The sequence below is a fragment of the Demequina pelophila genome, from assembly GCF_000971175.1.
GTDB lineage: Bacteria > Actinomycetota > Actinomycetes > Actinomycetales > Demequinaceae > Demequina > Demequina pelophila.
The window spans coordinates 1-112,394 of the sequence record NZ_BBLY01000004.1 but is presented as its reverse complement, the minus strand read 5'-3'; the positions used below and the strand labels follow the sequence as shown (position 1 = coordinate 112,394).

General features: G+C 72.3%; 106 protein-coding genes, 4 tRNA genes and 1 pseudogene (1 of these 111 running past the window's edge). 47 read left to right on the top strand and 64 right to left on the bottom strand.

Annotated features, from left to right (window positions below; translation table 11 throughout):
- The 8 genes from AOM03_RS12915 to topA form a co-directional block, all read right to left on the bottom strand.
- On the bottom strand, positions 1-919 hold the 5' portion of the coding sequence (locus AOM03_RS12915) for a Gfo/Idh/MocA family protein (protein ID WP_156157655.1). The gene continues 662 nt to the left of window position 1, outside the view; 919 of the gene's 1,581 nt are visible here — the first part of the coding sequence; the start codon lies at positions 917-919; its stop codon lies beyond the left edge, outside the window.
- Entirely contained in the window at positions 919-1,452 is a 534-nt protein-coding gene (locus AOM03_RS06215; RefSeq protein ID WP_062379440.1) for a hypothetical protein, read from the bottom strand. Before AOM03_RS06215 ends, AOM03_RS12915 begins: the two co-directional genes overlap by 1 nt.
- A gap of 65 nt (positions 1,453-1,517) precedes the next feature.
- Positions 1,518-2,267, bottom strand: a complete 750-nt coding sequence (locus tag AOM03_RS12690) for an ankyrin repeat domain-containing protein (protein WP_062379438.1) — start codon at positions 2,265-2,267, stop codon at positions 1,518-1,520.
- Positions 2,264-3,064 carry an ankyrin repeat domain-containing protein gene (locus tag AOM03_RS12795; RefSeq protein ID WP_062379436.1) on the bottom strand — a complete coding sequence of 267 codons (801 nt, stop codon included), beginning with the start codon at positions 3,062-3,064 and terminating at the stop codon, positions 2,264-2,266. The genes AOM03_RS12690 and AOM03_RS12795 overlap by 4 nt, the downstream gene beginning before the upstream one ends.
- Positions 3,061-3,690: an RNA polymerase sigma factor gene (locus AOM03_RS06200; RefSeq protein WP_062379434.1), complete on the bottom strand. Its 630-nt coding sequence runs from the start codon at positions 3,688-3,690 to the stop codon at positions 3,061-3,063. Before AOM03_RS06200 ends, AOM03_RS12795 begins: the two co-directional genes overlap by 4 nt.
- 100 nt (positions 3,691-3,790) lie before the next feature.
- Positions 3,791-4,333, bottom strand: a complete 543-nt coding sequence (locus tag AOM03_RS06195) for an ankyrin repeat domain-containing protein (protein WP_062379432.1) — start codon at positions 4,331-4,333, stop codon at positions 3,791-3,793.
- 176 nt (positions 4,334-4,509) lie between these two features.
- Positions 4,510-4,719 (bottom strand): hypothetical protein, encoded by a 210-nt coding sequence (locus AOM03_RS06190; RefSeq protein WP_062379430.1) that lies wholly within the window; start codon positions 4,717-4,719, stop codon positions 4,510-4,512.
- Positions 4,716-7,382: a type I DNA topoisomerase gene (topA, locus tag AOM03_RS06185; protein WP_062379428.1), complete on the bottom strand. Its 2,667-nt coding sequence runs from the start codon at positions 7,380-7,382 to the stop codon at positions 4,716-4,718. The genes AOM03_RS06190 and topA overlap by 4 nt, the downstream gene beginning before the upstream one ends.
- A gap of 167 nt (positions 7,383-7,549) precedes the next feature.
- On the opposite strand from topA, the gene AOM03_RS06180 reads away from it, so the two are divergent.
- Positions 7,550-8,380, top strand: coding sequence for an inositol monophosphatase family protein (locus tag AOM03_RS06180; protein ID WP_062379426.1), 831 nt, complete (start codon positions 7,550-7,552; stop codon positions 8,378-8,380).
- A 361-nt stretch (positions 8,381-8,741) separates the two neighbouring features.
- Here AOM03_RS06180 and AOM03_RS06175 read toward each other — a convergent pair whose 3' ends face one another.
- From AOM03_RS06175 to AOM03_RS06165, 3 genes are all read right to left on the bottom strand, one after another.
- On the bottom strand, positions 8,742-9,428 hold the full coding sequence (locus AOM03_RS06175; RefSeq protein ID WP_062379421.1) for a hypothetical protein: 687 nt from the start codon (positions 9,426-9,428) through the stop codon (positions 8,742-8,744).
- 503 nt (positions 9,429-9,931) lie between these two features.
- Entirely contained in the window at positions 9,932-10,672 is a 741-nt protein-coding gene (locus AOM03_RS06170; RefSeq protein WP_062379420.1) for an anaerobic ribonucleoside-triphosphate reductase activating protein, read from the bottom strand.
- Between the two features lie 338 nt (positions 10,673-11,010).
- Positions 11,011-12,549, bottom strand: coding sequence for a DUF7059 domain-containing protein (locus AOM03_RS06165; protein WP_062379419.1), 1,539 nt, complete (start codon positions 12,547-12,549; stop codon positions 11,011-11,013).
- 110 nt (positions 12,550-12,659) lie between these two features.
- Here AOM03_RS06165 and AOM03_RS06160 point away from each other — a divergent pair, with 110 nt between their 5' ends.
- The gene (locus AOM03_RS06160) at positions 12,660-13,214 is read left to right on the top strand and encodes a sigma-70 family RNA polymerase sigma factor (RefSeq protein WP_082092196.1); all 555 of its coding nucleotides are present in this window, start codon (positions 12,660-12,662) and stop codon (positions 13,212-13,214) included.
- Positions 13,211-15,043: a trehalase domain-containing protein gene (locus tag AOM03_RS06155; RefSeq protein ID WP_062379418.1), complete on the top strand. Its 1,833-nt coding sequence runs from the start codon at positions 13,211-13,213 to the stop codon at positions 15,041-15,043. The genes AOM03_RS06160 and AOM03_RS06155 overlap by 4 nt, the downstream gene beginning before the upstream one ends.
- A 286-nt stretch (positions 15,044-15,329) precedes the next feature.
- Here the strand turns inward: AOM03_RS06155 and AOM03_RS06150 are convergent, their stop codons facing one another.
- From AOM03_RS06150 to AOM03_RS06130, 5 genes are all read right to left on the bottom strand, one after another.
- The gene (locus tag AOM03_RS06150) at positions 15,330-15,653 is read right to left on the bottom strand and encodes a TadE-like protein (RefSeq protein ID WP_156157653.1); all 324 of its coding nucleotides are present in this window, start codon (positions 15,651-15,653) and stop codon (positions 15,330-15,332) included.
- A 125-nt stretch (positions 15,654-15,778) separates the two neighbouring features.
- Positions 15,779-16,102 carry a TadE family type IV pilus minor pilin gene (locus AOM03_RS06145; RefSeq protein WP_062379413.1) on the bottom strand — a complete coding sequence of 108 codons (324 nt, stop codon included), beginning with the start codon at positions 16,100-16,102 and terminating at the stop codon, positions 15,779-15,781.
- Positions 16,103-16,359: 257 nt separating this feature from the next.
- On the bottom strand, positions 16,360-18,144 hold the full coding sequence (locus AOM03_RS06140) for a tannase/feruloyl esterase family alpha/beta hydrolase (protein ID WP_227589911.1): 1,785 nt from the start codon (positions 18,142-18,144) through the stop codon (positions 16,360-16,362).
- An 84-nt stretch (positions 18,145-18,228) separates the two neighbouring features.
- Positions 18,229-18,717: a MarR family winged helix-turn-helix transcriptional regulator gene (locus tag AOM03_RS06135; protein ID WP_082092195.1), complete on the bottom strand. Its 489-nt coding sequence runs from the start codon at positions 18,715-18,717 to the stop codon at positions 18,229-18,231.
- Between the two features lie 100 nt (positions 18,718-18,817).
- Entirely contained in the window at positions 18,818-19,018 is a 201-nt protein-coding gene (locus AOM03_RS06130) for a DUF4244 domain-containing protein (RefSeq protein WP_062379409.1), read from the bottom strand.
- Positions 19,019-19,292: 274 nt separating this feature from the next.
- Between AOM03_RS06130 and AOM03_RS06125 the strand changes: the two genes are divergently transcribed.
- Complete coding sequence (locus AOM03_RS06125) at positions 19,293-20,549, top strand: ion channel protein (protein ID WP_062379407.1); 1,257 nt, start codon at positions 19,293-19,295, stop codon at positions 20,547-20,549.
- A gap of 13 nt (positions 20,550-20,562) precedes the next feature.
- Here AOM03_RS06125 and AOM03_RS06120 read toward each other — a convergent pair whose 3' ends face one another.
- Both AOM03_RS06120 and AOM03_RS06115 read right to left on the bottom strand, forming a co-directional pair.
- Positions 20,563-21,408, bottom strand: a complete 846-nt coding sequence (locus AOM03_RS06120; protein ID WP_062379403.1) for a type II secretion system F family protein — start codon at positions 21,406-21,408, stop codon at positions 20,563-20,565.
- Positions 21,409-21,500: 92 nt separating this feature from the next.
- Positions 21,501-22,499 (bottom strand): TadA family conjugal transfer-associated ATPase, encoded by a 999-nt coding sequence (locus AOM03_RS06115; protein WP_062379401.1) that lies wholly within the window; start codon positions 22,497-22,499, stop codon positions 21,501-21,503.
- Positions 22,500-22,664: 165 nt separating this feature from the next.
- On the opposite strand from AOM03_RS06115, the gene AOM03_RS06110 reads away from it, so the two are divergent.
- Positions 22,665-23,462 (top strand): HAD family hydrolase, encoded by a 798-nt coding sequence (locus tag AOM03_RS06110; protein WP_062379399.1) that lies wholly within the window; start codon positions 22,665-22,667, stop codon positions 23,460-23,462.
- 104 nt (positions 23,463-23,566) lie between these two features.
- The gene (locus AOM03_RS06105) at positions 23,567-24,526 is read left to right on the top strand and encodes a hypothetical protein (RefSeq protein ID WP_062379397.1); all 960 of its coding nucleotides are present in this window, start codon (positions 23,567-23,569) and stop codon (positions 24,524-24,526) included.
- 132 nt (positions 24,527-24,658) lie between these two features.
- Here AOM03_RS06105 and AOM03_RS06100 read toward each other — a convergent pair whose 3' ends face one another.
- Positions 24,659-24,934, bottom strand: a complete 276-nt coding sequence (locus AOM03_RS06100) for a hypothetical protein (RefSeq protein WP_062379396.1) — start codon at positions 24,932-24,934, stop codon at positions 24,659-24,661.
- A 584-nt stretch (positions 24,935-25,518) separates the two neighbouring features.
- Here AOM03_RS06100 and acs point away from each other — a divergent pair.
- Positions 25,519-27,516 carry an acetate--CoA ligase gene (gene acs / locus AOM03_RS06095; protein WP_062379395.1) on the top strand — a complete coding sequence of 666 codons (1,998 nt, stop codon included), beginning with the start codon at positions 25,519-25,521 and terminating at the stop codon, positions 27,514-27,516.
- 10 nt (positions 27,517-27,526) lie between these two features.
- Here the strand turns inward: acs and AOM03_RS06090 are convergent, their stop codons facing one another.
- The 5 genes from AOM03_RS06090 to AOM03_RS06070 all read right to left on the bottom strand — a co-directional run bounded on the left by AOM03_RS06090 (position 27,527) and on the right by AOM03_RS06070 (position 33,976).
- Positions 27,527-29,608 (bottom strand): S9 family peptidase, encoded by a 2,082-nt coding sequence (locus AOM03_RS06090; protein ID WP_062379393.1) that lies wholly within the window; start codon positions 29,606-29,608, stop codon positions 27,527-27,529.
- A 283-nt stretch (positions 29,609-29,891) separates the two neighbouring features.
- Positions 29,892-30,749: a phosphatase PAP2 family protein gene (locus AOM03_RS06085; protein ID WP_062379391.1), complete on the bottom strand. Its 858-nt coding sequence runs from the start codon at positions 30,747-30,749 to the stop codon at positions 29,892-29,894.
- Between the two features lie 130 nt (positions 30,750-30,879).
- Positions 30,880-32,538 carry a DUF2705 family protein gene (locus AOM03_RS06080; RefSeq protein WP_062379389.1) on the bottom strand — a complete coding sequence of 553 codons (1,659 nt, stop codon included), beginning with the start codon at positions 32,536-32,538 and terminating at the stop codon, positions 30,880-30,882.
- Entirely contained in the window at positions 32,538-33,521 is a 984-nt protein-coding gene (locus AOM03_RS06075) for an ABC transporter ATP-binding protein (RefSeq protein WP_082092194.1), read from the bottom strand. Before AOM03_RS06075 ends, AOM03_RS06080 begins: the two co-directional genes overlap by 1 nt.
- Positions 33,518-33,976 carry a GbsR/MarR family transcriptional regulator gene (locus AOM03_RS06070; protein ID WP_062379387.1) on the bottom strand — a complete coding sequence of 153 codons (459 nt, stop codon included), beginning with the start codon at positions 33,974-33,976 and terminating at the stop codon, positions 33,518-33,520. Before AOM03_RS06070 ends, AOM03_RS06075 begins: the two co-directional genes overlap by 4 nt.
- 120 nt (positions 33,977-34,096) lie before the next feature.
- Between AOM03_RS06070 and AOM03_RS06065 the strand changes: the two genes are divergently transcribed.
- Entirely contained in the window at positions 34,097-36,346 is a 2,250-nt protein-coding gene (locus AOM03_RS06065) for an RNA degradosome polyphosphate kinase (RefSeq protein ID WP_082092193.1), read from the top strand.
- On the top strand, positions 36,343-37,314 hold the full coding sequence (locus AOM03_RS06060; RefSeq protein WP_156157650.1) for an NUDIX hydrolase: 972 nt from the start codon (positions 36,343-36,345) through the stop codon (positions 37,312-37,314). The genes AOM03_RS06065 and AOM03_RS06060 overlap by 4 nt, the downstream gene beginning before the upstream one ends.
- Positions 37,315-38,138: 824 nt before the next feature.
- Here AOM03_RS06060 and AOM03_RS06055 read toward each other — a convergent pair.
- On the bottom strand, positions 38,139-38,768 hold the full coding sequence (locus AOM03_RS06055) for a hypothetical protein (RefSeq protein ID WP_369345444.1): 630 nt from the start codon (positions 38,766-38,768) through the stop codon (positions 38,139-38,141).
- Positions 38,769-38,863: 95 nt separating this feature from the next.
- A pseudogene (gene msrB / locus AOM03_RS06050) lies at positions 38,864-39,262 on the bottom strand (peptide-methionine (R)-S-oxide reductase MsrB); the annotation flags it as partial.
- Positions 39,263-39,715: 453 nt separating this feature from the next.
- On the opposite strand from msrB, the gene AOM03_RS06045 reads away from it, so the two are divergent.
- From AOM03_RS06045 to AOM03_RS06015, 7 genes are all read left to right on the top strand, one after another.
- A complete protein-coding gene (locus tag AOM03_RS06045; RefSeq protein ID WP_062379382.1) occupies positions 39,716-40,753 on the top strand; it encodes a siderophore ABC transporter substrate-binding protein in 1,038 nt (345 codons plus the stop codon).
- A 1-nt stretch (position 40,754) separates the two neighbouring features.
- The gene (locus AOM03_RS06040) at positions 40,755-41,744 is read left to right on the top strand and encodes an ABC transporter permease (RefSeq protein ID WP_062379379.1); all 990 of its coding nucleotides are present in this window, start codon (positions 40,755-40,757) and stop codon (positions 41,742-41,744) included.
- A 31-nt stretch (positions 41,745-41,775) separates the two neighbouring features.
- Positions 41,776-42,849 (top strand): iron chelate uptake ABC transporter family permease subunit, encoded by a 1,074-nt coding sequence (locus tag AOM03_RS06035; protein WP_062379377.1) that lies wholly within the window; start codon positions 41,776-41,778, stop codon positions 42,847-42,849.
- Positions 42,846-43,604, top strand: a complete 759-nt coding sequence (locus tag AOM03_RS06030) for an iron ABC transporter ATP-binding protein (protein WP_062379375.1) — start codon at positions 42,846-42,848, stop codon at positions 43,602-43,604. The genes AOM03_RS06035 and AOM03_RS06030 overlap by 4 nt, the downstream gene beginning before the upstream one ends.
- 8 nt (positions 43,605-43,612) lie before the next feature.
- The gene (locus tag AOM03_RS06025; protein WP_062379373.1) at positions 43,613-44,023 is read left to right on the top strand and encodes a DUF2218 domain-containing protein; all 411 of its coding nucleotides are present in this window, start codon (positions 43,613-43,615) and stop codon (positions 44,021-44,023) included.
- 46 nt (positions 44,024-44,069) lie between these two features.
- Complete coding sequence (locus tag AOM03_RS06020; protein WP_062379371.1) at positions 44,070-44,621, top strand: hypothetical protein; 552 nt, start codon at positions 44,070-44,072, stop codon at positions 44,619-44,621.
- 297 nt (positions 44,622-44,918) lie between these two features.
- Positions 44,919-45,209, top strand: a complete 291-nt coding sequence (locus AOM03_RS06015) for a DUF1540 domain-containing protein (protein WP_062379369.1) — start codon at positions 44,919-44,921, stop codon at positions 45,207-45,209.
- Positions 45,210-45,384: 175 nt separating this feature from the next.
- Here AOM03_RS06015 and AOM03_RS06010 read toward each other — a convergent pair whose 3' ends face one another.
- On the bottom strand, positions 45,385-45,654 hold the full coding sequence (locus AOM03_RS06010; RefSeq protein WP_062379367.1) for a helix-turn-helix domain-containing protein: 270 nt from the start codon (positions 45,652-45,654) through the stop codon (positions 45,385-45,387).
- A complete protein-coding gene (locus AOM03_RS06005) occupies positions 45,651-46,028 on the bottom strand; it encodes a hypothetical protein (protein WP_082092190.1) in 378 nt (125 codons plus the stop codon). Before AOM03_RS06005 ends, AOM03_RS06010 begins: the two co-directional genes overlap by 4 nt.
- Positions 46,029-46,262: 234 nt before the next feature.
- Between AOM03_RS06005 and AOM03_RS12685 the strand changes: the two genes are divergently transcribed.
- The 5 genes from AOM03_RS12685 (at position 46,263) to AOM03_RS05980 (ending at position 49,140) form a co-directional block, all read left to right on the top strand.
- Positions 46,263-46,892 (top strand): Pr6Pr family membrane protein, encoded by a 630-nt coding sequence (locus AOM03_RS12685; RefSeq protein WP_062379364.1) that lies wholly within the window; start codon positions 46,263-46,265, stop codon positions 46,890-46,892.
- 12 nt (positions 46,893-46,904) lie between these two features.
- Positions 46,905-47,534, top strand: a complete 630-nt coding sequence (locus AOM03_RS12680; RefSeq protein WP_062379362.1) for a Pr6Pr family membrane protein — start codon at positions 46,905-46,907, stop codon at positions 47,532-47,534.
- Positions 47,531-48,439 carry a phosphotransferase gene (locus AOM03_RS13085; RefSeq protein WP_062379360.1) on the top strand — a complete coding sequence of 303 codons (909 nt, stop codon included), beginning with the start codon at positions 47,531-47,533 and terminating at the stop codon, positions 48,437-48,439. The genes AOM03_RS12680 and AOM03_RS13085 overlap by 4 nt, the downstream gene beginning before the upstream one ends.
- Before the next feature lie 63 nt (positions 48,440-48,502).
- Positions 48,503-49,105 (top strand): VanZ family protein, encoded by a 603-nt coding sequence (locus tag AOM03_RS13135; RefSeq protein ID WP_082092252.1) that lies wholly within the window; start codon positions 48,503-48,505, stop codon positions 49,103-49,105.
- Positions 49,068-49,140 (top strand) — tRNA-Lys (locus tag AOM03_RS05980). Before AOM03_RS13135 ends, AOM03_RS05980 begins: the two co-directional genes overlap by 38 nt.
- Before the next feature lie 84 nt (positions 49,141-49,224).
- Here AOM03_RS05980 and AOM03_RS05975 read toward each other — a convergent pair.
- Both AOM03_RS05975 and AOM03_RS05970 read right to left on the bottom strand, forming a co-directional pair.
- On the bottom strand, positions 49,225-50,301 hold the full coding sequence (locus tag AOM03_RS05975; protein WP_062379355.1) for a tyrosine-type recombinase/integrase: 1,077 nt from the start codon (positions 50,299-50,301) through the stop codon (positions 49,225-49,227).
- Between the two features lie 67 nt (positions 50,302-50,368).
- Entirely contained in the window at positions 50,369-50,902 is a 534-nt protein-coding gene (locus AOM03_RS05970; protein WP_062379353.1) for a helix-turn-helix domain-containing protein, read from the bottom strand.
- A gap of 206 nt (positions 50,903-51,108) precedes the next feature.
- Between AOM03_RS05970 and AOM03_RS12445 the strand changes: the two genes are divergently transcribed.
- The 7 genes from AOM03_RS12445 to AOM03_RS05935 all read left to right on the top strand — a co-directional run bounded on the left by AOM03_RS12445 (position 51,109) and on the right by AOM03_RS05935 (position 56,771).
- Positions 51,109-51,357, top strand: coding sequence for a helix-turn-helix transcriptional regulator (locus AOM03_RS12445; RefSeq protein WP_156157649.1), 249 nt, complete (start codon positions 51,109-51,111; stop codon positions 51,355-51,357).
- 160 nt (positions 51,358-51,517) lie between these two features.
- Positions 51,518-52,333, top strand: coding sequence for a bifunctional DNA primase/polymerase (locus AOM03_RS05960; RefSeq protein ID WP_062379351.1), 816 nt, complete (start codon positions 51,518-51,520; stop codon positions 52,331-52,333).
- Positions 52,330-53,718, top strand: coding sequence for an AAA family ATPase (locus AOM03_RS05955; protein ID WP_062379348.1), 1,389 nt, complete (start codon positions 52,330-52,332; stop codon positions 53,716-53,718). The genes AOM03_RS05960 and AOM03_RS05955 overlap by 4 nt, the downstream gene beginning before the upstream one ends.
- Positions 53,719-53,741: 23 nt before the next feature.
- Positions 53,742-54,254, top strand: coding sequence for a hypothetical protein (locus AOM03_RS05950; protein WP_156157647.1), 513 nt, complete (start codon positions 53,742-53,744; stop codon positions 54,252-54,254).
- A 632-nt stretch (positions 54,255-54,886) separates the two neighbouring features.
- On the top strand, positions 54,887-55,192 hold the full coding sequence (locus AOM03_RS05945; protein WP_062379345.1) for a hypothetical protein: 306 nt from the start codon (positions 54,887-54,889) through the stop codon (positions 55,190-55,192).
- Positions 55,189-56,106: an HK97 family phage prohead protease gene (locus AOM03_RS05940; RefSeq protein ID WP_062379343.1), complete on the top strand. Its 918-nt coding sequence runs from the start codon at positions 55,189-55,191 to the stop codon at positions 56,104-56,106. Before AOM03_RS05945 ends, AOM03_RS05940 begins: the two co-directional genes overlap by 4 nt.
- A gap of 263 nt (positions 56,107-56,369) precedes the next feature.
- Positions 56,370-56,771 carry a hypothetical protein gene (locus AOM03_RS05935; RefSeq protein WP_062379341.1) on the top strand — a complete coding sequence of 134 codons (402 nt, stop codon included), beginning with the start codon at positions 56,370-56,372 and terminating at the stop codon, positions 56,769-56,771.
- 1,126 nt (positions 56,772-57,897) lie between these two features.
- On the opposite strand, the gene AOM03_RS05930 is transcribed toward AOM03_RS05935, so the two are convergent.
- Both AOM03_RS05930 and AOM03_RS05925 read right to left on the bottom strand, forming a co-directional pair.
- Entirely contained in the window at positions 57,898-58,245 is a 348-nt protein-coding gene (locus AOM03_RS05930) for a type II toxin-antitoxin system PemK/MazF family toxin (RefSeq protein WP_062379339.1), read from the bottom strand.
- Positions 58,242-58,475, bottom strand: coding sequence for a hypothetical protein (locus AOM03_RS05925; RefSeq protein WP_062379337.1), 234 nt, complete (start codon positions 58,473-58,475; stop codon positions 58,242-58,244). Before AOM03_RS05925 ends, AOM03_RS05930 begins: the two co-directional genes overlap by 4 nt.
- A 246-nt stretch (positions 58,476-58,721) precedes the next feature.
- Between AOM03_RS05925 and AOM03_RS12435 the strand changes: the two genes are divergently transcribed.
- Positions 58,722-58,892, top strand: coding sequence for a transposase (locus tag AOM03_RS12435; protein WP_162197269.1), 171 nt, complete (start codon positions 58,722-58,724; stop codon positions 58,890-58,892).
- Between the two features lie 196 nt (positions 58,893-59,088).
- On the opposite strand, the gene AOM03_RS05920 is transcribed toward AOM03_RS12435, so the two are convergent.
- From AOM03_RS05920 to AOM03_RS05910, 3 genes are read right to left on the bottom strand one after another with little or no spacing between them, the layout of a single operon-like run.
- Entirely contained in the window at positions 59,089-59,337 is a 249-nt protein-coding gene (locus AOM03_RS05920; RefSeq protein ID WP_156157646.1) for a hypothetical protein, read from the bottom strand.
- Between the two features lie 44 nt (positions 59,338-59,381).
- Positions 59,382-61,496 (bottom strand): alpha-L-arabinofuranosidase family protein, encoded by a 2,115-nt coding sequence (locus AOM03_RS05915; protein ID WP_062379331.1) that lies wholly within the window; start codon positions 61,494-61,496, stop codon positions 59,382-59,384.
- Between the two features lie 32 nt (positions 61,497-61,528).
- Positions 61,529-62,101 carry a dihydrofolate reductase family protein gene (locus tag AOM03_RS05910; RefSeq protein ID WP_062379328.1) on the bottom strand — a complete coding sequence of 191 codons (573 nt, stop codon included), beginning with the start codon at positions 62,099-62,101 and terminating at the stop codon, positions 61,529-61,531.
- A 48-nt stretch (positions 62,102-62,149) separates the two neighbouring features.
- Here AOM03_RS05910 and AOM03_RS05905 point away from each other — a divergent pair, with 48 nt between their 5' ends.
- The 3 genes from AOM03_RS05905 to AOM03_RS05895 all read left to right on the top strand — a co-directional run bounded on the left by AOM03_RS05905 (position 62,150) and on the right by AOM03_RS05895 (position 66,930).
- Positions 62,150-63,001: an aldo/keto reductase gene (locus tag AOM03_RS05905; protein ID WP_062379326.1), complete on the top strand. Its 852-nt coding sequence runs from the start codon at positions 62,150-62,152 to the stop codon at positions 62,999-63,001.
- Positions 63,002-63,189: 188 nt separating this feature from the next.
- Positions 63,190-64,764: an HNH endonuclease signature motif containing protein gene (locus AOM03_RS05900; RefSeq protein WP_062379323.1), complete on the top strand. Its 1,575-nt coding sequence runs from the start codon at positions 63,190-63,192 to the stop codon at positions 64,762-64,764.
- A gap of 240 nt (positions 64,765-65,004) precedes the next feature.
- A complete protein-coding gene (locus AOM03_RS05895; protein ID WP_082092184.1) occupies positions 65,005-66,930 on the top strand; it encodes a BCCT family transporter in 1,926 nt (641 codons plus the stop codon).
- On the opposite strand, the gene AOM03_RS05890 is transcribed toward AOM03_RS05895, so the two are convergent.
- From AOM03_RS05890 to AOM03_RS05860, 7 genes are all read right to left on the bottom strand, one after another.
- Positions 66,905-67,843: a 5-oxoprolinase subunit C family protein gene (locus tag AOM03_RS05890; protein ID WP_062379320.1), complete on the bottom strand. Its 939-nt coding sequence runs from the start codon at positions 67,841-67,843 to the stop codon at positions 66,905-66,907. The genes AOM03_RS05895 and AOM03_RS05890 overlap by 26 nt on opposite strands.
- A complete protein-coding gene (locus AOM03_RS05885; protein WP_062379318.1) occupies positions 67,840-68,574 on the bottom strand; it encodes a 5-oxoprolinase subunit B family protein in 735 nt (244 codons plus the stop codon). Before AOM03_RS05885 ends, AOM03_RS05890 begins: the two co-directional genes overlap by 4 nt.
- Positions 68,571-69,353 (bottom strand): LamB/YcsF family protein, encoded by a 783-nt coding sequence (locus AOM03_RS05880; protein ID WP_062379316.1) that lies wholly within the window; start codon positions 69,351-69,353, stop codon positions 68,571-68,573. The genes AOM03_RS05885 and AOM03_RS05880 overlap by 4 nt, the downstream gene beginning before the upstream one ends.
- Positions 69,354-69,395: 42 nt before the next feature.
- Positions 69,396-69,893, bottom strand: a complete 498-nt coding sequence (locus tag AOM03_RS05875; RefSeq protein ID WP_062379313.1) for a GyrI-like domain-containing protein — start codon at positions 69,891-69,893, stop codon at positions 69,396-69,398.
- Complete coding sequence (locus AOM03_RS05870) at positions 69,890-70,612, bottom strand: flavodoxin family protein (protein WP_062379311.1); 723 nt, start codon at positions 70,610-70,612, stop codon at positions 69,890-69,892. The genes AOM03_RS05875 and AOM03_RS05870 overlap by 4 nt, the downstream gene beginning before the upstream one ends.
- A 16-nt stretch (positions 70,613-70,628) precedes the next feature.
- Positions 70,629-70,871 carry a YkvA family protein gene (locus AOM03_RS05865; protein ID WP_062379308.1) on the bottom strand — a complete coding sequence of 81 codons (243 nt, stop codon included), beginning with the start codon at positions 70,869-70,871 and terminating at the stop codon, positions 70,629-70,631.
- A 69-nt stretch (positions 70,872-70,940) separates the two neighbouring features.
- The gene (locus tag AOM03_RS05860; RefSeq protein WP_062379306.1) at positions 70,941-71,429 is read right to left on the bottom strand and encodes a beta-class carbonic anhydrase; all 489 of its coding nucleotides are present in this window, start codon (positions 71,427-71,429) and stop codon (positions 70,941-70,943) included.
- Positions 71,430-71,561: 132 nt separating this feature from the next.
- Here AOM03_RS05860 and AOM03_RS05855 point away from each other — a divergent pair, with 132 nt between their 5' ends.
- Entirely contained in the window at positions 71,562-72,329 is a 768-nt protein-coding gene (locus tag AOM03_RS05855; RefSeq protein ID WP_062379303.1) for an SDR family NAD(P)-dependent oxidoreductase, read from the top strand.
- Positions 72,330-72,338: 9 nt separating this feature from the next.
- The gene (locus AOM03_RS05850; RefSeq protein WP_062379301.1) at positions 72,339-73,502 is read left to right on the top strand and encodes a LacI family DNA-binding transcriptional regulator; all 1,164 of its coding nucleotides are present in this window, start codon (positions 72,339-72,341) and stop codon (positions 73,500-73,502) included.
- Between the two features lie 211 nt (positions 73,503-73,713).
- On the opposite strand, the gene mmsB is transcribed toward AOM03_RS05850, so the two are convergent.
- The 6 genes from mmsB to AOM03_RS05820 all read right to left on the bottom strand — a co-directional run bounded on the left by mmsB (position 73,714) and on the right by AOM03_RS05820 (position 81,824).
- Positions 73,714-74,895, bottom strand: a complete 1,182-nt coding sequence (gene mmsB, locus AOM03_RS05845; RefSeq protein WP_062379299.1) for a multiple monosaccharide ABC transporter permease — start codon at positions 74,893-74,895, stop codon at positions 73,714-73,716.
- A complete protein-coding gene (mmsA, locus tag AOM03_RS05840) occupies positions 74,892-76,436 on the bottom strand; it encodes a multiple monosaccharide ABC transporter ATP-binding protein (RefSeq protein WP_062379296.1) in 1,545 nt (514 codons plus the stop codon). Before mmsA ends, mmsB begins: the two co-directional genes overlap by 4 nt.
- 95 nt (positions 76,437-76,531) lie before the next feature.
- Positions 76,532-77,704 carry a multiple monosaccharide ABC transporter substrate-binding protein gene (gene chvE / locus AOM03_RS05835; RefSeq protein ID WP_062379293.1) on the bottom strand — a complete coding sequence of 391 codons (1,173 nt, stop codon included), beginning with the start codon at positions 77,702-77,704 and terminating at the stop codon, positions 76,532-76,534.
- 484 nt (positions 77,705-78,188) lie between these two features.
- On the bottom strand, positions 78,189-79,703 hold the full coding sequence (araA, locus tag AOM03_RS05830; protein ID WP_062379291.1) for an L-arabinose isomerase: 1,515 nt from the start codon (positions 79,701-79,703) through the stop codon (positions 78,189-78,191).
- The gene (locus tag AOM03_RS05825; RefSeq protein ID WP_062379288.1) at positions 79,700-80,410 is read right to left on the bottom strand and encodes an L-ribulose-5-phosphate 4-epimerase; all 711 of its coding nucleotides are present in this window, start codon (positions 80,408-80,410) and stop codon (positions 79,700-79,702) included. Before AOM03_RS05825 ends, araA begins: the two co-directional genes overlap by 4 nt.
- A gap of 370 nt (positions 80,411-80,780) precedes the next feature.
- Complete coding sequence (locus tag AOM03_RS05820; protein ID WP_062379287.1) at positions 80,781-81,824, bottom strand: LacI family DNA-binding transcriptional regulator; 1,044 nt, start codon at positions 81,822-81,824, stop codon at positions 80,781-80,783.
- A gap of 233 nt (positions 81,825-82,057) precedes the next feature.
- On the opposite strand from AOM03_RS05820, the gene galK reads away from it, so the two are divergent.
- From galK to AOM03_RS05805, 3 genes are all read left to right on the top strand, one after another.
- Entirely contained in the window at positions 82,058-83,224 is a 1,167-nt protein-coding gene (gene galK, locus AOM03_RS05815) for a galactokinase (RefSeq protein ID WP_439645028.1), read from the top strand.
- Between the two features lie 92 nt (positions 83,225-83,316).
- Complete coding sequence (gene galE, locus AOM03_RS05810; protein WP_062379285.1) at positions 83,317-84,291, top strand: UDP-glucose 4-epimerase GalE; 975 nt, start codon at positions 83,317-83,319, stop codon at positions 84,289-84,291.
- A 213-nt stretch (positions 84,292-84,504) separates the two neighbouring features.
- Positions 84,505-85,803 carry a uracil-xanthine permease family protein gene (locus AOM03_RS05805; protein ID WP_062379283.1) on the top strand — a complete coding sequence of 433 codons (1,299 nt, stop codon included), beginning with the start codon at positions 84,505-84,507 and terminating at the stop codon, positions 85,801-85,803.
- Positions 85,804-85,880: 77 nt separating this feature from the next.
- Here the strand turns inward: AOM03_RS05805 and AOM03_RS05800 are convergent, their stop codons facing one another.
- Complete coding sequence (locus AOM03_RS05800) at positions 85,881-86,231, bottom strand: metallopeptidase family protein (protein WP_062379281.1); 351 nt, start codon at positions 86,229-86,231, stop codon at positions 85,881-85,883.
- Between the two features lie 178 nt (positions 86,232-86,409).
- Between AOM03_RS05800 and AOM03_RS05795 the strand changes: the two genes are divergently transcribed.
- The 4 genes from AOM03_RS05795 (at position 86,410) to AOM03_RS05780 (ending at position 87,247) form a co-directional block, all read left to right on the top strand.
- Positions 86,410-86,482, top strand: a tRNA-Glu gene (locus tag AOM03_RS05795).
- Between the two features lie 58 nt (positions 86,483-86,540).
- Positions 86,541-86,614: transfer RNA gene (locus AOM03_RS05790), tRNA-Asp, on the top strand.
- Between the two features lie 58 nt (positions 86,615-86,672).
- Positions 86,673-86,748, top strand: a tRNA-Phe gene (locus AOM03_RS05785).
- Positions 86,749-86,869: 121 nt separating this feature from the next.
- Positions 86,870-87,247, top strand: a complete 378-nt coding sequence (locus tag AOM03_RS05780) for a phage holin family protein (RefSeq protein WP_062379278.1) — start codon at positions 86,870-86,872, stop codon at positions 87,245-87,247.
- Positions 87,248-87,259: 12 nt separating this feature from the next.
- On the opposite strand, the gene AOM03_RS05775 is transcribed toward AOM03_RS05780, so the two are convergent.
- The 3 genes from AOM03_RS05775 to AOM03_RS05765 form a co-directional block, all read right to left on the bottom strand.
- Positions 87,260-88,360, bottom strand: coding sequence for a DMT family transporter (locus AOM03_RS05775; protein ID WP_062379277.1), 1,101 nt, complete (start codon positions 88,358-88,360; stop codon positions 87,260-87,262).
- A 16-nt stretch (positions 88,361-88,376) separates the two neighbouring features.
- Positions 88,377-88,982 (bottom strand): methylated-DNA--[protein]-cysteine S-methyltransferase, encoded by a 606-nt coding sequence (locus tag AOM03_RS05770; protein ID WP_082092182.1) that lies wholly within the window; start codon positions 88,980-88,982, stop codon positions 88,377-88,379.
- 65 nt (positions 88,983-89,047) lie between these two features.
- A complete protein-coding gene (locus AOM03_RS05765; protein WP_062380106.1) occupies positions 89,048-89,245 on the bottom strand; it encodes a BldC family transcriptional regulator in 198 nt (65 codons plus the stop codon).
- 379 nt (positions 89,246-89,624) lie between these two features.
- On the opposite strand from AOM03_RS05765, the gene AOM03_RS05760 reads away from it, so the two are divergent.
- Complete coding sequence (locus tag AOM03_RS05760; protein ID WP_062379275.1) at positions 89,625-89,804, top strand: DUF3073 domain-containing protein; 180 nt, start codon at positions 89,625-89,627, stop codon at positions 89,802-89,804.
- 15 nt (positions 89,805-89,819) lie between these two features.
- Here AOM03_RS05760 and purM read toward each other — a convergent pair whose 3' ends face one another.
- From purM to AOM03_RS05740, 4 genes are all read right to left on the bottom strand, one after another.
- A complete protein-coding gene (gene purM, locus AOM03_RS05755; RefSeq protein ID WP_062379272.1) occupies positions 89,820-90,929 on the bottom strand; it encodes a phosphoribosylformylglycinamidine cyclo-ligase in 1,110 nt (369 codons plus the stop codon).
- 4 nt (positions 90,930-90,933) lie between these two features.
- A complete protein-coding gene (purF, locus tag AOM03_RS05750) occupies positions 90,934-92,400 on the bottom strand; it encodes an amidophosphoribosyltransferase (RefSeq protein ID WP_062379270.1) in 1,467 nt (488 codons plus the stop codon).
- Positions 92,390-92,725, bottom strand: a complete 336-nt coding sequence (locus AOM03_RS05745; RefSeq protein ID WP_062379268.1) for a hypothetical protein — start codon at positions 92,723-92,725, stop codon at positions 92,390-92,392. The genes purF and AOM03_RS05745 overlap by 11 nt, the downstream gene beginning before the upstream one ends.
- 129 nt (positions 92,726-92,854) lie before the next feature.
- The gene (locus tag AOM03_RS05740) at positions 92,855-96,100 is read right to left on the bottom strand and encodes a collagen-binding domain-containing protein (RefSeq protein ID WP_162197268.1); all 3,246 of its coding nucleotides are present in this window, start codon (positions 96,098-96,100) and stop codon (positions 92,855-92,857) included.
- A 162-nt stretch (positions 96,101-96,262) separates the two neighbouring features.
- Here AOM03_RS05740 and AOM03_RS12670 point away from each other — a divergent pair, with 162 nt between their 5' ends.
- From AOM03_RS12670 to AOM03_RS05725, 3 genes are all read left to right on the top strand, one after another.
- On the top strand, positions 96,263-97,765 hold the full coding sequence (locus AOM03_RS12670; RefSeq protein WP_062379263.1) for a SpaH/EbpB family LPXTG-anchored major pilin: 1,503 nt from the start codon (positions 96,263-96,265) through the stop codon (positions 97,763-97,765).
- Positions 97,766-97,943: 178 nt separating this feature from the next.
- A complete protein-coding gene (locus tag AOM03_RS05730) occupies positions 97,944-99,602 on the top strand; it encodes a SpaH/EbpB family LPXTG-anchored major pilin (protein WP_062379261.1) in 1,659 nt (552 codons plus the stop codon).
- A gap of 82 nt (positions 99,603-99,684) precedes the next feature.
- Positions 99,685-100,644, top strand: a complete 960-nt coding sequence (locus AOM03_RS05725) for a class C sortase (RefSeq protein ID WP_062379259.1) — start codon at positions 99,685-99,687, stop codon at positions 100,642-100,644.
- Here AOM03_RS05725 and AOM03_RS12855 read toward each other — a convergent pair.
- Both AOM03_RS12855 and AOM03_RS12425 read right to left on the bottom strand, forming a co-directional pair.
- Positions 100,641-100,814 (bottom strand): hypothetical protein, encoded by a 174-nt coding sequence (locus AOM03_RS12855; protein WP_169746419.1) that lies wholly within the window; start codon positions 100,812-100,814, stop codon positions 100,641-100,643. The two genes, AOM03_RS05725 and AOM03_RS12855, sit on opposite strands and share 4 nt — an antisense overlap.
- Positions 100,811-101,602 carry a class E sortase gene (locus tag AOM03_RS12425; RefSeq protein WP_162197267.1) on the bottom strand — a complete coding sequence of 264 codons (792 nt, stop codon included), beginning with the start codon at positions 101,600-101,602 and terminating at the stop codon, positions 100,811-100,813. Before AOM03_RS12425 ends, AOM03_RS12855 begins: the two co-directional genes overlap by 4 nt.
- A 115-nt stretch (positions 101,603-101,717) precedes the next feature.
- Here AOM03_RS12425 and AOM03_RS05715 point away from each other — a divergent pair, with 115 nt between their 5' ends.
- The gene (locus tag AOM03_RS05715) at positions 101,718-102,635 is read left to right on the top strand and encodes a class C sortase (protein ID WP_227589910.1); all 918 of its coding nucleotides are present in this window, start codon (positions 101,718-101,720) and stop codon (positions 102,633-102,635) included.
- 104 nt (positions 102,636-102,739) lie between these two features.
- On the opposite strand, the gene AOM03_RS05710 is transcribed toward AOM03_RS05715, so the two are convergent.
- A complete protein-coding gene (locus AOM03_RS05710) occupies positions 102,740-103,648 on the bottom strand; it encodes a hypothetical protein (RefSeq protein WP_062379252.1) in 909 nt (302 codons plus the stop codon).
- 246 nt (positions 103,649-103,894) lie between these two features.
- Between AOM03_RS05710 and AOM03_RS05705 the strand changes: the two genes are divergently transcribed.
- Positions 103,895-104,845 (top strand): hypothetical protein, encoded by a 951-nt coding sequence (locus tag AOM03_RS05705; protein ID WP_062379250.1) that lies wholly within the window; start codon positions 103,895-103,897, stop codon positions 104,843-104,845.
- Between the two features lie 133 nt (positions 104,846-104,978).
- Here the strand turns inward: AOM03_RS05705 and AOM03_RS05700 are convergent, their stop codons facing one another.
- From AOM03_RS05700 to AOM03_RS05680, 5 genes are all read right to left on the bottom strand, one after another.
- Complete coding sequence (locus AOM03_RS05700; protein WP_062379249.1) at positions 104,979-105,908, bottom strand: carbohydrate ABC transporter permease; 930 nt, start codon at positions 105,906-105,908, stop codon at positions 104,979-104,981.
- Positions 105,908-106,936 (bottom strand): carbohydrate ABC transporter permease, encoded by a 1,029-nt coding sequence (locus tag AOM03_RS05695; protein ID WP_062380104.1) that lies wholly within the window; start codon positions 106,934-106,936, stop codon positions 105,908-105,910. The genes AOM03_RS05700 and AOM03_RS05695 overlap by 1 nt, the downstream gene beginning before the upstream one ends.
- Positions 106,937-107,062: 126 nt before the next feature.
- On the bottom strand, positions 107,063-108,457 hold the full coding sequence (locus tag AOM03_RS05690; protein WP_227589909.1) for an ABC transporter substrate-binding protein: 1,395 nt from the start codon (positions 108,455-108,457) through the stop codon (positions 107,063-107,065).
- 353 nt (positions 108,458-108,810) lie between these two features.
- Positions 108,811-109,221, bottom strand: a complete 411-nt coding sequence (locus AOM03_RS05685) for a sterol carrier family protein (protein ID WP_062379247.1) — start codon at positions 109,219-109,221, stop codon at positions 108,811-108,813.
- Between the two features lie 29 nt (positions 109,222-109,250).
- Positions 109,251-112,394 (bottom strand): glycoside hydrolase family 2 TIM barrel-domain containing protein (locus tag AOM03_RS05680; protein WP_062379245.1); only part of this gene is annotated, 3,144 nt, incomplete at its 5' end.

Here is a 112,394-nt window from a genome sequence, read left to right as displayed (position 1 = left end):
GCGCCGCGTTCTGCGTGAGCGGCTTCTCGCACATCACGTGCTTGCCGGCGCGGATCGCGAGCAGCGCGTGCTCGTGGTGGTGGCTGTGCGGGGTCGCGACGTAGACGATGTCCACGTCCCGATCCGCCACCAGGTCCTCGTACGAGCCGTGGGCCTTGGGGATTCCCGCCTCCTCCGCGAAGGCGCGGGCCTTCCCGAGGTCGCGCGACCCGACGGCCACCACCTGGGAGGCGGTGAAGCGGGTCACCGCGTCGGCCAGCTTGCGGGCGATGCCCCCCGCGCCGAGGATTCCCCAGCGGACGGCGGGCGCGGACATGGGCTCCGGTGCGCTCATTCCGCCAGCATAGGGGCAGCCTGTGACAACGGACGATGCGCGGGTCGGGTGGGCGTCGGAACGCCCGGTCCGGGACCGGAAGCCGGGCCAGGGTCGCGGCGCGAGCCCCGCCCCCTCCTCGGGCCGCCCGGAGCGGGCCAGCAGCCAGGCGACGGCGTCGCCCTGGTGGTGCTCGAGCGCGACCGCGAGGGCGGTCAGCCCGTCGGCCGTCGCGGCCGCGAGGTCCGCGCCGGCCTCGGCGAGCAGTCCGAGCACGGGCACCGCGCCCACGGAGGCGGCGACGTGGACAGGGGCGTCGCCGGCGTCCCGGCGCGCGTCGACCTCCGCGCCGGCGGCGATGAGGAGCGCGGCGGCCACCGCATCGGCCCGCCCGGCGGCCACATGCAGCGCGGTCGCGCCGTCGACCGCGTGATCCGGATCCGCGCCCTCCGCGAGCGCCTCCTCGAGCGCGTCGTGGTCGCCGCGCACCACGGCGGCCCGCAGGTCGACGGCGGGGTCCTCCGCCGGGCCGCCCGAGCCGACGAGCGTCGCGCCCAGCCACACGCCGCCGAGGGCGACGAGCCCGACCCCGACCCCGGCGCGCATCACCGGATCCCGAACGCGTCGGGCTCCGGGGGCGGCGGCGCACCGACCACCCGCCGCAGCGCCGGCCGGTCCTCGGCGGGGCACGAGCGCAGCGCGGCGTCGAGGCGGTCCGGGGACACCGGCGGGCTGTGGACCGTGCGCGCGGCATTAACCAGCGTCACCGCGACCGGGTCGCACGTGCGCACGGCCACGACGAGCACCGGATCCCCCGAGGCGACCACGTGGTCGACGTCCGCGCCGGCCCGGATGAGCGCGCGGATCGCGCCGTGATCGCCCGCGTCGATGGCGTCCAGCAACCGGTGCTCGAGAGGCGCGGCGGCCGCCGCGCCGACCCGCGCATCGTCCCCTCCCCCGACCGCCAGCGCCCCGGCCGCCAGGCCCAGGGCGGCCGCGACGATCCCCGCGGTGGCGAGGTGGGAGCGTCGGCGCGCGAGCAGGGCCGCCTCCGGGTCGCCGCCGGCCTCCCCGTGGCGGGCCAGCAGGCGGGCGGTGGCGTGCGCGTCGAGCCGGTCGAGCACGTCCATGCTCTGCACCCCCTCCCAGTCTATGAACACTCAGCGGAGGGCGCCGGTTGGGGCGGTGGCGTCGCCGGCACCCGTCACCCCAGCGAGTCGAGGTAGGCGACGATGTCGTCGTACCCGTTCTCCTCGGCGTGGCCCCGAGGCGTGTGCCCCGCGCCGTCGCGGTCGGCGTTCACGTCCGCGCCGGCCTCGACCAGGGCGCGCACCGTCTCCGGCTGGCCGAAGAAGGCCGCGCTGACCAGCGCCGTCGCGGCGTAGATGTTCTCCGCCTCGAGCTCCGCGCCCGCCGCGACGAGCGCCTCGACGGCGGCGACCGACCCCGCCGACGCGGCCACCGCGAGCGGCGGCCCAGCGAAGAAGGAGTCGCCGGCCGCCTCGATGTCGGCCCCCGCCTCGAGGAGCACCTCGACCGTCTCAGCGCTGTCGCTCATCGCAGCCAGGTGCAGCGGCCGGTCGCCGCGCGAGCGCCAAGCGGTCGCCTCGACGTCCGCGCCCGCGTCGATCAGCTCCTGGGCGATCGCGGCGCGTCCCAGCCGGGCCGCCATGTGGAGGGGCGTCGCGCCTCGCACCTCCGCAGACACATCCGCGCCGTCGGCCAGCGCGGCGAGCGCGCCGTCGAGGTCGTCGCGCACGATCGCCGCGCGCAGCGCCTGGTCCGGGGTGAGGACCGGGGACGATGCGCCGGTCGCCGCCCCGGCCGCCTCGCCGGTGCCGGCGGCCGCCTCACCCGGCATGGCGGCCGCGGTGGGGGTGGGCTCGTCCGCGTCGCCCGTGCATCCGGCGAGCAGGGCGCATGCCCCCAGGATGATCGCCAGTTCGCGCCTCATGACCGCCCCTCCCTCGCCGCCTCGATGGCCGCGACATAGTCGTCGCCGGCGACGCGCGCCGTGTTGAGCAGGTCTCCCGTCTCCCCGCCTGCGGAGGGATCCGCCCCGAGCACCAGCAGCAGCTCGAAGGTGTCGAAGTCGCGCCGGGCCATCGCCTGGTAAAGGCTCGAGTACCCGCCCGGACCCTCGAGCTCGACGCCGAGCGTCGCGAGCCGCGTGATGACCTGAGGGTCGTCGCGCTCGATCGCCAGGTCCATGATCGCCTCGGACTCTCGGATGTGCCCGGTGGGCGCGTAGATGGACTCGATCGTGTCGGCGTCGCAGCGCCGCACGGCCGCGAGCATCGCGACGTCCTCCCATGGCGGGTCCGGGAACACCCGAGGCACGCCGTAGGACACCAGGAGGTCGAGCATCTCGACGTCGCACGCGAGCATGGCGGTCGCCGCGTACGGCAGCGACGGCCAGTCGACGAAGACCCCGATGTCGAGCAGCGCCGCGGCCCTCTCCCGGTCGCCCGCCTTGACCGCCTCCTGGAGCTGAAGCTCGAGCGGCTCGACCGACGGGGGCAGGGGCGGGGTCTCGGCCGGTTCCGCGGGAATGCCGAACGCGCCCACGGCCCACCAGCCGCCCAGCACGAGCAGCGGCATCGCGACGAGGACCGCGAGCAGCTCCCCCGCCGCGCGTCGGCGGCGTCCCCGCGCCGCGCCTGCGATCGCGTCGGCGGGTCCGCGCCGCGCCATCCGCTCCGCCATCCGGGTCGCGCTGTCGTCGACCTGGGTCATCGCCTCCCGGTTCATGACGTCCTCCCCTCGCGTCCCACGCCGCGGATGACGCGCGCGGGCATGCGCCGCGGTGTCCGCGCGGATTCCGGATCGTGCGCGGGCGCCCGTGCGGGCGCCGGCGTCGGCGGCGCGGGGTCCGCCGCGTCCGCGTCGGCCGCATGCTGCTCGGCCCACCACGGTCCCAGCAGCTCCCGCGCGGTGAACAGATACTTCTTGACCGCGCCCTCGGTGACGCCCATGTGCGCGGCCACGTCGGCCACGGTGAGGTCGTCCACGTAGCGCAGCGTCACCGCGACGCGCACCCGGGGCGGGAGGGCACGAAGGTGGGCGGCGATGCCGTCGGCGCCCACCACATCGTCCTCCAGCGATCGCTCGCCCCGCTCGACCTGCCCGGGCAGGGCGCGCCGCCAGCGCGCGGCCGAGCGGGCGCGATCGATGACAAGCGTCCGCATGGCCGCCCGCACGTACCCTTCCGCGTCGTGCGCGTCGCCGATGCGCCGTCGGCGCGAGAACGTCTTGACGATCGCGGCCTGCACGATCTCCTCGCCGTCCGCCTCCGAGCCGGTGAGGACGAACCCGTACGCGCACAGCCGTGGCAGCGCGCTGCGGTAGAGCTCTTCGATGATCCCGGTGTCCGTCATGATGCCCCCTCCCACCCCTACAACGGCCGCCGGCGGGGATCCGGTTGCGTCGGGAGTCGGCACGGGCGCCGCTGCCGGTTCACCGGGCGCCGCTGCCGGTTCACCGGGCGCCGCCGTGCGCGGCGAGGGTGAGCTCCACGGCGACCGCGACCTCCGCGGCGCCGCAGTGCTCGAAGGCGAGGTCGACCAGCGACGGCGGCGCGGCGACGGTCACGGGCGCGGCGCCGGTCGGCCCGGCGCCGCCCGCGCCCGCCGCGACATTCGCGCCGCGCACCGGCGCCTCCACGGGGGCTCCCGCGCGCGCGAGCACGATCGCCGTGCGCTCGTCGCACACGGTCATCGCGACCATCGGCGCCGTCAGCCCGGCCGACGTGTACGTCGCGTCCAGCGGCGCCCCCTCGCGCACCAGCGCCCGGACGAGGTCGAGGTTGCCCACGAGGATCGCGTGGTAGAGCCGGCGCTCCGGCGGCAGGTCCGCCCCCGGCCGGTCCCGCGCGGCGGAGGCTCCCGGGAGCGGTGCCGCGGCGACCGCGCCGGAGGCGCGGGGGGTGTCCTCGAGCACCCCGGGCGGGTCGGACGCGGGGCCGACCAGCGCATCGGCCACTCCGACCGCGACCACCGCGACCACCGCGGCGGCGAGCATGCCGAGCGCGCCGGTCGCGCGACGCGGCGCGGCCGCCGGCCCGGTTGGGGCAAAGGGGGACCGCGCGGCCGGACCGTGCCGGCCCCGAAACTCGACGCGGACGTGTCCCACCGTCACCACCCCCTACTGAGAACGCCTGAGGGCGCCGGGAGGTTGTGACGAAGTTGAGCGAGAGGCTAGCGGGGCGCCCCGAACCTGCCGACGAGCATGCCCGCGATGTACACGATCACGAGCGGCAGGGCGGGCGAGACCTCCTGCCCGAACGCCTCGATCGGGTCCATGCGGCCGGCCAGGAACACCAGCGTGACGCCCGTGACGATGCCCAGCAGCACGAGCGCGAGGCGCGCGACGCTCACGCGCGGCACGTCGGTGTCGCGGTCGCTCACGCCTTCTTCCTGGTGGTCTTGCCGGCGGGCTTGCGGGCCGCGGTCGAACGGCGCGCGGGCTTCTTCGCGGGACCCTTGGCGCGCTTGTCCGCGAGCAGCTCGTACGCGCGCTCCGGGGTCATGCCCTCGACCGAGTCGCCCTTGGGGATGGTGACGTTGGTGACGCCGTCGGTGATGTACTCGCCGAACCGGCCCGACTTGATGACCACGGGCTTCTCGCTCGCGGGATCCGTGCCCAGCTCCTTGAGCGGCGGCGCGGCCGTGCGGCCCCGGCCCCGCTTGGGCTGCGCGTAGATTGCGAGCGCCTCCTCGAGCGTGATCGTGAGCAGCTGGTCCTCGGACTCGATGGTGCGCGAGTCCGTGCCCTTCTTGAGGTACGGGCCGAACCGGCCGTTCTGGGCCGTGATCTTCTCGCCGTCCTCGGCCACGCCCACCTCGCGGGGCAGGCTCATCAGGGCCACCGCATCGTCCAGCGAGACCGTCTCGAGCTGCATCGACTTGAACAGGCTCGCCGTCTTGGGCTTGCCCTTCGCGTCCTCGGGGAGCACCTCCGTGACGTACGGGCCGAACCGGCCCGCCTTCGCGACGATGGTCCGGCCGGTCTCCGGGTGGGCGCCCAGCTCGCGCTCGTCGCCGCCCTGGTTGGCGAACAGCTCCTCGCAGCGCTCGACCGTGAGCTCGTCCGGCGCGACGTCGTCGGGGACCGAGGCGCGCTGCTGTTCGCCCTCGACGGTGCGCTCGATGTAGGGGCCGTAGCGGCCCACGCGCAGGGCGATGCCGTCGCCGATCTCGAACGTGTTGATGGCGCGGGCGTCGATGTCGCCCAGGTTGTCGACCAGGCCCTTGAGGCCCTGCTCGCGTCCCTGGGCCGAGTCGCCGGCGCCGAAGTAGAAGTTGCTCAGCCAGTCGACGCGCGACACCTCGCCGGCGGCGATGCGGTCGAGGTCGCCCTCCATGTCCGCCGTGAAGTCGTAGTCGATGAGCCACGCGAAGTGCTCCTCGAGCAGGCGGATGATCGCGAACGCGATCCACACCGGCACGAGCGCCTGCTTCTGCACGGTGACGTAGCCGCGGTCGATCAGCAGGTCCACCGTCGAGGCGTACGTGGAGGGGCGGCCGAACTTGCGGTCCTCGAGCTCCTTGATCATGGAGCCCTGCGTGAAGCGCGGCGGCGGGTTGGTCGCGTGGGTGAGCGGCTCGATGTCCGACGCGTCCACGCCCTGGCCGGCCTCCACGACGGGCAGGCGGGAGCCGCCCTCGCGCTCGACCTTGGTCTCGTCGTCCTCGTAGCGCGCCTTCTCGCGGGACTCCTCGTACAGCGCCATGAAGCCGGGGCTCGTGAGGATGGTGCCGGACGCGGCGAACTCGACCGCGTGGTGCGCCGCCGTGGTCGCGCCGATGCGCACCGTCGAGGTGGTGCCCACCGCATCGTTCATCTGGGAGGCGAGAGTGCGCTTCCAGATCATCTCGTACATGCGGAACTCGAGGTCGCGCAGCTCGCCGCGCAGCGACTGCGGGGTGCGGAAGCGGTCGCCGGAGGGGCGGATCGCCTCGTGCGCCTCCTGCGCGTTCGAGTCCTGGGTCGCGTAGACGCGGCGCTGGGCCGGGACGGCGTCCGAGCCGAACATGTCGATCGCCTGGCGTCGCGCGGCGTTGGTCGCCTCGTTCGACAGCCCCGGCGAGTCGGTGCGCATGTAGGTGATGTAGCCCTTCTCGTACAGGCTCTGGGCCACGCGCATCGCCTCGCGGGCTCCCAGCCGGAGCTTCGAGGAGGCCTCGCGGATGAGCGTCGAGGTGATGAAGGGCGCGGAGGGGCGCTTGCGGTAGGGCTTGGAGTCGACGCCGGCGACCGTGAAGTCCGCGTCGGCGAGGCCCGCGGCCAGCGCGCCGGCCAGCCCTGCGTGGACGTGGATGGCCTTGGGGTTCTTCAGCGCGCCGGTGTCGTCGAAGTCCTTGCCCGACGCCACCCGCTTGCCGTCCACCTGGGTGAGGCGGGCGGTGAAGGAGCGTCCCGCATCGGCCCCCTCCCTGGCGGTGAAGGTGGCGGTGAGGTCCCAGTACTCGGCGGACGTGAACGCCATGCGTTCGCGCTCCCGGTCCACGATGAGCCGCAGCGCGACCGACTGGACGCGGCCCGCGGACAGCCCCTGCTGGATCTTGCGCCACAGCACGGGCGAGACCTCGTAGCCGTACAGGCGGTCCAGGACGCGGCGCGCCTCCTGCGCCTCGACGACCTCGAGGTCCACCTCGCGCGGCGTCTCGAGGGCGCGCTGGATGCCCTCCTTGGTGATCTCGTGGAACGCGAGGCGCTTCACGGGGACCTTGGGCTTGAGCACCTCGAGCAGGTGCCACGCGATGGCCTCGCCCTCGCGGTCCTCATCAGTGGCGAGGTAGAGCTCGTCGGCGTCCTTGAGGCGGCGCTTGATGTCCGCGACGACCTTCTTCTTGTCCGCGTTGACCACGTAGTACGGCTGGAAGCCGTTGTCGATGTCGATCGCGAAGCGGCCGATGTCCGTCTTCTTCACCTCGGCCGGGAGCTCCGAGCGCTCCGCGAGGTCCCGGATGTGGCCCACGGAGGAGACCACGTCGTACTCGTCGCCCAGATAGCCGCCGATGGTGCGCGACTTGGTGGGCGACTCGACGATCACGAGCTTGCGGGGCATGGGACCTACTTTCCGGCTGAGTGCGTCTCCACGGCTGCCGCGGCGGAGACGCCATCAATATACATACGGTGTGCGACGCCGGTTCCGGCCTGTGGAGCCGTCCCCTAGGGGACGATGCGCGTCCGAGGTCCCTGTCCCGGCGCACCGCCGGATGACACGATGGCGCCATGGAGCCCCTGCTGAGCCCGACCGCCCGTGCCGCCGTGGGGGACGCGATGCGCCGCGTCGCCGATGCGGAGATCCGCCCCCGCTTCCGGGCGCTGTCCTCCGGTCAGATCCACCTCAAGGGGCCCGGCGACTACGTGACCGAGGCCGATCTCGAGGCCGAGAAGGCCCTCACCCCGCTCCTGCGCGAGATCCTCGACGTGACGGTGGTGGGCGAGGAGGCCGCCGAGCACTCCCCCGAGCTCATCGACGTGCTCGCCACCGGCGAGACCGCGTGGACCGTGGACCCCGTCGACGGCACCGCGAACTTCGTGGCCGGCTCCGAGTCCTACGCCGTGATGGTGGGTCTCGTGGCCGCCGGCGAACCCGTGGGCGGCTGGATCCTGCAGCCCGAGGCCGGCCTTCTCTATGAGGGCCTGCGCGGCGCGGGAGCGTTCGTCAACGGCGAGCCGCTGGTCGTGGGGGGTGCGGGCTCATCGACCACCACCGCGGCCCAGGGCGCCGCCTCGCTCAAGTACGCGAGCGACGACATCCGCGAGGCGCTCGCGGACGCGGCGCAGGAGCTGGGTGGCTTCCAGGATCTGCGCATGTGCGCCGGCTGGGACTACACGAGCCTGCTGAACGAGGAGTTCGGCTTCGTCCTCTACACCCGCGCCAAGCCGTGGGACCACGTGCCGGGCGCGGCCATCACCGCCGAGGCGGGCTTCCGCACCGGACGCATCGACGGCTCGGGCTACGAGACCGCCGTGGTGCGCGGCGCGCCGCTGCTGTGCGCGCCGGCGGACCGCTGGGACTCGGTGAGCGCGGTGCTCGCCCGTCACCTGGGGCTGTAGAGCGCGGGCGGATGGGGCCCGCCCTCCGCCCCCCGCCCTCCGCCCCCCGCGCCCCCGCGGACCGGGACAGTATGGACCGCAATCTCCGCCCTTGTGCTTGCTGCGGGACAACCCGGACCGCAGCGCCGGGCGGACATCGGTCCTGAGCGTCCCGCAGGAGGCAATGGGCCGCGAAATGCGGTCCTGATTGTCCCGGACCGGGGTGGGGGCGTCCCGGACCGCCAGCGTGTCCCGGACCGCGAGGCGCACCCGAGGCACACCCGGGGCGACCGCGGGGGCGACCGTCGCATCGTCCCCGGAGACGCGAAACGGGAGGGCCCCCGAAGGAGCCCTCCCGTCCCAGGAGGAGTGTTGTACCTGCTTACGCGGCGGCGGTCGCCTTGACCTCCGTGTTGGCCGCGGCCGGGGCCACGTCACGGGCGATCCAGAAGCAGGCGCCACCGATGACCAGGAACAGGCCGCCGAGGCCGCCGATGAGGCCGACGATGCCGAGGCCCAGCTTCAGGGTCGACGCGGTGACCGAGCCGACGCCCAGCTCGCCCATGAGGGCGTGAGCGGTCGCGGTCCACGCCTGCGCGCGGGCCGGGCCCTCGAGCGGGTGCATGCGGTCGAAGTCGGCCCAGTACTTGCCGTCGGTGGCGACCTCGTAGGTGCCCGCCTCGAAGGTCTCACCGTTGTACTCGACGTCCTCGTCGAGGGTCACGGTGGTGGTGCCGGTGAGGGTGTGGTGGGCGACGAGCGCCATCTGGTACATGTACTCGGTGCCGGTGTTGACCAGCGGGTCGTTGGCGTCGAGCTCCGACTCGACGACCTTGTAGCCCCAGTCGTCCTTGAGGAGCGACAGGATCGCCTCGGCACCCTCGACGGTGCCGCGGTCGACCAGCTGGCCGTCCTCGTTGTAGGAGAGCTCGACGTTCTGGGCCTCGGAGAACTTCTGGAGCGAGTTCTGGCCCGCCTGGACCTCGGTGAACGCGAAGATCGCGGCGCCGAAGAAGCCGAGACCGGCGAGTGCGAGGACCGCACCCACGATGCGCAGCTTGTTAGCCATGGTGATTCCTTTCGATGCGACAGCGGTGTCGTTGTCGGTGACCATGCTCAGCCGCGGAACGCCGTTTCACCCCGGGACCAAGTGCCCGAAAGTGCTGGTTCATGGCGCGATGAGGTGTGACAAAAGCCGCACTCGGCGCAGGCTCTCGTTATGGCTCAGAATGCCTTAATCCGGGCGCGCGGGGTGCGACGGGGAAATGGCATTTCATCGCGAAACCAGGGGCTCGCCCGTGGCACCTGGCCCGGGAGCGGCGCTGCGCGGGAGAGGTACGGACGAGGGTTCGGGACGCTCCGCGAATTCATGCACGATGCACGGCCGCGGCCACGCGCGGACACGCAGAAGCGCCCGACCCTCCGCACAAGCGGCGGGCCGGGCGCGGTCAGCGGTCCTGAGTGTCCCGCACGAAGCAATCGCCCGCGATCAGCGGTCCTGAGTGTCCCGAACCGGGGTGGGGGCGGACCGGGGCGGGAGTGAGGGCGGGGTGGGAGTGAGGGCGGGGCGGGTCAGCGGCGCTCGAGGTCCGGGAGGTCGTCGATGGCGATAACGTCGTAGATGCCGCGGCCGCGCAGCGCGGAGCGAAACTCCTGCGAGGTGCCGCGCGTGCGCGCCTGCACCAGGACGGGGGCGCTGGCGCCGCGACGGATGACCTCGCGGGCCACCTCGTGGACGTCCTCGCGCGAGTGGACGGTCGGGTCGACGGTGAAGCGGACCTCGTGGGGGACGCCCGCGTCGAGGATGAGCTCGAGCGACAGCCACGCCTTGGCGCCGCCGTCGATGCCACGGCTGACGGAGCGGTGACGCTCGGGCATGCCCTTGATCTCGAGGGCGACCCAGTCGACGTCCGGCAGCACCGCGGCGAGGCGGCTCGGGTACGCGCCGCAGGTGAGCAGGCCCACCTCGAGGCCGCGCGCCTTGAGGTCGGCGATGGCCGCGGGCAGCGCCGGCTGACGGGTGGGCTCGCCGCCGGAGAGGACCACGGCGTCGACCATGCCGCGGCGCTCGTCGAGCGCGTCGAGGACGTCGTCCCAGGACAGAGCGCCGGGCACGGAGGGGTCGCGCAGCTCCGGCGTCTGGCAGTGGGTGCACTTCCAGGCGCAGCCCTGGAAGTCGATGGTCGCGGTGAGGCGGCCGGGCCAGTCGGCGTCGGTGAGCGGGGTCAGGCGCGCGATGGCGAGGGACGCGGTGGGGCTGACCTCGGCGTCGGTGACGAGGGCCTCGGGGGCGTCAAGCTGAACAATGGACATGCGGGGAGCCTCCTGGTTGACGGGGCACCCGCGGGATCACCGCGGGCCCCCGAATTCGGCGACGGTCGCACCTGCGGCCGCCGCCCCGGTGTGCGCGCGGACGTGGGGTGTCGCCGCATGCACCACGGATGTATGGGTGAACAGGCGCCCGTGCGGGAGACGCGCTTGCGAGTCCCGGGCGGACGACGAACGTGCGCCATCGCGGCCCCCGACGTCCGGCGCGGCGCAGACCGCTGCGAACCGGGCGTCGTCGTGACCTGGCGATGGCACACCACTACGTTATTGCGCCCGGCGGCCGCAATCGTCGGACCTAGGTCTTGAGTCCGGTCAGGACGGGGTCAGGAATGCGATAGGGAACGGTAAAGGAACCCGTCCTCGACCAGCTCGCGGATCGCGGGCACGAGCCCGCCCAGCATGGTGGCCGGCGGCACGTCGAGCAGCGCCGCGAGCGCGTGCGCGATCTGCCCCGCGGTGAGCTCGCCGTCGCACGCCCCAGCGAAGCCCGCGAGCGCGGTGTCCATCGACACCGCGCGGCCCAGCCCCGCGCCCTGGCGCAGCATCAGGTACGCGGGCTCGTGCTGGAGGCCCGGGCCGTACGACTCCTTGGTCACGTCGTCGGCGAGGACCCAGCGGGTGTCGAGCAGCGCATCGTCCGTCAGCGATGCCACCAGGTCGTGGGCGGCGAGAGCGTCGACCAGGTAGCCGCCGAACGGCTCCTGCAGCGCGCCCTCGTGCTGCTCGAGGCGCCGGAGCGTGGGCGGCCCGGACAGCGGCCGCCGCAGCAGCACCATCCCGAAGCCCACCGCGCGCACGCCCCGCGCGTCGAAGTCGCGCAGGTAGGCCTCGTAGGCACCCTCGAAGGCGGCGCGGCCGCGCTCGGGGATCACGCCGGCGTCGCGCAGCCACGTCTCGGCGTACTCGGCGGCGTCCAGCTCATCGCGCTCGATCACCCACGCGTCGAGCGGGTGGCCGGCCGCGGCGGACCGCTCGAGCCAGGCCTCAAGTCCGGCGCTCCAGGACTCGCCGTGGATCTCCCAGTTGCCCAGCATCTGCGCGACGCCGCCGGGCGCGAGTACCGAGCCCACCGAGGCGACGAGCCCCGCCACGATGCCGTCGCCGGGCACGCCGCCCGCCCGGTACTCGAAGGTGGGCGTCCCCTCCGGCGTGATGACGAACGGCGGGTTCGACACGACCAGGTCGAACCGCTCCCCCGCGACCGGCTCGAGCATCGAGCCCTCGCGCAGGTCCCAGTCGCCGGCCGCGTTGAGGGCGCGGTTGAACTCGGCGAAGGCGAGCGCGCGCCGGGACACGTCGGTCGCGACGATCTCCCGCGCGTGCGTCGAGGCGTGCAGCGCCTGGATCCCGCACCCCGTGCCCAGGTCGAGCGCCCGACCCACCGGCGTGCGCATCGTCATCCCGGCCAGCGTCAGCGACGCGCCGCCGACCCCCAGCACGTGGTCCTCGTGCAGCCGCGCGCCGGTGACGGCCTCGCCCAGGTCCGAGGCCATCCAGAAGCGCGCCTCGCCCTCGGAACCCACCGCGGCGTAGGGCCGCAGGTCCACCCGGGCCCGCGCATCGTCCCCCGAGACCTCCACCAGGCCCATCCGGGAGGCGCCGTCCGCGCCCACGCCGGGCAGCGCATCGTCCAGGGACCTCACCGGCACGGTGTCGCCCAGGAGGAACAGGCGCGTGAGGGTCGCCGTCGCGGTGGACGATGCACGGGCGGCCAGGCGGGCCGGCAGCACCTGCTCGCGGGACAGGGCGCGCATGGCGCGCTCGCCCAGGAGGTCGTCGACGGCGTCGACGGTCCAGGGCTCGAGCGCCGCGCGCAGGGCGGCGACGGTCGACGGGTCGAGGGCGGGTACGTCGAGGCTCACGCAATCGAGGCTACTGTGGGCCCGCCGCCGTGCCTCCGGGGAAAGGACCAACGTTTTCGCGTTGGCGTGCGTCGGTACTGCAGGAAGGAACACGACGGGGTGGGTGACCGATGAGCGAGTGGCGCGACATGATGGCGCAGCTGGTGCGCGACCGCGAGCGCGCGCTGCTGGGCTACGCGTACCTGGTGTGCGGCGACTCGACGCAGGCGCAGGACCTGGTCCAGGACGCGCTCGTGAAGACGTTCTCCCGCCCCCGTCCGAACCTGACGACCCTGCAGGCCGAGGCGTACGTGCGCCGCGCGATCACCACGGTCTACATCGACGGCTACCGCCGCTCCCAGCGGTGGAAGCGCGTCCAGCACCTGTTCCAGCCCGACGAGGCGGCGCCCGACCGCTTCGGCGCGGTGGAGGCGGGCTCCGACGTGGCCGAGGCGCTGTCCTCGCTGCCCCCGCGGATGCGCGCGTGCGTGGTGCTGAGGTACTTCGACGACCTCACCGTCCCCGAGATCGCCCGCCACCTCTCGCTCGCACCGGGTTCGGTGAAGCGGTATCTCCACGACGGCCTGCAGCGGCTCGAGCTGCTGCTGGCCGTCGTGGAGGAGTTGAGCGGCGATGACACGACCGCCGGCGTTCCCCAGCGCCGGCAGAAGGGAGGCCAGCCATGAACCTCTCCGATGCCCTCCGAGGCGCCGCCGAGCGCGCGCCCCTCGACGACACCCACGTGGACCTGCGCCGGGTGAACCGGCGGGTCGCCGGCCAGCGCGGCGTGCGCGCCGGCGCCGGGTCGGTGCTGGGCGCGGGCGCCGCGGCGCTCGTGGCCGTCGCGATCGTGGGCCCCGGGGTCACCCCCGGGAACGATGCGGCGACCACCTTCGCCGGCGAGGCCGCCGAGGAGTCGGGCGTCTCGAGCGACGCCGCCGGCGGCGGCGCGGCGGGCGACGGCACCGATGGCGCGGTCTCCGGCGCGGCCCTGCCCGAGGGCGTGGCCCTGGACGATGCGCTGGCCGGCACCGGATTGGCCTGGGGCCTGTGCGGCACCGAGCTGGCGCGCGACGGTTTCGCGGGCGGCGACGCGCCGGCGGCGCTGTCGGTCGTCGTCGGTGGTGCGGGTGCGGGTGCGGTCTCGGGCGCGGTCTCTGGTGACGGGGCGGGCGCCGCCGTGGGCGGCGCCGATCTGCCGGTCGAGGTCACCACCACCGGACTCGCCGATGCCACCTTCGACACGTTCGGGCTGGACGGCGTGGTGCTGTGGGACGGCATCGTGGTGGGCGTGCTGGGCGGTGGGGGTGCGGGTGCTGGCGACCTGGGTGCCGGCGACCGTGACGCGGCCGCCGACGCCTCGGCCGTCACCTTCGCCGCGGACCAGACGACGACCCAGACGGTCGCGTTCCCCCTGGTCAACTGCTGGGACGGCGCGGCCCTGCCCGCGAGCGACTACGAGCTCGTGGTGTCGCAGGAGCTGTGGGAGACGGGCGGCGCGATCGCCTCCGGCGCCGCCGCGCACCGGCTCGTGGCGTCCACCGCGTTCGCGGTCGAGGGCGACGCGGTCGAGGACCCGTTCGCCTCCTACCTGGGCGCGGCGGAACCTGCCGAGCCCGGGGACCCGGCGTCGCCCGCGGACCCGGCGTCCCCCGCCGAGCCCGCGCCGTCGACGCCCGGGTCCACCGGCGCCCTCGACGCCGGCATCGCGAACGAGTTGTACGCGGCCGGGCTCGCCGGCGCGTGGGACATGGCGCCCGGGACGCAGCGCTGGCTGAGGACCTCGGACGGACCGTGGTTCGGCTGCGCGTGGGACGACGCGGACGGCAGCTTCCCCGCCGCCTCGAGCCGCATGGACGTGCTGGATGTCGCCGTCGACGCACCCGACCGGATCTCCGTCAGCTACGGCTGGGTGGTCGACGACAATCCCGAGGTGAGCGTGCGGCTCACGAACACCTCCGCGTGGGACCTCTCCGGCTTCTGGGGGCGCGACAGCCTCCAGCTCGCGCTCGTGCGGGACGGCGCGGTGGTCGCCGAGGCGAACCCCGTCGCCCTCGACCGCGGCGCCGTCGACATCGCGTACGCCGAGGGCACCGCGGGCGCCGAGGCGGAGGCGCGCGCCCTCGAGGGCACCTTCCCGTCCGGCGCGTCGATCGAGGGCACCTTCCTCTGGCGCGACGTCACCGGCTGCTGGACCAGCGCGGGCCAGTCCGCGGTCGAGCCGGGCACCTACACCCTGCTGGCCGTGCACCACCTCGACGTGTGGGGCGCCGCCGGCCTCGATTCGGCCGCCGGAACCGCCACGGACGACGTGACCGACGACGAGTGGATCCTCGAGCACGGCGCCGCCCAGACGCCCGCCCTCGACGGCGCCTCGTCGAGCGACGGCGCAATCGGCAGCGACGGCATTCTCGACGGCGACACCGCTGAGGACGCGCTCATGCCCGCGCCCGACGGCTCGGAGTGGGCATCGTTCCAGGTATGGACGTCGCTGGGCGAGGTCAGCGTCTCCTAGGCGACGGCCTCTGATCCGCGCCGTCCGATCCGGGGCGCGCGTGCGCCCCACCCGAATCCGCCTGCGGGTGTGATGTTCGTCACGTTGGGCGCCGCGTGTCGCGACTCGCGCGTTGGCAATGAAGGCGCTCGCCAGGGAAGGCGACTTGACTTGGGCTCGCGCCCAAGTGCGCTCAGGCCTCCCGAGGCGGCGAACCCTCAGCCGTCTGCCTCGGGAGGGACCGGTCGGCGGCGACCCGGCAATCCCCCCCTCAGCCCGGGTCGCCGCCGATCCACCTGATCCGGCATCAGGGCGCCGCCCCGGCCGACCGCATGCCCGCGACCGCGGTCGCCGAGGCCGGCCCGTGACGGACGCGCACCTCGACCCGCACCCGGCCCGAGACCGTGCAGGACTCGACCGTCGCATCCGCCGCGGCCGCGGCGCCGCCGGCGGTCGCGCACGGCGTGGCCCCGCCCGCCTCGATCAGGACGAGTCCCGCGCGCGCCGCCCATGCCCCGGCGAGGGCGGCCGCATCCGCCGCCTGCTGCGCCCGAGCGCGCTGACTCGCCTCGCCGATCGCGCCCGCGAGCAAGGCGAGGGCGAGCCCGAACGCCGCCACGATCCCCGCCACGACCACGGAACCGGCGCCCGCGTCGGAGCGCCATCGGGCACACGCTGACGGGTGGACGCGGCGCGTACGCCGGGCGCGGCGGGTGCGACACCGAGCCGCCCCCGCCGGAACGTCGAGCGAGCCGCTCACGGCTCGACGGGCCGGGCGATGGTCGCGACCCGCTCGCCCCACGGCCAGCCCGCATCTCGGCGCACCGTCACCTCGACCCACCCGCCCGACCGTGCCACCGACACCCGCACCGAGGCCCCGGCGACCCTGCGTGCGGCCGCAGCCCCCGCATCGTCCCCCGAGACCGCCGCCGCACGCGCGCCCGCGAGCGCGGCCGCCCCCACGGCGCCGTCGACGCCGACCGCGAGGACCGCGCCGAGGCCGAGGCCGAGCACGGCGACCGCGGCCGGCAGCGCGAGCGCGAACTCGACCGCCGCCGAGCCGCGGTCCCCGCACCTCATGGCGCGACGACCGCATCGGCGACGGTGACGGTGACGAGCGCGTCCGCGACGGTCTTCACCCGCCGTGTCCCCACTCATGAGCCCTCCCTGCTCCCTGAGACTCCAGCGTGGGGTGCGCGCGGTCGCCTCGCATCGCCGCACCCGCGGATCCGGGGATACCTCCCGTCCGCGCGGGGTTGGGGACATCGCGGGCGCGGCCGGGCACGGCGACGGCGCGACGCCCCCACCGGGACGCCGCGCCGTCGTGCCCTGCAGCCCTACGCGGTGCCGCGCCCCCCGCCGCTGGGCTTGCACGCGAAGCTCGAGGCGTCCTCGGGATCGCCGGAGACGTACCGCGCGACCAGCGGGTACGGGCACAGCGGGCGGCTGCGGTCAACCGACCACTCGGCCGGCACCTCGGCGTTCGCGCCGCCGGGGTTCCCCTCGCCGCGGGCCGTCGCGACGATCCGGTCGGGCGCGTCGCCCTGCTCCACCCAGGCGACGAGCGCGCCGAGTCCGTCGAACTGGTCCGTCGCCGGGCCGCCGCGCACGTGACCCATCGCCGGCACCTCGAAGTACCTGACGAACTGGTCGGCCTTCTGCCGGTACTCGGCGTCGAGCTCCTCGTACCACGCCGCGGTGTCGTCGGACGAGAACACGCCGTCGGCGGTGCCGTGGACCACGATCATCTTCGCGCCGCGGTCGCGCAGCGTGTCGAGGTTCGTGGGGTCGGGCGGTGTCGCGAACTCCATGCCGCTCTCGGTGTAGACCTCCGTGGTCGCGTAGATCGCGGCCGCCGCCTGGTCGATGTCGAGCGCGAGCGGGGCGGCGATGTGCGCGGGAGGCGTGCCGAACACGGTGCCGACCGCGAGCGGGTCGAGGTCGACGGACGCGATGAACTTCCAGAATCCCCAGCTGCCCTGGGTGATGCCGGGATCGAGCGGGAAGGAGCTGTAGATCTCCTCGCCGTCACTGGTGGTGGCGCCGGCGAACACCGTGCGGATGACCGCCTTCTGGTCCTCCGTGAGGCACGTGCCGTCGCGGTCCCCGTCGCACGTGGGCACGTCGGCGTCGAGCGAGAAGAGGTGCTGGCACCGCACGGTGTCCAGCACCTGTCCGTCACGCAGGCGGTCCAGCCCGTCACAGCGGTCGATGATCGCCTGCGCGACCAGCTCCCGCTCGTCCTGCGTGAGGGCGGTGCTGAGGTCCGCCGTGTCGGTGGCGACCGTGGCCCACTGCTGCGCGCCCCAGATCTGGGCGACCGCGGCCTGCGGGAGGTTGAAGCCCGGCGCGATCGCGAGGAAGCCGTCGTACTGGTCGGCGTACCGCGCGGAGGCCACCATGGTGTGCCGGCCGCCGTTGGACCCTCCCGCGATGTAGGAGCGGTCGGGCCCGCGCCCGTAGGCCTCGGTGATCAGCGCCTTCGCCATCGGGGTGAGGGTGCCCACGGCCTGGTATCCGTAGTCGAGCCGCGCCTGCGGCTCGAAGCCGAAGACGGGGATCTGGGAGCCGGTGTGACCGGCGTCGGAGCTCAGCACCGCGAAGCCCATCTGGAGCCCGTTCTCGAGCTGCCCCCCGGTGAAGGTGCCCGTCGCGGTCGCGACGTTGCCGTCGAGCCCGCCGTTGGCCTGGTAGAGGTAGCGGCCGCTCCAGTCGACCGGCAGCCGCATCTCGAAGCCGATGGCGTAGGTGCGGCCGTCGAACTCGCTCACGCGCTCGTTCATGTGCCCCTGCACCAGGCAGTGCTCGCCGACGTCCTCGCCCGCGTTCGTGAGGGCGCCCGCAGGCACGTGCTCCGCCACCGTGATCACGGTCGCGTCGTACGCGAACCCTACGAGGTCCTCACACGCCTCGAGGCTCCCCGGCATCGCCGCGGTCAGCTGCGGGATGCCCTTGCCGCTGCCGCTGCCGGGCTGGACCGCCTGCGCGGCGGTGCCCATGCTCGCCATCGCGAGCAGCGCCGTCGCGGACGCCGCGAGGGCCGCCGCTGCGGCCGGCCTGCGCCGTGTTCTCCCGCGGGGCTGCTCCGCCCCCGCCATGCCGGACTTCGTTGTCACGTTCATCGCACTCCCCCTTGTAGGTGAGTGGCACCGGCACTCCGTCGTGCCGCGCCACGCCACCTGAGTATCAAGGAAGTTGATACTCAGTCAAGAGCCGCCCGAATCCTTCCGCTCGGCCGCGTCACCTGGACCTTCGCTCCCTGGCGACGATGCGAGGCCTCCCCGAGCGTGGACGAGCCACTGTGCGAGCGCGGCGCGCTCGGACGGGTCCAGCGCGCCGAAGGCCGCCTGCTCGAGCCGGTCCACGTCGACCGCGCACGCGGCGAGCAGCCGGGACGCCGCCGGCGTGAGCGAGAGGACCAGGCGCCGCGCATGGCCCGGATCGGGACGACGGTCGACCAGCCCGGCCTCCAGCAGCGCACGCACCACCCCCTCCATCGCCTGCGCCGAGACGAATGAGTGGCGGGCGAGCTCGGCCGAGGTCATGGACGGATGCTGCTCGAGCACCGTCAGCGCGGTGTACTGCGTGACCGTGATCCGGTGCTCGCGCAGCGCCGCGTCGAGTCGCGCGCGGATCGCGAGCTCGAGCTGCTTAACCAGGTACAGCAGCCGCGGCCCCCCAGCATGCGCGCTCATCGACGTCCCTTCGCCTCCTTGCCAGCCTAGACGAGCACGGCGACCGCGGTCGGCGGCGCGAGCGCGAGCTCGACCGCCGAGCCGCGGTCCCCGTGCCTCATCAGGCGCCGAGCGCGCCGGTGACCACGCTCAGGAGCAGCTCCTTGACCGTGTTCGAGCGCAGGACCGCGAGCAGCAGCCCCGCGAGGCCCGCAGCGGCGACCGTGACGAGGGCGTACTCGACGCTCGCCATTCCCTCGTCGCCGTGGCTTCCTCCGGGGTCCGGTCCGTGCGCGGTGGTCGGGTCGTGCTGGGTGGGCATCCCTGTCTCCTCTCGTCGGGGAGCTTCAGGCTCGCGCGGCGGTGGCGCCCGTCGCCGATCGCGGGCCGCGGTCTGGGGACCGGCGGCGGGGCGCGCGGACGGTGGACATCGGCCGGGTCCCTGCGGGGCCCGCGCGACGCGCGCGTGCCCCGTGGGAACCCGGCGGTGCCTGCGGGACCTGCGCGGCGGGGCCCGCGCCGCCGGACCTGCGCCGTCGCCGAACATGAAAGACACCGGGGTATCGGCTCACTAGGGTGACGGTCAGGGGGTGGAAATGACGCCTGAGGGACCCGGCCCGGCGGCCCTGGCGCGCGCGGCGGTTCCGGCCGCGATCGTCGGACTCGCAAGCGCGGCCCTGCTGCGCGCGATCGACGAGGTGGCCCACGCGCTCGACCACGCGTGGTGGCATGCACTCCCGGAGGCGCTCGGCCTCGATCCGGAGGCCCGCTGGTGGGCGGTCCTGATCCTCACGCTCACCGGCGCGCTGGTCGGCCTGGTGCTGTGGAAGGCGCCCGGCCACGGCGGGCACGACACCGCGACCGTGGAGCTCATCGCACCGCCGCTGCCGCTGCGCGCGCTGCCCGGCGTGGCCGCTGCGCTCATCCTGGGCCTCGCGGGAGGCGTGAGCCTGGGCCCCGAGGGTCCGGTCATCATGATCGCGGCCACGTTCACCGTGCTCGCGTATCGACGCTGGCTCCCCGCGGTCCCCACGATGGCGGCGCTGACGATCTCGGCCGCGGGGATGCTGGGCGCGATGCTCGGCACGCCCGTCGCCGCCGCGCTCGCCCTCACAGGAGCCCTGGGCGGCGACCGCGAGGGCCACCTGTGGGACCGACTGTTCGCCCCGCTTGTCGCGGCGAGCACGGGCGCGATCGGGTTCCACCTGCTCGGCGGCGGCACCTGGACCGGCGACCTTCCCGCCTACGAACCGGCATGGATCGACCTGCTCACGGCCTCGCTCGTCGCGGTCGTGGGCGCCGCCGCGGGCGTCGCGGCCGCCGCCGCGTTCACCCCCGCGCACCGGCTGTTCCGCCGCCTGCGCCACCCGCTCGCCTACGTCACGCTCGGCGGCCTTCTCCTGGGCCTGCTCGGCGCGCTCGGCGGCCCCATCACCATGTTCAAGGGCGCGGCGGAGACCATCGCGCTGCTGGACGGCCGCGACTCCTACACCGTGGCGGCCCTGGTCGGGATCGTCGCGATCAAGCTCATCGCGATCGTCATCGCGGGAGCGTCGGGCTTCCGCGGCGGGCGCATCTTCCCGGCGCTCTTCACCGGCGTGGCCGTCGGGCTGCTGGGTCACGCGCTCATCCCAGGAATGTCCGTCACGCTCGCGGTGGGCGTGGGCGTGATGGGCGTGGTGCTGGCGGTGAGCCGGGACGGGTGGTTCGCCATCTTCGGCGGCATGCTCATCGCCGGAGAGATCGCGATCCTGCCGATCGTCTGCGTCGCGGTGCTGCCCGCCTGGCTCGTGGTGACCCGCGCGCCGCACATGCTGGTGCGCGGCCCCGCCACCGTCCAGACGGAACCCTGAGCCCGGGCGCCCCTCACCACAGCGCCAGGCTCCCCACGGTCGCGACGAGCAACGGCACGATCCCGACCAGCACGAACGCGGGCAGCTGGCACAGCGCGAGCGGGAGAGCCGCCTTCACCCCGATCTCGCCCGCGGCCACCGCCGCGTCCGTGCGGGCCCGCCGGGCAAGCCCCCGCGCGGCGGCCTCGAGGGCCGGCCCGGGCGCCGCGCCCGCCGCCCAGGCCGCGCCGAGCGCGCGGGTGACGGGCTCCCATCCCGGTCCGAGCGAGTCGACTGCCTCGCTTCCGGTTCGCAGCGCCGCCGCCGCCTCGCGCAGGGGCGGGGCACGCATCGCCTCCCCGACACGGTCCAGTGCCCCGGGTACGTCGGCCCCGGAAGCGAGCACGGCCCGCAGCAGCGCGGCGCCCACGATCGGCTCGGCGTGGTCTGACGGGAGGGACGCCGAGGCGACCAAGCGCGAGGTCCACCGCCGCGCGGCCAGCGCGAGCACCCCGGCCACCCCGAGCAGGCCCCAGCCGACCGGCGTCGCGAACACCCCGAGCGCGCGCGGCTCGACCAGCGCGGCGAGCCCGATCCCGAGCAGCGGCAGCCACTGCAACAGCCGGGCCGACAGGCGCGGCCCGGCGAGCGCGGCCTCGCGCACCGCGGCCGCCTCCCGAGCGTCGGCCGCGGCCGCCGCCACGGCCGCAAGCATGGCCCCCAGCGGCGCGCCGGTGGTCGCGGAGAGCCGACCGCAGGCGGCGACCGCCGCGCCCACGGGATCCCGTGCATCGTCCCCGGGAACGGCCACGCCCGCGCGGCGCCAGGCCTCCTCGGGCGTGAGCCCGGCGCGCAGCAGGCCCTCGACGCGCGGCAGCACGACGTCCCAGCCCTCATCCGGCGGGCGGGTCGGGCCATGGCGCGCACTCCGGGACCCCGGCCACCGGCCCGGTCGCCACGACGCCCGCGCCCTCACGCCGCCTCCCGCGCGAACCCTGCGAGCTCGACGAGCCCCCGCCACGCCGGGCCGTATGCGCACCCGCCGGACGCGTCGGCCTCGAGCGCGACCCGCACCACGAGCCGCGCCCCCTGCGCCTCGAGCCGGCCCACCTGGGCGATGCGCCGGCGCTCGTCGCGCACCAGGTGGAGGACCACCTGGAAGGCGTGGACCACGTCCTCGGCGAGGCGGCGCGGCGGGATCCCGGCCATCGCGCCGAGCGCTCCCAGCCGCGCGGGCACGGCGGTCGCCGCGTCCGCGTGCAGGGTGGACATCCCGCCCCGATGGCCCGTGTTCGCGGCGGCCAGCACCTCGCGCAGCTCGACGCCGCGGCACTCCCCCAGCACCACGCGGTCCGGCCGCATCCGCAGCGCCTCGCGTACCAGCCGGGCGAGGCCCACGCCGCCCGCGCCCTCGACGTTGGGTCGGCGCTCGATCAGGCGGACCACGTGCGGATGGTCCGGGACGAGCTCGCCCGCCTCCTCAATGAGGACGATGCGTTCGGCCGGGTCCACGAGCCCCAGCAGGCTGCTCACCAGGGTGGTCTTGCCCACGCCGGTGGCCCCGGTGGCCAGCAGGGGGACCCGGGCGGTGACGAGGCCGCGGAGGACGTCGGCGAGCTCGGCGGGCACGGTGCCGGCGGCCACCAGGGTGGCCAGGTCGGGCGCGCGCGGCGGTGGACGGCGCAGCGACACCAGCGCGCAGCCGTCGGCCACCGGCGGCAGCACGGCGTGCAGCCGGGTCCCGTCGGGCAGCCGGGCGTCCGCGACCGGCTCGGCGTCGTCGAGGCGACGTCCACCGCGGGCGGCGAGCGCCACCGCGAGCGCCCTCACCCGCGCCGCGTCCCCGAGGTCGAGGGCCACGGGCTCGAGCCCCTGCCCCCGGTCCATCCACACCTCCCCTGGCCCGTTGATCAGCACATCCGTCACCCCCGGCAGCGCGAGCACGGCGTCGAGCGCCGCGAGGTCGTTCATGCCGCCCAGGGTGGGGCCGCCGGCGGAGGAGGCGGGCGCGGCGACCGCCCGCCTGGGGAGAATCCGCGGCCAAGGGGACTGTGCGCATCGGCCGGGGTGGAGACGCACGAACCCGCGCCCTCGACCGGTGCCCCCGGTGTCGGTGGCGGCGACTAACCTGGCGGCATGACCAGCGTCCGCCGGCGCCGCGCCGCAGCTTTCTTCGACCTCGACAAGACGATCATCGCGACGTCGTCGTCGATGGCCTTCTCGCGCTCGTTCTACGAGGGCGGACTCGTCACGCGCTCCAAGGCGCTGCGCACGCTGTACGCCCAGTTCCTGTTCGAGGTGGGCGGCGCGGACGCGCGCCAGACCGCGCGCCTGCGCGACGCCCTGAGCGAGCTGGTGACCGGCTGGGACGTCGCGCACGTCCAGGACATCGTGGCGCAGACCCTGCACGAGCACATCGACCCGATCGTGTACCAGGAGGCGCTCGACCTGATCCGCCGCCACCAGGCGCACGGCCGCGACGTGGTGATCGTCAGCGCCTCCGCGATGGAGGTGGTCGAGCCCATCGCCATGCTCCTGGGCGCCGATGCGGTGATCGCCTCCCGGCTCGAGGTCGAGGACGGGCGCTTCACCGGCGAGATCTCCTTCTACGCGTACGGCCCCGCCAAGGCCGAGGCGCTCACCGCGCTCGCGAACGAGCGCGGCTACGACCTCGAGTCCTCCTACGCGTACTCCGACTCGATCACGGACACGCCCATGCTCAACGCCGTGGGCCACGGGTTCGTGGTCAACCCCGACCGCACGCTCAAGCGCTCGGCGCACCGCCACGGCTGGGGCGTCCTGCGGTTCAAGCAGCCCGTGGGCCTGCGCGAGACCGACGCGGCGCGCCCCATGCTCGTCACGGTCGCCGCGGTCGCCGCGGTCGCCGCCGTCTGGGTGATCGCCGCCACCGCGATCCACCGCCGCGAGGAGTAGTCCGGGCGGGCGTGGCCACCGGTCCGCGCCGCCTCCATGCCGTATCCTCGTGGGGCAGTCGCCGCCGTAGGCGAGCACCTCCCCGCCCGCCTTCTGAGGACCCCATGCGCAAGTTTCTGCTCGCCCTCGCCGCCCTCGCGGTGGCCTGCGGCTCGGCCGCGATCGGCTGGTTCGGCGTGCGCGCATGGCAGGACTCGCAGCAGGTGGCGGCCCCCACGCCGGATCCCACCGCACAGGCCGATCCCGCGGGCGAGACGCTCTCCCTGACCTTCGACGCGACCCAGGTGGCGGCGTCCGGCGAGGACCTGTTCACCCCGCCCGCCTGCGGCGAGACGTGGACGCCGCCGCACACCGAGGCCAACGGGGTGCTCCCCAAGGTCGACGCGTCGCTGCGCCAGGTCCAGGGTGTCGACACCGTCGCGATCACGCCGGGCTACACCACCGACACCGCGGGCATCGGCTTCCTCGCCTCCGAGGGCAGCATCATCGTGACCAGGGACGATGCTGTGGTCACCCCCGAGTGGGGCGGCGAGTTCGTGCCGGAGTACTACGTGGCCTTCCCCCAGGAGACCACGCTCACGCAGAACAACCTGGACCTCACCGGCTCGGTGCTGTGCGACGTCGCCAGCGAGCTGGGCGACATCTGGGACGACATCGACTGGAGCAACGCCACCGACGACGAGATCGCGGAGGCGCAGCGGCTCACCGAGGAGTTCAACGCCCGGCACGAGACCCTGCCCGCAGGGACGTACCGCGTGTACCAGTACTCCCCGATCATCCTGGGTGAGCCCGCCGCGATCGCGCGCGTGCTCAACGGGGAGGGCCTCACCGGGCTCGCGAACCTGTCCTACACCGCCGGCTACACGGCGCTGTACGCCGACGAGCGCGTGAGCGAGCACTGCACGGAACTGCAGGACGCGGACGGCAACGTCACCGACGTCCGCTGCGAGGTGCCGCAGGACGTGCTCGCCCAGGTGCTGCTCCGGGACGTGCCCGCCGAGTTCGTCGCGGACGTGCCGCCGGCCGTCGCCTTCTCCATCGCGGCCGAGTTCACGGTCGAGTAGGGCGCGCTCCGACTCGCACGCCCGCACGCGTCCCGCTCGCACGCCGTCGCGCCCGGCGCCCGGCGAAGCGAATTGTGTCGCTTTCGGAGGGCGCATGCGCCTCAGGGAGCGATTCGTGTCGCCCGCGCGACCTCACCCGCTCTTGCGGCGGAACTCCTGATGGGGGTGCGCCTCGCCATTGCCGTGCAGGTGGGTGCCGGGGCCCTGCGCGGATCCGGCGACGCCTCCGCCCTGACCGTCGTTGCCCACCCAGTCGGCCATCACCTGCTGATCGTCGCCGTCCTTGACCGCGGCGAGGAACTGCTGGGCGGACTCGTCCTTGAGCATCTTCGCGAGCTTCCCGTGGTGGAAGATCGTGACCTCGCCGTTCGTGCGGGTGGCGAAGCGGAACCCCTCTGCACCTGACATCCCCCCAGCGTGTCACGGGATGGGCCCGCGCGCGCGGCGAAGTCGCGCTCAACCTGGCGGCAGGGTCGACCGAGGGCGGGGTGCCGTTGCGGCACGCTAGCCGAATTCATGCACTTTGGGCGGGAGGTGGCCACCTTGCGGGAGGTGAACACCGGGCGGGAGGTGAACACCGGGCGGGAGGTGGATACCGGGCGGCCGAGGGCATCCGAACGGCGGGGAGGCGGAGCGCGAGTGCCGGGCACCCGGCGCCGCGAACCGCGCCACGCCCTCGGCATCAGGCTCTCGGCACAAGGTGCCCGGCGCCAGGCGCCTGAGACACCGTGAGACTTCCCGGCCCAAAGTGCATGAATTCGGCTAGCGCCGCGAAGAGAACCCTGCTGCTCCCTCGCGGCCGCAAGCCGCAACACCCCCTTCAGTCCGCGGTCGGCGGGCCGGCGAAGCGCAGACAAACGACAAGGGTCTACCCCTCACGCGCAGCGACCTCGCGAAACCGACCACCACCTACCAATTCCGAACGGGGGGGCGGGGAGAGACGGGGAGACGGGGGCTAGCGCACGCACGGGCGCGGCCCTAGGGTGGCGCACATGGTCAATGACGCCCATACCCCCACATTCGAGAACCTTCACCGCGAACGCCGCACCTTCAAGCCGGCCGTCGGATTCGCCGTCCACGCCAACGCGCGCGCCTACGAGTACAAGAAGGCCGGCGTCGACCGGCTCGAGTACTGGCGCGAGGCGGCGATGCGGCTCGCCTGGCACCGGCCGTTCACGGAGATCCTCGACTGGACCGACGCCCCCTTCGCCCGGTGGTTCTACGACGGCACCCTCAACGCGTGCGACAACGCCGTCGACCGGCACGTGCGCGAGGGTCGCGGCGACCGCGTCGCCTTCCACTTCGAGGGCGAGCCCGGCGACACGCAGACCCTCACCTATGCCGACATGCACGAGCGCGTGCAGAGGGCCGCGAACGGGCTCGCGTCCCTGGGCGTCCGGATGGGCGACCGGGTCGCGATCTACCTCCCCCAGATCCCCGAGGCCGTGGTCGCAATGCTGGCCTGCGCGCGGATCGGCGCGATCCACTCGGTGGTCTTCGGCGGCTTCAGCGCGGAGAGCCTGCGCCAGCGCATCGACGACGCCGAGGCCAAGCTGGTCATCACCGCGGACGGCGGCAACCGCCGCGGCGCCCACCTCGCGCTCAAGCCCCTGGTCGACGAGGCCCTCGCGGCCGGCGACCACCACCCCGAGGAATGCGCGAGCGTCAAGAACGTCCTCGTGGTCCGCCGCACCGGCCAGGACACCGCCTGGACCGAGGGCCGCGACCTGTGGTGGCACGACGTGGTCGACCCGCAGCCCGCCGACCACGAGCCCGTCTGGGTCCCCGCCGAGCACCCGCTGTTCATCCTCTACACGTCCGGCACCACCGGCACGCCCAAAGGCCTCTTCCACTCCACCGGCGGCTACCTCGCGGGCGCGGCCCACACGCACCGCATGGTCTTCGACCTCAAGCCCGAGACCGACGTCTACTGGTGCACCGCGGACGTGGGCTGGATCACCGGCCACTCGTACATCGTCTACGGCCCCATGACCAACGGCGCCACCCAGGTGCTCTACGAGGGCACCCCGGACACGCCGCACCGCGGCCGCTGGTGGGAGATCGTCGAGAAGTACGGCGTGACCATCTTCTACACGGCGCCGACCGCGATCCGCACGTTCATGAAGTGGGGCGAGGCCATCCCCGACGGCTACGACCTGGGCTCGCTGCGCCTGCTCGGCTCGGTGGGCGAACCCATCAACCCGGAGGCGTGGATGTGGCACCGCCGGGTGATCGGCGGCGACCGCTGCCCCGTGGTCGACACGTGGTGGCAGACCGAGACCGGCGCCATCATGATCTCCCCGCTGCCCGGCGTGACCGCCACCAAGCCCGGCTCCGCGATGACGCCCATGCCCGGCATCAGCGTGGACGTGGTGGACGATGCGGGGGTTCCGGTGGGCCCCGGCGAGGCCGGCTACCTGGTGATCACCGAGCCGTGGCCCAGCATGCTGCGCGGCATCTGGGCGGATCCCGTGCGCTACGGGCGCACCTACTGGAACCGGTTCGACGGCATGTACTTCGCCGGCGACGGAGCCAAGAAGGACGTCGACGGCGACCTGTGGCTGCTGGGCCGCATCGACGACGTCATGAACGTCTCCGGCCACCGCCTCACCACCACGGAGATCGAGCACGCGCTCGTGTCGCACCCGTGGGTCGCGGAGGCTGCGGTGGTCGGGGCGCAGGACGAGGTCACGGGCCAGGCCGTCGTGGCGTTCGTGATCGTCCGCCAGGACGCCGATGCGGTGCCCACCGACGGCGACGAGGTCGCCGCCGCGCTGCGCGAGCACGTGCGCCACGAGATCGGCGCGCTCGCGCGGCCGCGGACCATCCTGGTGGTCTCGGAGGTGCCCAAGACGCGCTCGGGCAAGATCATGCGGCGCCTGCTGCGCGACGTGGCCGAGCGCCGCCCGGTGGGCGACGTCACCACGCTCGCGGACTCGAGTGTGATGGACGCCATCCGGGACGGCCTCGCGGCAGGCACCAAGGACTGAGGCCCGAGGGCTACCCCAGCACGGCGGGGTGCTCGGGCACGTGGTGCAGCACGTGCTCGCCCAGGAACGCGAACACCGTCTCGTACCAGACGATCGCGTGCTGCGGCGCGAGCACCCAGTGGTTCTCGTTGGGGAAGTAGAGGAAGCGGTGCGGCGTGGCGCCGTCCTCGTCCGCGGAGTGCTCGTTGAGCTCGGCCCACAGGCGCAGCCCCTCGCCGATGGGCACCCGGTAGTCCTTGTCCCCGTGGATCACCAGCATCGGCGTGGTGATGCGGTCGACGAACCGGTGCGGGGAGTTCTCCAGGGCGCCCTCCGGCGTGAAGATCTCCTGCCAGTAGTCGGCGTGGTCCGTGGTGGGCCCGAACTGGTCCATGGCCCACAGGCTCGCGTGCGTGACGATCGCGTCGAAGCGGTCCGTGTGGCCCGCGATCCAGTTGGCCATGTAGCCGCCGAAGGAGCCGCCCATGGCCGCCGTGCGCGACCCGTCGACGTCCTCGCGGGCGACCGCCGCATCGGTGATGGCCATGAGGTCCGTGAACGGCCTGTCGCCCCAGCTGTTCCAGCCGCGGCCGATGAAGTCGAGCCCGTACCCGGTCGACAGCGCCGGGTCCGGCAGCAGCACGGCGTAGCCGCGCGCGGCGGCCAGCTGCGCGCACCAGCGCCACGACCAACCGTTCCACGAGTTCATGGGCCCGCCGTGGATCCACAGCAGCAGGGGCGCGGGGGACGATGCATCGGCCCCCTCGGGCAGGACGAGCCAGGCCCGGACGCGGGTCCCGTCGGCGGCCGTGGCCTCGACCTCGGTGAGCGTGCCGGGCACCTCGGGCGCGGGGGCCGGGGAGGCGAGTTCGGTGACGGTGCCGTCGAGGGCCACGCGCACGGGGTGCGGCGCCTGGGCGTAGGTCGAGCGCAGCGCGACCACCTCGCCGGTGGCGCGGTCGACGTTGATCGAGGCGTAGCCGAAGTCGTCCTCGGTGAGGCGGGTGGGTGCGCCGCCGTCGAGGGGGATGAGGAACAGCGGGCAGCGGCCGTCGTGGTCGGCGGTCGCGACGAGCGCGTCGCCGGCCGGCGCGAACGCGAGCTCGGAGACCCAGCGGTCCCAGCCCTGCGCGAGGCGGCGCGGCGCGGAGCCGTCGAGAGCGCACGCCCACAGCTCGGCGTCGCGCGGGCCGTCCGAGGTGGACTTGGGGGTGCGGACGTAGACCAGGACGTCGCCGTCCGGGGAGACGCGGGGCGTGCCGAAGTCGACGCGCGGCTCGTCGCGCAGCACGGTGTGCGCGCCCGTCGCGACGTCGATGGACACCAGGCGGGTGCGCTGCGAGCGCCCCTCGGGCACCTCGAGCGCCGCCACGACCGTCGCGCCGTCGGGGGTCGCGGCGACGCCGGAGTGGTCGCCCGCGCGGCCGCGGCCGGGGGTGAGATCCGTGGGGCGCGGCAGGTGGGCCGGGTAGGGGGACGATGCGTCGGCGGGCGTGTCCTTCGCCGCCGCGTCCTTGCGGGCGGGGATCGACTCGTCGAGGTCGGCGAGGTCGAGGGCGAACAGGTGCGGCTCGGCCGGGCCCAGGTCGTGGTCCCAGTGGCGCACGGGGTAGGTCGAGTGGAGGATCGCGTCGACCTTGCGCTTCTTGCGGTCCGCGCGGATGCGCGCGTCGTCCTCGAGCGTGGTCGCCGACGGCATCAGGCTGGCCTCGATGACCACGCGCGAGCCCTCGCGCGCCACGGCGGCGACGCCGCCGGCGCCGCCCGCGAGGCGCGTGACGGGGCGGGCCTCGCCGCCCCCGGCCGGCAGCAGCCAGAGCTGGGCCGAGGCCTCGTCCTTGACCTCCGCATCGTCCCTCGCCGAGACGAACAGGACGTCGCCGGCGGCCGTGAACTGCGCGCCACCCTCGCCCTTGACCGAGCGCGTGAGGCGGCGCGGGGCGCCCGAGCCGTCCGCGGGGGTCTCCCAGAGGGCCCGCTCGTAGGACGTGGCGTCCTCGCTCAGGGTGGCGACGGTGAGCACCGCGCGGGTGCCGTCGGGAGAGAGGGCGACCGCCTCGACGCGGGGGATCGCGATGAACTCGGACAGGTCGGTGAAGGCGCGCTCGGACATGCCCGCCACGGTACCCCGAGACACGGCCGCTCCCCTGTTGCCGACAGGCGTGAAACACCATTACACTCGTGTAGTCGGGTCACCGCGCCAGCGCGCGATCCCTGACACAGAACGTCCCCGGGCGGAGCGGTCGCGGTGCCCCCCAGCGCGACCGCCGCCCGGGGCACCTGTGTATCTGGGCACCTGTGTATCTGGGCACCTGTGTTTCTGGGGGCCTGTGTTTCTGGGGGCCTGCGCTTCTGGGGGCCTGTGTTTCTGGGGGCGGGTCGGTTTCCGGGCCCGCTCAGCGGGCCGGGTCCACGTCGCTGCCCGCCTGAGCCTCGGAGTCCGCCGCCGCCTCCGCGTCCGCCGCCGCGTCCGCATCGGCCTCCGCGTCGGCCCGGTCCAGGCGCGCCTGCTGCGCGGCCCACGGCAGCACGTCCGCGGGCTCGTCGCCCAGCGCGGACGGCCGCACCGGCGGGTCCACGAGCTCGAGCGCGAGGTCGCGCCAGCGCTCGACGGCCACGACCGCGCCGAGCACCACGAGCGCGACGCAGGTGCCGCCGAGCACGTCCGCGAGGAACGGCTCGCCCTGGTAGATGTGCCCGCCGGCGACCGCCACGAGCAGCCCGAGCGCGAGCGCGGCCCACGCCCCCAGGCGCCAGCCGCCCTCCTCGTTGTCGTGCCACAGCAGGTAGCCCGCCACCAGCACGAGCGTCGCCGCGCCGATGGAGTGCCACGACGGGAAGGATCCGGCGACCTCGTAGCCGGGCACCTCGGCGAGGCCGTCACCGGGCCCGGGGGCAGCGACCGCCCACGTCACCAGCGCCTCGAGCCCGAGCGCGAGGCCCATCGCGCCCAGCAGCAGCGCCGGGTGCCACCACGAGCGCGTCGCCCACCACCACACGCCGGCGATGACCACCACGAGGGCGGGCAGGATGACCCACCCGAGCACCACGGTCACCGCGTCGAGCGCGGTGGCGGCGGACTCGGGCGTGCCCTCGGCGATCCACTCGACCAGCGGCTGGTCGAGCAGCGCGAGGCCCTCGCCGTCGCGCACGCGACCCAGCAGGGCGAAGAACCCCCAGCCGCCCAGCGCCACCAGGGCGAGGGCGGGCCAGAGGGCGACGAGCGCATCGGCGGGGCGGAGGCGGACCTTCATGCGCCCACCCTAGGCGGCGCCCCGGCGACGGGCCGGGGCGCCGCGCAGGGGGGGGCGGGACGCGCACCCCACGGGACGCGCACCCCACGGGACGCGCACCCCACGGGCCGCGCGTCCCGGCCCCCGGACGTCAGCCGCGCAGGTCGCGCCGCGCGTACGCCCCCACGCCGATCGCGGCGAGCACCGCGGCCGCCCCGAACAGCACCACGGGCTGGTACCAGTACAGGCCGTTGTCGAGCGGGAACTCCCAGGTGACGTAGTAGAAGGGCGAGACGCGGGCGAGGGGCTCGAGCGCATCGTTCACCGCGGCGAAGGCCGTGAGCGCCCAGCCGACGATCGCGACGCCCGTGCCCGCGCCCACCGCGATGCGCGGCTGGCCGGTGACGGCGCCGGCCAGGAAGGCGGCCGCGCCGAGCACCGCGCCCAGGCCCCACAGCAGCACGCCCGTGGCGGCGATGCGCGCGTACGACATGTCGAGCCCGCCGATCGCGTTGCCCGCGGCGATGCCGGCCGCGGTGAGCGCCGCGACGGCCGCGGACACGACGAGCGTCGCGAGCGCGCGCCGCCACGCGACGGCGGCGCGGGACAGGGGCGCCCCGCCCAGCAGCGTCGAGATGGTGCGCCGGCGCTCCTCGCCCGCGAGCGCGGCGCCCGCGCCGATCGCGACCACGCCCACCGCGACGGGCGCCAGGATCGACAACCCCTCACCGTGGTACCAGCCCTCGGGCCGGGAGTAGTCGGCGAAGCCCACCATCGCCATGATCTCGTCCGGGAACGCGTCCGCGAAGGTGCCCACCACGTCCGAGACCGCGTTGAACAGCGGCCCCATCACCACCATCATCGCGAACATGCCGCCGCCGGCGACCATGAGCACGGCGCGCGAGTCGCTCACCGCCATGCCCAGCAGCCCGCGCGTGGAGCCGCGGCCGCGCAGGAGCTCGAGCACCCGGGCGACCCGCGCGTCGTCCTGCAGGCGCGCCACGATCGACAGCCGCCCCTCGCCGGAGCGCAGGTCGCGGCGCACCAGCGCCGCCCAGCCCACGAGCCAGATCGCGGCCGTGACGGCGGCGAGGACGGCGAGCTGCGGCCAGTCGGCGCCGTCGACCAGCGGCTGCGAGGCCCCGATGTAGTGCCAGGGGAAGATCTTCGCCCAGTCCTCCGCGCCCTCGACCAGCGGCAGCAGGCCGGACGCGAGGAAGGAGACCACCAGGAACGCGGTGCCGATGCCGGAGGCGAGTTGCTGCTGCCCCGTCGCGGCGCCGATCGCGAGCGCGACCGCGCCGTAGAGCAGGGACACGACCAGGACGTGCAGGGTCGCGGCGCCCACGTTGACGCCCTGGGCGGTCTCGCCGAACAGCAGCACGGTGCCCACGTAGCCCAGCCACGCGAGCAGGTTGACGGCCAGCGCGATGGTGAGCGCGGCCGCGGACTTCGACGCGTACAGGCGCGAGCGCGAGCGCGGCGCGGTGGTGAGCACGTTCATGGTGCCGTCGCGCTCCTCGCCCGCGATCGCGGCGGCGCCCATCGAGACGGCGATCCCGGCCACCACGAACGGGCCCAGGAAGTTGAACATCATCGACATCATGAGGCCGGTGACGCCCGCGTCCCCGCTGATGCCCACCAGGGTCGAGTAGAACTCGGGCATCTGGTCGAAGAAGTCCACCGCATCGTCCCCGATGCCGGAGTACGCCCACATGCCGAAGACCGCGACCAGCCACAGCGACCCCACGCCGATGAGGGCGCCCAGCCACCGGTCCCGGACGGACTTGAGATAGAGGCTGCCCAGCATCACGCACGCTCCGCGGGGGACGATGCGGGGGCCGGGTCGGACGCGCCGCCCGCCTGGGCGGGCGCGCCGGCGCGGGCGTCGGCCTCCTCGACCTCGCCCCGGTAGAACTGCAGGAACATCTCGTCGAGGTCCACCGTCGCGGAGGACAAGGACAGGACGTCGTGCGCGGTGGCGACGCGCAGCAGGGGGCCCATGGAGCCCTCGTACTGCGCGGTCACGGTCGCGCCGTCCGCGGAGACGGTGTGCACGCCCTCGACCCCGTCGAAGGCGGCGGCCGGGACGGGCTCGGCGAACTCGAGCGTGACCGAGCGCAGCGCCTTCTCCTGAAGCTCGCTCATGCGCTCGACCGCGATGAGGCGGCCGCGGCGGATGAACCCCACGCGGTCGGCGACGCGCTCGACCTCCGACAGGGTATGGCTGGACAGGAACACCGTGTTGCCGGCGGCGGCGTGCTCGCGCATGAGGTCGTGGAACTCGAGCTGGACCAGCGGGTCGAGGCCCGTGATGGGCTCGTCGAGGATGACCACCTCGGGGCGGTTCATGAAGGCCTGGATGAGGCCCACCTTCTGGCGGTTGCCGCTGGAGAGCTCGCCCACCTTCTTGGTGAGCTCGGCGTCGAAGCGGCGCGCGAGCTCGTCGACCCACGCCCAGTCGACGCCGCCGCGCAGGTTGGCGAGGAACTGCAGGGTCTCGCGGCCGGTGAGGTTGGGGTAGAGCGCGAGGTCGGAGGGGAGGAAGCCCAGGTGGCGGCGGATCTCGACCGCGTCGCGGCGGGAGTCGAGGCCGGCGATGCGGCACTCGCCCTCCGACGCGCGGATGAGGTCGAGCAGGCACCGGATGGTGGTCGACTTGCCCGCGCCGTTGGGGCCCAGGAAGCCGAAGACCTCGCCCCGCTCGATGGTGAGCGAGACCTGGTCGACGGCGGTGAAGTCCCCGAAGCGCTTGGTGAGGCCGACGGTCTCGATGGCGGGGGCGGTGGTCATGGTGTTCCCTTCTCCAAAGACTCATTCATGCGCGCGAGCAGGCTGGGCCACTCGCGCTCGAAGAACTCCGCGACGGCGCGGAGCTCCGTGATGCGTTCGGGACGCTCGGCGGGGAGCACGTCCTCGCCGGCGATCGCGAGCTCCTTGAGCGCCGCGATCCGTCCCATCTCCGATGTCATGACGCGCTGCCACGCGCCGGGGCGCAGGCGGTAGTACTGCACCCGCTCCCCCTGCAGGCGCACCGGCTCGGCGAACTCGATCTCGACGAGCGAGCGCAGCTGCGTCGACACGGTGCCGGCGCTCAGGGACAGCGACTCCTGGATCTGCGCCTGGCTCTGATGGGGCGGGTCGCAGATCATGAGCCACGCGAGGATCTCGCTCCACGCCCGCGAGGAGCCCAGGATCGAGAAGTAGGTCGCGACCCGGTCGACGTAGGCGTGCTGCTGCTCCGTCATCGGCATTTTTCAATAATGCCTGAAACTTTCGAAGTCGGCAAGGTGACGGCAAGGTGAACGCGGTTCCCTGTCGGGCCGCGGGAGGCGACGGCGCCGCCCCGGGCATGGAACTATGGGCGCATGAGCGAGCCTCTCGAGATCAACGACGCCGCCCCGGCGCCCGCCCCCGCCCCCGACGCCGCGCCCGTCGAGGCGCCCGACGAGACCTTCGCGGTGCCGACGGTCGAGTTCGAGGACGACGAGCCGCCGGCCGAGCTCCCCGACGACCGCTACCTGGACCGCGAGCTGTCGTGGCTCGCGTTCAACGAGCGGGTGCTCGACCTCGCCGAGGACCCCCACACGCCGCTGCTCGAGCGCGCGCGCTTCCTCGCGATCTTCGCGTCCAACCTGGACGAGTTCTTCATGGTGCGCGTGGCCGGCCTCAAGCGCCGCATCGCCGCCGGCCTCGCGGTGCCGTCCGCGACCGGCATGAGCGCGACGCGCCAGATGGAGGCCATCGTCGAGCGCGCCCACGAGATCATGGACCGCCACGCCGAGGTGTTCGAGGAGCAGGTGCGTCCCGCGCTCGCGAACGAGGGCATCAACATCGTGCGCTACGACGACCTCCACGAGTCGGAGCAGAACCGCCTGCGCAAGCTCTACCGCTCGGACATCTTCCCGGTCCTCACGCCGCTTGCGGTCGACCCGGCGCACCCGTTCCCGTACATCTCCGGCCTGTCGCTCAACCTGGCCGTCGAGATCCGCAACCCCGACACGGGCAAGGACCACTTCGCCCGCGTCAAGGTGCCGGAGACCCTCCCCCGCTTCCTGTCCGTCGACGCGACGGGCCACGTGGGCCAGGTGACCGATGCATCGTCCCTCTCCGACGAGCCCCGCTCGTTCGTGCCGCTCGAGGACGTCATCGCCGCCCACCTCGACTACCTGTTCCCGGGCATGGAGGTGGTGGACCACTACACCTTCCGCGTCACGCGCAACGAGGACGTCGAAGTCGAGGAGGACGACGCGGAGAACCTCCTCAAGGCCATGGAGAAGGAGCTGCTGCGCCGCCGCTTCGGCCCCGCCGTGCGCCTCGAGATCGCGGACGACCTCCCGGAGCACGTGCGCGAGCTGCTGGTGCGCGAGCTGGGCATCACCGAGAACGACGTGTTCGAGCTGCCCGCGCCGCTCGACCTCACGGGCCTCAACCTCATCGCGGACCTGGACCGGCCGGCGCTGCAGTACCCGTCGTTCCGTCCCACGACGCACCACAAGCTCGCGCCCGTCGAGACGGCGGACGAGCAGAACCTGTTCGACGCGATCACGCGCAACGACGTGCTGCTGCACCACCCGTACGACTCGTTCTCCACCTCGGTGCAGTCGTTCCTCGCGCAGGCCGCGGCCGACCCGCAGGTGCTCGCCATCAAGCAGACGCTCTACCGCACCTCGGGCGACTCGCCCATCGTCGACTCCCTCATCGAGGCGGCGCACGCGGGCAAGCAGGTGCTCGCCCTGGTGGAGATCAAGGCGCGCTTCGACGAGCAGCGCAACATCTCCTGGGCGCGCAAGCTCGAGGAGGCGGGCGTGCACGTGGTGTACGGCCTCGTCGGCCTCAAGACGCACTGCAAGCTGTCGCTCGTGGTGCGCCAGGAGAAGGACGGCCTGCACCGCTACTGCCACGTGGGCACGGGCAACTACCACCCCAAGACCGCACGCCTGTACGAGGACTACGGCCTGCTCACCAAGGACCCCGACGTCGGCTCGGACCTCACCAAGCTGTTCAACCAGCTGTCGGGCTACGCGCCCAAGGCGAAGTTCCGCCGCCTGCTGGTCGCGCCGGTCAGCGTGCGCTCGGGCCTCATCGAGCGCATCGAGCGCGAGGCCCGCAACGCCGCCGAGGGCAAGGAGGCCTGGGTCAAGATCAAGGTCAACTCCGCGGTGGACGAGAAGATCATCGACGCGCTCTACCGCGCCTCGCGGGCGGGCGTGAAGGTGGACGTCAACGTGCGCGGCATCTGCGCCGTCCGCCCCGGGGTGCCGGGCATGTCCGACAACGTGCGCGTGCGCTCCATCCTGGGCCGCTTTCTCGAGCACTCGCGCATCTACGCGTTCGCGAACGACGGCGACGCCGAGGTGTACATCGGCTCGGCGGACCTGATGCACCGCAACCTGGACCGCCGCATCGAGGCGCTCATCACGGTGGTGGACCCGCAGCAGAAGGCGCTGCTGGTCGAGAACATCGACATGGCGATGAGCCACCAGGTCACCGGCTGGGAGCTGGGCGAGGACGGCGGCTGGGACCGCACCGTCACCGACGGCGAGGGCCGCCGCCTGCGCGACATGCAGGAGACGTACATCAAGCGCCAGCCCAAGAGGCGGGCCAAGGGCAAGTGAGCCACCACCCCCCGGGCTCCGTCGTCGCCGGCGGAGCCCTGGTGTGGAGGGTGATGGACGGCGAGTTCCAGGTGCTCGCCGTGCATCGTCCCCGGTACAACGACTGGTCGTGGCCCAAGGGCAAGCTCGACAAGGGCGAGTCCATGGCCGAATGCGCGGTGCGCGAGGTGGCCGAGGAGACCGGCCTCCAGGTGCAGCTGGGCCAGCCGCTGCCCACCATCCGCTATCCCGTGGGGGACAAGCAGAAGGTGGTCAAGTACTGGGCCGCGCAGGTGATGGCACCGGACGCGCCCGCGCTGGCCGCGCGGCCGCCGTACAAGCCGGCGCCCAAGCACGAGATCGACCGGATGCGGTGGCTCACCCTCGAGGAGGCGCACCGCACCATCACCTTCCCGGACGACCTGCGGCCGCTCGCCGCGCTGGCGACGGCGTACGAGTTCGGGCGCCTCGAGACCCGGCCCTTCGCGGTGGTGCGGCACGCCCGCGCCACCCGGCGCAAGGCGTGGCACCGGGACGACCTCTCGCGGCCCCTGGCCCCCACCGGGTATCCGCGGTCGTACGCGCTCGTCCCGCTGCTCGCGTGCTTCGGGATCACCAAGGTGGACTCCTCGCCCGCGAAGCGCTGCGTCGATACCGTGACGCCGTACGCGGAGGCGATCGGCGTGGAGGTGCGGCTGCGCGAGGAGATCACCGAGGAGGCGCACGCGGAGGATCCCGAGGCCGCCGGCGAGCGCTACGCCACGCTGCTGGGGCGGCCCCACGCTCGGGCGGTGTGCGTGCATCGGCCCACGCTGCCCACCCTCATCGGGCTGCTGCGCGCGGCCGTGCGGCCCTTCACGCGCGGCGCCCTGCCCCGCCGCAACCCGTTCCTGCCCGCCGGCGGCGTGCTGGTCGCGCACGTGCGGGACACGGAGGACGGCCCCGAGGTCATCGCGGTGGAGTCGCACCTGCTGAAGATCCACGTCTGACCGCGCAGCGCTCTGGACACTGCGCACGGAATGCCCGCCGACACGCCGGTCGCGGGAGGCGAAACGGGGTCAGTGCGCGGCGTGTCGGACTCGAGTCCGTGCGGAGTGTCCGCTGTGGCGCGGCGGCGCGTGCGCACAATGGGGCCGGCGCTCCACGTCCTGGGCGCGGCGCTCCCCGCGAGGTGCTGAGTGCCCGCCGCATCGCCGGGTGCGCCTCGTGAGGCGCTGAGTGCCCGCCGCATCGCCGGCCGCGCCCCGTGAGGCGCTGAGTGCCCGCCGCATTGCCGAGTGCGCCCCACGAGGTGCTGAGTGCCCAAAAAGTGCCAAAACGGGCACTGAGAACCTCGCAGCGCGCGGCGCGGCGGCCGGGGCAGAACGCGGCGCGCGGGCCGGGGCAGAACACATCGTGCGAGCGGCGGAAGAAGGCAGCGCGCGAGCCGGGGCAGAAAGCGACGCCGGACCGTGGAGCGCCAGTCGGCGCTAAGGCCGCTCGAGGCGGCAAGTGTTGGAGCCCGGGGCTGCCGCGGTCCGACGTCTGACCCCCACCATACGCCTGTTACGAGACCCCGCGAACCACCCGTGGATGGGCTACGCTCGGCGCCCCGATCGGGGGTCGGATCACGGACTCGGGGGCACGCTTCCGCGGGTCATCCCGCCGGCCGAAGAGGCGGACGACGGCGCACGAACGCGCACGCAAGCCGCTCACAGGCCAGCCGCCCGCAGACAAGCCGCGCGCACGCAAGCCGCTCACAGCCAAGCCGCTCACAGGCCAGCCGCTCGGACGCAAGCCGGTCGCGCGAGCGGGATCACGCCGCCCGCAGCCGTCAGTCCAGCCGGTCCTCGCGCCACATGGCGGCGCACTTCTCGAGGTCCTCGCCGGTGCGCAGCAGCTGCGCCGCGCGCATGGTCGTGCGGTGGGCCCGCGCGTCGGCGTGCCCCTCGTCGGACTGTGCCTCGAACGCGGCGCCCGTGGCGACCACGCGGCAGAACGCCCCCGCACGCTCGAGCGCGACCGCGAGATCGCCGCTGAACACGCCCGACAGCACCGAGTCGGCCAGGGACCGCACCTCGTCCGGCCCGGGCGGGTCCTCGACCCCGGCGATCGCGTGGCGCACGTGCGCGGCCTGCACGCCGTGGTGGTACGAGCGCGCGACCATCTCCGCGTCGTGCTTGACCCACTCGCGGATCATGTAGATGCGCCACAGCGCGCCGGGCAGGGTGTGGGCATCGGCCCGCGACCACAGCATCGCGACGGTGTCGATGCCCTCCTCGTCGACCAGCCGCACCAGCCGCCCCACCAACTCCGGATCGCCCGACTCGCGCGCCTGACCCACGATCGCGGCGGCCGTCTCGTGCGCGATGAGCGCCCGGTCGGCAGGGTCGATGTCGCCCTCGATCTGGTCGGCCATCTCCATGTCGAGCATCGCCGGGCGGCGGTAGCGGGGTTCGGCCACGCTCAGTCGATCTTCCCGTAGGGGCCGGTGGCCGGGTCCGCGAAGCCCTCGCCCGCGGCGTAGGGCACCTCGCCCGCGTCGTGGCCCGCGGCCTCGCCCGCCGTCTCGAAGGTCAGCGACACGGAGTTGATGCAGAACCGGTCGCCCGTGGGAGTCTGCGGCGCGTCGGGGAACACGTGCCCCAGGTGCGAGTCGCATGCGGCGCAGCGCACCTCGGTGCGGACCATGCCGTGCGAGACGTCCTCGTGCAGGGTGACCGCGCCCTCCTCCGCGTCGTAGAAGCTGGGCCAGCCGCAGTGCGAGTCGAACTTGGTGCCGGACGGGAACAGCTGCGCGCCGCACGCGCGGCAGCGGAACACGCCATCGCGCTTCTCGTCGATCAGCTCGCCGGTCCACGGCCGCTCGGTGCCGGCCTCGCGCAGCACGGAGAACTCGAGGTCGGTGAGCTGCGCGCGCCACTCCGCGTCCGTCTTCACGATCCTGTCGGGGCTCATGGGGCCTCCTTCCGGGGTCCAGGGTACGCGCGCCGCCCCTTCCGGCCCCGCGGCCGGTGGACAACGCGCGCCCCGAGACAACGCGTGGCGCCCGACCTCTGAGGGGGGATGGAGGTCGGACGCCACGCGGTCTCTGTCGAGCGCCCCACGCGGCGTCGCGCCGTGGTGGGTACACCCCGAAAGACGCTCGCACGGCCGGATTTGTTCCCGGCCGGGGACGATGCGGCGGTCCGGCAAGGGACGATGCGGCGGCCCGGCGGGGGCGCCGCAGTGGACGATGGGGCGGCCCGGCCGGGACCGATGCGGCGGCTGGGAAGGGCGCGCCATCCCGGCCCGCCGGACGATCCGGCTTGACATTACGCAACGAATCACTAGCGTTAATCCCGGCCCGAGGTAAGGCAAGCCTGACCTCACACGACGTCGCCCTCTGTCACACGTCCTCAAAGGAGAACCATGTCCCTCGCACGCCTGCCGCGCGCGTCCGCCCTCGCCCTCCTGGCCACCCTCGCGCTCGCCGCGTGCGCCTCGGGCGAGGCCACCACCGCCGCCGACGCGGCCGACGCCGCCGCGACCACCGAGTCCGCGGCCCAGGAGACGACCACGGAGGCCGCCGACACCGCGGAGACCACCGAGACCGCCGCCGAGGTCACCGTCGCCACCGCGACGGGCGACGTCACCGTCCCCACGAACCCCACGCGCGTGGTGGTCTTCGAGCACGCCATCCTCGACACGCTCGACACGCTGGGCCTGGGCGACGCGGTCGTCGTCATCCCCCACCACGCGATGCCGGGGTACCTCGAGCCCTACACGGAGACCACCACCAACGGCGGCACGCTCTTCGAGCCGGACTACGAGGCGATCAACGCCGCGGAGCCGGACCTCATCATCGTGGGCGGCCGCTCCGCGGAGACCCTGCCGGAGATGGAGAAGATCGCGCCCGCGATCGACCTCAGCTTCGACCGCGGCACGGACGCGTTCCTCGCGAGCCTCGACCGCAACGTCGCCACCGTCGGCGCGATCTTCGACGTCGCGGAGGAGGCCGACGCGGCGCTCGCCGCGATCGAGGAGGAGGCCGCGGCGATCAAGGCGGACGCCGCCGACGCGGGCACCGGCCTGGTGCTCCTCACCACCGGCGGCAAGGTGAGCGCCTACGGCGCCGCCGAGGACGGCCGCTTCGACTTCTTCTACACCTGGCTGGGCGTCGAGCCGGCGACCGACCAGATCGCCATCGACACCCACGGCGACGCCGTCTCCTACGAGTACATCGCGGAGGTCGACCCCGACATGATCGTGGTGCTCGACCGCGACGCCGCGATCGGCCGCGAGGGCGACAGCGCCCAGGTGCTCATGGACAACGCCCTGGTCAACGGCACGTCCGCGGGCCAGACCGGCGCCATCGCATTCGTCGACACCCCGTCGTGGTACCTCTCCTTCGGCGGCCTCACGGCCCTCGACACCGTGCTCGACGAGGTCGCGGAGCTCGTCGGCTGACGTGACGGCTCCCACCCGCACGCGCGCTGCCGCCGTCGCCCCCTGGGCGGCGGCGGCAGCCGTCGTCGTGCTCGGGGGCGTCTCGCTGCTGGTCGGCGCCGCGACCCTCGACCTGTCCACGCTCTGGTCCGACCCCGCGCAGCTCCAGGTGGTCACGGTGTCGCGCATCCCGCGCACGCTCGCGCTCATCCTCACGGGTGCGGCGATGGCGGTCGCGGGCCTCATCATGCAGCACCTCACGCGCAACCGCTTCGTCTCCCCCAGCACCGCCGGCACCATCGAGGCGGCCGGGCTGGGCCTGGTGGTCGCGCTCCTGTTCTTCGCCTCCGCGCCGGTGCTCGCGAAGATCGGCGTCGCGACCGTGTTCGCCCTCGCCGGCACCGCGCTGTTCGTGGGCCTCATCCAGCGCCTGCGCCTGCCGGACCCCATGATGGTGCCGCTGCTGGGCATCATGCTGGGCGCGATCTTCGGCGCCCTCGCCGAGCTCCTCGCCTACCGCGCCAACCTCACCCAGGCCATCAGCGTGTGGATGAACGGCGACTTCTCCGGCGTCCTCCAGGGCCGCTACGAGACCCTGTGGCTCGCGGGCGCCGCCGCCGTCCTCGCGTACGCGTTCGCGCGCCAGCTCACCGCGGCCGGCATGGGCGAGGCCTTCGCGACGAGCATCGGCGTGCCCTACCGCCTCATCCTGGGCGCCGGTCTCGCGATCACGGCCTTCACCACGGCCGTCGTGGTCACCACCGTGGGCGCGATCCCGTTCCTGGGGCTCATCGTCCCCAACGTCGTCACGCTCATCGCGGGAGACAACCTGCGCCGCACCCTGCCCGCGACGGCCCTGGGCGGCGCCGCGCTCGTGCTCGCGTGCGACATCGTCGGCCGCCTGATCATCCACCCGTACGAGGTGCCCGTGGGCACCATCGTGGGCGTGCTCGGCGCCGGCGCGTTCCTCGTGCTCGTACTGAGGAAGGGGAATCGCTATGCCTCCGCTTGACGTCGCCGCACGGCCCGGAAGGGGCGCGACCATGGACGATGCACCGGTCACCCCGGCGGGCTCCCCCGCCCCGGCCTCCCCTCGCCCGGGCGGCCCGGCCGACCCCACAGGCCAGGTCGCCGCGGCGACCGCCCAGGCACCGCATCGTCCCCGGGCGGGCCGCACGCGCCTCGTCCTGGGAATCCTCACGCTGATCGCGCTCGCCGCATCCGCGGCGTTCCTCACCTACGGCGTCGACGGGCACTGGGACTTCGCGCTGCCGCGGCGCGCGGCCACGCTGGGCGCGCTCGCCGTCGTGGGCGCGGCCATCGCCGTGTCGACGGTGGTGTTCCACACCATCACCCACAACCGCATCCTCACGCCCGGGATCATGGGTATGGACTCGCTGTACGTGCTCGCGGCCGCGTCCGTGGTGACGGCGACCGGGAACAGCGCGTCCGCGGTGCTGGGGCCGGTGGGCGCGTTCGCCGCGAACACGCTGCTCATGACGGGGCTCGCGCTGGTGCTGTACCGGTGGCTCATCGGCGACGGCTCGCGCGGGCTGTACACGCTGCTGCTCGTGGGCGTCATCGGCGGGACGCTGTTCGGCTCGCTCACGTCGTTCCTGCTGCGCACCATGGACCCGAATCAGTACGACGCGCTCATGTCGGACCTGTTCGCGTCCTTCACCGCCGTCGACCTCCGCCTGCTCGCGACCGCCGCGGCGCTGCTCGCCCTGTGCGGCGGGGCCGCCTGGTGGCTCGCGCCGCGCCTCGACGTGCTCACGCTGGGCCGCGAGCGCGCGATCGGACTGGGCGTCGACTACCGGCGCACGGTCACCCTCGCGATGGGGATCGTCGCCCTGCTGGTCGCGGCGTCCACCGCGCTCGTCGGGCCGCTGACGTTCCTGGGCGTGGTGGTCGCGAACCTCGCGTACCGCCTCACGCGCACGTATCGCCACCGCGTCAACATGGTCGCGGCGGCGCTCGTCGCGGTCGCGGCGCTCGTCACGGCGCAGACCGTCCTGCAGCACGTGCTGCGGTTCAACGGCACGGTCGGCTCGCTCGTCGCCCTCGTGGGCGGCACCTGGTTCCTGTGGCTGCTGGTCAAGGAGGCCCGCTCATGATCACGATCGACTCGCTCACCAAGTCCTACGGCCGGCAGGTCGTGGTCGACGGGGTGACCCTCGAACTGCCCGACTCGGGCGTCACCTCGATCATCGGCGCCAACGGCGCCGGGAAGTCGACGCTCCTGTCGATGGTGAGCCGGGTCCTGGGGGCCGATGCGGGGGTCGTCACGGTCGACGGCCTCGACGTGTGGAACGCGCCGGGGCGGAAGATCGCGCGGCGGCTGTCGATCCTGCGCCAGGAGACGCACACGCAGGCGCGCATCACGGTGCGCGAACTGGTCGAGTTCGGCCGCTACCCGCACTCGCGCGGCCGGCTCACCCCGGAGTGCCGGGCCGCGGTCGACGAGGCACTCGCCTTCTGCGACCTGGGCGAGCTCGAGCACCGGTCCATCCACGAGCTCTCGGGCGGCCAGCGCCAGCGCGCGTGCGTCGCGATGGTGCTCGCGCAGGACACCAGGTACGTGCTGCTCGACGAGCCGCTCAACAACCTGGACCTGGTCCACGCGACCGCGCTGATGCGCCTGGTACGCCGCCTCGCGGACGAGCGGGGCAAGTCCATCGTGCTCGTGCTGCACGACATCAACTACGCGAGCGTCTACTCCGACCGCATCGTCGCGATGCGCGACGGCGTCGTGGTGCGCGACGGATCCCCGGCGGACGTGATGACCGAGGACGCGCTGTCCCACATCTACGGCGCCCCGTTCGTCGTGCATACCCTGGGCGAGGACCGGATCGCCGCCTACTACCGCTAAGGACCGCCATGCCCCTCTCCGTCACCGGCCGCGCCCGCACCGACCGCCCCGCGCGCTACGGCAAGCAGCTGTGCTCCCACCTGTCCCGGAAGATCGAGGCGAGCTTCGACCCCGAGGCGGGGGCCGGCATCGTCCGCCGCGAAGGCACGGTCGCGACGCTGGTCGCGACCGATGCGTCGCTCGAGATCACCGTCTCCGGCGAGGGGGAGGCGGACGTGTTCCCGCTCATGGGGATCGTGCAGAACCACCTCGAGAAGTTCGGCGCCGGCGACGGCCTCGCGTGCGCATGGGACGATGCGGAACTCGACGCGCGCTATCAGGTCAAGCGCCGCGAGGCGATGGCGCGGCGGGAGGCCGAGCGGGAGGCCGAGCAGGCGGCTGCGGGCTCCGCCGGCGCGGCGACCGAAACACCTCGATAATCGCGACGAAGGTCCCATGCGGAGCATGCTCTTAGGTCCGTAGTGTGTGACGAACGTCACCCTCCCGCGCATCCTCGGCGCGCGCGGACGCGGCATCGCAGGCCCGGTGACTCACCCATTCATTCGCGTGGAGGACTTCGTCGTGCCCAATTCCCAGATCTCCCGCCGCCGGATCGTCCAAGGCGCCGCCTGGGCGGCGCCGGCCATCCTGGTGGCCACTGCTGCGCCGGCCGCCGCGTGCGCCAGCACCGAGCCCAAGCCTTGCGCACCGCCGGCGCCCATCACGCACGAGCCCGCAGGCCCGAACCACGTCAAGTTCACCATTCCCGCCCTTGCGACAATGTCGGGCGTGCAGATCTCGGCTCCGGCCGCCTTCGCCCTTCCGACCCTGGCAGGGGCGTGGCCGAATCCGCAGTGGACAAGGGTCGGAGACGACACCTACCTGTGGCAGGGCGCCGAGCAAGATGTCGAGTTCATGGTCACGGCAGGCGGCGAGAACCAGGCCACCTACCCGGTCAGCATCGCCGTCTTCGGCCCGGACGGCGCGCCCCGCGGCTCGGCAACCGAAACCATGACACTCACTCCAGCCTCCGCATAGACAAGATCGAAGAGCCGACGCCGACCATCGGGGAACAACGCTGCCGCGAGCACCTTGCTCGCGGCAGCGTTCTCGTACATCCCGGCAGGTAGACGGGCCGCTCAGCCCCGGCGCCGACACCGCCCCGGGGCCGGCCCGCATTTGCGCAATAACGCACCCGCGTAATCCCCGAATTCGAATTCCGAAAACCTTGTGCGCATAAGTCGAATTCGGTCGGAATTGCCTTCGGAAAGCGATAGCGTAAAGACCGTCAACAGACGTCACGGCCCACCGCTGGGCCCACCTCAGGAGGTCACCATGCCCGTCTCCATCGGTCTTCCCATCGTCTCGTCGTGCTCGGTCGCATCGTGCGGCTACAACCACGACGGCTGCCACGCCGCCGCCATCTCCGTGGGCGGCCAGCACGCACACTGCAACACCTTCGTCGACACCGAGCACAAGGGCGGCGCCGACGCGACCGCCGCCGTGGGCGCCTGCTCGCGCGAGGACTGCAAGCACAACGCGGACCTCATGTGCACCGCGGACTCGATCGCCGTGGGCGGCTCGACCGACGTCGCCGACTGCCTCACCTTCGCCGCGCGCGTCTGAGGTCGCAGCACTCGAATCCCACCGTCGGCCGCGCGCCAGCGCCACTCACGTGAGCAGCAGGCGCGCGGCCTTCCCATGCCCGACGCGGGCAGGAGGTACTGCCGCGCCCGGCGCGGGCAGGGTGGTGCCCCCGCGCCCGGCGCGGGCCGGGCTACCAGCCCGACCCGCGCATCGGCTACTGAGGCGCGCTCACTCCTCGGCGAGCCGTCAGGTCCGCCCGCGCCGCATCGTCCTTGGGCAGCGCCGCCGCGACGTACCAGCGGATGCGATTGAGCTTGACCCGCACGGAGCCCTCGCTCGGGTAGCCCAGTCGCTCGGCCAGCTCGGCCTCGTCCTCGCCCGCGAGGTAGCCGCCTAGCAGCTCCATCTCGCGCGGGGTGAGGAACGAGGCGACGCGGCGCGGGATCGTCTCGCCCAGCGCCGGCCGGAGCCTCTCGGGGCTCATGCCTGGAACCTCAGGTTCTCCCAGCGCCACTGGCGCACCATGGGCAGCCACCAGACCGCGGCGACGCCGAGGGTGATCCAGGTGAGCGGAAGCCAGAGGAACCACATCGGGTAGAGGTCGCGGCCGGAGCCCGTGAAGGTGAGCGGGCGACCGTCGATCGCGGAGGCCTCGGCGTTGGCACGCTCGGCGGCCGCGAGCGCGAACGGGTAGGCGACGCCCAGCGTGAGCACGGTGACAAGAATCGAGAAGAGCACCAGCCAGCCGTCCCGGGCGACACGGGGCGAGAGGGTGAAGACCCCCACGCCGCGACGTTCGGCGAGGCCTCGAGGGTCGACCACGTCGACTTGGTCGAGGACTGGGGACAGCACAGCCATGGCGCGCTCCTTTGCAACGCTTTTACTTCCGGGGACTCCATTGCACCAGATGCCACCCCGCGGACTGCGAGACGATGGTCCTATTGAGGAGCCCGGTGCGAGAGCCGCACCAGAACGGGCGCCGCGGAGACACTGGCCCCGGCACCCCGGCGCGCCCCGGGGTACCCGGGCGCCCCGGCGGCCAGCGCCAAGGGTCCCAGGCCACCCCTGGAACCCCGTTGATAGCGTCGCGGCATGGTCCGAACCATCGCCGGAGCGCGGATCGCGATGGCGTTGCTCATCCTCGCCGCCGTCGCCCGGCTCCTCTGGGTCGAGGTCGAGGCCGGCACCCTCGTTCCCTGGGACTTCTTCGGCTACTTCACCATCCAGACCAACCTCATCGCCGCCGGCACACTGCTCGTGGGCGCCCCGTTCACCGGACACGCGCGTCCCGCGTGGCTCGAGTACCTGCGGGCGTGCTCCGCGGTCTACGTCGTGATCGTGGTCGCGGTGTACTGGCCGGTGCTCGCCCCGGTCTCCGACGACCGGTGGACCTGGGCCAACCTGGTGGTGCACGGTGCGGTCGCCGCTGCGATGGTCGGGGACTGGCTGGTCGAGGGTCCGCGCGCGCCGCTCCCGCGCGCGCACCTGGGGGCGCTGCTCGCGTATCCGCTGGCGTGGTGCACGATCGTCCTGATCCGCGGCGCCACCGACGGCTGGGTCCCCTACGACTTCCTGCACCCCGGGCTCGGCTACGGCGGCATCGCGGTGGTGATCGGTGCCATCGGCGCCGCGGGAGTCGCGCTCGGCGCGGCGCTGTTCCGGACGCCGCCCGGCCGCGCGGTGAGCGTGGCCCGGTCCCGGGCCGTGGCGCCCGCCCGCTGATACCGTCGCGGGATGGTCCGCTTTGTCTCGGGCGCGCGCATCGGCGCCGCGCTCCTCATGCTCGCCGCCGTCGCCCGCCTCATGTGGGATCAGGTCGAGGCGGACACGCTCGTGCTGTGGAACTTCTTCGGGTTCTTCACCATCCAGACCAACCTCATCGGGGCGTTCGCGCTCATCGTGGTCGCCACCCGCACGGGCCGCGCGAGACCCGCGTGGCTCGAGTACCTGCGCGCCTCCGCGGCGGTCTACCTGGTCATCGTGGTGGCCGTGTTCTGGACGCTCCTCGCGCCCACCTCGGACGACCTGACCCGGTGGACCAACCTGGTGGTTCATGGGCTGTCCGGCGTGGTGCTCGTCGTGGACTGGCTGATCGAGGGGCCGCGCGAGCGGCTGCCGCTCACGCGCCTGTGGGTCGTGATCGCGTACCCGCTCGGCTGGGCGGCGGTGGTGCTGGTGCGCGGCGCGACCGACGGGTGGGTGCCCTACCCCTTCCTCGAGCCCGCGCACGGCTACGCGAGCATCGCCATGGTGGTCGGGGGGATCTGCGTCGCAGGCCTCGTCCTGGGCGCCGCGCTGTACCTGACGCCCCGGACACGGCCGGTCACCGTGGACGATGCACGGGTCGCCGTGGAGTCGAGGTGATCCGAGACTCGGGCCCGCCCGCCGCGCACGCGTCGATCGGCGCGGACCTGGTCGCGGAGCTGGTCCGGGCGCAGGCGCCCGCGCTGGCGCACCTCGAGGTGGGCGAGCGCTTCGATGGCTGGGACATGGCGGTGTTCCGCCTGGGCGCCGAGTACGCGGTGCGACTCCCCCGCGTCGAGAGCGCCGTGCGCTCGCTGGACCGCGAGACCGGGCTGATGATCGCGCTCGGCCGCGACTGGACCTTCCCCCACCCGCGCCTGGTGCGGCGCGGCGAGCCGCAGGGCCCGTACCCGTGGCCCTGGGCCATCGTCACGTGGCTGCCGGGCACCGCCGCGGACGTCGCGCCGCTGGCCGCATCCGCGGGGCCGGCGCTGGGCCGCGCGCTCGCGGAGATCCACGCGCCCGCCGCCCCCGAGGCCTGGTTCAACCCCGAGCAGTCCCTCCCCCTCGCCGACCGCCAGCACAATCTCGACTGGGCGCTCGGCCTGCTGGCCGAGGCCTCCGGGCCGGGCGGCGAGCGGCTGGACGTGCAGGGCGCGCGCGAGGTGTGGGCTCGCGCGCTGGCCGCCCCCGGGCCCACCGAGCGCGTGTGGTCCCACGCGGACCCCCACGGCTCCAATGTGCTGGGCATCGACGGCGCGTTCGCCGGGCTCATCGACTGGGGCAAGATGGCCGGCTGCGACCGCGCCGTCGACCTCTCCTTCCTCTACACCGCGCTCCCGGCCGCGGGCGTCGGCCTCGCCGTCGCGGCGTACCGCGACGCCACCGCCTGCGACGACCCCGGCCTCGAGGCGCGACTGCGCGGCATCGCGGTCACCAAGTGCGCCTCCTGGGCGGTGCTCGACCGTCCGCTCAACGTCGCCATGGCGTGGCGAGGCTTCGGGGAGCTGGGCCTGCTCGCTTAGGCGCGCCGTACATCGTCCCGGGACGAAGGTGAGATCCTGGATGGACACTTTCCAGGAGGAGCCATGCAGTTCGCCGTGCCGTACGGAGCCGAGTCCTCGGTGCCGTACGCGGCCGTGGGGCTCGGGCTCACCCTCCTGGCGGCGGTCCTGGGGACGATGCGCGGGCGAGGGGCGCGTGCCGCCCTCTGGGCGGCGCTGGTCGCCTGCCTCGCGGTCATCGGGTGGCTGACCATCGGCGACACGCTCGCATCGAGCCACACCGGGGCCGCGAGCGTGAACCTCACGCCCTTCCAGGAGATCGACCGGGCGCTCAACTCCCAGAGCCAGCGCGTGTGGCTCAACCTCATCGGCAACGTGGCGATGTTCATGCCGCTGGGCGCGGTGATCGCGGCGCTGATACGGCGCGGATTCTGGCTGCGCGTGCTGTCGGCGCTGTTCGCCGGGGTGGTGCTGTCCGTGGGGATCGAGATGGCGCAGTACACGCTGGGGCGCGTGGCGGACATCGATGACGTGCTGCTCAACTCGGCCGGCGCGCTGCTGGGCGGGCTCGTCGTGGCGGTGCTGGTGGGCGGCGTGGAACTGGCGCGGCGGGGCCGGGCACGTGCGCGGCGCAACTACCATGGTCGGCGGGCCTCTAGCTCAGTTGGTAGAGCAGCGGACTTTTAATCCGTAGGTCGTGGGTTCGAGCCCCACGGGGCCCACTATCACCCCTGGTAAATAGGCGGTTGGTTCGAAGCGCCTTGAGGTTCGCGAGGTCGAACTCGACGGAAACTCGACGTTTTCGCCTACTCGAGCAGCGTGTCGAGCACGGCCGACTGATCGGCCGCGAGCACCGCGCGCTCGACGTAGTGCCTCGCCGTGACCGCGACGCCGGCGTGCCCCAACTGCTCGGCAGCGGCCTCGAGGCCGCCGTCGCGCTCGAGGCGCGTCGCGACCGTCTTGCGCAGCGTGTGCAACTTGAGGTCGTCGAACCGCGCCGGCCTGCCGGCGGCCACCTCGCGCTCGGCGTCGCGTCGACGGAACGATCGCCATTGCTTGTTGACCGTCGTGACTTCGCGGTACCCCATCGTCACGGCCGGCAGGATCACGGGCGAAGGCAGCCCGTCGACCCGGCGCTCGAGCAGCGTCGCGACGATGCGCGGCGGCAGCACGAGGACGCGCGCGCGGCCGCCTTTGGTGCGCTCCTGCCGCACGAGGCCGCCGGCAGTTCGCACGACCGTCCCGTCGATCGTCACGTGCCCGACCTCGAGGTCGACGTCGGACCAGCGCAGCGCGAGCACCTCGCCGACCCGGCAGCCCGTCGCGAGCAGCAGATCGACGAGCAGCGGCAGGTCGCAGGCGACCGCGTAGTCGTCGGCGCGCACCGCTGCGCGCAGCTCACGGACCTCGTCGGCGTCGAGTGCTCGAGGCTCGGCCCGCGTCGGCGCGATCGTCCTCGCCTCGCGTACCGGGTTCGCGACGATCGCGTCGTGCCGGGCCGCGAGTCCGAACATGTTCGACAGGCACGTGCGCGCGAGGCGCGCCGTCGCCGGCCCGACGTCGTCGGCAATGTCGCGCAGCGCCCGGTCGACGCGCGCTGTCGTGACCTCCGACACGCGCAGGCCGCCGAGCCTGGGCACGACGTGCCGGCGCACCGCGAGCCGGTACCTCACGATCGTCGAGTGCGCGCGATCGGACTCGTCGACCTCGGCGAGCCACACGCGCGCGAGTTCGTCGACCCTCGTGCTCGAGGACACGTCGCGCCCGCCGGCGCGCGACCGCTCGCGCAGCCGGCGCAGCAGCTCGGCCTCGGCAGCCGATCGCGACCGGCCCGACGCCGTCACGACCCGCGTACGCCCGTCGTGGTCGCGGAACCGGGCCACCGCGACATGCTCGCCGGCGTCGCTCGTCGTCGTGATCCGACCCCAACCACCGACCGGCAGCGGCGGCCTAGGCATCGTCGCCGACCGCCGGCTGCCACCTGTGCGCCGCGAGTTGTGCGTCGACCTTGGGCACGTGCGCCTGAGCCGCGTCCGCAACCTCGTCGTTGACGCCGGCGAGACGCACCGCGACCGCGAGCAGTTCGGCACGTTGACGCAGCAGCACGAGCGGCCCGACGGCATGCTCGAGCGAGTACGCGGCCGCCGGCAACGTCTGCCGGCCCGCCCACCATTCGACCGCGTCGACCACGCCGGCGAACCGGCCCGGCGCGACTTCGACCTCGTCGGCCTCGAGGTCGACGAGCAGCACCGCCGGCGACGTTTCGAGCACCACGGCCGCCGCCGTGAGCTGCGCGAGGCCGATCCCGATGACGCCGCGTTCGTACTTCGACATCGTCGACTGATTCACAGGCACGCCGAGGCGCGTCATGCCGTCGGCGAGCGCGGTCGTCGAGAGGCCGCGCGCCTCGCGCAGCGCACGAATGCGCGCACCGACGCCTGCCTCGAATCGCCGCCCCCACTGCTCGCCCGTCGCCTCAGTCACCCCGCCACGGTATCCGACACGCAGGCGAAAAGGACTAGCACACCGCCGCCCACTAGGCGTATAGTCCGACTCGCCTGATCGCGACTGTCGATCAGGCAGAACGGACTAGGCCAATGACCCTCTCACCTACGGCAGTCGCCGACGTCGAACTCGACCCTAGGCCCGAGCCGGCGCTTGGCACGCCGCGCCACGCGTGGCCGGAACTCATGACGATCGAACAGGTCGCGGTCGAGACGGGTATCGCCGTGCCGACCCTCTACAAGTGGCGCAGCACCCGCGAGAACGGCCCGGCGTCGCTGCGCATCGGGCGCAACGTTCGATACCGCCGTGACGACGTCGCCGCGTGGATCGACGAGCAGGTCGCGGTCGTGTCGTACAAGACGATCGACGCCGCGCGCGCAGGCAACTCGGCCGCGATCGCCGTGCTCGAGCGTCACGGCGTGGCCGTCGCATGAGGCCGGACACAGGAACGCCCCCGCCGGGCGAGGCCGGCAGGGGCGAGACTCGAGAGGTTTGGACGCCGATCGTCGAGTCGAATCCCGTAGGACGGCAGTCGAACAGCCTGTACGCGGTCGCTGCACTCGGTACGGTACCCGATCACCACGGTCGCCCGTCATGACGCGCCCGTCCGACCTGCTCGACGCCGCGTTCGAATACGCCGCTGCCGGCTGGCTCGTGCACCCGTGCCGCGAGGCCGGCGACGACGCGAAAGCGCCGTACCTTCGCCACGGGCACAAGGATGCGACGACCGACCTCGCGACGATCGCGGAATGGTGGCAGCGTTGGCCGGCGGCGCTCGTCGGCCTCGTGATCCCGCCGACGCACGTCGTGCTCGACGTCGACCCGCGCAACGGCGGCACGTTCGCGGCGTTGAGTCAGGCGCTCGGCAGCCTGCCGCGCACGTGGGCGAGCCTGTCAGGCCGAGGCGACGGCGGCATGCACGCCTGGTACATGCGGCCGCCTGAGCCGTGGCAGCCACTCACGGGCACGAGGCTCGAGAAGTCGCTCGGCGTGCCCGGCGTCGACGTGAAGGTTCACGGGTACGTGATCGCGCCGCCGTCGCCTCACCCGCTCACGGGCGACCCGTACAGGTGGCTCGACCCGGCGCAGCCCGTCGTCGCGCTACCTCGACGAGCTGAGCGTCGGCTCGAGCAGCCGCCGCCGGCGCAGCCCCGCGAACTGCCGACGAGGCTCGACGGCAACGCACGCGACCGCAAGGTCGACGGCCTGTGCCGGCATGTCGCCCGGGCCGTCGAAGGCAACCGGAACGCGGCGCTGTACTGGGCCGCGTGCCGCCTATGGCCCATGTACCCCACCGCCGGCGAGGTCGCACGACTCACGAGCGCCGGCCTCGCCGCCGGCCTCGAGCAGCGCGAGGTCGACACGACGCTCGCCTCAGCACGACGCACCACAGGAGGACGCGCAGCATGACCAGCAACAACAACGACGGCGACGCCGGCCTCGAGCAGATTCACCCGCCGGCGACCCCCGACGAGGTCGCGGCGGCCCTCGAGGAGCGTGAGCCTGATCCCGGCGACGACGACCTCGAGTCGCCACACGCGGCCGCGCGCCGGCTCGCGATCGACCGGCTCGGCATACCGACCGAGGTACGTCATTGGCTCAACACGCCCGGCGCACAGTTCAACGCCGACCCTGTGACGGCCGCGCTCGTCAAGTCGGCCGCGCAACAGGTCGCCGAGGCGCTCGAGCGGGTGCAGGCCGGCGGCGTGCAGGCCGAGCGCATGGCCGACGGCCTGTTCGACTTCGCCACGTTGCGCGAGCGGTTCGCGACGCCCGTGACGCCGGTCGTCGACCGGCTCGTGTATCCCGATCAGACGGCCGTCGTGGCAGGTGCCGGCGGGTCGTTCAAGTCGTTCATTGTGCTCGCCGTGATGCTCGCCCTCGCGACCGGCCGGAAAGCGCTCGGCCTGTTCGACGTACCTGAGCGGCGGCCCGTGCTGTACGTGACGACCGAAGGCTCGCGCAGTCTGCTCGCGCGCGTGCTCGCATGGTGCACGGCGAACTCGGTGACGGCCGAGCTGCTCGACGGGTACCTGCTCGTCGAGACGATCGCGCCGGACTTCTACGCGGACGGTCCCGACGTCGACGCGCTGCTCGAGGTCGCCGACGAGCACGACGTCGGCCTCGTCGTCGTCGATACGCTCGCCCGCGTGCGCGGCGCAGCCGACGAGAACTCGAGTCAGATGACGACCGTTCTCGCGACCCTCGAGCGGTTCAAGGCCGCACGTCGCGCCGCGTGGACCGTGCACCACGCGAACCGCAACGGCACGTTTCGCGGGTCGACGGCGATTCGCGACACGCCCGACGCGCTGCTCGAGGTCACGCGCGACGGCGACGCTCGGCGCGTGACGATCAAGGCCGAGAAGTTTCGGGATCACCCGCAGGGCGATCGTTGGACGATCGACGTCGAGTTTGCCGTCGTCGAGACGGAACTGCGCGACTACCTTGACCGGCCCGTCACGTCGCTTGCCGTGCACCGCGCCACATGGCACGACGTCGACTCGCGGCCCGCGTCCGCACCGCTGCCCGACGCCGGCCTCGAGGGCAATGTCGACAAGATCCTGCGCACGCTCGCCGACGCCGTCGGCCCGCTCACGAACAAGGAACTCGCCCGGCGTTCGCTCAACGTCGAGCCGAACGGCGACGTCGGCGCGGCGTACCTGGCAGCGCGCCGCGACGCGGTCGACGCGCGCCTCGTCGACGACGAGGGCCGCCGCGCCGGCCGTACCAAGTTGTATGCGCTCACGAGCCTCGGCCGGGCACGCCTCGCCGCCCACGACGCCGGCGAGGACTGACCCACCACGAGAGGAACCTCACCATGATTCGACCCGTACCGCGCACCATGCTCAGAACGCTCGCCGACCACCTGTCACACGCCGACCACGGAGACGGCCCGACTGCGGCCGGCGACCCGTGCACCTGGGCGTGCCTCGAGGCCACGCTCGGCGACGACCTCACAGGCATCGACGACGAACTGCACACGCTGCTCGACCTCAACCTCGTCGACCGCCTCGACGTCGCCGGCGTCACACGCCACAGGATCACCCGTACCGGCCTTGAATGGCTCGAGGCCGAGCAGCTCCGTCACGACGCCGACCCGGTCGCATTCTTCGACCTCGCGCAGCAGCGGGCACGACTGATCGACGGATTCGACGCGACGCCGGCGAACGTCGACCACGCGCTCGCCCTCATCAGGCTCGTCGTCGACGGCCTGCGCGACGCCGGCGACGCAACGCAGCCGCTCGCCCGCGCCCTCGCATACGCGCACCACGTGCTCGACCGCCTCACCGACGTGCACGACGTCGCCCACGGATGCGAGTACCGGCCATGAACCGCGCACGGCACGAGCGCGCCGAGGACATCGCAGGGGCCGCAATCCTGCACCCCGATTGGCCGAGCCGAGCAGCCTGACCGACCCCGCGATCGACCCCCGTGACCGAGCCGTCACGGGGGTCGATCCATGCCCGGCGGCGACGGGCCGAAAGGGTATTTACGCAACAGAAAACGGCCCCGATTTTACCTGCCCATTACCTTTAAGATGGGCGGATGGGCGGGCGACCGCTACACGACATTTAGCAGGGGATATAGCGCAGTGGGCGGATGGGCGGGCAGGCAGGCTGGCGGGCGGACCCCTTAAGGGGATAGCCCACCGCCCACTACTCCTATTTTGTTTGTGGTCTCCTACGTCGACCACGGCGACCGTGGAACGGTCGCGCGTCGGGTCGCCTTGGTAGGCGACGACCGCCGTACTGCTCGAGTTGCTGAGCCTGCTCCCGCAGTCTGTGGTCGCCTGAGCAGGCGAGCAGTCGGGCAGCCCGGCGTCGTGCTCGTCGGCGTAGCCGGCTTGCCTCTGGCGCGGGAGACCATGGCGACGTACCGTGGGCGGCATAGGTGCCCCCGCCGCGACCGCTAGCGCGCCCCCGCATCGTCGTCACTGCACGCGATCCGAGAGAGGCCGCCGTCATGCCGCGTACCGCGATCCATCCCGCCGAGGCCGGCGCTCGAGACGACCGGGCGCTCGAGGCGCTCGTCGCACTCGTGTCGGACGTCGACCGGCTGCTCGCCGTCCCTGAGCCGACGAGCCGCGCGACGCTGCGCGCTCACCTGGCAGCGATCGAGGCCGCCGCGCACGAGGCGCGCAGCGCGGCCCGGCGTGGCGGCCTGCCGTCCCGTGCGCTCGTGCGCCTCGCGCTGCGCACGGCCGTCGAGCGGCGCGGCCGGCTCGACCGGCTGCGCGTTGTCCTCGAGCTCGACGAGGCCGGCGCATGAGTGCGATCGAGGCCGCCGGCGACGCCTGGCACCGCCTCGACGAGACGAGCCGCGCCACGGTATGCGCCGGCCTCGACGGCGGCACGCTGCGCGCGCTGTACGCGATCGAGCGCACGGCCGCACTGTTGCCGGCCGGCCTCGAGCCGGCTGAGGCCGTCGACATGCTCGTCGCCGCCTGGTCGATCGACCCGACCGCGCCGGCCTGGCAGCGTGAGGCACTCGAGCTGCGCGGCGACGTCGAGCACTACGCTGCGCAGCGCTTGCACGATCGCCTGAGGCTGCTCGGCTGGCCCGGTCACACCCGCTGGTCGCACGACTCGACCACGGTCAGGTGCACGCCGGTCCCGCGTCACGTGTTCGAGCCTGAGCCGATCGCGCACCGCGCCGCCGAGGCCGTGCGCACCGGGATCGACCCCGGCCCGCGCATGGTGACGCACAAGGGCACCCCGCTCGTCAACGCGCTGCACGACCTGCCGGCCTACTGGCGACACGATCGCCGGCAGCCAATCGGGCACGTGACAGTGTTCGACGTCGAGCCAGGTCACTTGCGCACCTGGATCAACCTCACGATCGTTGGGCCGAGGCTGCGCGCGCTGCTGCGCGCGATCGACGTCGGCGCGATCGGCTCGAGCATCACCACGATCGGCGAGCGATCGGCCGACGCCGGCCCTACCGGGTCGATCTACCGGGCCGGCGCTGCACCTGTGCTCGAGGTATCACTAGCGCCGCTCGAGACATGCGCGTACGGCGCTGCGACCCGTGCCACGCGTGAGCGTCGCCCCGCCGAGCGCGAGGCCGAGGTCGAAGCATGGCGGGCGAAGCAGCGCGAGCAGCAGCAGCGCGACGAGCGTCGAGCCGGCTCGACGTCGAGCTCGTACGTTCGTACGTTCGGACGGTTCGACCATGTCGGCTAGCCGGCGCGACGCCCCCGCCCGCGTTTTCTCGGGAGACCAAGGAAGACCCCTCCCGCTTTCCATCTTCTCTCACCCGCTCTCTTCTGCGGAAGAAATCCGCGATCGTCGCGTGGAGTCTCTCGCGCTCCATGCCGCCCGATTCGACCCGATCGCGACCGCGATCGCCGGCCTCGCGTCGGCCTCGCTGGATCGCTCTCAATCGCCCCGCCGGCGGGCCGTGACTTGCGGCACGCCTCGTCGGCGGGCGCTCACGAGGCCGCGCCGTGCCTGATCGCTGCCCGCGCGTCGCCGAGCACTCGCCCGGCGTGAGCGCCGTCGCCGGCCTCGCCGGCCGGCCCCTGCTGCGCGTCTGCACCGGCTCGAGCGCCGGCGACGTGCTCGTCGGCTACGCCGGCGGCGACACGTGGCACGTGCAAGCGATCGACCTCGAGCAGCACCCGACGCCCATGAGCGGTTTCATGCCAGCACTCGTGCTCGCCGGCTCGCGCGCCTCGAGGCTCGCCGGCGGCGCGACGCTCGCCTCGCCTCGTGCAATCGCCGACGGCCTCGCCTGGCACGAGGCGCACGCCGCCGCCGCGATCGCCTGGCATGAGACGCACGGCGCGGCCGCCGATAGGTGGCGCGCGACGCACAAGGCCGACGCGTACGCATGGGCCGCCACGTGAGGCCGCGACCGCCGCCCCTGCGCGTGTCGCGGGAGCGCGCAGGCCGCCCGCTGAGACGACGAACGGCGCGCCCCTGAGACGAGGTCGAGGGCGCGCCGTTCGTGCGCTCAGGCGCTCGCCGGCGGCCGCTCGCCGGGATCGGCCGGCTCGGGCGTCGCGCGCTCGCCGCCGGCCGCCGCTGCCTAGGCTCGAGGCATACCGACCCGCGACGAGATCGACGGCGCGCACTCCCGCCGGCGGGTACACGAGGGCGACCCTCGAGGCGTGGGGCGTGCCGTGGCCGCCGCCTCGAGGTTGGCGCGCCCGACTGCTCGATGCCGCCGACCGTGACGACGACTAGCGCGCCGACCCTCGTGCTGCTCGAGAACGTGCGCAGACTCGACGTAGTCCCCGCCGGCCCGCCCTGCCAAGCTTGCGCAGGCCGCGATCGCCGCACAAACGCGCGCCGCCCCACTGCTCGCCGGCCACTCGAGGCCCGATCGCGTCAGGTTGGCGTGCCAACCTCGCGCCATGACGACGCATCGGCCTCGAGGGCCACCACGATCAGCCGGCCGGCCGCCGGCGAGCACTCGACGAAAACGTCGACCTACTCGACGTTTACTCGACGTTTTGGCCGCGAAACCTAGTCGACGAGAGTAAAGCGACGAAAGGTCAACACGCCTAGTACGAGGCGAAATAGTCGCGATCCGCGCGCTCGACGTATACTCAGGATCAACACCGGTTTAGAGTCCGTAGGTCGTGGGTTCGAGCCCCACGGGGCCCACGAACGGCGAGGTAAACCGCTAGATTCTCGAAGACCTGAGAAGTTCTCAGGTCTTCACGCAACGCTTTCTCAACGCTTTGAAAGCGAGCCCCTCGAGGATCTGCGAGTGATCCGGCGCAGCCTCAACCGGGCCTGCTGCACCGATAGGTGACAGGGGTTGGTCACGCGGCGAGGGCCACTTTGGTGGTCATGATGGTCTCGTACTCGATGGGCGCCACCTTGCCCAGGGCGGCCTGTCGGCGTCGGCAGTGGTAGGTCCGTTCGATCCACTGTGAGGGCTACCCCGTAGCTGTCTACGGGGGCTCCCCAGCCCTCATCGCGAAGGACTCCAGTGCGGCTCCGGGACCGAATCCTGCGAGGGCTTCAGAGCCCGAGGTAGAACCTCAGAGCATTGTCGACGGCCTCCGTGACGTGGGCCGGAGCTTGACCGACCTGTGTGATCAGGCGTCGTACCGAGACGGTGCGTACTTGCTCGGCCTGCGCCTTCGAGTCGACAGGGATGCCTGCATCCGAAGCCGGCACCAGGACGTGGAAGCCGTACAGTCGGTCAAGCCGTTTCGACGTCAGCGGCACCACTGTCACCATGCCGTCGTTCGCGATCGCCTGCCGTGCGGCTGCGTCTCTGCCGACCACCATGACCAGGCGCGCCTTGTTGGCTTCATGGCCGACGACCGGGTCAAGATCGGCGCGCCAGATGGAGCCGCGGCTCACGCTCCGTCACCTTCGGAGGCTTCCCAGGCCTCCTGCTCGCCGTCCTCGCGCCACTCGCGATGCGCCTCGGCGAGCTGCTCGACGAGCTCCGCCTCCTCCTGCTTCCTGCGGTAATCCGCGACAGCCTCGTGGAAGACCACGGTGGACTTGCGGCCATGGGTAGCGGCGTAGTGCTGCATCCACCGGAAGTCCTCTTCGGGAAGGGTCGTGCTCACTCGAACGATTGCCATGGGACGAGCCTACCAATCTTCCTCAGGAGAGTGTGAAGATTCTTCACAACAAACTGGCGCGCATTGGTGCGAACAACAGATCAACAGCAGGTCGCAGCAGTGCTGCGACCGAGAGCAGGGGTTGATCGCTGGGGCAAAGTCAACCGTCGGGACTGCCCCGGCTTTGGTTGACATCTTGACCCGACCCACGATTTGGCTACCTGATCAGGTGTGCCGTGCGGGCGGGGGTGGTGTGCACTTCGGACTGTGGTCCGACGTCGAGCACTCGACCTGCTCGAACCAGGCAAGAGCGTCGCGAGAGTCGCGCACGATCTAGAGGTCAGCCAGCAGGCGATCCACCGCTGGCGCCGCCAGGATCGTGTCGATGAAGGCTGGACTGAGAAGAGCGAGCTCGCGCAGGTCAACGGCCTCGACTGACGCGCTCCAGCCCGCAGCCCGAGCGCCGACACCGCACCCCGGACTGGCGCACCGCATTCCATGGACTGGAGGCCTACCAGGCCCTTTGATACCCCTGGTAGTCGAGTTGTGCGCGCTTCCCACTTCTCATTCAGCCTGGCTCCAGCCCTTCGGCGTCCCTCCCCACGCGACGGCCTCGCGCCGAGGAGCCCCCGCGTCACTCCGCGGGCTGCGCCTCCGGAGCCTTCCGCAGAGCGATCCGCAGCGAGGCGCCGATGCCCAGCAGCGTCACGACCACGATGAGGCCGGCCTGAACCCGGTCGACGATGTCGGCGCTGCAGGCCCCCGAGGCCCCGACTCCACCGGACACCGAGGCGCAGGTCTCGCCGGACGCGAGCACCAGCACGAGCACCCCCAGCAGGGCGCACGCGACCGCCACCGCGACCCATCCCCAGCGCACTCGCATCTCGCACCTCCAGCCGCCTATTGTCTCCCGCGCGAGGCGGCCGATCATCGGCCGGGAGTCCCACCCCCGGCCGCCGCGAGCGGCACCGTGATGGTCACCAGCGAGTGCCCGGGCAGAGCCACGCGCACGCTCTCTCCCGCGACCACGCGGTGCGAGGAGCGCGGGCGCACCGCGTGCGTGCCACGGCCGCTGACCGGGAGCAGGTTGCGGGCCCCCTCGGGCGCGGCGATGCGGGTGACGTCCGCGCTCGCGCCGGCCTCCGCCCCGGGCACGCGCAGCCGGACCGGCACCCGCCGCGCGGTCGGATTGACGAGCACCACGGTCACGGCGCGGTCCGTGGCGGTCGCCACGCCCTCGACGCCCGGCGGCAGGGCCGGGCTGCGCACAGCGCCGCCCCGACCGGCCGCACCCCCCGCGCCACCAGCCCCACCCTCGAGCGGCACCCGCCGCTCCCCCAGCGTCCGCGCGAGCAGCCGTTGCACGTGGTAGTTCGCGGTGGGCATGACACGCAGGGCATTGACGTCGATGAGGTTGTGCTCCCACTGCCCCCGCCCCACCACGTTGAGCAGGGGCGCGAACGCGGTCATCGCGACCACGTCCGAGTTGCGGATGCAGCCGGTGAGGAAGGCCGCCTCCGCGAGCGCGCTGCGCATGGTGTTGGGCGCCGCGCGGAAGGGCTTGGGGGTGAGAGCGGAGGGCAGGTTCGCGGCGTATTCGAGCACCGCCACGCGCACGTCGCGCGGGTAGTCGTCGTAGCGCCGCGCGGCCGCGGCGGTCCAGCTGGGGCTCTTGTAGAAGTGCTCGTCGACCACGAGCCCGCCGGGGTCCGGCGCCGCGCGCGCCGCCTCCCACGCCTGGGCGAACTCCGTGCCCCAGGTGAGGGCGCCGGCGCTCATCACCGCAGTAATGCCGGGGTGGTGCCGCGCGATGGCCGCGCGCATCCGCGCGAAGCGGTCGAGGTAGTCCGGGCCGCCGGCCTCGTTCCCGATCCCGATCATCTCGAGCGGGAACGGCTCCGGGTGCCCCGCCTCGGCGCGCAAGCGAGCCCACTGACTAGTCGCGGGATCGCCGGTCGCCCAGTCGATGAGGTCGAGCGCGTCCTGCACCAGCTCCTCGAAGCGGGCCGGCGCGCACACGTCGCCCGACCTCAGCTGGCACGCGATCCCCACGTCCACCACCGGCAGGGGGGCCGCGCCGATGTCCTCGCACAGCAGGAAGTACTCGTAGTAGCCCACCTGGAAGGACTGCGAGTAGTCGCCGCCGCGGGTCGCGACCGCCCACAGGTTGTACTCGGGCCGGCGGCCCGCGAGCGGCCCCACCGTGTCCTTCCACCGGTACGCGTTGGTCGCGTCGAGCCCCTCGACGATGCACCCGCCGGGGAAGCGCAGGAACCGCGGCCGCATGTCGCGCAGCGCCTCGACCACGTCGCGGCGCAGCACCCCCTGGCTCCAGCGAGGATCGCCCGCGCCCCAGTGGTCGCCGGGGATGAGTGCGACCTCGTCGAGGTCGACCACGCCCTCGCCGTCGATCCCGATCTCGAGGCGCACGAGCGCCGTCCGGTCCGGCGTGAGAGTGCACGATGCGAGGGCCCAGCCATCGTCGCGCCTTCCCTCGACCTGGAGCGGCGAGGCCGCGAGGACCCGGCCCCGGCGATCGGCGAGGCGGGCCGCCAGGCGAACCGGCGCACCGTCCACCCGCACGGCGAGGGTGAGGGTGAAGGCAACGCCCACGCGCGCGCCGATCGCGGGGCCGCCGATGCCGTGGCCCTCGTTGCGCAGCACGGCACGGCCGCCCGAGGTGACGCGGGCGTGGTGCCCGTGCGGCACCAGCGGCCGGTCGGTTGAGATCGCGAGCGTCCCGCCCCGAATGTCCCAGTGGCGGGTGCCGTCGCGGCGGCGGCGCGGCCGGCGGTGGGTGAGTGCGGCGATGGTGTTGGTGTGGAGGGTGCGGCGCACGTAGTCGCCCTCGAAGCTGTGGTTCGCGACGGCGTTGGCGCCCAGGGCGCCGTCAATCGCGTGGTTGATGTCCTCGAGGAAGGCGCCGATGAGCAGGGGGCTCACCGGGCCGGGCGAGCGCGAGGGGTCGGCGACCAGGTCGACGATGCTCCGCGCGCGGCGCGCGCGACGCCGCCAGCGCAGGCGGGCGGCGGAGCGGGACATGCGCGCAGTCTTCCGCGCCGGCGGGGGCGCTGTCACCCCTCGCGGCCGCCTTTCACCTGGTAGCGGACCAGCATGGCGCCCGTGTCGAACACCCGCGTCTCGAGGAGGTCCAGGTCGAGACGGAGCCTGTCGGGGAACATGCGCGTCCCGCCGCCGACGAGCACGGGAAGGGTCATCACCTGGACCTCGTCGACCAGCCCCGCGCGCAGCGCGTGGGCCGCGAGAGTGGGCCCGGCGATGCCGATGTCGTGCTCGCCGAAGTCCTTGAGCTCGCGGATCTGCTCGGGGTCGAAGGCGCGCGCCAGCCACGTGTTCGCCGCCGCGGGCGCGGTGAGCGTGGTCGAGTAGACGATCTTGTCGGCGCGGCGCCAGGCGTCGGCGAACTCGCGGACCACGGGCGGGGCGTCGGGCTCGTCGCCCAGCGTCTCCCACACGGCCATCACCTCGTAGATGCGCCGGCCGTACAGGAGCGTCCCGGTGCGCGCGGTGAGGCCGTTGAAGTAGGTGTGGACCTCCTCGGACGGCTCCGACCACGCGAAGCCGCCGCGCTCGTCGCAGACGTACCCGTCCAGCGAGGCGTTCATCGCGAAGATCAGGCGACCCATGCATCGTCCTCCGCGACCCACCGTACGCCCCGGACCTAGGGTGGGGTCATGGAAGCCCTCCCCACGCATGTCCTCAACGACGACCACTCGCTGCCTTCCGTCGGATTCGGCACGTACCCCCTCGTAGGAGAGCAGGGCACCGCCGCGGTGCGGTCCGCGCTCGAGGCGGGGTACCGGCTGGTCGACTCGGCGGTGAACTACGAGAACGAGGGCGTCGTGGGCAGGGGCGTGCGCGAGTTCCTGGCCGCGTCGGGGTTGGACCGGTCCGAGGTGACCGTGCAGACCAAGCTGCCCGGGCGCCACCACGACTACGAGCGCGCGATCGCGTCGGGGTACGAGTCGCTCGCGCGGCTGGGGCTCGACCGCATCGACGTGTTGCTCATCCACTGGCCCAATCCGAGCCGCGGGCTGTACCTCGAGGCGTGGCGGGCGCTGGTGGAGCTGCGCGAACGGGGGGTGGCGCGGAGCATCGGCGTCTCGAACTTCCCGGCGCGGCTGCTGCGGGAGATCATCGCGGACACGGGCGTCACGCCCGCCGTCAATCAGGTGGAGATGCACCCGCTGTTCCCGCAGGAGGAGCTGCGCGCCGCGCACGCTGACCTCGGAATAGTGACGCAGGCGTGGAGCCCGCTGGGGAAGCGGCAGGCGCCCTTCGAGGCGCCGGCGGTGGCCGATGCGGCGGCCAGGTGCGGCGTCTCCCCCGCCCAGGTGATTCTCCGGTGGCACGTGCAGCTGGGCTCGGTGCCGCTGCCCAAGTCGGCGACGCCGGAGCGGCAGGTCGCGAACCTGGCCCTGGGGTCGTTCTCGCTCGACGAAGAGGAAATGCGGGCGATCTCCGCGCTCGCCCGCCCGGACGGGCGGCTGTTCGGCGGGGATCCCGAGACGCACGAGGAGATGTAGCGGGGCGGCGTATCGCCCCGGCGACAGCCCCGCGCCCGCCTCGGCCTGGACCTCGGCCTCGACCTCGACCTCGACCTCGACCTCGACCTCGACCTCGACCGGCGCATCGCCCCTGTTGAGAGGCGCATTTTCTCCACAGTCGCGCCCGATTTGTCCTGAATGTCAGAGGGTGGTGATGGGATGGAGACATGGACATCCCGTCGCTGTTCGACTCGTCGCCCGGGGGCTCCGCGGCCCTCGAGGACGAGTGGCGCGCGGCGCGACGGAGGGTGCTCGAGGAGGCCGCCTCGGTGCGTGACTCCGTGTCGAGCGAGGCGTGCGAGGTCATCGACGACGACGCCCTGCTCGCCTCGCTCGGGGACCTCGCCGCCGGGGTGCGGGATCTTGAACTCGCGCTGGCGCACCTGAGCGTCCAGGTCCACCAGCGCTCGATCGGCCGGCCGGCGGGCGGGCTCGCGAAGGCGCGGGGGCACCGCGACTCGGCGGACCTCATCGCGGCAAGCATGCGGGGGTCACGCGCGGAGGCGCATCGGCTGATCGAGGCGGGCCAGACCGTCGTGGACGCGCGGCGGCGCGCCGAGTGGCGGCGGCAGGAGCAGGAGCGGCGCCTCGAGGAGGAGGCCCGACGTGCGGAGGAGGAGCGTCGGCGCCTCGAGGAGGAGGCGCGGCGGCGGGCCGAGGGCGGCGGCCCGGGCGACCCCGACGACGCGGACGAGGACCCTCCCGACCCGGACAACCGACCCGACCCTGACGACCCGCCCCCGCCCGAGGAGCCCGAGCCGCCCGCCTTCCCCCACGTCGCGGCGGCACTGGAGTCGGGCCGCCTCTCGGTGGAGTTCGCCACCGCGATCACCACGATGCTCGAGGCACTGGACCCCGACCACGTGGGCGCCGACCGCATCGAGGCGGCCGAACGCGACCTTGTCGAGCGCGCCGCGGGCCTGACGCTCGACCAGCTCCAGCGCATCGTGCGCAGGTTCCGCGCCTCGCTGGATGCCCAGGCCCACCAGCGCCGCCTCGAGCGGCTGAGGGAGCAGCGCACACTCACCCTCCGCGAGTCCCGCGACGGCATGGTCGACATCAGCGGCAGGCTCGACCCGGAGACGGCCGCGGCGGTGCGCGCGGCGCTGGAGGCCCTGGTCGGCGACGCGATGCGGCGCAGCCGCGACGCCCTGGGCGAGGACACTCGCACCACGGGCCAGATGCGCGCGGACGCGCTCGCGGCCCTGTGCCGGCACGCGATCGGCTGCGACGCCAGCACCCTGCCCCTGTCGACCACCACGGTGGTCGTGCGGATGACCCTCGAGGACCTGCGGCGCGGGAACGGGCAGGCGGAGCTCGACGGCTCCACGGAGCCCGTCGACATCGATACGGCGCGCCGCCTGGCCGCCTCCGCGGACGTGATCCCGGCCGTCCTGGGAAGTAAGGGCGAGCTGCTCAATCTGGGCCGCCGCCAGCGCCTGTTCTCCAACGCGCAGCGGTGCGCGCTCGTCGAACGGGACGGCGGCTGCGCCAAATGCGGGGCGCCGCCGGGCTGGACGGAGGCCCATCACATCAGATGGTGGGGCAGGGACCGGGGCGCGACGGACCTCCGCAACGGGGTCCTCCTGTGCAGCCATTGCCACCACGAGATCCACCGTGCCGGGTGGGAGATCGACGCCGGACCCACCGAGGTGTGGTTCATCCCACCCGCGAGCGTCGACCCCCAGCGACGGCGTCGACGAGGAGGCCGCGCGCGCTTCTTCCCGCCGCCCGCGGCGTGACCTCGACAGCACCAAGACCCCTGGCACGCCCCCGCTTTCCGGGCCGCGCCACCTCCACTCGCCGCGACGCGCCGCACCCCGCAACCTACAGTGGACCCAGGAGCGCATGACGCCGTCATCACCCGCCCTGGGCGGGCAACCGTCCCGGAACCAGCGATATTGACCCGTTAGATTGGATGCCAGGACCAGACCGAGACGCAACCGATACCTGACTTTTACGAGAGCTAGAGACCGATACTGATGACCACTTCCGACACGACACAGCGCAAGGAACCCATGACCCGCGCGGCCTTCTCGCGGTGGGTCTTCTATCCATCAGCCGTCATCATCCTCGGGTTCGCGGCCTTCGCGATCGTCGCGCCAGGCGTGGCGTCCGACCTCTTCTCCACGATCCAGCGCGACATCATCGACGTCTTCGGCTGGTACTACGTGCTGCTCGCGGCGCTGTTCGTCGCCGTGGCGCTGTACTTCGGCTTCAGCCGCTACGGCAGCATCACGCTGGGCAAGGACGGCGAGGAGCCGCAGTTCAGCCGCTTCTCCTGGTTCGCGCTGCTGTTCGCGGCCGGCATGGGCATCGGCCTCGTCTTCTACGGCGTCTCCGAGCCGCTCGCCCACTTCTCGTCGCCTCGCCCCGGCGTCACGGGCACGTCCGAGCAGCTCGCGCAGTCCGCCATGGCGCAGACCTTCCTCCACTGGGGCGTCCACGCCTGGTCCATCTACATCATCGTCGGGCTCGCGATCGCGTACGCCGTGCATCGTCGCGGTCGCCCCGTCTCCATCCGCTATGCCGTCGAGCCCCTCCTGGGCAAGCACGTCCACGGCCGCTGGGGCAACGTCATCGACATCACGGCCGTGGTCGGCACCCTGTTCGGCATCGCCACGTCGCTGGGCCTGGGCGTGCTGCAGATCTCGTCCGGGCTCCACTCGGCCGGCATCGCCGACCCCGACACGACCACGCAGGTCATCCTGATCGTGGTCATCACGATCATCACGCTCTTCTCGCTGCTCACCGGCCTCGCGCGCGGCATGAAGTGGCTGTCGAACATCAACCTGGCGCTGGCCGGCCTGATCCTGCTCTACGTCCTGTTCTCCGGCCCCACGCTGTTCCTGCTGCGCGAGTTCGTGCAGTCGATCGGCTACTACATCCAGAGCTTCGTGGGCCTCAGCTTCAACGTCACCGCCTTCCAGGGCGACATCGGCGCCGCATGGCAGGCGAGCTGGACCACCTTCTACTGGGGCTGGTGGATCTCCTGGGCGCCCTTCGTGGGCATCTTCATCGCGCGCGTGTCCAAGGGCCGCACGGTGCGCGAGTTCGTCTGGGGCGTTCTGCTGGTTCCCGCGGCCGTGACGTTCCTCTGGTTCGGCGTCATGGGTGGCTCCGCGCTGTACCGCGAGGTCTTCGGCGAGGGCGGCCTCGTCGCCGCCGACGGATCGATCGACTACCAGGGCTCCCTGTTCCAGATGCTCGAGGCGCTGCCGGCCGGATCGGTGGTGACCTTCGGGGCGATCCTCCTGGTGGGCATCTTCTTCGTCACCTCGTCCGACTCCGGGTCGTTCGTACTGTCCATGCTCACCTCGGGCGGCGACCCCACGCCCGCCAAGTGGCTGCGCGTCTTCTGGGCCTGCACCACCGCGGCCGTCGCGATCGCGCTGCTCCTCGCGGGCGGCCTGGGGGCGCTCCAGACCGCGGCCATCATCACCGCGCTGCCGTTCTCGGTGGTCATGATCATGATGATCATCTCGACGTTCGAGGCCTTCTCGAAGGAGCATCACGCCTACCTGCGGGCCACGCGCCAGGAGTTCGTCGAGCACGTCTCCGACCACGTGGGCGACCACTACGGGCTCGAGCCGTCGACCGTCGAGTTCGAGGGTCCCAAGACGCTCATCAAGTGGCGTCGCAAGCGCAAGCCGGACGCGCAGGCGGGCAGGCGAGGGACGGCGGGGACCGCCACGGTCGCCGCTCCCCCGACGCCCGCCATCGGGGAGCCCGTCGTCGCGGAGGATCAGGTCGCCGCGACGATCATCTCCGACGAGCCCACTGACGGCGGCCCGGCCTACGAGTCGCTCCACACCGAGGAGATCGTCGCCGCCCACACGGCCGTGACGGAGTACGACCAGGCGAACGCCCCCGAGGCGCCGCCTACCGAGGACGAGCCTCGAACCTGACGCGGTCCCCCGGCCGCGCCTGCGCGAGAGCGGAGCGCGCGGCCGGGTCGACCACGCCCACCACCGGGTAGCCACCCGTGGTGGGGTGATCCGCGAGGAACACCACCGGCCGCCCCGACGGCGGCACCTGCACCGCACCCCACACCATGCCCTCACTGGCGAGCTCATGGTCGCGGGCCCGCTCGAGCGCGGCGCCCTCGAGCCGCACCCCCACCCGGTTCGAGTCCCCGGACACGGTCCAGACGGCCTCCACCAGAGTGCCCAGGGACGATGCGGTGATCCAGTCCGCGCGCGGCCCCGGATGGAGCGGGAGGACCAGCGGATCGGCATGCGCGTCCGACCCGGCGCCGGAGCGCGTGCCCGGGACCTCTCCGTCGCCGCCGTCCGCGCCGCCACCCGCGCCGCCGTCCGCGCCGCCACGCGCCCGGCCGAACAGCGCATCGTCCACCGGGCCGGACGGCCCGAGCGGCACCGTGTCACCGTCGCGCAGGGGCGCGGGCCCCAGTCCGGTGAGCAGGTCCGTGGACCGGCTGCCGAGCACCGGCTCGACCGCGATGCCGCCGCTCACGGCCACGTAGGAGCGCAGGCCCGCCACCGCGGGGCCCACCTCGAGCACCTGTCCCGGGGCCAGGCGCACCGGCGCGCCCCACGGGGCGCGCACTCCCCCGACGAACACGTCACACCGCGCGCCGGTCACGGCGACGACGCGCGGGCTCCGCACGCGCAGGGTGCAGCCGAGCGCGGTGGTCTCGAGCGTCGCGGCCTCGCGGGTGTTGCCCACCAGGGCGTTGGCACGTCCGTGCGCCTCGAGATCGAGCGCTCCCGAGCGCGGGACCCCCTGATGGGCGAAGCCGGGCCGGCCCAGGTCCTGGACCGTGGTGAGGGCACCCGCGCGCAGCAGTTCGAGGCTCATCGCACCTCCACGAACCGCACCCGGTCGCCGGGGCTCAGCAGCGCAGCGGGGTCGCGGCGGTGGTCGAACATCGCGGCGTTCGTGGTGCCCACCAGCTGCCAGCCCCCGGGCGAGGTGCGCGGGTAGACGCCCGCGTACTCGCCCGCGAGCGCCACCGAGCCCGCCGGCACGGCCGTGCGCGGGGACTCGCGCCGAGGCACGGGCCGCGGCAGGCCGCTCATGTACGCGAAGCCGGGCGCGAACCCGCTGAAGGCCACGCGGAACTCGGCGCGCACCAGCAGCGCGACCGCCTCACCGGCGTCGACGCCCCAGTGGATCGCGACCGCCTCGAGGTCGGCGCCGTCGAAGCGGACCGGGATCTCGACGAGCACACCCTCGACGGTCCCGGTGACGGGCACGCGCCAGGTCCGGATCGCGGCGGCGACGGCCGCCACGTCGATTCCGCCGATCGCCTCGCTCCCGCGCCCGCTCCCGTTCCCGCTCCCGCTCCCGTTCCCGTTCCCGTTCCCGTTCCCGCTCCCGTTCCCACTCCCGCTCCCCCCGAGGCCTTCGATCAGCACCGTGCGGGCCGCGGGCACGATCTCCCGGGCCCGGAGCTCGCCCGCCGCCCGGCGCCGCTCGCACTCCGCCCGGAACGCGGCGACCGCGTCGAGGTCGGGCAGCTCGACCAGCAGCGAGTGCGGCCCCATCGGGTGGATCGCGAGGGAGCCGGGGTCCAGGTGCGCGCTCACGCGAAGGGACCGATCTCCACCCCCGCCGCCGCCAGCTCGGCGCGGACGCGGGCCGCGAGCGCCGCGGCTCCCGGGGTGTCGCCGTGGACGCACAGGGAGCGCGCCGAGATCGCGAGCGCGCCGCCCTCGATCGACACCACCGCCTCGCCCGTGGCCATCGCGACCGCGCGCGAGACCACCAGCTCCGGGTCGTGGACCACCGCGCCGTGTTCGGTGCGGGGCACCAGGGTGCCGTGCGGCGTGTACGCGCGGTCCGCGAACGCCTCCGTCACGGCCGCGTGGCCGGCCGCGAGGGCCGCCTCGAGCAGCCGCGAGCCGGGCAGGCCCAGGATCGGAAGCATGGCAGCGCCGGTCGAGCGCGCCCCACCTGCCGCGCTCGCGAGCCGCACCCCCTCGACCACGGCCGCGGCCTGCTCGGCGTCCGCCACGCACCGGTTGTACAGCGCGCCGTGGGGCTTGACGTAGGCGACCCGGCCTCCGGCCGCACGCGCGAAGATGTCGAGCGCCCCAATCTGATACGCGACCTCCGCCGCGAGCTCCTCGAAGGGCACGTCCATGGCGCGGCGGCCGAATCCGGCCAGGTCGCGGTACGACACCTGCGCGCCGATCGCGACCCCGCGCTCGACCGCGAGCTCGCACACGCGGCGCATCGTCGACGGGTCGCCCGCGTGGAAGCCGCACGCAATGTTGGCGCTCGTGATCACGTCGAGCAGCGCATCGTCGTCCGTGAGGCTCCACCGGCCGAAGCCCTCGCCCAGGTCCGCGTTGAGGTCGATCATGGGTCAAAAGTAGTCGCGCGGGGTCCCCGGGCACACTGCTGCCTACCCGAGCAGCATGCGGATCTCGGCGGACCCCTCGGGTCCCTTCGGCCCCTCGCGGGGCGTCTCGAGATAGGCCTCGTAGTAGCAGGCGTAGCCCGAGCCGGCTCCCGTGACCTCCATCGAGGGCCGGTGCCCGGCCTCGTCGGCCCACACCAGGAACGAGCCCGTCTCGGCGCTGAGGTCCGCGTACGGCCCCTCGTGCGCAGCGATCGCGTAGGTGCCTGCCGGCAGCGCCCATCGGCCCAGTCCCGGCGGCGGCTCGACGTCCCCGCGCACGACGTAGCCCACCTCGACCGCGAAGGTCCCCTCCGGCGCCATGCGCCGGTACCGGATCACGCCCTCGCCGCCCACCAGACCGTGCTCGGCCATCGCATCGGCCACCGACTCGAAGGCCTCGCTCACGACCATCTCGAGCGTCGCCATGGTGAATTCGAGCGGGACGCCCACGTAGGTGCGGCGGCCCAGGTGCTCGACGCGGTACTCGCGGACGATGCTCATCGCTCCTCCAGGGTCGGGTGGCCGAACCGCGCGCCCGCGGCCCAGTCCGCGGCCGAGTTGCCCCCCAGCGGAAAGCCTCCGGCGTCCTTGAGCCAGCGTGCCACATGCATGAGGTTGTAGGTCATGAAGGTGACGTTGCGCTGCGTGAACTCGGCCTCGGGTCCGCCCGATCCCTCGTCGAGGTAGGACGGGCCCGGCCCCACGGAGCCCAGCCACGCCGCGTCCGCGGCCGGCGGGATCGTGTAGCCCAGGTGCTGGAGCGAGTAGAGCACGTTCATGGCGACGTGCTTGGCGCCGTCCTCGTTGCCGGTGACCACCACGCCGGCGGTGCGGCCGTAGAAGCGGAACTGGCCGCGGTCGTTGAGCTCGCCCGAGAGCCCGTAGAGCCGCTCGATCACGCGCGAGGCCACCGAGGACTTGTCCCCGAGCCACACGGGGGTGCCCAGGATCAGGATGTCGGCGGCGAGCACGCGCGCGGCGAGCGCCGGCCAGTCGTCGATGGCGACCCCGCCGCCGGGGACGTCCTCGCGCATGTCGGGGTAGACGCCCGGCGGGATGTCGTGGTCGGCGGCGCGGATCCGGTCGACCGCGACCCCGTGCGCCTCGAGCAGGACGAGGGACACGTCCATGAGCCCCTGCGTGTGCGACAGCGCCGGCGAGGGCTTGAGCGTGCAGTTGATGGCGACGGCCGTGAGATCGGAGAAGTCGGGTATCTCCATCTCTCGACCGTAGCAATCAGACGTCGATCGCGCCCTCCTTGAGGGAGGCCTCCCACCGCTGCTTCTCGCGCGTCACGAGCACGATGATGAACGCCCACAGGCCCGCATCGTCCGTGAAGCCCAGCGGACCGAGGAACAGCTCGGGGATCAGGTCGATCGGGCTGATCGTGTAGATGAGCGCGCCCGCCGCCGCCACCCACGTCATGGGCGCGAGGCGGTGCTCACCGTTCTTGATGGCCTTGAGGAAGCGGAACCACATGACCCCAGTATGCGCGCGGCGCCCCGGGACCGGGAGGGGGCACCTCCTGAGAAGAGCCGACGAGGCGGCTCAGCGCACCTCGCGCAGCAGCCCCGAGTGCACGTCGAACACGAAGCCGCGCACCTGCGAGGTGTCCACCAGGAACGGCGACCGCCGCAGGCGCTCCATCGACTGGCGCAGGTCCGCGTCGAGGTCGCGGAAGGACTCGGGGCTCCACGAGGGCTTGAGTCCCGTCTCGTCGAGCAGCTCGTTGCGCAGTTCGTCGTCCGTGAAGGTGAGCGCGCCGCAGTCGGTGTGGTGGATGAGGATGATCTCCCGCGTGCCCAGCTTGCGCTGCGAGATCACCAGCGACCGGATCATGTCGTCCGTGATGACCCCGCCCGCGTTCCGCATCACGTGGGCGTCACCCACGTCGAGCCCCAGCATCGCGAAGGTGTCCAGGCGCGAGTCCATGCACGCCACCACGGCCAGCCTCCGCCGCGGCGGGAGCGGGCGGTCGGGCGTGTACGCCTCCGCGTACGCGCGGTTGTGCTCGACGAGCTCGTCGGCGATGCCCATGTGCGGTCCTCCCCGGGGTAGGCGGCAGGGCGCGTCCCCGCGCCCGGGGACAGCCTAGGCCAGGGACGATGCACGGGCCGGGTCCACGCCCCGCCCCTGGTCAGGGTCGCTCTCACCCACCACAATGGGGGCATGTCGCGCATCCTCGTCACCGGAGCCGCGCAGGGCATCGGGGTGGAGATCGCGCGCCAGCTGGTGGCGGCCGGCCACGAGGTGATCGTGCACGGCCGCGACGCCGCCCGCGCGGAGGTCGCCCTCACGGGCGCCCGCGGCGCGCGCGGCGCGGTGACCGGCCGGCTCGACTCCCTCGCCTCGACGCGCCTCATGGCGGACGATGCACGGCGCCGGGGCCCCTTCGACGTCGTCATCCACAACGCGGGCCTGGGCCCCGATCAGGACCGGCCCGTGATGACGGACGACGGCCTCGAGCGGATCCTGCAGGTCAATGTGGTCGCGCCGTACCTGCTCGCGGCGCTGCTGCCCATGCCGCGCCGCACGATCATCCTGGGCTCCGACGCCGCCCGCATGGGCCGCCCCGCCGTGGACCTCGCGCCACCCGAGCCCTGGGACGGCCACCAGGCCTACGCGGACGCGAAGCTGTTGGTCACCCTGCTCGCCTTCGAGCTGGCCGCCCGGCACACGGACAAGCCCGTCAACGTGGTGCACCCCGGCTGGGTGCGCACCCGCATGGGAGGGCCCCGCGCCGCGCTTCCCCTGGCCGACGGCGCCGACACCGCCGTGTGGATGGCGACCGCCGACACCCCGGTGACGCGCCGCGGGGGCCAGTATGTGCATCGTCGCGCGACCGAGGCGGCGCCCCTCGAGGCCTCCGACCTCGCGCTGCGCGCGGCGCTCATGGACCGCCTCGCCGCTGTCACCGGCGAATCCTTGCATCATTAGAATTGTCGTATGCCCCTCCCCTCCCGGCCTGCCGGCCGCCCGTCGCTGCGCGACGTCGCCACCCTCGCCGGGGTCTCGGGACAGACCGTCTCCCGCGTCGCGAACGGGTCGCCCAAGGTGCGCCCCGACACCCGCCGGCGCGTGCGCGAGGCGATGGCGCAGCTGGGCTACATGCCGAACACGGCCGCCCGCGCCCTGCGCAGCGGGTCGTACGGCACCATCGGCGTGATCTCGCATCAGCTCGCGCGCACCGGCGAGTCACGCGTGGTCGAGTCCATCTCGCGCGCCGCGCGCGCGACCGGCCGCTCCGTGACCCTGCTCGACGTGGAGTCCACCGCGCACGAGGACGTCGAGGCCGCCGCCAGCCAGCTCTCGCTCCAGTCGATCGACGGGCTCATCATCCTGCGCGCCGAGGTCGAGGACGTCGAACTCCTCGAACTGCCGCCCCACCTGCCCGCGGTCATCATGGACGCCTCCTTCGGCGGCCGCATGGCCATGGTGGGCGCCGACCACGCCGGTGGCGCGCGCGCCGCCGTCGAGCACCTGCTCTCCCTGGGCCACCGGACCGTCCACCACCTGGCCGGACCCGAGAACTCGATTCCCGCCCGCGCCCGCCTCAGTGCCTGGCGCGAGACGCTCGAGGCCGCCGGGCGCGAGGTGCCGGACCCCGTCCGATGCGGCTGGACCGCCGAGTCGGGCCACGCCGCCGGCGCGGACCTGGCCGCGCGGGAGGACGTGACGGCCGTGTTCTGCGCCTCCGACGAGATCGCCGCGGGCCTCCTGCTCGCCCTGCGCGAGGCCGGCCGCGACGTGCCCGGCGACGTCTCCGTCGTGGGCTTCGACGACATCCCGCTCGCGCGCTACCTGGCGCCGCCGCTCACGACGGTGCACCAGCCGTTCGCGGAGGTGGGCGCCGCGCTCGTGGAGCGGCTGTTCGCCGGGGGCCCGGGGTCCGGCGACGAGGCTGCGGGCGGCGCGGTTGCGGGCGGCGAGGCTGCGGGCGACGAGGTTGCGGGCGGCGCGGTCTCGGGCGGCGCGGTTGCGGGCGGCGCGGTCTCGGGCGGCGAGGCGCCCGGGGACGATGCGCTGGCCGGGTTCGACGGTGCGCCCCAGTCCCCCTCGCTGGTGCGATGCGAGCTCGTGGTGCGGGGCTCGACGGCCCCGCCGCGCTGACCAGCCCTTCCCCGCACAGCACTTCTCCCACCGCGTCTCCCGCGCGGTCCTTCACGGGGCCTGCCACCGTGTCGGGCGACGCGCCCCAGGCTCTACCGCACCGGTCCGCCTCGACGCCCGACCGGGCCGCCGCATCGTCCACGGGCCTTTCCGCCCCGACACGCGACGAGGCGCCCCGACCCACCGGGTCGAGGCGCCTCGAAGGTGTCTGTCAGCGAGCGCCGGCGCGGCGCTTGTTGTAGACGTCGAACGCGACCGCGAGGAGGAGCACCAGGCCCTTGACCACGGACTGGACCGACTGCGGCACACCCATCAGCTGCATGCCGTTGGACATGACCGCCATGATCAGACCACCGACGATCGCGCCGGTCACGCGGCCCACACCACCGGTGACGGCGGCGCCACCGATGAAGCACGCCGCGATCGCGTCGAGCTCGAACATGTTTCCGGCCGCGGGCTGCGCCGCGTTGGATCGGGCCGAGAACACGACGCCGGCCACCGAGGCGAGGATGCCCATGTTGAGCATGACGCCGAAGTTGACCCAGCGGACCTTGACGCCGGACAGCATGGCCGCCGACAGGTTGCCGCCGATCGCGTACACGTGACGACCGAACACCGTGCGGGTGGTGACCAGCGAGTACGCGATGATCAGCACGGCGAGCAGGATGAGCACGTTCGGCAGGCCGCGCGCGTTGGCGAGCTGCCAGGCGAACCACATGACCACCGCGCCCACCGCGACCAGCTGCACGATGAACAGCGGGAACGCGACCACCGGCTGCTCGTACGCGATGCGCGAGCGGCGGGTGCGCCACGCGGAGAACACGTAGCCCGCGACGGCGATGCCGAAGATCACCAGGGTGAAGACGTCGTACCCCGGACCGCCCAGGATGCCGTTCTGGAAGCCTGCCGCGATGTCACGGTAGGGCTGCGGGAACGGCGAGAGCGAGGTGTTGTTCAGCACCAGCAGCGTGAGTCCGCGGAACATGAGCATGCCCGCGAGGGTGGTGATGAACGCCGGGATGCCCACGAACGCGACCCAGAATCCCTGCCAGGCACCGATCACCACACCGCACGCGAGCGCGGCGAGCACGCCCACCCACCACGGCATGTCGTTCCTGATGACCAGCACCGCGGACACGGCGCCCGTCACCGCGACGACCGATCCGACGGACAGGTCGATGTGGCCGGCGATGATGACCATCACCATGCCGATCGCGAGGATCAGGATGTACGAGTACTGCAGCACCAGGTTGGTGACGTTCATGGGGCTGAGCGACGTGCCGCCCGTGAGGATCGCGAACAGCCCGACGATCGCCACGAAGGCGATGTAGATGCCGCTCGTTCTGATGTTCCTTGTGAACAGGTCCTTGATCCCTGTCGTGGTGCCGGTCATGCCCGGACCTCCTTCTCCTGGGTCATGAGGGTCATGAGCTTCTCCTGGGTCGCCTCGGCGACGGGCACCTCTCCGGTGACGCGCCCGAACGCGAGGGTGTAGATCCGGTCACAGGTGCCCAGCAGCTCGGGCAGCTCCGACGAGATGATGATGACGGCCTTGCCGGCCGCCACCAGGCGGTTGATGATCGTGTAAATCTCGTACTTGGCACCCACGTCGATGCCGCGGGTCGGCTCGTCGAGGATGAGCACCTCGGCGTCCGAGTAGATCCACTTCGACAGCACCACCTTCTGCTGGTTGCCGCCGGAGAGGTTGCCCACCGTCTGCATCACGGTCGGGGTCTTGATGTTCATCGAGCCGCGGTACTCCTCCGCGACCTTGATCTCCTTGTTGCCGTTGACCCATCCCCGCTTCGAGAGCTTGAACAGGGCGGCCGCGGAGATGTTGCGACGCACGTCGTCGATGAGGTTGAGCCCGTACCGCTTGCGGTCCTCGGTGGCGTAGGCGAGCCCGTGCTTGATCGCGGACGAGACATCCGAGATCTGGATCTCCTCGCCGTGCATGAACACCTTGCCGGTGATGTCGCGGCCGTAGCTGCGCCCGAACAGGCTCATCGCCAGCTCGGTGCGCCCCGCGCCCATGACGCCGGCGATGCCCACGACCTCGCCCTTGCGCACGTTGAACGAGGCGTCCTCGACGACGATGCGGCCGGGCTGGGTCGGGTGGAAGACGTTCCAGTTCTCCACCCGCAGGACCTCGTCGCCGACGACGTGGTCGCGCGAGGGATAGCGGTTGGTGAGGTCGCGGCCCACCATGCCGCGGATGATGCGGTCCTGGATGCCCTCCTCGCCGCTCACGGGGAACGTCTCGATTGTGTGGCCGTCACGGATGATCGTGGTGCGGTCGCAGATCTCGGCGATCTCGTTGAGCTTGTGCGAGATCATGATCGACGTGATGCCCTGCTCCTCCTTGAGGGTGCGGAGAAGGCCGAGCAGGTGCTCCGAGTCGTCGTCGTTGAGCGCGGAGGTGGGCTCGTCGAGGATGAGCAGCCGCACCTCTTTGGACAGCGCCTTCGCGATCTCGATGAGCTGCTGCTTGCCGACTCCCAGCTGGTTGACGGGCGTCGTGGGATTCTCCTGGAGGCCCACGCGCTCGAGGAGCTTCATGGCCTCGTGGTTGGTGACGTTCCAGTCGATGGCGCCGCCGCGGCCGCGCCGCTCGTTGCCCAGGAAGATGTTCTCCGCCACCGAGAGGTACGGGATGAGCGCGAGCTCCTGGTGGATGATGACAATTCCCTTGGCCTCGGAGTCGGGAATCGAGTGGAACTTCTGGACCTCGCCGTCGTAGACGATGTCGCCGTCGTAGGTGCCGAACGGGTAGACACCCGACAGCACCTTCATGAGCGTCGACTTGCCGGCGCCGTTCTCGCCGCAGATGCCGTGGATCTCGCCTTCCTCGACCTCGAGCTCCACGTCCGACAGCGCCTTGACGCCGGGGAAGGTCTTGGTGATCTTCCTCATCTCAAGGATGTGCTTCGGCATGTCTCACCTCCGTTGGTGATGATGGATGTGCACGTTAACAGGAACCGGGGGTGGTGCCGGCCCGGCCCGCAGGCCAGACCGGCACCACCGATCGATCAGGCGACGCCCGACTCGATCTGCTCCTCGGTCCAGTAGCCGGAGTCGACCAGCAGCTCCTGGATGTTGCCAGCGTAGACAATGTCCGACTCGAGCAGGTAGGACGGGACGACCTTCACGCCGTTGTCGTAGTCGGTCGTGTTGTTCGCCTCGGGCTCCTCGCCGTTCAGGTACGAGGTCGCCGCGACCACGGCCTGGTCCGCAAGCTTGCGCGTGTCCTTGAAGATGGTCGCGAACTGGACGTCGTCAGCGATCAGCTTGACGGAGGCGATCTCCGCGTCCTGGCCGGTCACGATCGGCATGCCCTCGGCAATGGTGCCGGGGTAGCCACCCGTGAACTCGAGGGCGTTGAGGATGCCTCGCGACAGACCGTCGTAGGGCGACAGGACGCCGTGGAGCTCCGTGCCGGTGCCCACATAGTTGGCGGTCAGGATGTCCTCCATGCGCTTCTGCGCCGTCTCCTGGAGCCAGCGCAGCGTGGCGACCGTGTCGAAGTCGGTCTGACCCGACGGAACCGTGAGCACACCCTCGTCGATGAAGGGCTGGATCACGGACATGGCGCCGTTGAAGAAGAATCCGGCGTTGTTGTCGTCGGGCGAGCCCGCGAACAGCTCGATGTTGTACGGGCCCTCGTCGCCGGTCTCGGTGCCGTCCTCGTTGAGGAGGCCCAGGCCCACGAGGAGCGACGTGCCCTGCTGCACGCCCACCTGGAAGTTGTCGAACGACACGTAGAAGTCGACGTTCTCGGTCTCGTTGATGAGGCGGTCGTAGGCGATGATCGGGATGCCCGCCTCGGCCGCGGCCTGCAGCTGACCGGACAGCGTGGTGCCGTCGATCGACGCGACGATGAGCGCGTCGACGCCGTTGGTGATCATGTTGTCGATCTGCTGCTGCTGGGTCGGGATGTCGTCCGCAGCGAACTGCAGGTCGACCTCGAAGCCCTCCGCCTCGAGACCCGACTTCACCGCGTCACCGTCGGCGATCCAGCGCTCGGACGTCTCGGTGGGCATCGCCACACCGATGAGGCCACCCTCGGTCATCGCGCCGTCGCCGCCGGTGCCGGCCGTCGAGTCCGAGCCGGAGTCGTCGCCAGCGCCGCCGCCGCCGCACGCGGCCAGGGTGAGGGCCATCGCCGTCGCGGCACCCGCCGCAAGGAACTTGCTGAACTTCATATCTCCTCCTTGAGATATCGGCTATCGCCCCACTTCCGTGCGAGGCGTGCCCCACCATGATGTTCTCGTTCACACCTTGGCGCAATAGGCGGCGGTCACGGGAAGGTCACGACCGACTCACCTTGTGAATCAAATCATCTACCAGGCACGATGGCCGGAGGCGCCTAGGCCCTTGGTCCCGGTTTGGCGATTTCGCGGCGCATGCGAGCCACGAAGCATTTCGCGACCCATGCCCGGCCTTGACGGCGCTCGGCCCCCTCCTTGACCCCCGCTTGACCTCTCCGGCGCGAGTCGGCGGACGCCCACGCGGCCATGTGCCGTCGCGCGCGGCGGCCATTCATCCGAGTCGTCCCAGACGTCCCGCGCGGCCCGCGGGGCCCGCGGCGATCCCACCGCACACACGAACGGGCGGCACCCCCTCAGGGATGCCGCCCGCCTCGTGTCATACGACCGGCCGCCTCACGCGACCAAGTCAGTCAACCGCCTACTTGCCGCCCATGGCGTAGTACGCGTTGTTCCACCGGATCTGCTGCTCGAAGCCCTCGTAGGTCGTGGACTCGTCGATGACCAGCAGCTCGATGCCCACCATCTTCGCGAAGTCCTTCACCACGTCGATGCCGATCTGGTTGGACATGGCCGTGTGGTGCGCGCCGCCGGTCTGCAGCCACGACGCGACCGCCGTGGTGAAGTCGGGACGGGGCTTCCACACCGCGTGGCCCACGGGGAGCTTGGGCATGGGCTCGGGCAGGTCGACGTTGTCCACCACGTTGGCCACGAGGCGGAAGCGGTCGCGCATGTCGGACAGCGCCACGACCACGGCCTCGCCGGCGTCCGCGGTGAAGACCAGGCGCACCGGGTCCTCCTTGCCGCCGATACCCAGCGGGTGCACCTCGAGGCGCGCCTTCTTGGACGACAGCGCCGGGTTCACCTCGAGCATGTGCGCACCGAGCGAGAGCTCCTCGCCGGGCACCAGGTGGTAGGTGTAGTCCTCCATGAGCGAGGAGCCGCCGGGCAGCCCGGAGCCCATCACCGCGCACAGATGCACCAGGATCGCGGTCTTCCAGTCGCCCTCGGCGCCGAAGCCGTAGCCGTCGGCCATGAGGCGCTGCACGGCCAGGCCGGGCAGCTGCTTGAGTCCGCCCAGGTCCTCGAACGTGTCGGTGAAGGCGTGGAAGCCGCCCTCGACGAGGAACGCGCGCAGGCCCGCCTCGATGGCCGCCGCGTCGCGCAGCGACTGGTGGCGCTCGCCACCGGGCAGCAGTTCGGGGGCGACCTCGTACTCGGCGAGGTAGGTCTCGATGAGCGCGTCGACCTCGGCGTCGGACACCGCGTCCACCCGCTCGACCAACTCGTTGACGCCCCAGGTGTTGATCTGGGCGCCCAGCTTGACCTCGGCCTCGGTCTTGTCGCCCTCGGTGACGGCCACGTAGCGCATGTTGTCGCCGAAGCGGGCGACCTTGATGTTCTTCGCGGCGGCGCGGCCGGCGGCGGCACGCGACCACACACCGATGCGCTCGGACACGGCCGGCGTCGACGGGTGGCCCACCACGGTGGTGCGGGCGACGTTCATGCGCGACTCGATGTACGCGTACTCACGGTCGCCGTGCGCGGCCTGGTTGAGGTTCATGAAGTCGAAGTCGATGGTCGACCACGGCAGCTCGAGGTTCGCCTGGGTGGCGAGGTGGAGCAGCGGCTTCTGGAGCGCGTTGAGGCCGGCGATCCACATCTTCGCGGGCGAGAAGGTGTGCATCCAGGTGATGACACCGATGACCTTCGGGTCCGCGTTCGCGGCCATGATGGTCTCGAGGATCTCGTCGCGGCTCTTGACCACGGGCTTCCACACGATGGTGGCGGGCACGTCGCCCGACGCCTTGAGGGTCTCGACGACCTCGGTCGACTGGTCGGCGACCTGCTGGAGGACCTCGGGTCCGTAGAGGGTCTGGCTGCCGGTGAGGAACCAGACCTCGTAGTCGGCGAGGTGGGGAACGATGCTGGTCACGCCATGCCTCCCTGCGGCTTCTGTCCGTAGACGTTCTGGTAGCGGTCGAAGAGCGAGTCGATGTCCTTGGGGTCGATCGGGACCAGCTCGCCGCCCTGGCGGGCGATGTGGACGGTGCGGGCGACGTCCTCGCACATGACGGCGGCCTTGACCGCGTCACGCGCGTCCTTGCCGATGGTGAAGACGCCGTGGTTGGCCATGAGCACCGCACGCGAGCGGTGGCCGTCGAGGGTCTCGACAATGCCGCGGCCGATCGAGTCGTCGCCGATGATCGCGAACGGGCCCACGGGGATCTCGCCGCCGAACTCGTCGGCCATCGCCGTGATCACGCACGGGATGGGCTCCTGGCGGGCCGCCCACGCGGTCGCGTAGGTCGAGTGGGTGTGGACCACGCCGCCCACGTGCGGCATCGCGCGGTAGACGTACGCGGCCGCGGCCGTGTCGGACGAGGGGCTGCGGTCCGAGCCCATCGAGCCCTCGACCACGTTGCCGTCGAGGTCGCACAGGACCATGTTGTCCGGCGTGAGGTCGTCGTAGTCGACGCCCGAGGGCTTGATCACGAAGTGCGTGGTGCCCGGGACGCGCTCGGACACGTTGCCCGCCGTCCACGCGACGAGGTTGTTGCGGGTGAGCTCGGCGTGCAGACGGGCGACCCTCTCCCGGCTGCGACGGATCGCATGCACCTGCTCGGTAGTGAAGCTGACCACTGGTGTTCCTTCCTCATAGGGTGCCGCCGGCGACACGCGCGTCGCCCGGGCGGGAGAACTGATCTGCGCCGGCAGCCGCCGGCCGCGCCATGGGAAGGGTGCGCGGGGCGTCGTCCTCGGCGGACGACGGTGCTGCGACATTCATGGGCCCCATTGCCTTCCTCACGTGAGCGAGTTTAACGCTCACATCGCCCCCGTGCGCGCGCAGGGCCCGAGGGGCCCGGCATCGGGGGACGATGCACGCGTCGCCTCCCACGCTACCCGTCAGGAGGCGATCGGGTCGCCACGCGGAAACGCGGGAGCAGCCGCGCCGACGGGGTCGCGCCGCCGCACGGAAGCCGGCGGGCCGGCGCCGGACCCGGACGCCGGCTCAGGCGTCTGCGACGAGGGGCACGGGCCCGGACGACTCGCGCGCGATGAGCCACGGCTCGATGGGCTCGATGTGGCTCTCGGGCACGCCGTTGAGGCGGTCCATGAGCACCTGGACCGCGCGCAGGCCCACCTCGGTGAAGTCCTGGTGGACGGTCGTGAGGCCGGGTCGGGCGTGCGCGGACTCGGGCACGTCGTCGAAGCCCACGAGCGACACGTCGCCGGGCACCGAGCGCCCGCCCTCCTCGAGCGCGTGCATGGCGCCCAGCGCCATCGGGTCGTTCGCCGCGAACACCGCCGTCGCCGACGGATCCACCTCGAGCCCCGCGCGGTAGCCGGAGTCCGCGCTCCAGTCACCGCTGAGGATCGGGAGCTCCTCGAGCCCGTGCTCGGCGAGCACCTCTCGCAGCGCCGCACGGCGCAGTCGCGCCTCGAGGTAGTCGCCGGGGCCGGCGATGTGCTGGATGCGGCGATGGCCCAGCGACACCAGGTGCTCGACCACGAGCCGCACGCCGCGACGCTGGTCCACCGCGACCGACCGCGGCCCGTGCGCGTCGCCCGTCAGCACGAACAGGACGGGAAGCCTGTCGAGCACGGACTTGACCGCGTCGAGCATCTCCGGCTGCTGGGCCATCACCACGAGGGCGTCGACGGAGCGCCCCAGCAGGAAGTCGAGCGCGTCCCCGACCGTCCCCTCCTCCGGGGTCGCCGTGGTGATGAGCGGCTTGAGGCCCGCGCGCTTGGCGGCCGCCTCGATCGCGTAGAGCGTGCTCATGGGCCCGAAGTGGTGCGTCTCCGGCATCACGACGCCGATGACGTCCGACCGTCCCGTCGCGAGCTGCCGCGCCGCCATGTTGCGCCGGTAGCCCAGCTCCTCGATCGCGGCGACGACTCGGGCTCGCGTCTCGGGGCGGATGCCCACGTAGCCGTTGAGCACGCGCGACACCGTCTGGTGCGACACCCCGGCCACCGCCGCGACGTCGTGCATGCTCGGCCCCCGGCCCACCTTGCCCACGCGCCCTCCCGCCTCGGTCGTTCCCCCCATCGGGTTCTCAGCGTAGTCGGGCCCGCGACACGGCGCGCACGCTCACGCGGCGGGCGCGGCCCCGCCGACGTCTTGGTCGCCCGAACCGTAATGGTGACGTTAACATTGGCGGGTGGAGGCACCCGCCCGGCCACCGCATCGGCCCGGGGGATGCCGCCCGAAGGACCCGCGAGGCACCCTCCCCACCGTGCGACGATGGGGGCGGCTCCCCGCACCGCACCAGTGGAGGAACAGTGATCGACATCCCCTCGCCGCAGACGACGGCGGCCGCCTTCGAGGACCACTACGCGCGCCCCGCCGCGGGCGTGTGGTCGGCGCCCGGCCGCGTCAACCTCATCGGCGAGCACACCGACTACAACGACGGCCTGGTCTTCCCGTTCGCCATCGAGCGCCGCACCTGGGCCGCCGTCGCGCCGCGCGAGGACCGCATCATCCGCGTCCGCTCGGGCGCGATGCCCGACGCCGCGGAGATCTCCCTCGACGAGCTCGACCCCGCGAACTTCGAGGACTGGTCGGCGTACGTGTTCGGCGTCTTCTGGGCCATGCGCGAGCGAGGCGTCTCACTCGACGGCCGCACCGGCTTCGACATCCTGCTCACCTCGGACGTGCCGCTGGGTGCGGGCCTGTCCTCCTCCGCCGCGATCGAGTGCGCCGTCGCCGTCGCGGTGAACGACCTCTGGGAGCTGGGGCTCAGCCGCCGCGAGCTCATCTACGTGTGCCAGCTCGCGGAGAACGGCGCCGTGGGCGCCCCCACCGGCAACATGGACCAGACCGCCTCGCTCATGGGCGAGGACGGCCACGCCGTGCTCATCGACGTCGAGGCCGAGACCGCCGTGCCGGTCCCCGTGCACTTCGGCGACGAGGGCCTGTCGCTGCTGGTCATCGACACCCGCGTCCACCACTCCCACGCGACCGGCGGCTACGGCGAGCGCCGCGCCTCGTGCGAGCTGGGCGCGCGGCTCATGGGCGTGCCGACGCTCCGCAAGCTCACCGAGGCGGACCTCGAGCGCGCCGCCGAGGTGCTCGACGACGTCACCTTCCGCCGCGTCCGGCACATCGTGACGGAGAACGCCCGCGTCGCGCGCACCGCGCAGGTGGTGCAGGAGGAGGGGCCGCACCGCATCGGCGACCTGCTGGTCGCCTCGCACGCCTCGATGCGCGACGACTTCGAGATCTCCTGCCCCGAGCTCGACCTCGCGGTCGAGACCGCCCTCGCGGCCGGCGCCGTGGGCGCGCGCATGACCGGCGGCGGCTTCGGCGGCGCGGCCATCGCGCTCGTCGACGAGTCCAAGGCGGCGGAAGTGTCCGACGACGTCGACAAGGCCTTCGCGGCCGCCGGCTACGGCGCCCCCCACGTCTTCATCGTGACGCCCTCCCAGGGCGCGCGGCGCGACGCCTGAGCGGCGGCACCGTCCACCGCCCCGCGCCCGATCCACCACCCCGCACTCCTCTCACCCACCCCACTCACCGAGAACGTCCCTCAAGGAGCGACATGTCCTGGCTTGTCACCGGCGGAGCCGGCTACATCGGCGCGCACGTGGTGCGCGCGCTCGCGGACGCGGGGATCGCGCCCGTCGTCATCGACGACCTCTTCAGCGGCGTCGAGTCCTTCGTGCCCGCCGACGTGCCCTTCGTCAAGGCCTCCATCCTCGACACGGACGCGGTCGAGACGACCCTGCGCGAGCACGACGTGACCGGCGTGATCCACTGCGCCGGCTACAAGTACGCCGGCGAGTCGGTGAAGTTCCCGCTGCTCAACTACAGCATCAACGTCGAGGGCACCCGATCGCTGCTCGAGGCCATGCAGCGGGCGGACGTGCGGCGCCTGGTGTTCTCCTCCTCGGCGGGCGTCTACGGCAACTCGGGCGTCGAGTTCGTCACCGAGTCCACCCCCACCACCCCGGAGTCGCCCTATGGCGAGTCCAAGCTGATCGGCGAGTGGCTCATCCGCGACCAGCGCATCGCCACGGAGATGGCCGGCGCACCGCTCGCCGCGACCAGCCTGCGCTACTTCAACGTGTGCGGCTCCGGCCACGCCGACGTGTGGGACGCCTCGCCGCACAACCTGTTCCCCAAGGTGCTGTTCGCCATCCAGGCGGGCAAGGCGCCCCAGGTCAACGGCACCGACTACCCGACCCCCGACGGCACGTGCGTGCGCGACTACGTCCACGTGAGCGACCTGGCCGCCGCCCACGTGGTCGCGGCCCAGCGGCTCGAGGCGGGCCTGCCCGTCGAGCCGGTCTACAACCTGGGTTCGGGTGACGGCACCTCCGTGCGGGAGATCGTCGACGCGATGGTCGCGGCCACCGGCTGCGCGCAGGAGCCCGTCGAGGGTCCGCGCCGCCCCGGCGACCCCGCCAAGATCGTCGCCGACGGCACCCTCGCCGCCCGCGACCTCGACTGGGCCATGCGCCACACGGTCCAGGACATGGTCGACAGCGCCTGGGCCTCGCACCCCAAGGGCTGAGCCGCCGGGCGCGCGCCGGCACTCGACCCGCGCGCGTCACCCCTCCACACCAGAAATCACTGCTCCACACGCCCACCGGCGTGTCGACGGCGAGTCGCGGCCGCATCGTCCCTTTCCGGGCACGATGCGGCCGTCGCTGTGTGGAGGAGTGACAGGAGGGGGGCGCGCCAGGGGGTAGGTTTCCTCCGGACCCACCCCTGCGAAGGAGCGCCGATGAGCCTGATGACCTGGACCCAGCATGGAGACGGCCGCGCCGTCCGCGATGGAGCGGCCGTGGCGCCGCGGGAGCGGCTCAGCTGGCCGCGCACCATCGGGATCGGAGCGCAGCACGTGCTCGCGATGTTCGGCGCGACCTTCCTGGTGCCGGTGCTGACCGGCTTCCCGCCCAGCACCACCCTGTTCTTCTCCGCGGTGGGCACCGTGCTGTTCCTGCTGCTCACCGGCAACCGCCTGCCCTCCTACCTGGGCTCGAGCTTCGCGTTCATCGCCCCCATCACCGCCGCGACCGCCGCGGGCGGCATGGAGGTCGCGATGGGCGGCATCGTCATGGCGGGCGTGCTGCTCGCGCTCGTGGGCGCCGTGGTCCACGTGGCCGGCACCCGCTGGATCGAGATCACCATGCCGCCGGTGGTCACCGGCGCGATCGTCATGCTGATCGGCCTCAACCTCGCGCCCGCCGCGTGGGGCATGGTCGAGGCCTCGCTGGGCACCGCGCTCATCTCCGCCGCCGCCGTCGTCATCATCACCGTCCTGTTCCGGGGCATGCTGGGCCGCCTGTCCATCCTCCTGGGCGCCGTCGCCGGCGGCATCGTCGCGGCCTTCCGCGGCGAGTGGGACCTGTCCGGCGTCTCGGAGGCCGCATGGTTCGGCCTGCCGCAGTTCCACACGCCGCAGTTCGACTTCGCGGTGCTCGCGATGTTCGTCCCGGTGGTGCTCGTGCTGGTCGCGGAGAACATCGGCCACGTGAAGTCCGTCGCCGCCATGACCGGCGACGACCTCGACCCCGTCACCGGCCGCGCCCTGCTCGCGGACGGCCTCGCCACCACCGTCGCCGGCATGGGTGGCGGCTCGGGCACCACGACGTACGCGGAGAACATCGGCGTCATGGCCGCGACCCGCGTCTACTCGACCGCCGCCTACTGGGTGGCCGCCGGCTTCGCGCTGCTGCTGAGCCTCTCCCCCAAGTTCGGCGCCCTCATCGCCGCGACGCCCACGGGCGTGCTGGGCGGCCTCGCGACCGTGCTGTTCGGCATGATCGCGGTGCTCGGTGCGCGCATTTGGGGCCAGGGCAAGGTGGACTTCGCCAACCCGGTCAACCTCATGTCCGCGGGCATCCCGCTCATCGTGGGCGCCGCGAACTTCACGCTGGTCGCCGGCGACATGCACTTCGAGGGCATCGCCCTGGGCACCGCCGCCGCGCTCGTGACCTACCACGTCATGGCCGGCATCACCCGGTGGCGCCGGGCCGACAACCCGGTGGCGTCGCCCGCGTACGTCGAGGGCGACCGGTAACCGCCGCCCCACGACCCCGTTCCCGAGACGAGGCCACTCCCGCGGGGGTGGCCTCGTCTCGCGTCTGGGCGGCGCGGCTACCCCCAGCCGAGCTCGTGCAGCCGCTCGTCCTCGATCCCGAAGTGGTGCGCGATCTCGTGGACCACGGTGATCGCAATCTCGTCGCGGAGCTCGTCGACGGAGCCGCACATCCGGCTCAGCGGCCCCCGGTAGATGAGGATGCGGTCGGGCAGCTCGCCGCCCCACATGTCGCCGCGGTCCGTCAACGCGACGCCGTCGTACAGGCCCAGCAGGTCGGGGTCGTCCCCCTCGGGCTCCTCCTCGACCAGGATCACCACGTTGTCGATCATGTCGAGCAGCCGGTCCGGAATGGAATCGAGCGCGTCGTCCACCGCCGCCTCGAAGTCCTCGCGGGTCATGTCCACCATGGCGCCATGGTGGCACGACGGGGGCGGTGCCTCGGCGCGGACGCGGGCCGCGCATCGGCGCCGGTGGGCGCCGCGCATCGGCCCCCATCCCCAGGCACAACGCCGATTTGGAGAAACCCCGGCGAGCCGCTATCCTCTTCTAGGTCTTGAACGCGAGGGTCACACCGAGCGGGTCAGAGCCCTCATCGTCTAGCGGCCTAGGACGCCGCCCTTTCACGGCGGTAGCACGGGTTCGAATCCCGTTGGGGGTACTCGGACGGTCTCAGGATGGTCTAAACTGAATAGCCTGCTCGCAGTCAGCGAGATCTAGGCCCTGTAGCGCAGTTGGTTAGCGCGCCGCCCTGTCACGGCGGAGGTCGCGGGTTCAAGTCCCGTCAGGGTCGCGGAAGCGATTGCCCCTTCGATGAAGGGGCTTTCGTCTCTACGGGGTTCGCCCCGTTCGGCTCTGTAGCTCAGTTGGTAGAGCGCACGACTGAAAATCGTGAGGTCACGGGATCGACGCCCGTCGGAGCCACCATCGAGAAGGCCCCCGGATTCCCGGGGGCCTTTCGCGTATCCAGGGCCGATGCGCGGGCCCAGTATTTGCGCCATGCCGCCGGTACGCGCTTGACTAGGCCCAGAAACCTGGGAGGTCTCTCATGCCTGACAACTTCGGCAAGTACTTCGTCAACGCGATCGTCGCGGGACTGCTCGGCCGCCTCTCGTCGGTCGTCAAGACCGAGCTCGAGAACGCCAAGGCGGAGATCTCCGAGAAGCTCAAGAACATCGGCATCGGCGTGGGCCTGCTCGCCGCCGCGGCCGGCATCGGCTTCTTCCTCGTCGGCGTGCTCATCGCGGCCGCGATCCTGGGCCTCTCCACGGTGTGGCCCGCCTGGCTGGCCGCGCTCACGGTCGCCGGCGCGATGCTCCTGCTGATCCTGATCCTGGGCGGCGTGGGCGCGAGCATCATCAAGAAGAACAAGGACCTCAAGCCGCAGCAGTCGATCGACAACCTCAAGAACCTCGCCAACATCTAGCGAGGCGGCTCGCTAGTCGAGCCGCTCCTCCTGGATGGCGGGTGCCGGGCCGCGCGTCGCGGCCGGTCCCCCGCCGGCGGTTCCATCGGCCACGGCGGCGTCGATGCCCGCTCCCCCGGTCGCGTGCGAAGGGGGCGCGGTTGTCGCGTCGGGCGCGGCCAATGCGCCGGGCGCGGCCAATGCGCCGGTCGCGGTCGGCGCGGCCGCCGCCGATGCCCTCGCCGCCCGTGGCCGCCGCTGGGCGAGCCACACTCCCACGAGGACGATCGCGGCGCCCACGGGCTCGTACCAGAGCAGCTCCTCGCGCAGCACCACGACGCCCAGGATGGTGGCGACGACGGGCACCACGTAGGTGACGGACGCCGCGGTCGTGGCGCCGGCCACCCTCACCACGCGCCAGAACAGCACGTAGGTGATCGACGTCCCCACGACGCCGAGCCCCAGCAGCCCCCACAGCGCCTCCGAGCCGAGCTCCAGGGCGCCGGGCGCGGGGGCGGGCGCCACCAGTGCGAGCGGAGCGAGGATCACGACGGACAGCGAGATCTGCACCGCGGACAGCGGCGCCGGCCCCGCGTCGACGCGCGCGAGCAGCCGCCTCGACATGGTGGAGCCGATGCCGTAGCAGGCGGTCGCGCCCAGCATGAGAAGCGTGCCGGCCAGCGGCACCCCGTCGATGTCCCAGGCGCCCACGAGCACCGCGATTCCCGCAGCGCCCAGCACCAGCCCGCCCAGCTGCGCGCGCGAGGCCCGCTCGTGCGGGATGAGCAGCGCGACGAAAAACGCGGTCCACAGCGGCGTGGTCGCGTTGAGCAGGCTCGCGAGGATGGACGTGATGTGCTGCTGGGCGAGCGGGATGAGCACGAACGGCACCGTGGACAGCCCCAGCGCCACGACCGCGATCGCGCCCACGTCGCGCAGGCCCAGCCGCGGCCACTGACGCGTCACGGCCACGAGCAGCCACAGCACCACGGCTCCCACGGCGACGCGCCCGAAGCCCACCTGGGCCGGCGCGAGGCCGCGCAGCGCAAGCGAGATGAACAGGAAGCTGGAGCCCCAGGCGAGCGCGCAGACGAGGAAGGCGGGCAGCCACGCACGCAGGGGCGCGGGCGTCACCGTCGGCCCCGGGGAGTCACCTCGCGGCCGGGACGGGCTCGCGCCCGTCCGCGCGATCCACGACGCGGGCCGCCTCGTGGACACCTTCCACGGGCGCGGAGCCTGCCCCGGACACCGTGGAGCCCTCGAGCTCGAGCATCGCGGCCTTCACCGCGGTGCCGCCGTAGCCGTACGCCCCCAGGGCGCCACCGGTGCGGACCACCCGGTGGCAGGGCACGAAGGGCGCGACGCCGTTGCGCGCGCACGCCGTCCCGACGGCGCGCATCGCGCGCGGACGCCCGGCCATCTCGGCCAGCTCCGCATAGGAGACGGTCGTCCCTCCCGGCACCGCGCGCAGGCGCTCCCACACCTCCTGCAGGAAGGGCCCGCCAGACTGCTCGACGGGAACGCGCGCCAAGGCGTCACCGTCGCCGGCAAGCCAGGCGGCCACCGCATCGGCCACCGTGGGCTGCTCCCCGGGCGCGTGGCCGCGCGCGGCGAACTCCGGCGCGAGCGCGGCGACGCAGTCGCGAAGCGCCTGGAAACCCGAGGCGCGCACCACCCCGTCGTCGGGCGTGGTGAGGACGTGGAGGTCCCCGAAGGGTGTCTCGTAGCGGGCGCTGACGAGCGGGGTCGCGATCATGCCGTCAGGGTACGCCGGTGCGCCACAGCGCGCACCGGCGTACCCCGGCGCCCCCGAAGGGGTGGTTAGCGGCCCTCCTGGGCGGCGGCGAGCAGCGCGTGCACCTCGGCCTCACGGAAGCGGCGGTGGCCGCCCAGCGTGCGGATCGAGGACAGCTTGCCCACCTTGGCCCAACGGGTCACGGTCTTGGGGTCGACGCGGAAGATCGCGGCGACCTCGGACGGTGTGAGGAGCTTCTCCGGCTCGGTCACAGACTCAGTCATCATCATTTTCCCTCAGTAGGTCCGCAGCCGACGTGGGGGAGCGTCGCCTGTGACACATGAGAAGGCTCTCCGCCGCGCCTATGACGACGGAAATCCTTGCATTTCTGAAATATCCAATTTGCCCCAGCAAGGCCGATACTAGCGGTACCGGAAACATCGTCATAGACACGCGCCGGAGTGTCGCATCCCCCAGCGGTGCGCCGTTCGTCACACTTGCGACCCCAATCGGGACCTTCGTCCCGGTTTGATCGCGCCCGCGGGCCCGGATCGGGCCCGGAGGTCGCGGCCAGCGGGGCTGACACGGTAAACTGTCGGGCAGGAATGACACGACGCGACGCCCAACAAGCGAGGCGCGCGAGACGCGGAAGGGGCGGCAACCATGGGGCGAGGCCGTCAGAAGGCTAAGGACGCGAAGATTGCGCGCCAGCTGAAGTACACCAACCACGGGACGGACCTCCGTCAGCTTGAGCGCGAGCTGACCTCGCACACCGAGCCTGCCGAGTCGTCCTCCGACGACTCGGACCAGTACTACGACCGCTGGGCGGACGACGAGGACTGATCCTCGCCCGGGCGGTTACGCCCGGTACGCCCCGGTCAGGTTGACCGCTCCCCCGTCGACGCCCTTGGCGCCGCGGACGGTGTCCTGTCCCGTGGCGCGGCCGTCGTCCTCGGTCACCTCGCCGAGCACCCAGGCCGGCACCCCGGCCGATGCGCTGGCCGCCATGAGCGCGTCCGCGTCCTCGGGCGCGACGATCGCGACCATGCCCACGCCCATGTTGAGGGTCGCCTCCAGGTCGTGCCACGGCACCTTGCCCGCGGCCTGCACCAGGGCGAACACCGCCGGCAGGTCCCACGCGTCGCGGGCCACGGAGGCCGCCAACCCCGCGGGGATGATGCGCGCCACGTTGGCGGCGAGCCCGCCGCCGGTGACGTGCGAGAAGGCGTGGAGGCCGGGCACGGACGCGGCCAGGGAGACGCACAGCTCCGAGTAGATGCGCGTGGGCTCGAGCAGCTCCTCGCCCACGGTGCGGCCCAGCTCGTCGACGTGGCGGTCCAGCTCCCAGCCCGCGTGCTTGACCACCGAGCGCACCAGCGAGTATCCGTTCGAGTGCAGGCCGGAGGACGCCATGGCGACCACGACGTCTCCGGGACGGACGCGCTCGGCGCCCAGCACCGCATCGGCCTCCACCACGCCGATCGCGGCGCCCGCGACGTCGTAGTCGTCCGGCTCCATGACCCCGGGGTGCTCGGCCGTCTCGCCGCCCACCAGGGCGACGCCCGCCATCGAGCAGCCCTCGGCGATGCCGCGCACGATGTCCGCGATGCGCTCCGGCACCACCCGGCCGCACGCGATGTAGTCGGTCATGACCAGGGGCTTCGCGCCGCAGACCACGATGTCGTCCACGACCATCGCGACCAGGTCCTGGCCGATCGTGTCGTGCACGCCCAGCGCCCGCGCGATGACGATCTTGGTGCCCACGCCGTCCGTCGAGGAGGCGAGCAGGGGCCGCTTGTAGGACAGCAGCGCCGAGGCGTCGAAGAGGCCCGCGAACGCGCCGACCCCGCCCAGCACCTCGGGGCCGTGCGTCTTGGCCACGGCGGACTTCATCAGCTCGACCGCGCGGTCGCCCGCGTGCGTGTCGACGCCGGCGGCGGCGTAGGTGAGGCCGTCGGTCTCGGTCATGGGTTCAGGCCTCCGCGGGCTGGTTGAGAAGCAGGTGACGGGCCGCGACGGGCGGCTCCACGGGGTAGGTGCCGGTGAAGCAGGCGGTGCACAGGCGCGACTCGGCCTGCCGCGTCGCCGCGAGCATCCCGTCGAGGGAGATGTAGCCCAGGGAGTCCGCGCCCAGATCCGCGCAGATCTCCTCGACCGAGTGCCCCACCGCGGCGAGCTCCTTGCGCGTGGGGAAGTCGATGCCGTAGAAGCACGGCCACTGGACGGGCGGCGAGGAGATGCGGACGTGGACCTCGGCGGCGCCGGCGTCGCGCAGCATCTGGACGATCGCGCGCTGGGTGTTGCCACGCACGATCGAATCGTCCACCACCACCAGGCGCTGGCCCTCGATGACCTCGCGCAGCGGGTTGAGCTTGAGGCGGATGCCCAGCTTGCGCAGCGTCTGCGAGGGCTCGATGAAGGTGCGGCCCACGTAGGAGTTCTTCACCAGGCCCTGCGCGAACGGGATGCCCGAGGCCTGCGCGTAGCCCACCGCGGCGGGGGTACCGGACTCGGGGGTGGGGATGACGATGTCCGCCTCGACCGGGTGCTCGCGGGCCAGCGCCCGGCCCATCTCGAGGCGCGCCATCTGCACGCTGCGGCCGGCGATCGTGGTGTCGGGGCGGGCGAGGTAGACGTACTCGAAGATGCAGCCCTTGGGGTCGGGCTCCGCGAAGCGGCGCGAGCGCACCCCGTCGGCGTCGATGACCAGCAGTTCGCCGGGCTCGACCTCGCGCTCCTGCACGGCGCCCACGATGTCGAGCGCCGCCGTCTCGGAGGCGACCACCCAGCCGCCGGAGGGCAGGCGGCCGTAGACCAGCGGGCGGATGCCCTGCGGGTCGCGCGCGGCGTACAGCGTCGTCTCGTCCATCCACACGAACGAGAAGGCACCCTCGAGGCTGGGCAGCAGGTCGACCGCGACGTCCTCGAGGCTGTCGAAGCCGGTCGCGCCCAGCAGCGCCGTCACCACCTGGGTGTCGGTGCACTTGCCGCCCGTGAGGTCGAGGCGCTTGGCCAGCCCCTCGCGCTCGGTGAGCAGGTCGAGCAGCTGCGCGGTGTTGGTGAGGTTGCCGTTGTGGCCCAGCGCGATGGTGCCGTGCTCGGTGGGGCCCAGCGTGGGCTGCGCGTTCGCCCACACCGAGGCGCCGGTGGTCGAGTAGCGCGCGTGGCCCACCGCGATGTGGCCCTGGAGCGCCTCGAGCGCGCCCTCGTCGAATACCTGCGAGACCAGGCCCATGTCCTTGAACACCAGGATGTTGGAGCCGTTCGAGGTGGCGATGCCCGCGGACTCCTGCCCGCGGTGCTGGAGGGCGTAGAGCCCGAAGTACGCGAGCTTCGCGACCTCCTCGCCGGGTCCGAAGACGCCGAAGACGCCGCACGCATCCTGCGGGCCCTTCTCGTTCGGGTCGAGGTCGTGGTTGAGGCGGCCGTCACCGCGCATCGGTACTCCTGTCCTGCGCGGACCCCTGGGGCCCGGCCGGTCGATCGAGGCGGATGGCGATCAGCCCGCCGAACAGCCCGCCGAGCAGCCCCAGCCCCAGCACGAGCACGACGAACACCATGAAGCGCCCCGTGCCGGTGGAGTTGGGCAGCACGATCGCGAGGATCGCGGCGAGCACGATCGCCGCCCCCACGCCGGTCATCACCATGCGCGAGAACCGCGGCGCGGTGCGCACGTGTGCGGGCACGGACAGGCGGTCGAGGTCCTCGACGGCGGGAGGCTCGGGGAAGTCGGCGGCCTCGTGCGGCTCGTGGGCGTCGCTCACCGGGCCAGTCTAGGGCGTGGCGGGCAGGGGCCTCCCCGCCGGCGGTGGCGGGGAATGGACAAGGGACGATGCACCGCCCGGGTGGGCGGGGCATCGTCCCTTGGTCTGTGGCGGCCTGCGCGCGCCGGGTCAGGCGCGGCGGCGGCGATCCGCGAGGACGTAGAGCCCGCCTGCCGCGGCGACCGCGAGGAGGCCTCCCCAGCCGAGCCAGCGCATCGTGCCCTGGCCGCCGGCGGCCGGAAGGTTGAACTGCGCATCCGACAGGATGATGCGCTCCTTCGCATCGTCCATGTCACCGCGGAACAGCTCGTTGCCCTGCGCGTCGAGTACGACGGCGACCCACTGGTACACGCCGCCGAGCGTGGCGACATACTTGGGCGTCTCGAACGTGGCGCCGGCCGCAAGGTCGTGATCCACCTGCGACTCCCACGCGACGCGGCGGTTGCCCTTGTCCATTTCCTTCTCGGACTCCGCATAGTAGAGCACCGAGTGGACGGTCATGCCCGCGCGGCCATCAGTCACCGTGATCTGGTCCCAAAGCGAGGCCGGGGCGGCCGACGAACTGGATCGCGCCTCGGTCGTCGCGACGGGGTTCGGGGCGGCAACCTTGAACATCTCTGCCGTGTCGTTGAACGCCGACGTGACTCCGTTGACTGAGTCGTTGCCCTTGAAATCCGTCACGACCACGTACCAGCCCTCATCGACAGGCGCCTCGAAGTCGACGTCGTGGGCCCTGTTGTCCGCCGCCACGGTGAGACCGTCGATCGCGACGGACTCCCCCGACGGCACGGTGGCATCGGACGGCTGGTCCGCGTAGGGGCCATACACGTCGACGTCAGCCTTGAAGCCACCCTTGCCGGCGTACTGGCTGACAAACGACTGAGGCAGCCCGCCGATGGTGATCTCGTCGGTCACCGTGGTGCCCGGTGCCACCTCGGCCGCGCCCTGGATCTGAGACGCGTGAGACGCGGTCGGCTTCACGACGTGGAACATCTCGGCCTTGTCGTTGAAAGCCGATGTGACGCCGTTCACCGTGGCGTCGCCCGGGAAACCCGTCACCACCACGTACCAGCCCTCGTCGACAGGCGCATCGAACGAGACCTTGTGAGCGGAGTTGTCCGCCGTCACGGTGAGCCCGTCGATCGCCACGCTTGCGCCCGCGGGCACGGCGGCATCGGACGGCTGGTCCGCGTAGGGGCCATACACGTCGACGTCGGCGGTGCCCTCGTGCCCGCTCGGAATGTTCGCAATCGTGACCGAGTCCGTGACCGTGTCCCCCGGTGCCACCTCGGTCGCGCCCTGGATCTGAGACGCGTGAGTCGCGGTCGGCTTCACGACCGTGAAACGCTCGTCCGAGTCGTCGATGCTCGAGGACCCATCGAGTACGGAAGCAGAGCCGTTCCACTCCGTGACCACCACATAGTGGCCAGGTACGTCGACCGCGTCGAAGGTGACGTCGTGCGGCTGGTTGTCCGCTGGAACCTTCCGAGAGTCCACTGCCTCAAGGTCGCCCAGGCCAATCGTGCTCCAAGCAACCGAGTCGGACGGCAACGCGCCCTTCACACGGTAGAGATGCGCGGCCGCCAATTCGCGCTTGTTGCCGCGAGTCTTGACACCGTCGATGGTGATGCGATCCACCGGTTGCGCGCCCACGTCGTAGACGTGCTTCTCCACATTCGACGTGTGCTCGGCGGGGCACTTGAAGGTTCCCTCGAAGCCGTAGTGGTGAATCTCGCCGGAGTCCTTCGCGCTCGTGAACTCACGCGCGAAGACCTGACCGTTCACGGGATGGTGATTGCCTTCGATGGTGAGGTGGGCGAATGGTGCGTACATCGCACCGTCAATCTCCACATCGGCGCTCATGATCACATCTCCGTGGATGTCACTGAAGTCCCACATGACGTATCGAGCGGCCTCAGGCTGCACCTGGTCGCCCACCATGAGTCGCGTCGGCCTGATGACGGCGCCATTCGAGACGTCTTCGGGCGAGACGTGAATAATGACCGGGGTCGTGGGCCCCGGCGCAGTAGCGTTGTCTTTTGGCCCGAAGTGAAGTGCGTTGCGGTATTGGAAGTTGCCTTCGATGTCCGCGTATTCGATGACGTTCACAGCTCCGGCGGTCAGCCTCACGTCCGGGTCGTTCGCACCAAAGTCGCCAGCGATTGGCGTCACTCGGCTGACGTCTTGGCCGTCCTGCGAGCGCGCGGGGTCACGGAACGCCGCAAGGCAACTACTCATCTCAGCTGACGTCTTGGTGGCCTGCGCCTCAACGTATCGCGCCACCACCCGCGCACCTTCTTGAATCGACGTGGCACGTTTGACCGACTGAAAACTGGAGACCCAAGCGTCGTGGCTACTAGCGTCAGACACGATCTGATGACGTGCATCGATCCGCGGCACGCTGTCGCTTTGGCCACTGTCCAACTGATATTGGGCCTGCTCGGTCGCGCCGCCGACGTGGTTCACCGCGAAGTCTCCGATTTGCATATTCACGACCTTGACTACGCCAACGCCAGCCGCACCGGGTGTGCCGGCGCCCGTGGAGCTTACGTCGAACCAGCCACCAAGCGCGTCTTTCTCGTCGGGAAGTCGGTTTACAAGCACACGCGTCGCCTGACCATCCACAGAAGGAAGGTCGTACGACCCATCGCCGGAGTTGTGATGGATCACGTCATATTTCTTGATCGAGTCGATCGTGCCGCCCGCGGCGATCGACCCCTCGATCTCGTCACCGTTGAAGAACGCGTCACCAGTGGTGTAGACGGTGAACCCGCCATTGATATCAAAGGGGTTGAATCCGCCGCCCGAGGTGGGCGTCCACCCCACAGCATTCGACCCATCAGCCGCACCTCGGCCGCGCATTTCGGTGGAGGCTACGTCCGGCGCGGGGGTGACCACCCCGTCGGGGTTGTCGTACTCCTCGGGAGTCTCGGCCAGCGGGTCGGCGCCGTCCGGCGCGGCGGTGCCCGTGTAGACGTCGAAGTCGGCGGCGTCGTCCGCAAGCGCCGCAGCGGGCTCGGGCGAGGGCGTCGGCGACGCCGTGGGCGACGGCGCGTCCGCGTCGGGCTGGGTTGGGTTCGATCCGGCGTCGGCCGCTGAAGCGTCCACCGCCTCGACATCGACGTTCGTCGACTCGGCCGCGATAGACCCTTCGTCGGGGACGTCGGCAACCGGCGACGGCGAGACCGACGGAGCGGCCGAGGGCTCGGCAAGGGACGCCGGCGAGGAGCTGAGCGCAGGCTCGTCGGCTGCGGAGTCGGCGGCAGCGGGCAGCGCCGTTCCGACGAGCGCGACCAGCACCATGCCGCCCGCGAGCGCGGCGCGTGCGTCGCGTCGTCCGCGTGTCGTCACGCCTCGAAGCATCTTGTCCTCCAACAGCCGGGGTGTCCTTCCGCGGAGAACATGCGCCAACTCTTGACGGCGGCCCCACCTTCCCACCGGAGGGGCGCTCTCGGCCCGGCCCGCGCATCGTCTCTGGGGAAGTTGGCGCATGTTCTCCCGCGACCCCCGGCATCCATGCCCGCAAGGAGAGACCGCATGACTTCGACGCGCCTGAGCGCCTGCTTCCGACCGCTCGGATTCGCGGTCGCACTCACGGTGGGTCTCGCGACCGTCGCCCCCGCGGCGATCGCGGCCGATTCCTCGCCGGCCGCGACGCCCGAGGCCACGGCGACCGTCCAGGCGGCGCCGCTCTGGGCGCTCGACGCGCAGCGCACCGGCGAGATCCGGGTCCACACCGTGACGGCCGTCGCGCCCGACGCGGGCACGGTGCAGCCGACCGGAACCTCGAACCTGCGGCCCGTCGCGGGCGCGGTGCTCGCCGCGACCCCGATCACCTCTTACCTGGGCGAGGCGCTCGACCTCACGACCGAGGCCGGGTGGAGGGCCGCGACCGCGCTGTGCGACGCGGTCAACGCCGCCGGATCGTGGGACGTCTTCTACGCGGGCCATGCCGCGGACGTCACCCTGGGCGCGCCGGTCGAGAAGACCTCCGACGCGGACGGCCTCGCGGACTTCAGCGGCCTGGACCTGGGCCTCTTCACCATCTCCGAGACCGTCGCCCCCACGTCGTGGGCGCCCATCGCGACCTTCGTCTCGCCCTCGCTCGCGACCGACGATGCGGGCACCGGCTGGAGCTACACGGTCGACGCGTTCCCCAAGCCCGACGAGATCAGCATTGCCAAGGACGTCTCCCGGCACCGGATCGCGGCCGAGCACGAGGTGGTCACGTGGACCATCGACGCGGACATCCCGTCCGCGCTCCAGGACGCGTACACGGTCGAGGACGTCCTCTCGGACGGCATCCACGTCGCGTACAAGGACGTGAGCGGCCTTCACAGCGCCGACAGCGCGGACGCCGATGCAACGGTCGAGGACGTGCTCGAGCACGCCGTCGACGTGACCGTGGTGGCAGCGGACGGCTCCGCCCTCCCCGGGCTGCTGGACGCCGACGACTTCGAGCTCGACCTCACCCACGTCACCGAGGGCGTCGACCGCGACGGCGACGACGTGCCGCTCGACGCGGACGCACTGACCGTGACGGCGACGGCTGCGACGCTCGCGGCGATGCCGCAGATCGTGACCGACCACCCCGGCGCGCGCGTCGAGGTCACGCTCAGCTCCGAGATCACCGCCGACGCGCGCCACTGCACGGAGGCCATCCAGGCGGGGCTCTCCGCTAGCGGCACCTACGAGTGCGCGTCGACGGAGGTGGCGAACGAGGCGCTGGTGCTCGTCGGCCACAGCGCCGTGCTGTCGCACAACTGGACCGCCGCGGCGCCGCCGGTGACCGTGAGCTGGCCCGAGCCGCCTGCCGAGGTGCCGCCGACCTCCGGTTCCACCCCTCCCGCGGGCGACTCGACTCCGCCGACCGACGGCACCGTCCCGCCCTCGACCACCACCGCGACCCCGACTCACCCGACCGGCTTCGCCATGACGGGCGGAAACATCGCGCTCGCACTCGGCGGCGGCGCGGCACTCACCGTGGGCGCCCTGATCTTCATCTACTCCCGGCGCCGCGACGAGCAGCAGCCGGCCTGAGCCACGCAACCACGCGTCCCATGACCGCGCCGCGCGCGGGACGCGACGCCCACGGAACTCGGTTCCGAGGGCCTCAGAAAAGTTGGCGCATGTTTCAACCCGCACGGCCCGCCCCGGGCCGTCCATGCACGTGCGGACCGAGACCCGGCCGCGGAACACACGAGAAGGAACCTCTCTCATGATCTCGACTACGCGTCCTGCGGTCCGCTTCGCGGGCCTCGCCGCCACCGCCGCGCTCTCGTGCGGCCTGATCCTTGGCGGCGCCGCCGGCGCCATGGCTGCCGATGCCACCCTGATCGACGACCAGCACGACGGCTCGATCACCATTCACGGTGGCGCCGAGAACGCGGAGTTCTCGGTCACCCGGGTCACCGCCTACGTCGGCCAGGACCTCGACCTCACCACCGACGCCGGCTGGCAGGCCGCGCAGGATCTCTCGACGGACGTCAAGGCGGCCGGCGGCTGGGATGCCTTCCTCGCGGGCAAGAACGGCGGCGACGTCGACCTCGCCACTCCGACCACGATCACCGCCGACGCGTCCGGCGACGCCTCGGCTGCGGCCCTCGACCTCGGCATCTACGCCGTGACCGAGACCGTGGTCCCCGCCGGCCACGTCGCCGCCACCTCGTTCGTCACCCCGGTGCCCATGACCGACCCGGCTGGTCTCAACCAGTGGGTGTACGACATTGAAGCCGACGTCAAGGATGACCAGGTCACCGCGACCAAGACCGTCGTGGACGCGCCCGCCGCCGACTCGGACCAGGACACCGTCTGGACCATCGACGTGGACGTCCCGAAGGACATCAACACGCTGACCGACTTCGCGTTCCGCGATGAGCTCGACCCCCGCCTCAACGTGGCCGACGCCTCCGCCGTGACCCTGACCTGGGTCGACGGCACGGGCGCCGACCAGGGCGACGCCTCGGCCGCGTTCGACCTCGTGGTGTCGCAGGGCACCGCCCCCGCCGGCGACATCGTCGTGGCGACCGCCAAGAAGGACGCCACCGCGATCCAGGCCATCGAGGACGCCGCCGCCGCGACGCACAAGCTGCGCGTGGTCATCACCACCGACGTCACCTCGATGGACGCCTCGAACCCCATCATCCCCAACCAGGCGAACGTCTACACCAACGCCACGGACGTCAATGTCCTGCGCACCCCGGCTGGCGCAAAGACGCCGGGTGTGCCGGCCGGCACCCCGGGCGGACCGACTGGTACTCCCGGCGAGCTGACCCCGACCACGCAGCCCGACGGCACCACCAAGGAAGTCCGGACTCCGTCGTTCACCCCTCCCACGTTCACGTCGCAGCAGCCCCCGCTCAACACCGACGTGCCCGTGGTCAAGTGGGGCTCGCTGGAGATCAAGAAGACCGACCTCGCCTCGGGTGACGCCCTCGCCGGCGCCGAGTTCCAGATCTTCGCCTCCGAGCAGGACGCCCTCGACGGCACCAACCCGCTGCACGCCCTCGACGGCACCACTGCCACCTTCGTGACCGACGCGAACGGCATCGCCTCCGTGGACGGCCTCCGCTTCTCGGAGTGGGCCAACAACGCTGCCGCGACCGGCGACGACATCAAGTCCTACTGGGTGGTCGAGACCAAGGCCCCCGCGGACCACGAGCTCTCCGTGAACTCGCCGCAGGAGGTCACCGTCAGCGACATCGACGCCGACGCGGAGGTCACCTTCGCCGACGCGATCCAGCGCGCCGGCTTCGACCTGCCGATGACCGGTGGCACCGGCACCATGCTCATCTCGCTCGCGGGCGTGGGCGTGCTCGGCGCGGCCGGCGCCCTCATGCTGGCCGACCGCAAGCGCAAGGCCGACGCGCAGGCCTAAGCCCTCGCGTCACCAGCACCGCGAAGGGGCGGCACCGGTTCGGTGCCGCCCCTTCGTCGCAGAAAGGCTTGAGTCCCCACCCATGGCCCCCACCCCCGTCCCCACGAACGATGCTGCGCCCGCCACTGACGCCGGCGCGCCGGCCGCTCGGGCCGCCACCGCATCGTCCCCCGCGAAGCGCCGCCTCCCCGTCCGCGGCATCCTGGTCGCCGTCCTGATCCTGGTCGGGATCGGCACCCTTGCGTACCCCACCATCGCGTCGATGTGGAACTCCTACCGCCAGTCCACGGCCGTCGCCGGCTACGCGGACGCGGTCGAGAACACCGACGCCGCCGAGCGCGCCGCCGAGCTCCAGCGCGCCCACGACTACAACGCCGCCCTGCCGCCGATGACGATGGCGGACCCCTTCAGCTCCGTCGGCACCGCCGCCGACCCCGAGACCCAGGCCCGCATGGACGAGTACCGCGGCGTGCTCGCCATCACCGACGCCATGGCGCGCATCCGCATCCCCTCGATCGGCGTCGACCTGCCCATCTACCACGGCTCCGGCGAGGACGCGCTCCAGCGCGGCGTGGGCCACCTTTTCGGCACCCACCTGCCCGTGGGAGGCGAGGGCACGCGCGCGGTCCTCACCGGCCACCGCGGCCTGCCGGACGCGATGCTCTTCACCCATGTGGACCGCATCGTCCCCGGCGACAAGATCTACGTCGACGTCCTGGGCGAGACCTTCACCTACGAGGTCGACGGCACCCAGACAGTGCTGCCCGAGGACGGCGAGCTGCTCGACGCCGTCGAGGGCCAGGACCTGCTCAGCCTGGTCACCTGCACGCCGATCGGCATCAACACCCACCGCCTGATCGTCACCGGCCACCGGATCCCCACCGTCGCCGAGGACGCCGCCCCCGCCACCTCCACCGCGTCCATCGTGGACAACGCCGTGACCACGCTCCCCTGGTGGGCCGTGGGCGCGCTCGTGGGCGCGTGGATGCTCCTCATGCTGATCCTGCTGCTGCGCCGCCGGCGCCGCGACCGCCGGGGCTAGGACTCGAGCTCGAACAGCGGGTCGCCGGAGATGACCTCGATCCACGGGGCGATCGCCGGGTAGACCCAGCGGAAGCACGCCGCGAACAGGGCGAGGATCAGGAGCAGCACCAGCAGCACCTTGACCCAGCGGGGTCCGGGCAGCAGGCGCCAGATGGCCGGGAAGATCATGCCGCCTCCTGGGGTGCGAGGCCCGCGAGCTCCGCGGGGACGCCTTCGGACTTGAGAGCCCAGTACTGCAGCTCGCCGTGGACCACGTAGCGGTGCGTCGAGAACGTCTTGGGGTGGCACGAGGTCAGGGTGACGATGCTCGCGCTCGGCTTCTCCTGCCACGTCCGGTCCCCGGGGACGGGCGCGAGCGCCTCCGTCTCCCACGGGAGCAGGATCTGGACGTCCGACACCTCGTAGACGTACCAGTACCTCTCGGACTCGACGACGATCGGGTCGCCCTCGACCAGCCAGTCGATGTTCGCGAACGGCTTGCCGTACGTAGTCCGATGCGCGGCGACCCCGAAGTTGCCCGGCTCGCCCGGCATCTGGGTGTCCGGGTAGTGGCCCACGCCCAGCGTGTTGAGCACGTCCGCCCAGCTCACGCCCTCGTAGACGCCGCGCTGCCAGTCCGTGCCGTCCTCGCGCCCGAAGACCGGGACGTGCAGGACCGCGATCGGGTCGCCCTGCGCGAAGTCGCCGGCGAAGTCGTCCGTGGGCGCGGCGCCGTCCTGGGGCGGAGCGACGGCGTCGGGCGCCGCGGCGGCCGCGATGGCGCCCCCGCGCAGGTCCGCGAGCGCCTCGAGCTGATCGCGCTCGCCCTGGAAGTCGGTCCACCACATCTGCCACACGACGAACCCGATGGCGAACGCCCCACCGATCATGAGCAGCTCCCCCACAAGTCCCGCGAGGGCTCGGCCCGCCGACCTCCGCGTGCGCGGGGACGATGCGGGAGGCACCGGAGCGGTCATGGGCGTCCTTGGGGAGGGGCTGGGGTGGTCCAGGCATGCTAACCCGGCCCCGCGCGGTGGCGCGGGCCGCGCCCGCCGGACCCGCGCATCGGCCGGTTGGCGCATGTTGTTGAAGGTGAGCACCCCGTCCCCTGAGACCGCCGACGCGGCGGCGCGCCGTCGCGCGCGCTGGCCTCGCGGGCGCAAGGTGCTGGTGGTGATGCTGGCGGTCATCGGCGTCGCGACGCTCGCGTACCCCACGGTCGCGTCGATGTGGAACGCGCACCGCGAGGCCGGGGCCGTCGAGGGATACGCGGAGACCATCGCGCACATGCCCGAGGTGGACCGCGCGGCCGAGCTCGAGCGCGCGCGGGAGTACAACGCGGACCTGGAGCTCACGCAGCTCGAGGACCCGTTCGCCTCGGCTGCCCCGGTGGACGCGGAACTGCAGGAGGACATGGCGGAGTACCGGTCCCTGCTCGCCACCGACCAGACCATGGCGCGCCTGCGCATCCCGGCCATCGAGGTGGACCTGCCGATCTTCCACGGCACCGGCGAGGACTCGCTGCAGCGCGGCGTGGGCCACCTGTTCGGCACCCACCTGCCCGTGGGCGGCGAGGGCAACCGCACGGTGCTCAGCGGCCACCGGGGACTCCCGGACGCGCAGCTGTTCACGCGACTCGACGCGATCGGCGTGGGCGACCAGATGCTCATCGACGTGCTGGGAGAGACGCTCACCTACGAGGTCGACGACGTCCGGGTGGTGGAGCCCACCGACGGCTCCGTGATCGTCCCGCAGGAGGGCCAGGACCTCCTCACGCTCATCACGTGCACGCCCATCGGCATCAACTCGCATCGGCTCGCGGTGACCGGCCACCGCGTGCCCACCCCGGAGGACGTGGCCCCCGCCGCCGAGTCCACCGTGGCGCTGACCTCCCAGGCCGTGGCGTCACTGCCCTGGTGGGGCGTGCTGACGGTCGTGATCCTGTGGGGCGGGCTGATCTTCTACGTGCGGTGGCGCCGCCGTTGCGACGACGAGGCCGACGCGGCCTGACAGGGCCTGGTCGGGAGTACCGCCCGAGCCGCCCTGGCCCAGTCGGGCCCGGCCAGAGCCGCCCCGTCTGACATGGGCTCAGCGAAGGGCCCGGGCGGACAACGTCAGGCCGGGATCTCTCCGTAGAGGTCCACGATGGCGTGCGCGTAGGTCTGCTCGACCTCGTCGAGCTCGGCCTCAAGGGATAGTAGAAGTCCTCCCACGAGCGACCGTGACGGCCGGCCGTCCCCCATCTCCACGAGCAGCCGCGTGCAGGACCTCCAGAATTCGTGGCGATCGAGTCCGCCGCGGCGGCACAGGGCCAGTCGCTCGTGCCCTATGGACACGATGGCCTCGCACGCGGACACCAGATACTCGGTGGAGTGCGCCTCGACATCGCGCAGCATGGCGCTCACACGCCCGCCCAGGTCGCGCGCGGTGAGCGACCACGACGCGGCGATCATGGGCGGCAGCAGCGCGGCGGCGGACTGGGCCGCCCACGGAATCGCATCGAAGTGCGCACGTAGGTCCAGCCCGTCGAGAGCGAGATCGCGGCCGCCTGCGTCCCAGCGCGCCACGCGCGCGAGCCCGTCGGGCTGACGGACATCGATCCCGAGCGGCGCGAGGACGTCGAGCCACACACCGTCGACCGGGTCGTAGAGGTCGGATCGGAGGATGGCGAGCGCCGCGCGCAAGGCATCCTCGTCGCGGCAACGCTCGGGGTCCCCGCCGATGAAGAGCTCCGCGGGCAGCCAGTACAGCGGGCTGCACAGCGTCGAGGCAACGCGGCGGCCGGTCCGCTGCAACGCGTCCCATCCGCGGCCCGCCTGGGGCAACGGCAGCGACACGACGGGGGAGAGATACAGAGGTGAGGCGCCCCGCCGACCGCCCCCGCGGTCCACACGCATGCCCGTGTGACTCTCGATGAACGAGGCGCGCCGCTCCTGCGCCGCGAGGTCCACCGGCTGAACGAGTCGATCGCCGGGCTCGGTGGGTCCTCTGAAGTAGCGCGGACGCGAGGTGTCACCCACCATGGCGCCCCCTCTCCCTGTTGTTTGTCGGCCGCTCGAACCGGCTCGCTATCGAACATGCGCCAACCAGTGGCACTCGAACGCGATTACTTTGGCGCGCGCACCCTCGCCGCCGCCAGGGACTCACGTCCCGCGCAATGCAATGGTTACGTTGCCACAATCAATGCATCTTCTCCGGGCGCGCGAAGTGGTTTCGCCCCACCCGGGGGACGGAGCCGCGCCCCGGTGCAGCGAAGGAGACTCCGCCCCATGACGATGGCCACCACCGCGCGCCGCCACGCCTGGCTCGACGCGTTCTGCGCCGACCTCGAGACCGCGATCCACGGCCGCGACGCCGCCGCGCTGGACGAGCCCGCGACCGATGCCGCCATCGTCACCCTCCCCGTCTGGACGTTCCTCGAGCCCCGCGTCGACGTGGGCCGCAAGGCCCTCGACCCCCAGGGCGGCACCTACGACCTCCCCGTCCGCATCGACTGGGACGGGCCCACGGTCCTCGCCCTCGCACCCGGCGAGGAGGTCACCGTCGGCTGGCGGCTCGCCGGCCTGGGCTACACCGATTCCGGCACCACCACCGTGCGCGCGGGCCTGAGCGAGCGAGTGGACGATGCGCTGGGCGTCCCCGCGTCGATCGGCGCGTCCGTGCGCGCTCGGGTCGCCGCCGGCGCCCGCCTCGCCGAGCTCGTCGAGGCAGGCAAGGGCGCGCGCTGGGCCGCGCACATGCGGCTCGAGCCCTACGCAGAGAAGGCGATGCGCCGCGCGGTGCCCGCCGTCTCCCGTGCGATCGCCGGCGACGACGACGCCCAGAATCTCTTCGACGAGCAGGCGACCGAGACGCTGCTCAACCGCATGACCCTGGGCGAGGGCGACAAGCCCGGCCGCCTCGGTGCGCTGCTGGACCGCTGCCTCGAAGCGCGCACCTTCGTCCGCGTCGACCCGCTCGCCTACGTCTCCCGGGCCCTGCGCCGCGACGCCGAGGACATGGTCCGCCAGGAGGTGGGCGACCCCCGCGTGGGCGGCCGGGTCCGCGAGATCCTCCGCGACTCCGAGGCCGGCTCGATGGACGAGCTGCTCGAGGCCTACTCCGAGCGCTTCCCCAGCGACAAGCTTGGCGTCAAGCGCGCCGTCGCGGCCCTGACAGCCGGCATCTCCACGGGCATCACCACCGTGCCCTGGGAAGAGGTCTTCTCCGTCCTGGGGTGAGGGGCGCATCGTCCCCCGCCGCTGCATCGGCCCGTGCGACCGCATCGTCCCCGGGCACGCGAAACGAGGCCGCTCGGCGTGAGCGGCCTCGTTTCGCGAACGGGGGCGTCGAGCGGGCGGACGCCCGCGCGACTCAGCCCTTAGTCGAGCCGGCCAGCAGGCCGCGGACGAAGTAGCGCTGGAGCGAGAAGAACACGATCAGCGGGATGATCATCGAGACGAACGCCGCCGGCGGCACCAGATACGCGGTGGCGCCGTACGAGCCGGCGAGGCTCGAGATCGGGTACGTCAGCGGATAGGTCTTCGAGCTTCCGAAGACGGCCGAGACCAGCAGGTCGTTCCACACCCACAGGAACTGGAAGATTGCCAGTGAGGCGACCGCGGGCAGCGACAGCGGGATGATCACGCGGAAGAAGATCTGCGTGTGGCTCGCGCCGTCAACGCGGGCCGCCTCGATGATGTCGCTGGGGATCTGCGCGATGAAGTTGTGCAACAGGAACACCGCGAGCGGCATCGCGAAGATCGTGTGGGCTATCCACACGCCCGGGAACTGGCCCGCGAGGCCCAGGTTCTGGGGTCCGAGCAGGCGGAGCAGCGGGATGAGCGCGAGCTGCAGCGGCACGACCTGGAGCGCGAAGATGGTCACGAACAGGAAGCTCGAGCCGCGGAACGGGATCCACGCGAACGCGTAGGCCGCCATGAGGCCCAGCACCAGCGGGAAGACCACCGACGGCACCGTGACGACGACGGAGTTCATCACGTACCCCAGCAGCGGGGGCGCCGTCGAACTGTCGCCGAACGAGTCGAACAGCACGCTGCTGTAGTTCGCGAACGTGAGTTCGCCGTCGAGCAGCACCTCCCACCAGGCGTCCGTCCGGTAGCGGGTGCCGGGCACCAGCGAGGTCATGAACAGGCCGATCGTGGGGATGGTCCACAGCGCGGCGATGACGATCGCGGCGCCGGTGGCCCACGGAGAGGTGAGATTCTCCTTGGCCTTCGCGGCTCGCGACTTCTTCTCGGGCTTGTCCGACCCGGTGTCCGCGGCGGTATCGATCGCAGTCATCAGCGGGTCTCCTTCACCTTGTTGAGCGACCGGACGTTGTAGATCACGACCGGGATGACGAACGCGAACAGGATCACCGCGAGCGCGGCACCCAGCTCCTGGCGCTGCTCGACGAAGGACAGGACGAACATCTTGTTCGCCACCACATCCGTGGAGTTGCGGCCCTGGGTGAGCGTGCGGACGATGTCGTAGACCTTCAGGGTCGCGATGGTGATGGTGGTGACGACCACCACCAGGGTGCCGCGGATCGACGGGATGGTGATCGACCAGAAGCGCTCCCAGGCGTTGGCGCCGTCGAGCGACGCCGCCTCGTTCATCTCCGGCGGCACGCCCTTGATCGCCGCGGAGATGATGACCATCGCGAAGCCGGTCTGGCTCCACACGAGGATCAGAATGAGGAAGAACGTGTTCCACGGCTGGACCGTGAGGAAGCTGACCGGCTCGAGCCCGACGAGCACGAGCAGGGCGTTGAGCATGCCCGTCTGGTCGCCCGTCTGGTTGTAGTTGTACATGATCGAGCCCCAGATGACCGAGGCACCCACCATGGAGATCGCCATCGGCATGAACACCAGGGACTTCAAGACCTTCTCGCCCTTGGCCCGATCGATGAACACCGCATACGCGAGGCCGATGCCCGTCGACAGCAGCGGCACGAAGATCATCCACAGCAGCGTGTTGAGGATGGTGCGCGCCATCGTCGGGTCCGTGAACGCGTACACGTAGTTCGAGAGGCCGGCGAACGTGGTCGTGACCGTGTTGATGCCGGTCTCCGGGTCGGGCTCCCTGACGGACTCGGTGAAGGAGATCCAGATGGTGTCGAAGGCCGGATAGATCAGGCCGACCGCGAGCAGGGCGAGTACCGGCGTGACGAGCACGACCAGCTGCACCTTGTCGCGGGATCGCCCGCGGACCAGGTCCGCGCCGAACATGATGAGGGCCACGACTGCGACGAACGCGACGATCGCGATCACCGCAAGCGTCACGTTGCTGCCCTGCGTGGACCAGAACTGCGAGTCAAGGCCCCTCATGGGCAGCACCCCTGGACCCCCGACTGCCAGAGTCGACATCTTCTCTCTCCTTTGAGTGACGGTGCTGACGGCCGGACCGGCCGGGCTCCGCGGTGGCGGCGCCCGGCCGGTCGGCAGGCAGTCGGCTTACGGCCAGGCTGCTTCGATGTCCGCGAGGACCGTGTCGAGGTCCTTGCCGTTGACATACTCGGTGATCTGGACCCAGAAGGCGGAGGAACCGACCGCCGACGGCATCAGGTCCGAGGCGTCGAAGCGGAACACCGTGTCCGGCGCCTGCAGGATCTCGATCGAGAGCTGGCCCAGCTCGGACGACGCGAGCGAGGCGTCGAGGCCCTTGTTGGCGGAGATGACGCCGCCCAGGCCCACGCGGATGTTCGCCCAGGTGTCCGAGGACATGAAGGCCTGGGTCGCCTGGACCGCCTCGGTGTCGCTGAACGCACCCACGAACTCGCCACCACCGGTGACGGCCTCGGGATCGCCCGACTCGGCCGGCGGGGTCAGGAAGGCCCACACGTCGCCGTCGGGACCGACCGTCACGTCATCCGAGAACTCCGGGAACTGGGCCTCGTAGAACGACGCCTGGTGGTGCAGCGAGCAGTCGCCCGTCAGAAGCCCGAAGCCGGCCTCCTGGAAGGACGTCTCCGCGATCGACGAGGCGTCGCCCAGCCCACCGTTGATGTAGTCCTCGTTGAGCGCGATCGCGCCGAAGAGCTCGAACGCCTCCTTGATCTCGTCGGACGTGAAGTCGAGGTCGCCCGCGATCCACTCGTCGTAGGTCTCCGGACCGAAGTGGCGGAGCACGATGTCCTCGATCCAGTCCGTGCCCGGCCAACCGGTGGCCACACCGGACTCGAAGCCGATGCACCACGGCTTGTAGTTCGCGCCCTCACCCGGCATGTCGGTCGCCATGGTCTCGGTGAGGTCCATGAGCTCGTCCCACGAGGTGGGGACCTCGTAGCCGTTGTCCGCGAACTCGCTGGGCGAGTACCAGACGAAGCCCTTGACGGACGCCATCAGCGGCGCGCCGTAGAAGGTCGTGCCGACGGTGCCGTAGCCCTTCCAGTCCTCGCCCCAGAACTCGTCGACGTTGTCCGAGACCGCCTGCGGGGCCGGCTTCACCAGGCCCGAGCCGACAGCCGTGGCGAGCAGGCCGGGCTGCGGGAAGATGCCGATGTCCGGCGGGTTGCCGCCCTCGATGTCGACCAGGATGGTGGTCTCGAACTGGTCGTTGCCGGTGTAGACGACGTCGATGCCGGTGCACTCGTTGAACTTCTCGAACGACTGCTGCATCTGCTCGGCCTCGATGCCCGTGATGGTGCCCTCGAGGTCGACCGAGCCGCCCGGGGTGCCGTACGCCGCGTACTCCTCGCAGCCCTCCATCACCTCGCCGGAGGTGTCGCCGCCGGTGCCCGAGTCCGCGGTGGACCCGTCGGTGGTGTCGTCGTCACTGCTGGAACAGCCGGCCAGCACGAGGCCGCCCAGCGCAAGGCCCGCGATGGGGCCCCAATAGCGTCGCTTCATCAGCGTTGTCGCCTTCCTCTTCGTTGAGTTGCGATACCCGGGCATCCGTCGGTTGGGGACTCGACCCGGGGGCGCTCGCTCGCTGGCAACACGCGTCACCATCGACGCAAACGCTTGCACCCAAGCCTAGGGAAGGGCGGGGGCGCCCGCAACCTAGGACCCGGCCCTTACCGAATCGTTATGCGCGCGGGACCTGGGGTGATGCTCGCACACCGCCCAGATCACCCCTCCACACGATTCCGACACTGATCCACGCACGCCGCGGCGTGTCGTCGGCGAGTCGCGCCGATATGAGCGATTCTGCGGCGTTTTCGCGCCCTCTTGTGTGGAGGGGTGACGTGGGGGCGAGGCGACTACGCGAGCGGCAGCCAGCCCGACAGGTCCGAGCGCTCCCCCGACGCGTCGACGTGGCCGGCGGCCACCGCATCGGCCCAGGAGACGGCCCCGGTGACCAGGTCCAGCCAGACCTCCGCGGTCATCTCGACCACCGCGGGGGGCGTGCCGCGGCGGTGGACGGAGCCCTCGATGCACTGCGTGGCGCCGAACGGCGGCACGCGCACCTCGAGCGACCGCCCGGGCGCGCGGGCGGCGAGCTCCTCGAGGGCGTAGCGCACCGCGGTGGCGGTCATGGTGCGGTCCGGCACCGGCGCGAAGTCCGGGGCGGCGGCGGACTCGGGCGCGTGCAGGGTCGGGGTGCGGGTGGCCTTCCACGCCGCGAGCGCGGCGCGGCCGGCGGCGGGGTCGATGCGTCGGCGGGGCGGCATGACCTCAGGCTGTCACACCGGGGCCCCTCTCAGGAGCCCTCGCCGCTCCACGCAACTTGGGCCGGGTCCTCGCCCGCCTCGAGCGCGCGCAGCACGAAGCCGACGGACTGCGCTGCGTCGGCCGCGACCGTGTACTGCGGCAGGGCGCGCTCGCCCCAGCCCACGCCCAGACCCTGCTGGGCGCCGTCGATGGTGAGGTGCGTCTCACCGTCCGCGACCAGGTCGTGCGGGTGGCGCGCCGCCTCGATCGCCGCCTCGGAGAAGGGCAGCGCCGTGGCGGCGAAGGTGTCCTCGAGGGCGGACACGACCAGCCCGGCGCCGGACTCGTCCGTGAGCGCCATCCACCGGACGTCCGTCCGGCTGCCCGTGGCCTGCGGCTGCACGTAGGGGAAGAACATGTCCTCGACGCCGAGGCTCCAGCGGCCCACGAGGGCGCCCGCGGACCGGTCGGACCAGGTCTCGTGCGGACCGAGGCCGAACCATGCGACCTGGTCCAGTTCGCCCGGCAGTGTCATCCGCATGCCCACCGCCGGGATCTCGCCGTCGCGGTTCGAGTCGGACAGCGCGGCCTCGACCAGGACGTCGCCGGCGGCGGTCACGGTGTAGGCGACCGAGTAGGCGCGATCGCCCACGCCCGCGAGCCCGCCGTCGACCTCGACCGTGACCGCGTCCGCGCCCGTGCGGGTCACCTCGACCGCGAGCGGCTCCGGAGACGCCTCGCGCCACCGCGACGCGTCGTCGGCGAGGCGGTTGTAGAGGTCGTTCTGGGTGGGCGCGCGCCAGAAGTCGAGCGCGGGACCGCCGGTGAGGAGCTCGCGTCCGTGCGCGGCGAACGAGGAGATCTCCCCCGTCGCGCGATCGATCGCGACCGAGAACCCATCGCCGGCCACCTCGATGGCCGCCGCGGTCTCGGTCACCTCGAGCGGGACCGATGCGATGGCAGCCTCCGTGGTCGCCTCCGCGCCGGTGGTCGCCTCCGCGTCGGATGTCCCCTCGCCGCCGGCGACCTCCGCGCCGTTCCCGGCCGCGGCATCGTCCCCCGCGTCCGCGCCCTCGACGGCCCACGGGACGGCGGCCTGAATCGCGGCCACCCGATGGCCCGCCGGGGCCCACGCGGCGTCCTCGGCGAGGGCGAAGGACACCGTCACCCAGGCCTCCGAGCCCGCGGCGAGGCCCGCGGGCCGTTCGACCGGCACGGCGATGTCCCCGGTCTCTCCGGCGGGAAGCGCGACGTCGAGCACGCCGCCGTCGACCGCGATCCCGCCCACCTCGAGCGCCCACGAGGCGTCGAGCGCGGCCAGGTCCGTGAAGAGGTGCTCGTTGCGCAGCGTCACGGTGCCGGCGAGCAGGTCCGCGTCGACCAGCTCCACCGGCGCGTACACCGCGGCCAGGTCGATCAGCTCGGGCTGGACGGTGCGATCGGGCAGGACCAGGCCGTTCGTGGCGAAGGCGCCGTCGTGCGGATAGTCGCCCCAGTCCCCGCCATAGGAGAAATAGGTGTCCTCGGGCGCAAGCGCCGGGTCGAGCGGCAGTCCCTCGACGCCCTGCCCGATGGGCAGCCGGATCGACTGGTCCGCCCAGTCCCACACGAACCCGCCCTGCAGGTCCGGCACCGAGTCGATGACCTCCCAGAACTCCGCGATCCCGCCGAGCGAGTTGCCCATCGCGATCTGGTACTCGGTCATGAGCCAGGGCTTGTCGCCGCCGGCGGCCGCGCGCTCCTCGATCTGGGAGAGATACGGGTAGAAGACGCCGTCGACGTCCGCGACGGAGCTGTCCTCCTGGAAGTGGACCAGCCGGCCGGGGTCGACCTCGCGCAGCCAGTCCGCCGCCTGGGCGAACACCGGGCCGGGGCCCACCTCGTTGCCCAGCGACCACCACAGCACCGAGGCGTGGTTCTTGTCGCGCTGGTACATCGACTCGACGCGGTCGAGCACGGCCGCAGTCCACTCGGGCGCGTCGCCCGGGAACGGCCGCAGGTCGTGGCTCTCGAGGTTGGCCTCGGACATGACGTACATGCCCAGTTCGTCGGCCAGGCGGTACAGCGCGGGGTGGGCCGGATAGTGCGCCGTGCGGACCGCCGTGATGTTGTGCCGGCGCATGAGCTCGAGGTCCTCGCGCAGCTGCCCCTCGGTCATCGCCTGACCCACGTCGGGGTGGGTGTCGTGGCGGTTGACGCCCTTGATGTCGAGCGGCATCCCGTTGAGCGTCATGAGGCCGTCGACGATGCCGAACTCGCGCAGCCCGATGCGCTCGGCGACGGTCTCGATCACGTCGTCGCCGTCGAGGATCTCGTAGACGAGCGTGTAGAGCGCGGGGTCCTCGGCGGACCACAGCCGGGGGTCGGGGACGTCCAGCTCGAGCGAGGGGGTGAGCGTGTCCGGGGACGATGCGAGGGCCACCTGAGCGGTCGCGACCGGTTCGCCGTCGGGCGAGTGGAGGGTCGCGCGGAGGGTGTCGCCCGGCGCCGCGTCGGAGCCGGGCGCGGCGGCGGCCGCGGCGTCGGCCGCGGTCCCCTCGGCCTGTTGGTCGGTCGCAACTGCCCTGGTGACCACCGCCTCGGCCGTGACCGTGGCGCGCGCGAGGTCCTCGCCGAGCTCCGTCGTGACGGTGTGGTCGTCGAGGTGCGTGATGGGGACCGAGTACAGCTCGACGTCGCGGAAGATGCCGCTGAGGTCGATCATGTCCTGGTTCTCGAGCCACGACCCGTCCGACCAGCGATGGACGTGCACGGCGATCGTGTTGGCGCCGGGGACCAGGGCGTGGGTGACGTCGAACTCGGCGGGCGTGAAGCTGTCCTCGCTGTAGCCGATCTCCTCGCCGTTGACCCACACGGTGAACGCCGACTTCACTCCTTGGAAGGCGAGGATGGTGCGGCGGCCGCCCCAGGTCGCGGGGACCTCGACCTCGCGGCGGTACGAGCCCACCGAGAGGCCCTGGTCCGGCAGCGCGGGTGGCGCGACCTCGCCGTAGCCGTCCCACGGGTACACGGTGTCGAGGTAGACGATGCCCCCGGTCTCCTCGTCGCCGTACCCGTCGAGCTGCCAGTGATGAGGCACCTCGACGGTGTCCCAGCCCTCGACGCTCACGGCGGGGTCCGCGAACTCGGTCGACGCCGTGCGGGCGTCGGGGGACCAGCGGAAGCTCCAGGTGCCGTTGAGGGACAGCAGCCA

Excerpts from the sequence above, each read along its gene's own strand:
- AOM03_RS05895 (WP_082092184.1), top strand. The coding sequence starts at position 65,005 with ATGACCACTTCCGACACGACACAGCGCAAGGAACCCATGACCCGCGCG.
- AOM03_RS12685 (WP_062379364.1), top strand. The coding sequence starts at position 46,263 with ATGGTCCGAACCATCGCCGGAGCGCGGATCGCGATGGCGTTGCTCATC.
- AOM03_RS05800 (WP_062379281.1), bottom strand. The coding sequence starts at position 86,231 with ATGGTGGACATGACCCGCGAGGACTTCGAGGCGGCGGTGGACGACGCG.
- AOM03_RS12670 (WP_062379263.1), top strand. The coding sequence starts at position 96,263 with ATGACTTCGACGCGCCTGAGCGCCTGCTTCCGACCGCTCGGATTCGCG.
- AOM03_RS05760 (WP_062379275.1), top strand. The coding sequence starts at position 89,625 with ATGGGGCGAGGCCGTCAGAAGGCTAAGGACGCGAAGATTGCGCGCCAG.
- acs (WP_062379395.1), top strand. The coding sequence starts at position 25,519 with ATGGTCAATGACGCCCATACCCCCACATTCGAGAACCTTCACCGCGAA.
- AOM03_RS06080 (WP_062379389.1), bottom strand. The coding sequence starts at position 32,538 with ATGCTGGGCAGCCTCTATCTCAAGTCCGTCCGGGACCGGTGGCTGGGC.
- AOM03_RS12445 (WP_156157649.1), top strand. The coding sequence starts at position 51,109 with ATGACGATCGAACAGGTCGCGGTCGAGACGGGTATCGCCGTGCCGACC.
- AOM03_RS05860 (WP_062379306.1), bottom strand. The coding sequence starts at position 71,429 with ATGGGCATCGCCGACGAGCTCGTCGAGCACAACCGCGCGTACGCGGAG.
- AOM03_RS05915 (WP_062379331.1), bottom strand. The coding sequence starts at position 61,496 with ATGTCCCGCTCCGCCGCCCGCCTGCGCTGGCGGCGTCGCGCGCGCCGC.
- AOM03_RS06155 (WP_062379418.1), top strand. The coding sequence starts at position 13,211 with ATGAACCTCTCCGATGCCCTCCGAGGCGCCGCCGAGCGCGCGCCCCTC.
- AOM03_RS05890 (WP_062379320.1), bottom strand. The coding sequence starts at position 67,843 with ATGAGCCTCGAACTGCTGCGCGCGGGTGCCCTCACCACGGTCCAGGAC.
- AOM03_RS12690 (WP_062379438.1), bottom strand. The coding sequence starts at position 2,267 with ATGAGGCGCGAACTGGCGATCATCCTGGGGGCATGCGCCCTGCTCGCC.
- galE (WP_062379285.1), top strand. The coding sequence starts at position 83,317 with ATGTCCTGGCTTGTCACCGGCGGAGCCGGCTACATCGGCGCGCACGTG.
- purF (WP_062379270.1), bottom strand. The coding sequence starts at position 92,400 with ATGCGCGGTGACGGCCGCCTCAACCACGACCTCGACCCGAACGAGAAG.
- AOM03_RS05940 (WP_062379343.1), top strand. The coding sequence starts at position 55,189 with ATGAGTGCGATCGAGGCCGCCGGCGACGCCTGGCACCGCCTCGACGAG.
- AOM03_RS06025 (WP_062379373.1), top strand. The coding sequence starts at position 43,613 with ATGCCCCTCTCCGTCACCGGCCGCGCCCGCACCGACCGCCCCGCGCGC.
- AOM03_RS05920 (WP_156157646.1), bottom strand. The coding sequence starts at position 59,337 with ATGCGAGTGCGCTGGGGATGGGTCGCGGTGGCGGTCGCGTGCGCCCTG.
- purM (WP_062379272.1), bottom strand. The coding sequence starts at position 90,929 with ATGACCGAGACCGACGGCCTCACCTACGCCGCCGCCGGCGTCGACACG.
- AOM03_RS05805 (WP_062379283.1), top strand. The coding sequence starts at position 84,505 with ATGAGCCTGATGACCTGGACCCAGCATGGAGACGGCCGCGCCGTCCGC.
- AOM03_RS05945 (WP_062379345.1), top strand. The coding sequence starts at position 54,887 with ATGCCGCGTACCGCGATCCATCCCGCCGAGGCCGGCGCTCGAGACGAC.
- AOM03_RS05685 (WP_062379247.1), bottom strand. The coding sequence starts at position 109,221 with ATGCCGCCCCGCCGACGCATCGACCCCGCCGCCGGCCGCGCCGCGCTC.
- AOM03_RS06005 (WP_082092190.1), bottom strand. The coding sequence starts at position 46,028 with ATGGCTGTGCTGTCCCCAGTCCTCGACCAAGTCGACGTGGTCGACCCT.
- AOM03_RS05875 (WP_062379313.1), bottom strand. The coding sequence starts at position 69,893 with ATGAGCATCGTCCGCGAGTACCGCGTCGAGCACCTGGGCCGCCGCACC.
- AOM03_RS06105 (WP_062379397.1), top strand. The coding sequence starts at position 23,567 with ATGCGCAAGTTTCTGCTCGCCCTCGCCGCCCTCGCGGTGGCCTGCGGC.
- AOM03_RS06075 (WP_082092194.1), bottom strand. The coding sequence starts at position 33,521 with ATGACCACCGCCCCCGCCATCGAGACCGTCGGCCTCACCAAGCGCTTC.
- AOM03_RS06175 (WP_062379421.1), bottom strand. The coding sequence starts at position 9,428 with ATGGCTAACAAGCTGCGCATCGTGGGTGCGGTCCTCGCACTCGCCGGT.
- AOM03_RS05910 (WP_062379328.1), bottom strand. The coding sequence starts at position 62,101 with ATGGGTCGCCTGATCTTCGCGATGAACGCCTCGCTGGACGGGTACGTC.
- AOM03_RS05870 (WP_062379311.1), bottom strand. The coding sequence starts at position 70,612 with ATGGAGATACCCGACTTCTCCGATCTCACGGCCGTCGCCATCAACTGC.
- AOM03_RS05705 (WP_062379250.1), top strand. The coding sequence starts at position 103,895 with ATGACGATGGCCACCACCGCGCGCCGCCACGCCTGGCTCGACGCGTTC.
- AOM03_RS05850 (WP_062379301.1), top strand. The coding sequence starts at position 72,339 with ATGCCCCTCCCCTCCCGGCCTGCCGGCCGCCCGTCGCTGCGCGACGTC.
- AOM03_RS05700 (WP_062379249.1), bottom strand. The coding sequence starts at position 105,908 with ATGACTGCGATCGATACCGCCGCGGACACCGGGTCGGACAAGCCCGAG.
- AOM03_RS06135 (WP_082092195.1), bottom strand. The coding sequence starts at position 18,717 with ATGAGCGCGCATGCTGGGGGGCCGCGGCTGCTGTACCTGGTTAAGCAG.
- AOM03_RS06170 (WP_062379420.1), bottom strand. The coding sequence starts at position 10,672 with ATGTCCATTGTTCAGCTTGACGCCCCCGAGGCCCTCGTCACCGACGCC.
- AOM03_RS06085 (WP_062379391.1), bottom strand. The coding sequence starts at position 30,749 with ATGAAGGTCCGCCTCCGCCCCGCCGATGCGCTCGTCGCCCTCTGGCCC.
- AOM03_RS05925 (WP_062379337.1), bottom strand. The coding sequence starts at position 58,475 with ATGGCAATCGTTCGAGTGAGCACGACCCTTCCCGAAGAGGACTTCCGG.
- AOM03_RS05780 (WP_062379278.1), top strand. The coding sequence starts at position 86,870 with ATGCCTGACAACTTCGGCAAGTACTTCGTCAACGCGATCGTCGCGGGA.
- AOM03_RS06015 (WP_062379369.1), top strand. The coding sequence starts at position 44,919 with ATGCCCGTCTCCATCGGTCTTCCCATCGTCTCGTCGTGCTCGGTCGCA.
- AOM03_RS06030 (WP_062379375.1), top strand. The coding sequence starts at position 42,846 with ATGATCACGATCGACTCGCTCACCAAGTCCTACGGCCGGCAGGTCGTG.
- AOM03_RS05960 (WP_062379351.1), top strand. The coding sequence starts at position 51,518 with ATGACGCGCCCGTCCGACCTGCTCGACGCCGCGTTCGAATACGCCGCT.
- AOM03_RS05900 (WP_062379323.1), top strand. The coding sequence starts at position 63,190 with ATGGACATCCCGTCGCTGTTCGACTCGTCGCCCGGGGGCTCCGCGGCC.
- AOM03_RS06115 (WP_062379401.1), bottom strand. The coding sequence starts at position 22,499 with ATGAACGACCTCGCGGCGCTCGACGCCGTGCTCGCGCTGCCGGGGGTG.
- AOM03_RS12680 (WP_062379362.1), top strand. The coding sequence starts at position 46,905 with ATGGTCCGCTTTGTCTCGGGCGCGCGCATCGGCGCCGCGCTCCTCATG.
- chvE (WP_062379293.1), bottom strand. The coding sequence starts at position 77,704 with ATGAAGTTCAGCAAGTTCCTTGCGGCGGGTGCCGCGACGGCGATGGCC.
- AOM03_RS06070 (WP_062379387.1), bottom strand. The coding sequence starts at position 33,976 with ATGACGGAGCAGCAGCACGCCTACGTCGACCGGGTCGCGACCTACTTC.
- AOM03_RS12795 (WP_062379436.1), bottom strand. The coding sequence starts at position 3,064 with ATGAACCGGGAGGCGATGACCCAGGTCGACGACAGCGCGACCCGGATG.
- AOM03_RS05905 (WP_062379326.1), top strand. The coding sequence starts at position 62,150 with ATGGAAGCCCTCCCCACGCATGTCCTCAACGACGACCACTCGCTGCCT.
- AOM03_RS06110 (WP_062379399.1), top strand. The coding sequence starts at position 22,665 with ATGACCAGCGTCCGCCGGCGCCGCGCCGCAGCTTTCTTCGACCTCGAC.
- AOM03_RS05855 (WP_062379303.1), top strand. The coding sequence starts at position 71,562 with ATGTCGCGCATCCTCGTCACCGGAGCCGCGCAGGGCATCGGGGTGGAG.
- mmsB (WP_062379299.1), bottom strand. The coding sequence starts at position 74,895 with ATGACCGGCACCACGACAGGGATCAAGGACCTGTTCACAAGGAACATC.
- AOM03_RS05695 (WP_062380104.1), bottom strand. The coding sequence starts at position 106,936 with ATGAGGGGCCTTGACTCGCAGTTCTGGTCCACGCAGGGCAGCAACGTG.
- AOM03_RS05955 (WP_062379348.1), top strand. The coding sequence starts at position 52,330 with ATGACCAGCAACAACAACGACGGCGACGCCGGCCTCGAGCAGATTCAC.
- AOM03_RS06125 (WP_062379407.1), top strand. The coding sequence starts at position 19,293 with ATGACGCCTGAGGGACCCGGCCCGGCGGCCCTGGCGCGCGCGGCGGTT.
- mmsA (WP_062379296.1), bottom strand. The coding sequence starts at position 76,436 with ATGCCGAAGCACATCCTTGAGATGAGGAAGATCACCAAGACCTTCCCC.
- AOM03_RS05690 (WP_227589909.1), bottom strand. The coding sequence starts at position 108,457 with ATGAAGCGACGCTATTGGGGCCCCATCGCGGGCCTTGCGCTGGGCGGC.
- AOM03_RS12855 (WP_169746419.1), bottom strand. The coding sequence starts at position 100,814 with ATGATCTTCCCGGCCATCTGGCGCCTGCTGCCCGGACCCCGCTGGGTC.
- AOM03_RS06145 (WP_062379413.1), bottom strand. The coding sequence starts at position 16,102 with ATGAGGTGCGGGGACCGCGGCTCGGCGGCGGTCGAGTTCGCGCTCGCG.
- AOM03_RS06045 (WP_062379382.1), top strand. The coding sequence starts at position 39,716 with ATGTCCCTCGCACGCCTGCCGCGCGCGTCCGCCCTCGCCCTCCTGGCC.
- AOM03_RS05710 (WP_062379252.1), bottom strand. The coding sequence starts at position 103,648 with ATGGTGGGTGACACCTCGCGTCCGCGCTACTTCAGAGGACCCACCGAG.
- AOM03_RS05730 (WP_062379261.1), top strand. The coding sequence starts at position 97,944 with ATGATCTCGACTACGCGTCCTGCGGTCCGCTTCGCGGGCCTCGCCGCC.
- AOM03_RS05725 (WP_062379259.1), top strand. The coding sequence starts at position 99,685 with ATGGCCCCCACCCCCGTCCCCACGAACGATGCTGCGCCCGCCACTGAC.
- AOM03_RS06195 (WP_062379432.1), bottom strand. The coding sequence starts at position 4,333 with ATGCTCGCCGCCGCGGTGGTCGCGGTGGTCGCGGTCGGAGTGGCCGAT.
- AOM03_RS06035 (WP_062379377.1), top strand. The coding sequence starts at position 41,776 with ATGGACGATGCACCGGTCACCCCGGCGGGCTCCCCCGCCCCGGCCTCC.
- AOM03_RS12425 (WP_162197267.1), bottom strand. The coding sequence starts at position 101,602 with ATGACCGCTCCGGTGCCTCCCGCATCGTCCCCGCGCACGCGGAGGTCG.
- AOM03_RS05765 (WP_062380106.1), bottom strand. The coding sequence starts at position 89,245 with ATGACTGAGTCTGTGACCGAGCCGGAGAAGCTCCTCACACCGTCCGAG.
- AOM03_RS05865 (WP_062379308.1), bottom strand. The coding sequence starts at position 70,871 with ATGTGGTTCCGCTTCCTCAAGGCCATCAAGAACGGTGAGCACCGCCTC.
- AOM03_RS06065 (WP_082092193.1), top strand. The coding sequence starts at position 34,097 with ATGAGCGAGCCTCTCGAGATCAACGACGCCGCCCCGGCGCCCGCCCCC.
- AOM03_RS05950 (WP_156157647.1), top strand. The coding sequence starts at position 53,742 with ATGATTCGACCCGTACCGCGCACCATGCTCAGAACGCTCGCCGACCAC.
- AOM03_RS06010 (WP_062379367.1), bottom strand. The coding sequence starts at position 45,654 with ATGAGCCCCGAGAGGCTCCGGCCGGCGCTGGGCGAGACGATCCCGCGC.
- topA (WP_062379428.1), bottom strand. The coding sequence starts at position 7,382 with ATGCCCCGCAAGCTCGTGATCGTCGAGTCGCCCACCAAGTCGCGCACC.
- AOM03_RS05880 (WP_062379316.1), bottom strand. The coding sequence starts at position 69,353 with ATGATCGACCTCAACGCGGACCTGGGCGAGGGCTTCGGCCGGTGGAGC.
- AOM03_RS06160 (WP_082092196.1), top strand. The coding sequence starts at position 12,660 with ATGAGCGAGTGGCGCGACATGATGGCGCAGCTGGTGCGCGACCGCGAG.
- AOM03_RS06140 (WP_227589911.1), bottom strand. The coding sequence starts at position 18,144 with ATGAACGTGACAACGAAGTCCGGCATGGCGGGGGCGGAGCAGCCCCGC.
- AOM03_RS06100 (WP_062379396.1), bottom strand. The coding sequence starts at position 24,934 with ATGTCAGGTGCAGAGGGGTTCCGCTTCGCCACCCGCACGAACGGCGAG.
- AOM03_RS06130 (WP_062379409.1), bottom strand. The coding sequence starts at position 19,018 with ATGCCCACCCAGCACGACCCGACCACCGCGCACGGACCGGACCCCGGA.
- AOM03_RS06200 (WP_062379434.1), bottom strand. The coding sequence starts at position 3,690 with ATGACGGACACCGGGATCATCGAAGAGCTCTACCGCAGCGCGCTGCCA.
- AOM03_RS06090 (WP_062379393.1), bottom strand. The coding sequence starts at position 29,608 with ATGTCCGAGCGCGCCTTCACCGACCTGTCCGAGTTCATCGCGATCCCC.
- AOM03_RS05770 (WP_082092182.1), bottom strand. The coding sequence starts at position 88,982 with ATGATCGCGACCCCGCTCGTCAGCGCCCGCTACGAGACACCCTTCGGG.
- AOM03_RS06180 (WP_062379426.1), top strand. The coding sequence starts at position 7,550 with ATGGAGCCCCTGCTGAGCCCGACCGCCCGTGCCGCCGTGGGGGACGCG.
- AOM03_RS05820 (WP_062379287.1), bottom strand. The coding sequence starts at position 81,824 with ATGGGGGGAACGACCGAGGCGGGAGGGCGCGTGGGCAAGGTGGGCCGG.
- AOM03_RS13135 (WP_082092252.1), top strand. The coding sequence starts at position 48,503 with ATGCAGTTCGCCGTGCCGTACGGAGCCGAGTCCTCGGTGCCGTACGCG.